The organism is Janthinobacterium sp. GW458P (genome assembly GCF_002127585.1).
Taxonomy (GTDB): domain Bacteria; phylum Pseudomonadota; class Gammaproteobacteria; order Burkholderiales; family Burkholderiaceae_D; genus Janthinobacterium.
In genome coordinates this window covers 1-114,819 of record NZ_NEGZ01000007.1, presented here as the reverse complement: position 1 = coordinate 114,819, position 114,819 = coordinate 1, and the positions used below count along the sequence as shown (strand labels likewise).

The window sequence follows — 114,819 nt, the reverse complement described above, 5'->3', positions numbered from 1 at the left end:
GTCATGCGGTTTTCCTCTTGCCTGAAATTCAATAGGGCTAGATTAAACCTTGTAGACAAAAATGTATACTTTAATTTTCAGTGGCGTATAAACGCCTTTCAGGCAAGGGATAAAAGCTAGACAAACTTGTTTATGCGCGGATCGTTCAGACGAAAAAAAAGACGCCGCAGCGTCTTTTTTTGGGGCGAGTGAAAATTATCCCGCCAGCTTGGCTTTCAGCAGTTCCGTCAGCTGGGCCGGGTCGGCCTTGCCTTTGGAGGCCTTCATGGACTGGCCGATCAGCGCGTTGATCGCCGCTTCCTTGCCGGCGCGATACTGCTCCACCGACTTGGCGTTGGCCGCCAGCACTGCGTCGACGATGGCTTCCAGGGCGCCCGAGTCCGAGATTTGTCTCAGATCCTTGGCATCGATGATGGTATCGACCAGGTGCTCGTCGTTTGACTTCGCTTCCCACATGCCAACGAAGACTTCTTTTGCCGCCTTGTTCGAGATCGTGCCATCGGCGATGCGTTTGAGCATGGCGGCCAGCTGCGCGGCAGAGACAGGCGCCTCGTCCAGGTCCACGCCTTCGCGGTTCAGGGTCGACGATACGTCGCCCATCAGCCAGTTGGCGGCGGCCTTGGCGTTTTCCTTGCCGGCCTTGTCGACCACGGCGACGAAATAGGTGGCCATGGCTTTCGACTGCGTCAGCACCAGCGCGTCGTAGTCCGGCAGCGCGTATTCGCTGATGAAACGGGCGCGCATGGCGGCCGGCAGTTCCGGCATCGAGGCCTTGACCGTGGCGATCCACTCGGGCGAGATGACCAGCGGCGGCAGGTCCGGGTCCGGGAAGTAGCGGTAATCCTGTGCGTCTTCCTTGCTGCGCATTTCGCGCGTTTCCTTGCGCTCCGGATCGTACAGGCGCGTGGCCTGCACGACCTTGCCGCCGTCTTCGATCAGCTCGATCTGGCGGCGCACTTCGACGTGCACGGCTTCCTCGATGAAGCGGAAGGAGTTCAGGTTCTTGATCTCGCAGCGCGTGCCGAATTCCTTCTGGCCGACGGGGCGCACGGAGACGTTGACGTCGCAGCGGAACGAGCCTTCCTGCATGTTGCCGTCGCAAACGCCCAGCCACATGACCAGCGAGTGCAGGGCCTTGGCGTAGGCCACGGCTTCGGCGGCGCTGCGGATTTCCGGCTCCGAGACGATTTCCAGCAGCGGCGTGCCGGCGCGGTTCAAGTCGATGCCGCTCATGCCCGCGTAGTCTTCGTGCAGGGATTTGCCGGCGTCTTCCTCCAGGTGGGCGCGTGTCAGGTTCACCGTCTTGGTGACGAATTCGCCATCCTTTTCATAGCCGAAGGTCAGGGCGCCGCCGATGACGACGGGGTCCTCGAACTGGCTGATCTGGTAGCCCTTGGGCGAATCCGGATAAAAATAGTTTTTACGCGCGAAGACCGAGTGCGGCGCCACGGTGGCGCCCACGGCCAGGCCGAAGCGGATGGCGCGGTCGACGGCTTGCTTGTTCATCACGGGCAGCACGCCGGGCAGCGCCAGATCGACGGGGCTGGCCTGCGTGTTGGCGTCGGCGCCGTACTTGATCGGCGAACCGCTGAAAATTTTGGATTCGGTCGTGAGCTGCACGTGGTTCTCAAGACCGATGACGACTTCCCATTGCATAGTGTTCTCGCTTATTTTTTGGTGGCGCCGCCTGGGCGGCGCAAATTTTTTCTTAGATGCCGGCAGGGCTGCGCGTATGCCAGTCCGTCACTTGCTGGAACTGGTGGGCCACGTTCAGCAGCTTCGCTTCGCCAAAATAATTGCCGATGATTTGCAGGCCGACGGGGCGCTTGCCGTTTTTCTCGCCTGCGCCGAAACCGCAAGGGATCGACATGCCGGGCAGGCCGGCCAGGCTGGTCGACAGGGTGTAGATGTCGGCCAGGTAGTTTGCCACCGGGTCGTCCGTCTTGTCGCCCAGGTTCCAGGCGACGGTTGGCGCGACGGGGCCCATGATGACGTCGCAGACGGCGTTCGGGCCATTCAGGACGGCGTCGAAATCCTGCGCGATCAGGCGGCGGATCTTCTGCGCCTTCAGGTAGTAGGCGTCGTAGTAGCCGTGGCACAGCACGTAGGTGCCGACCATGATGCGGCGCTGCACTTCCGGACCGAAGCCCTGGGCGCGCGACTTCTTGTACATGTCCTGCAAGTCCTTGTACTCGGCGGCGCGGTGGCCGTAGCGCACGCCGTCGTAGCGCGACAGGTTCGACGACGCCTCGGCCGGCGCGATCATGTAATAGGCGGGAATCGACAGGGCCGTATTCGGCAGCGAGATATCGACCAGGGTGGCGCCCAGCTTTTCATACTGCGCCAGCGCGTCGCGCACGGCCGCTTCCACGTCCTTGGCCAGACCCTCGCCGAAGTACTCGCGCGGCACGCCGATGCGCAAGCCCGTCAGGGGGTGATCCAGGTCGCGCGAAAAATCTTCCGCCACGCCGCCCTGTTCCGGCGACAGGCTGGTCGAATCACGCTCGTCGAAGCCGGCCATGGCGGTGAGCAGCAGGGCGCAGTCTTCCGCCGAGCGGGCCATCGGGCCGCCCTGGTCCAGCGACGAGGCAAAGGCGATCATGCCGAAGCGCGACACGCGTCCGTAGGTCGGCTTGATGCCGGAGATGCCGCAAAAAGCGGCCGGCTGGCGGATCGAGCCGCCCGTATCGGTGCCGGTGGCCGCCGGCGTCAGGCCGGCCGCCACGGCGGCGGCCGAGCCGCCGGACGAGCCGCCCGGCACGGCCGTCTTGTCCCATGGGTTCTGTACGGCGCCGAAGGCCGAGTTCTCGTTGCCGGAACCCATGGCGAATTCATCGCAATTGACCTTGCCCAAAGTGACCATGCCGGCCGCCTGGAATTTTTCCACCACGGTGGCGTCAAACGGGCTGGCGTAGTTGGCCAGCATTTTCGAGCCGGCCGTCGTGCGCCAGCCTTTCGTCACGAACAAGTCCTTGTGGGCGATCGGCACGCCCGTCAACGGCGTGGCCGTGCCGGCGGCGATGCGCGCATCCGCTGCGGCAGCTTGCGCCAGGGTCAGGGCACGGTCGACGTGCAGGAAGGCGTTCGAGTTGTCCGCCTCGATGCGGTCGAGGAAATGCGTCGCCAGTGCAACGGCGGAAATTTCCTTGTTCTGCAAAAGCGTGGACAGCTGTTTGATGGATTTTGTATGCATGGCGTTTCTATTTTGATATTCAGCAAGAAGGCGGGAACGGCGCAGCGGCGAGTTTATTCGATAACCTTGGGGACGAGATACAGGCCATCCTGGACTTTCGGCGCCACGGCTTGGTAGGCGTCGCGGCGATTCTGTTCCGTGGCGACGTCCTCGCGCAGGCGCAGGGCGATATTGTCCATGTGGGCCGCCAGCGGGTGGCTCAGGGGAGCCACGCCATCGGTATTGACGGCTTGCATTTGTTCCGCCAGGGCAAAAATCTTGTTTAATTGTTCCAGCGAGGTGACGGCCTGGTCGTCGGCCATGTCAAGTTGTGCCAGATGGGCGATGCGTTTTACGTCGGAGAGTGTCAGGGACATGGCGAAGGGCGCGGAGTGCCGCGCATTAGTATTAAGTTGGCGTTTTGATAAAACGCGGGTATTTACTGCTATTTTGCTCACAAAAATCGAGGAATGCCGCGTAACTCGCGGCTGCAAGAGTCGCACTTTTCCATGGTTTTTGAGCAAATCGCATTCAAATTATAAGGTAGAATGGCGGGTTAATGCGTTGCCGGCGCTGATGGACTGCTGCCGCAGCATAGAAAAGATTGCGCAAGCGCCAAGCGAAACCCGGAAAAATCGCCTTTTGGATTTTCAGGGTGCCTGAAAGCGCCCGCTTTGAAACTCCCCATAAACAGCTTTTGCGCAGCTCGATGCGCTACAGGACACTCATGTTTGGTTTTTTACGCAGGTATATCTCCACCGATCTGGCCATTGACTTGGGCACGGCCAACACCCTAATTTATGTACGCGGCCTCGGTATCGTCCTGGACGAGCCATCCGTCGTCGCCATCCGCCAGGAAGGCGGTCCGAATGGCAAGAAGACCATTCAGGCAGTCGGCAAGGAAGCCAAGCAGATGCTGGGCAAGGTGCCGGGCAATATCGAAGCGATCCGTCCGATGAAAGATGGCGTGATCGCCGACTTCACCGTGACCGAGCAGATGCTCAAGCAATTCATCCGCATGGTGCATGACTCGAAATTCTTCCGTCCATCGCCGCGCATCATCATTTGCGTGCCTTGCGGTTCGACCCAGGTCGAGCGCCGTGCGATCCGCGAATCGGCACTGGGCGCCGGCGCCTCGCAGGTGTACCTGATCGAAGAACCGATGGCGGCAGCCATCGGCGCGGGCCTGCCCGTGTCGGAAGCGACCGGTTCGATGGTGGTCGACATCGGTGGCGGTACCACCGAAGTGGGCATTATCTCGCTGGGCGGCATGGTCTACAAGGGTTCCGTGCGCGTGGGCGGCGACAAGTTCGATGAAGCCATCGTCAACTACATCCGCCGCAACTACGGCATGCTGATCGGCGAACAGACGGCCGAAGCCATCAAGAAGGCCATCGGTTCGGCCTTCCCTGGTTCGGAAGTGAAGGAAATGGAAGTCAAGGGCCGCAACCTGTCCGAAGGCATCCCGCGTTCGTTCACCATCTCGAGCAACGAGATTCTCGAAGCGCTGACCGACCCGCTGAACAACATCGTCTCGGCCGTGAAGAACGCGCTGGAACAGACGCCACCGGAACTGGGTGCCGACATCGCCGAAAAAGGCATGATGCTGACGGGCGGCGGCGCGCTGCTGCGTGACCTGGACCGCCTGCTGATGGAGGAAACCGGCCTGCCGGTGCTGGTGGCCGAGGACCCGCTCACCTGCGTGGTGCGCGGTTCCGGGATGGCACTGGAACGTATGGACAAGCTCGGCTCGATCTTCTCCTACGAATAATCTGACAGAAGGGCCGGAACTTCAGTTTCCGGCCTTTTTTTGGTTTTGGCGCCGGCGTTTGCCCGGGGCCCGCACGTTGGCGCACTGCGCCTGATTACTGGATGTCATGGAATACAGTCCTCCGCCACTTTTCAAACAAGGCGCCTCCGCCCGCGTCAAGATGATGGTGTTCGCCGGCATTTCTATCGCCCTGCTGCTGGTCGATTCGCGCATGCACGCGCTGACGGCCGTGCGCCAGGCCGTCGGCACCGTGCTGTATCCGGTGCAGATGGCGGCCCTGGTGCCGCGCGATGTGGCGCTCGGCGTCGGCAATTACTTTTCTTCGTTGTCCGCGCTGGAAAAGCAGGTGCGCGACCTGAAACACGAACAGATCGCCTCGGCGCAGATCCTGCAACAGGCGCAACTCAACATCGTTGAAAACAACCATTTGCGCAAGCTGATGGAAGCGCGCGAAAGAGTCCCTGTCAAGACCATGATGGCCGAAGTCCTGTATGACACGCGCGACTCGGCCTCGCGCAAGATCGTGCTGGACCGGGGCATTCAGAACGGCGTCGAACTGGGCCGTCCAGTGATCGATAACCTCGGCGTGGTGGGGCAGGTCACGCGCGTGTTCCCGTTCACCTCCGAAGTGACCTTGCTGACGGACGAAGAGCAGGCGATCCCCGTGCAACTGCTGCGCAATGGCGTGCGCAGCGTGGCCATCGGCCGCGGCAAGTCCGGCACCATGGAATTGCGCTTCACGGCCCCCAGTGCCGATATCCAGATCGGCGACATTGTCATTACCTCGGGCCTCGATGGCCTGTACCCGGCCGGCCTGGCCGTGGCCCGCGTGACCCTGGTCGAACGCAATGCACACGGTCCGTTCGGCCGCGTCGTGTGCCAGCCGCTGGCCGGCATCGAACGCAACACACAGCTGCTCATCTTGATGACATCGCCCGAGATTGCTCCGCGCCCGCCCGCCGAAGATATCAAGACGGGCCGCAAGATCGCCGGCAAGATGGCGCCGATCAAGGACCCTGCCAAGGAGCCTGCTGCCGTCCCGGCGGGCGCGCCGGCCAACGCGGCCGCCGCAACGGCCGCGAAACCGCCTGCCAGCCCGGTAGCGAAACCGGCAGCGCCGGCTGCCGCAACAACACCTGTCGCCGTGCCACCGAAGGAGGCGACACGATGAACCGCCCGCATTACATCCTGCTGCCTGTCAGCCCCCTGTTCATCGGCTTTTCCCTGCTGTGCGCGTTCCTGTTGAATTTGCTGCCCTGGGGGCAGTTCGTCGGCGTACCCGATTTCGTCGCGCTGGTACTGGTCTTCTGGGGCGTCCATCAGCCACGCAAGGTTGGCATCGGCGTGGCTTTCTTCATGGGTTTGATGATGGACGTGCACGACTCGACCCTGCTGGGCGAAAATGCGCTGGCCTACACCCTGCTGTCGTATTTCGCCATCATGATGCACCGCCGCGTACTGTGGTTCCCCATCATGACCCAGGCGCTGCATGTGCTGCCGCTGCTGCTGCTGACGCAGGCGCTGCAATTGCTGACGCGCCTGATCGTCTCGGGCCGCTTTCCTGGCTGGCTCAATTTCATCGAGAGCTTCGTCGCCGTCGCCCTATGGCCCTTCGTTACCTGGATCCTCCTGGCGCCGCAACGCCGTGCCGTGGACCGGGATCACAACCGGCCGATTTGACGGGCGCCTGCAATGACTGAACTTAAGAATAACGAGCGCGAACTGCATTTCTTCCGGATGCGCCTGACCGTCCTGGGCGCGCTCGTGTTTATCTGCTTTTCGCTGCTGCTGGCGCGCTTCATCTGGCTGCAGGTGATCAAGCATGAAGACTATGCCACCAAGGCCGAGGACAACCGCATCGCGGTGGTGCCCATCGTACCCACGCGCGGCTTGATCCTCGACCGTAATGGCGTGGTCCTGGCGCGCAATTACTCGGCCTATACGCTGGAAGTGACGCCATCGAAGCTCAGTGCCAGCCTCGATTCCGTGATCGACGAGCTGTCGACCCTGGTGCAGATCGACGTCAAGGACCGCCGCCGCTTCAAAAAGCTGCTGGAAGAATCCAAGAACTTCGTCAGCGTGCCGTTGCGCACGCGCCTGACGGATGAGGAGGTGGCGCGCTTCACGGCGCAGCGTTTCCGCTTCCCAGGGGTGGAAGTGCAGGCGCGCCTGTTCCGCCAGTATCCGATGGGCGAAGTGGCATCGCATGTGGTGGGCTTCATCGGCCGCATCAACCGTAATGAAGCCAAGGCACTGGAAGAGGGCGAGGACGCGGCCAATTACAACGGTACCGATCATATCGGCAAGGAGGGCCTGGAAAAAAGCTACGAGAAGCAGCTGCACGGCACCACCGGCTATGAGGAGGTGGAAGTGTCGGCCGGCGGGCGCGCCATGCGCACGCTGTCGCGCACCGCCGCGACTCCTGGCAACAACCTGATCCTGTCGATCGACATCGAGCTGCAAAAGGTGGTCGAGGAAGCGTTCGGCGAGTGGCGCGGCGCCGCCGTGGCGATCGACCCGGCCACGGGCGACATCCTGGCCTACGTGTCCAAGCCAGGCTACGATCCGAACCTGTTCGTCGACGGCATCGACCAGCAAAGCTGGAATGAACTCAATACCTCGCTGGACCGGCCGATGGTCAACCGGCCCCTGTCCGGCACGTACGCGCCCGGCTCGACCTTCAAGCCCTTCATGGCGCTGGCCGCACTCGAGTTGGGCAAGCGCACGCCGAGCCAGTCGATTTCCGACCCCGGCTTTTTCATCCTCGGCGGGCACACCTTCCGCGACGACAAGGTGGGTGGCCACGGTACGGTCGACATGCACAAGTCCATCGTCGTCTCGTGCAATACCTATTATTACCAGCTGGGTCGCGACATGGGCATCGACGCCATCCACGACTTCATGAAGCCGTTCGGCTTCGGCCAGCTGACGGGGATCGACCTGAATAATGAAAAGACGGGCGTGCTGCCGTCGACAGAATGGAAGCGCAACCGCTTCAAGACCCCGCAGCAGAAAAAATGGGTGGGCGGCGACACGATTTCGGTGAGTAACGGCTCCGGCTACAATTCCTACACGCCGCTGCAGATCGCCCATGCGACGGCCAACCTGGCCAATAACGGTGTCGTGATGAAGCCGCATCTGGTGAAAATCATCGAGGACGCCAGCACGCGCGCGCGCACCCTGACGGTACCTAAGGAAAGCTACCGCATCGCGCTCAAGCAGGAAAATATCGACATCATCAAGCGCGCCATGGTGGGCGTGACGAGCGAACAGGGCGGTACGGCCGCGCGCATCTTCACCGGCGTGCAGTATACGGTGGGCGGCAAGACAGGCACGGCGCAGGTGGTGGGGATCAAGAAAAACGAGAAGTACAACGCCAAGCTGCTGGCCGAGCGCCTGCGCGACAATGCCCTGTTTACGGCTTTCGCGCCGGCCGACAAGCCGCGCATCGCGATCGCCATCGTGGTGGAAAACGCGGGCTTCGGCGCCGGCGTGGCCGCGCCGATCGCGCGCAAGGCGCTCGACTACTACCTGTTGGGCAAGCGCCCGAGCGACAAGGAAAAGGACACCACCAAGGTGCCGAAGGAAGATGTCGACGAAGTGCGCACCCTGGAAGAAATCACGGACGAGCAGGCTGCCCCGGCGCCGCCTGCCAGGCAATAAGGAAGCACATGCCCATTAACGAGAGGCGTTCGCTGTGGCGGCGCGCCAAACCCTACCTGGCGGTGTTTGATCCGCCGCTGATGATCATCATCCTGATGCTGCTGTGCACCAGCCTGCTGACCCTGTATTCGGCCAGCATCGGCATCCCCGGCAAGATCGAGGATCACCTGCGCAACATCCTGCTGTGCTTTTTCGTCATGTGGGTGGCGGCCAACGTCACGCCGCAGATGATGATGCGCATCGCCGTGCCCGCGTATACGGTGTCGGTCATACTGCTGGTGGCCGTGGCCCTGTTCGGCACCATCAAACTGGGCGCGCGGCGCTGGCTGCATATTGGCGTAATCGACATCCAGCCTTCCGAATTCCTGAAGATCGCCACGCCGCTGATGCTGGCCTGGTTCTTCCAGCATAATGCGGGCGCCTTGCGCTGGAAGTCGTTCCTGATGGCGGCCGTGCTGCTGCTGGTGCCCGTCTACCTGATTGCGCGCCAGCCCGACCTGGGCACGGCGCTGCTGGTGGTGGCGGCCGGCTTTACGGTCATCTTCCTGGCCGGCCTGTCGTGGAAGGTGCTGGCTGGCTTGCTGATCACCTTTGTCTCTTGCCTGCCGATCGCCTGGTCGCACCTGCATGATTACCAGCGCGACCGCGTGATGATGCTGATCGACCCGACCAAGGACCCGCTGGGCAAGGGCTTCCATATCATCCAGTCCATCATCGCCATCGGTTCCGGCGGCATGACGGGCAAGGGCTGGACGCACGGCACACAGGCCCACCTGGAGTTCGTCCCGGAGCGCACGACCGACTTCATCTTCGCCGTGTATTCGGAGGAGTTCGGCCTGGTGGGGAATCTGATCCTGATGCTGATGTATTTGCTGCTGGTGGGACGGGGGATGATGATCGCCGCCAACGCCCCCAGTTTTTTCACTCGCCTGCTGGCAGGAGCGATAACAATGATTTTCTTTACGTATGCGTTTGTAAACATGGGCATGGTCAGCGGCATTGTGCCGGTGGTCGGTGTTCCCCTGCCTTTCCTCAGCTACGGCGGCACTGCGCTGCTGACCCTCGGCGTCGCCTCCGGCATCCTGATGAGTATTCAGCGCCACCGCAAGCTGGTGCAGACCTGATGCGCGCGCCAGTCGATACCTTCGCCCTGCGTGGCCTGGGCCTTGCGGCCTTGCTGACCCTGGCCGCCTGCGGCACCACGCCGCAAAAGCCCGCTTCGAGCAACGTGCCCATGCCATCTGGAGGCAAGGTCAAGGCGCCTGTGCGCCAGGACCCCACCTTGCCGGCCTTGCCGGCGGCAGGTTCCGGACGCGGCGGCTACTACAAGGACGACGGTCCGGGCGACAATCCGCCGCCGAACCTGCGCGACGTGCCCGATGCGGAAGTGCGCAACGAGCCGTATTCCACGCGCTCGAACCGGCCCTACGTCGTCTTCGGCAAGACCTACACGCCGATCACCGGCAACGAACCGTTTACGCAGAAGGGCACCGGCACCTGGTATGGCAAGAAATTCCATGGCCAGCGCACCTCGTCCGGTGAAATCTACGATATGTACAAGATGACGGCCGCCCATCCGACCTTGCCGATTCCGTCTTACGCGCGCGTGACGAGCATCGACAGCGGTGAGCAGGTGATCGTGCGCATCAACGACCGCGGGCCGTTCCACGCCACGCGCGTGATCGATGTGTCGTACACGGCGGCGCTGAAACTGGGCTTCCTGGGCAAGGGCAGCCACCAGGTGGTGGTCGAACGGCTGCTGCCGGCCGATATCGATGCCATCCTGGCCGCCCGCGCGGCGCCGAAGCCGGCGCCATTGACGCCATCCGTGGTAGCCATCTCCATCGACACGCCGGTGGAGACGGGCGCCGTGGTACAGCCGGAAGTGACGACGCAGATGCTGCCGGTTGACGCGACGGTGGCCGCACCCGCGCCGGCGGCCCTGGCCAGCGGCTTTTATTTGCAACTGGGCGCCTACTCGCGCGCCGACAATGCGGAAACGGGGCGCTCGCGCCTGGCGCCATATGCGGCGGCCCTGGGCACTTTGGGCGTGGTGCAGGCAGGTAACCTGTTCCGCCTGTACGGCGGGCCTTTTTCCAGCCGCGCCGAGGCTGCGCGTGCGGCGGCAAATCTGCCGGAATCGACGGGGATCAAGCCTATCGTCATCCAACGCTAGGCGCGCGCCTGGGGTTTATTTGCAGTTGCGCAGTTCCTGCTCCGGGAACTGCGCCTTGATCTTTTCCAGGCGCGCGCGCGTGGCGGCGTCGAGGTCGCGGAACTGGTAGGCCAGCTGCTTGCTGGAGCTGTAGCGGGGGCCGATGCGCGCGCTGTGCACCCCCTGTTTGTTGAGCGACGCCAGCTGGCTTTGCGCACCGCTTTCCGACTTGAATACGCCCAGTGAGATGCCCCAGCGCATCGGGCTGCCGTCGCCCATGATGAAGTAATTCGTCACCCCCAGCTGCTTCAACTCGCCAGCCTTGCGCTCGGCGCCTTCCTTGCTGCCCTGCGGCGGGATATACACCATGTAGCTCGATATTTCCTGGCCGGCCACGTTGCGGCGCGACTGGCGGTCGCCCAGGTCCAGCGCGGCCACTTGCGCCTCGAAACGGCGGCCATCGGCCAGCACGAAATTGCCCACTTCCGTGCAGGCATACGATTGCGGCAGCGGCGTCGGTGCCGGCGTTTCCGCGGCCGCCGGCGCTGGCGTTGCCGGCATGGCCGGTGCGGTCGCCTGTTCCTGGGTCAGCAGCTTGATTTGTCCGGTGTGCAGCTGGTTCTTCAGGCGCGCCGGTTCGCGCGTCTCGCTGCGAAAACTGCCCAGGTAACCCTGGCCGATGGCCAGCACCAGCAGGTTCACCCCGGCCAGCAGCCAGAAGACGAATTTCAGCATGCGTGTTCTCCTTGCGTGTCGCCCGCGGCGCGCGCGGCGGCCTGCAGGCCGATCATGACGATGTTGTCGACCAGGTGCAGCGGAATCGGCAGCGCCAGGGCCGGCGCGATGCGTTGTGCGGCGCCGCCCGACAGCAGGCAGACGCTGGCGCCATGCATGCGCACGGCCCGTTCGATGGCGCCCGCCTGCGCCGCCAGGCAGCCGGAAAGGATGGCGTCGTCCGTATTGTCGGCAAAGCCGTCCGGCAGCCCGGCGTCGCTGGCGATTTGCGGCAGCTGCGCCGTGTTGCGCGCCAGCGAACTGGCCATCAGTCCCAGGCCCGGCAGGATCATCCCGCCCAGGAAGACGCCGTCGGCCGTGATGGCGTCGATGGTCGTGGCGGTGCCGCAATTGGCGACGATGACGGCCTGGCCTGGCGCCAGCGCATGCGCGCCGATGGCGGCAGCAAAGCGGTCGCATCCCAGTTGGGCAGGATCGCGATAGTGATTACTCACACCCGCCTGCTGCGGCAACGAAGCGAAGGTGGTGATGGCGGGCGCCGGCAGGGCCGGAAGCTGCGCCCGCAGGCGCGCGCCGATGGCCGCTCCGGCCACGTTCGACAGCAGGACATGGGAAATATCCAGGCCGGACCATGCCGCCTGCAAGGTGTCGAGCTGGGCGTGGGCCACTGCGCCGCTGGCCAGCCAGGCGCCTGCCGCGCCGACGGAGTCGCTCAAGGCCCATTTGATGCGCGTGTTGCCGGCGTCGATGAGGAGCAGCATGCGCCTACTCCTGCGCCAGGCGCAGCGAGACGTCGCCGGACATGATTTCCTGCAGGCCGTCGTCGGTACGCAGCAGCAGCCGGCCCAGCTGATCGACGCCGGCCGCCACGCCTTGCTGCAGCAACTGGCCATTGTCGACGATTTTCACGTGTTGGCCCTGCCACGCGTGCAGGGCGTTCCAGCGCTCCGTAAATGGCGCAAAGCCCGTGTCGTCGAATTCGGCCAGCACGCCGGCCAGGCGGCTCAGGAGCGCCGCCACCAGGGTGTTGCGCTCCATCTGCGCCAGCCAGGGCACGGCCGAGACGCTGCGGCCGATCCGCTGTTCCAGCGCATCGGGCATCAGCAGATTGATGCCGCAGCCGATGACGGCCCACACGCCGCCGTCCGCCGCCTGCTGCGTCTCGACGAGGATGCCGGCCAGCTTGTGGCCATCCTTGAGCAGGTCATTCGGCCATTTCAGTTGCACCGGCACGCCCAGCGCCGTCATGCTTTCGGCCAGCGCCACGCCGACGGCCAGCGGCAATCCCACCAGCTGGTGCAGCGGTCCCTTGAAGCGCCAGGCCAGCGAGAACATCAGACTGGCGTCCGGCTGCGACAGCCACGGCCGTCCGGCGCGTCCGCGTCCGGCCGTCTGCTGGCCGGCGACGCGCAGGGTTGGGCCGGCCAGGGTGGCGCAGCGTGCCAGCAGGTCGGCGTTGGTCGATCCGGTTTCGTCGACCACTTCGATGGCCACGTGGGCGGCGCCCGTGGCGCAATGGGCGGCGATGGCCGCGCTGTTCAGGTCTGAGTGCTTCGTCATGGTGATGGGGTCAGTTGCGCGCCTTGTGCGGCGCATGGGCGAACGCCAGGTCGTACACGGCATTGGGCAGCACGCGCAGCAGCTTGGCGACGACGCCCATCTGCCATGGAATCACGCGGTAGCTGTCGCCGTCGGCGATGGCGCGCGCGGCGCGTGCGGCGAATTTGTCGGCCGGCATGAGGAAGGGCATGCGGTAGGCATTGTGGCGCGTCATTGGCGTGTCGATGTAGCCTGGCGTGATGGTGACGACCTTGATGCCGGCAGGTTTCAATTCCAGGCGCAGCGATTCGCAGTAGCTGATGACGGCCGCTTTCGAGGCGCTGTAGGCTTCGGCGCCGGGCAGGCCGCGGATGCCGGCCACGCTGCCGATGCCCACCAGGCGTCCGCTGCCCTGGGCCTTCATGGCGGCGATGAATGGGGCGAAGGTGGCCACGGTGGCCGTGACGTTGATGGCGATGAGGCGTTCGAAGGCGTCTAGGTCTTCCGCGTGTTCCGTCAGGGTGCCGTACGACACGCCGGCGCTGGCGATGACGGCGTCGATGCGGCCGGCGCAGGCGATGAAGTCCTGCGCCGCGCTTTTCAGGGCGGCGTGGTCGCACACATCGACGGCGTAGGCGCGGTGGCGTTCAGGGTGGGGCAGGGAGGCGATCAGCTGCTGCAGCGCGTCGCCGCGGCGCGCCAGCAAGCCCAAATGGGCGCCCTGGCGCGCGTACTGCAGCGCCAGGGCGGCGCCCAGTCCGCTCGACGCCCCCGTGATGAAAACGCCGTGCATCAGGCGATGCGCGCGTGCCGGGGCTGCGCCAGGGAAGTCGACATGCTTATTTCTTTTCCGCTTTGGCTTTCGCGACCAGCACGTCCATCACGGTGAGCGCCTGGGCGTTCAGCTGTTCTTCGTTCCTGGCCGACTTGCTGCCTTGATCGGCCTGCGATGGCGAGGTGATGTAGCGGCCGTCGATGGCGATCATGGGCCAGAACGTGACGTTATAGGCCTGCATCATGGCATCGGCCTTGCGCACGCGTGCCGAGATACCCATCGAGCGGTAGGTGTCGATGAATTTCTGGCGGTCCACGCCTTGCCGGGCGGCGAAGTCGAACACGGCTTCATCGGTGGCCAGGCGGTTGCGCTCGACGTGCATGGCGTGGAAGACCGTGGTGTGCAGCTTGTCGAGCAGGCCCATGGCTTGCAGGGTGAAGAACAAACGCTGTTGCGGCGCCACGCTTTCGTCGCGCGACACGTGCACGCGCTTGAAGACGATGTTGTCGCCCTGTTTCTTGACCCAGGCGGCCAGCTGCGGTTCGAGCACATTGCAATGCGGGCAGTAATAGGCGAAGAATTCCGTCACTTCGATCTTCTTGCCCGATTCCGTCGCCTGCGGCGCGGGCAGGGTTTCGTATTCGACGCCGTTCTTCGGCTCGGACGGCGAGGCCGATGCGCCCATGGCGGCGCTGCACAGGGCGGCGGCAAACAACAGCTTCTTCAGAAAACGCATGCTGGTTCCTTATTTTTGGTTGCGGACGACGGCGACATCGATGCCGTTTTCAGACAGCTTGGTGCGCGCGCGGTTCATCGCTTCGAGCTGGTTGAACGGACCGACGCGCACGCGGTGCAGCACGCCGGCGTCGGTGCTGCGGTCGCTGATGGCCGCTTCGAAGCCGAGCAGCGCCAGTTTGCCGCGCGTGCTTTCGGCGTCCGCCATGTCATGGAAGGCGCCGGCCTGCAGATAATAAATCCATTTATCGCCGGCTGCATCGGCCTTGGCCTCGGTCTTCGTTTCGGCCTTGGCCTGCGGCGCCGGTGCGGCGGCAGGCGTTTTCGGCGCCGGCTTGTCCTTCAGGGTGCCGATCAATTCCTGCAGCGCGTCCGGTGGCGGCGCCTTCGGCTGCTGCGCCGGTACTGGTGCCGGTGCCGGTGCGGGTGCCGGTGCGGCCGGCTGCGCCGGCGTGGTGATTTCGCGCGGCTCACGGGAGAAGTCGCGCGCCGCTTCCTTGGCCGCTTCCTTGTTGCCGTACATCGGCTTGTTCGGGTCGGCGATCTGGCCGGCCGTCGGTTCGGCCGATTTGCCGGCCTTGGGCGACTTGTCGGTGAATGGCGATGAACCCTTGGTGATCACCAGGGCGACCACTACGGCGATGCCCAGGCCGATGACCAGGCCGATGATGATGCCGACCAGGGTGTTGCCCTGCTGGCGCCGGGTCGAAGTAAAGCGGGAAGCGTGATTCATTGACGGTTAGACCTTCGCGATTACATTTTGTTTGGCGCGGATACGCCGATCAGTGCCAGGCCGTTGCGCAGCACCTGGCGCGCGGCGATCACCAGCGCCAGGCGGGCCATCTTGACGGCTTCGTCTTCGACCAGCACTTTTTCAGCGAAGTAGAAGCTGTGCAGGTTGGCGGCCAGTTCGCGCAGGTAGAAGGCGACCTGGTGCGGCCCCAGTTCAGCTTGCGCGCGCGCCAGTATTTCCGGGTAGGCGGCCAGGGTCGCCAGCAGGGTCGCCTCGGTCGGCGCCGTCAGGGCGGCCAGGTCGACGCCGGCGATGCTGCTTTCGTCGCCGCCCCAGTTTTCCAGGATGCGGCAGATGCGCGCATGCGCGTACTGCACGTAATAGACCGGGTTTTCATCGGTGGTTTTCAGCGCCACGTCGACGTCGAAGACGAATTCCGTGTCGGCTTTGCGCGAGATCAGGAAGAAGCGCACGGCGTCGCGGCCCTTGGCGATGTCGCCGCCGCCCGACCATTCGATCAGGTCGCGCACGGTCACGTAGGAGCCGGCGCGCTTGGAAATCTTGACTTCTTCGCCGTCCTTCATGACGGTGACCATCTTGTGCAGCACATAGTCTGGGTAGCCTTGCGGGATGCCCATGTCTACGGCCTGCAGGCCGGCGCGCACGCGCGCGATGGTGCCGTGGTGGTCGCTGCCCTGGATATTGATGGCCTGCACGAAGCCGCGCTGCCATTTCACCAGGTGATACGCCACGTCCGGCACGAAATACGTGTAGGTGCCGTCCGTCTTGCGCATGACGCGGTCCTTGTCATCGCCGAAGTCGGTGGTGCGCAGCCACAGCGCGCCATCCTGTTCATACGTGTGGCCGGCCTTGATCAAGGTTTCCACTGCGCTGTTGACCTTGCCGTCGGCGTACAGCGACGACTCCAGGTAGTAATTGTCGAACTTCACGCCGAACGCCTGCAGGTCGATATCCTGCTCGTTGCGCAGGTAGGTGACGGCGAACGGGCGGATCGAATCGATGTCGTCGACGTTGCCATTGGCCGTGGCGGGCAAGCCATCGCTGGCCGACACCGTCTTGCCGGCCTTGAAGTCGTCGGCGATGTCGGCGATGTAGTCGCCGTTGTAGGCCGACTCCGGCCATTCGGCGTCGCCCGGCTTGAAGCCGCGCGCGCGCGCCTGCACGGAACTGGCCAGGGTCTGGATCTGCACGCCCGCGTCGTTATAGTAAAACTCGCGCGTCACTTGATAGCCTTGCGCGTCGAACAGCGACGACAGGGCGTCGCCCAGGGCCGCCTGGCGGCCGTGGCCCACGTGCAGCGGACCGGTCGGGTTGGCCGAGACGAACTCCAGGATGACCTGCTTGCCGGCGCCGGCCGTGCTGCGGCCATAGCTGGCGCCTTCGGCCAGGATGGTCTTCACCACGGCTTGCTTGGCGGCAGCGGACACGCGCACGTTGATGAAGCCGGGACCGGCGATTTCCACCGCTTCGACCAGGCCCTTGCCGGCCGGATTGGCCAGCACGGCGGTGACGATGGTTTGCGCCAGTTCGCGCGGATTCTGTTTCAGCTGCTTGGCCAGTTGCATGGCGATATTGCAGGCGACGTCGCCATGCGATGCATCGCGTGGTCGCTCGAGCACCACGATAGGGGTCAGCGAGGTGCCGGCCAGGACGGGAGCGAGGGCGGCCTGGAACAGGGCGATGATTTCTTGTTTCTGTTGGGCGAGCATGAGCAGGATGGCGGCGAAACCGCGTTAAGAATGAATAGAATGAATCAAAAAGCAAAACGGACGGCAAGTACCCAAGCCGCCCAGACTGCGTTAATTATACTGGTTTGCTGCCGGGAACAATACGCTTGCCGGCGGGCGCGCCGTCGCGCCGCTTTTCACGATATTATCAGGAAGGCATGTCCATGTTGGTGCATGAAAACATCAGCATGGCGCATTCTGCTTGTATATATGCGGTTTTTTGCCGCAATTTACATTTATCACTGCAATCGCTTGGGCCAGAGGGCGCTACAAACGCTACAATCGACCCTTTATTGATGACGCGCGGCCGCGAGTGCCACCAGCTGCGCGCAGCTACACCGGATAACTATGAACAAGCGCCCCACGCTGAAATTGAAAACCAAGCCGGCGCCAGGCCAGGCGCCTGCCGCACCGAAATTGCGTCCCAGCTACCATCCCGACCTGAAACCGGTCTTGCAGCCGGGCTTCCAACCCGATTTGCGGGCCGACTCGCTGGCGTTTTGCCTGCTGGGCGCTGCCAATGCCGTGGCGCAAGTGCGCACGGGCACGGCCCTGCCGCAGGCGCTGGCCAAGGTATTTGCGCAATCGAACGCCAGCCCGCAGGCGCGCGGCGCCATCCAGGATATTTCCTACCGCACCATGCGCCAGCTGGGCCGCAGCGAAACCCTGGTCGGCCTGATGACGTCGAAGGCGCCGGAGCCGCCGATGCTGGCCGCGCTGCTGTGCTGCGCGCTGTCGTTGATGTCGGCCGAGCCGGGCGAACAGCCCTACGAAGAATTCACCGTCGTCGACCAGGCTGTCACGGTGGCGACATCGCACCCTGACCTGGCGCATGCCAAGGGCATGGTCAACGCCGTTTTGCGGCGTTTCTTGCGCGAGCGCAAATCCTTGCTGGAAGCGGCACTGCAACAGCCATTGGCGCAATGGAATTATCCGCAGTGGTGGATCGATTCGCTGCGCCTGGCCTATCCCCGCGACTGGCAAGCCATTTTGACGGCAGGCAATGCCGTGCCGCCGCTGACCCTGCGCGTGAACCGCCGCAAGAGCACGGTGGAAGCCTATCTGGCCGTGCTGGCCGGGGCGGGCATCGCCGCGCGCCAGGTGGGGCCGTTCGCCGTGCGCCTGGACAAGCCGATCGGCGTGGCCCTGATCCCCGGCTTCGAGCACGGTGTCGTCTCCGTGCAGGATGCTGGCGCGCAACTGGCCGCGCCGTTGCTGGACTTGCACGACGGCATGCGCGTGCTTGACGCCTGCGCGGCGCCGGGCGGCAAGACCTGTCATATCCTGGAGCTGGCCGACGTGCAGGTGACGGCCATCGATGCGGACGCCAAGCGCCTGCCGCGCATCGCGGAAAACCTCGAGCGCCTGGGCCTGGAGGCGACCCTGAAGGCGCAGGATGCGCAATCGGGCGCGTGGTGGGACGGCCAGCAGTACGACCGCATCCTGGCCGACGTGCCGTGCACGGCGTCGGGCATCGTGCGCCGCCATCCCGATATCCGCTGGTTGCGCCGCAAGGGCGACGCGTTCCAACTTGCAACACTTTCCTCCAAAATTCTGGACAACCTGTGGCAGATGCTGCGCCCCGATGGTAAATTGCTGTTCGTGACTTGTTCATTGTGGCCGCAGGAGTCCGAGGCACAGGCGGCTGCATTTGCGGTGCGCAATAATGCGACCCGTTTGACGGCGCCCGGTCAGCTGTTGCCAACTGGCAGCGCGGAGCAGGACCATGACGGTTTGTTCTATGCGCTGTTCCAAAAAAATGCGGCTTGAGCGATTCGTTCATACTTTTCCTACGGACACTATCGGCACACTTGTGACAACACGACTCTTCCGACTCCTGGCCCTGCTGCTGATGCTGGCATGTACCATGCCACGCGCGCATGCCGCCGATATGGTCGAGATCACGCGTGCCTACATCGAGGCTAGCGAAGAGGGCTACAAGCTGGCCGCCGCCTATTCGTTCGAGCTCAATCACGACCTCGATGACGCCGTGCAGCACGGCGTCCCCCTGTTTTTCACGACGGAAATTGAACTGACCCGGCCCCGCTGGTACTGGTTCGATGAAAAAGCCATCGTCGCGCGCCAGACCAGCCGCCTGTCGTACAACGTGCTGACGCGCCAGTACCATGTGTCGGGCGGCGGCCTGCAGCAAAGCTTTGCCAGCCTCGACGACGCCCTGCTGCTGATCCGCCGTCCCAGCCGCTGGCTGGTGGCGCGGCGCGGCGAGCTGAAAGTGGGGCAGACGTATAACGTGACCTTGCGTATGGGCATGGACCGCGACTATCTGCCCAAGCCGATACAGGTCAATGCCTTCAATAACAGCGACTGGCGCCTGGCTTCGAATAAAAAAACCTTCTTGTATACGGCGGAGTAGTGAGTCAAGCATTGCGCTATTTGCTGGTGGTGGGCGGCGGCATTGTCAGTATCCTGCTCTTCCTGCTGGCGTCGGCTTCCGACAATTCCGGCTTCTTCGACCGTTATTATTCCTGGCTGCTGGGGCTCAACGCGGCCGTGGCCGTGTCGCTGCTGGCGCTGGTCGGCATTTCGCTGGGCCGCCTGTACGCGCGCTACAAGAGCGGCAAGTTCGGTTCCAAGCTGATGACGCGCCTGGTGATGCTGTTCGCCGCCGTCGGCATCCTGCCCGGCCTGGTGATTTTTCTTGTCTCCGTGCAATTCGTTTCCCATTCCATCGAATCGTGGTTCAACGTCAAGATCGAGGCGGCGCTGGAATCGGGCCTGGAACTGGGCCGCGCGGGTCTCGATGCGGCCCTGGTCGAACTCGACCGCCGCGGCCACAAGGCCGTCGACGAGCTGCGCGCCGATCCCGTGGCCGGCCCGGCAGTGCTGACCAGCCTGCTGCGCGAAGAGGGCATGCAAAATGTCATGATCGTCAGCGGCGACGGCGTCCTGCTGGCCAGCGCCGGCCCGCACAGCGCGGCCGACCTGCCTACGCCGGCCATGCTGGCGCAGGCGGCCTTGCCGGCCGGCTACGCTTCGGCCGAGGGCGGACTGGAACTGCATGACGATGGCACGGAATCGGGCGGCGGCGGCATCCGCGCCGGGCCGCCGGCGGCGCTCGATGCGGCCGCCAGCCTGCGCCTGCGCGTGCTGGTGTCCGTGCCGGGGCCGTCCGTGTCGCCCCGCTACCTGCAATTGCTGCAATCGGTGCCACCCAAGCTGGCCACCAACGGCGAGATGCTGCGCGCCGCCTACAGCGAATACAAGGAACGTTTCGTCGCGCGCGTGGGCTTGCGCAAGATGTACATGGAAATCCTCACCTTGACCTTGCTGCTGGCCATCTTTGGCGCCATCGGCAGCGCCTTCCTGATCGCGGGCAACCTGGCCCAGCCCCTGCTGCTGCTGGCCGAGGGCACGCGCGCCGTGGCCGAGGGCGATTTGTCGCCGCGCCCCATCGTCGCTAGCAAGGATGAATTGGGCACCCTGACGCAATCGTTCAACATCATGACGCGCCAGCTGCTCGATGCGCGCACGGCCGTGGAAAGCAACCGCGCCGCGCTGCAGAATGCCAAGGCCCACCTCGAATCGGTGCTGGCGAACATGTCGGCCGGCGTGATGGTGCTCGATGGCGATTTCAAACTGGTGACCTGCAATGAATCGGTGGAACGCATCCTCCAGCATTCGGGCGCCAGCATGGTGGGCCAGCCGCTGGCAAATATTGCCGGGATGGAAGAGTTTGGTTCCGCCATCATCAGCGCCTTCACGGCGCAGAGTGCGCAGTCGGCGTCGGGCCGCAACCTGCAGCGCCTGCACTGGCAACGCCAGATCGAGATCCCGCGCCGCCTGGGCAGCAGTGCCGACGAACACGACATCACCCTGCTGGCGCGCGGCTCGCGCCTGCCGTTGGAATCCGGCAACGGCTACATCGTGGTGTTTGATGATATTTCCGACGTCATTTCCGCGCAGCGCTCGATCGCCTGGGGCGAAGTGGCGCGCCGCCTCGCGCATGAGATCAAGAACCCGCTGACGCCGATCCAGCTGTCGGCCGAGCGCCTGCAGATGAAGCTCGAAGGCAAGCTGGAGCCGCGTGACGCCGAACTGCTCAGCCGCGCCACCACCACCATCGTCAAGCAGGTGGACGCCATGAAGCGCATGGTCGACGACTTCCGCGACTATGCGCGCACGCCGCCGGCCGTGCTGACCCCGCTGCGCTTGAACGAGCTGATCGAAGAGATCCTGAACCTGTATTTGCGCGGCGACGACGGCGACATCATCCACCCGCAGCTGGCGCCGAATTTGCCGATGGTGATGGGCGACCCCACGCAATTGCGCCAGGTCATACATAACCTGTTGCAGAACGCGCAGGACGCCATGGCGGACCTGCCGCCGGAATCACCGCATCCGCGGATTGACGTGAGGACGGAAGCAATTCATTATCGCAGTGCGGACGGCGGCGTGAATATCGCCGTGCGGCTGGCCATCACCGACAATGGCCCCGGTTTTGCGCCGAAGATCCTGGCGCGGGCCTTCGAGCCCTACGTCACGTCGAAGGCGCGCGGCACGGGGCTGGGCCTGGCGATGGTGAAGAAAATTATCGATGAACATGGTGGACGCATCGATATCGAGAACCGGGTCGACGGCAATGGCGCTTCGGTGGTCATTTTGCTGTTAAAGTTAGCTCCCGACGCTCCGGCCCAGGAATTCCTGGCTTGAGAGTCTGGTTTAGTATTTAAAACACTAATAAAATCATAGTTGTCCGCGCGTGCCTCTTGTACGCGACGGCCGGCGAAATGAGGAAGGCAAGACACGAATGGCAAACATACTCGTAGTGGATGATGAAATGGGTATCCGTGAGTTGCTCTCGGAAATTCTGGGCGACGAAGGGCATGCTATCCAGCTGGCCGAAAATGCGCAGCAGGCGCGTGAAGCGCGTGCCGCCGGTGCGCCGGATCTGGTATTGCTCGATATCTGGATGCCGGACACCGATGGCGTGACCCTGCTCAAGGAGTGGCAGCGCGATGGCTTGCTGACCATGCCGGTGATCATGATGTCGGGTCATGCCACCATCGATACGGCCGTCGAGGCGACGCGTATCGGTGCGTTGAATTTCCTGGAAAAGCCGATTGCCCTGCAGAAACTGCTGAAAGCGGTCCAGCAAGGCTTGACGCGGGCGCAGGAAACCGTGCGCTCGCCGAGCGTGGCGCCGCGTCCCGCGGCGGCCGTCGTGGCCGAGGAAAGCAGCCATCCCGTGCCCAGCTTTGGCGGCAGCGCGCCGCAACAGCTGATGGTGCGCCCGGGCATCGCCGTGCCGGCGGTGGCCGAAGGCCATGGCTACAACCTGTCGTTCGACCTGCCGCTGCGCGAGGCGCGCGATGCCTTCGAGCGCATGTACTTCGAACACCACCTGGGCCGCGAAGGCGGCAGCATGACGCGCGTGGCGGAAAAAACGGGGCTGGAACGCACCCATTTGTACCGCAAGCTGAAACAGCTGGGCGTCGAACCGGGCAAGCTGGCCAAGAAAAGCCTGTGACGGCAGCCGCGCGGCACGCTACGCCGCTGACCCTGGTCAGCGGCGGGCGTGCCGGTGAGCGCGAGGCTAGCATTGCGCAAGTCTTGCTGCCGCACCAGCCGTCGGCCGTGATCCTGGAAGGGTTGGCTGACGGCAACTCCATCCTGGCCGACCTGGCCGAGCACACCTCTCCATCGTTTCCATTGCAACTGTTGCGCATCGCGCCCGGTTGCCTGTGCTGCAGCGGCAATCTCGTATTGCGTGTAACATTAAATCGTCTGCTGCGCCATCCACCCGCGCGCCTGTTCATCAGCCTGGCCGACGCCTCGCACATCGAACAGCTGCGCACCTGGCTCACCGCCAGTCCCTACGATGCCCTGCTGGCGCTGCAAGCGGACATACTGGTTTCCTGATCGACGCTTTCCTGATCGAATTACCGCAGTCGCAGTTTGCATCTCGTTACAACTCTGTAGCCCCGCAGGGTGGCCCGGCCGCTTGAAATGGCGGGTGGGAACCCCACCTCTGTCCTGAAACCGCAGGAGCGTCTCCTGCCTGAGCGAAGGATGCAAAATGAACCTGATCTATAACAGCGAACAATATAGCGTCGTGGAATTCGGCGCCGACGTCGACCTGGAAGCCCTGCGCTTTGGCGGCTATGAAATCGTCGACAAGGGCGGCAAGCGCGAGACTTTCATTGCCGGCGTCCTGGCCCAGCATTTTCGCCGCGACGTCACGGAACTGATCGCCAGCGAACCGAGCATGGAAGAAATCGATGAATTTTTGGGCAGCTATGATTCCCTCATGAGTCAACCGGTCCTGTTGCACTGATGCTGGCTCTCTGATGGCCATCGGCACCATACCCAACCGCCGCGCGGCATGGTATGGTGGCCGTGTTATTGAGCTGCAAACAGACCATGTGCCAACTTCTCGGAATGAATTGCAATGTCCCCACGGACATTGTCTTTAGTTTTACCGGCTTCGCCATGCGCGGCGGCCAGACCGATACCCACCATGACGGCTGGGGCATCGCCTTTTTCGAGGGCGCCGGCGTGCGCCATTTCGTCGACCACCAGGCGGCCATCGCCTCGCCCGTGGCCGAACTGATCAAACGCTATCCGATCAAGTCGCGCAATGTCATCGCGCATATCCGCAAGGCCACGCAAGGCCAGGTGGCACTGGAAAACTGCCACCCGTTCGTGCGCGAGCTGTGGGGCCGCTACTGGGTATTCGCCCACAATGGCGACCTGAAAGCGTTCCACCCCGTGTTGACGGGCAGTTACCGCCCCGTCGGCTGCACCGACAGCGAGCTGGCCTTTTGCTACCTGCTGCAGGAGCTGCACGCGCGCTTTGGCGACGCCCCGCCGGCCTTGCCGGCGCTGCATGCGGCGCTGGCCGAGCTGCTGCCGGGAATTGCCGCCCACGGCACCTTCAACATGATGCTGTCCAGCGGCGAAGCCCTGTTTGCCCATTGCTCCACCAGCTTGCACTATCTGGTGCGACAACATCCATTTCCAACTGCTACACTCTCCGATGACGACTTGAGCGTGGACTTTTCCCAGGTGACCACGCCGCTGGACCGGGTGGCCGTGATTGTCACGCAGCCGCTGACGACCAACGAGCAATGGACGGCGTTTGCGCCAGGCGAATTGAAATTATTTGTCGACGGGATGGTGCAAGTGGCCCCCGCCGCCTGATTTTTGACGACAATCGCCTTGATTGCTGCCAAAATACCCACAGCGCGGGCGGAATTCAGCTAAAGTATTGTCAATAGTGAACCTTGATGCGGGCGCTGCGCGGCCGGTGTCACTCGACGTGATTGATGAAGAGTTAATGATCGATATTTCCAGCAACGACATCACCCCGAAACCCTTGCGCGTGCGCGAGTTCTATCTGGGGCGACAACCTATCCTTGACCGCAATCAAGCCTTGTTTGGCTATGAGTTGCTATTTCGCAACGCCCCGGTCGGGCCCGCCAACATTACCAGCGACCTGTCCGCCACGGCTTCCGTCATCGCCCACGCTTCCCAGCTGGGCATGGAAAAAGTCATCGGTGACGCGCTCGGTTTCGTCAACGTCGATGCCGACGTGATCATGAGCGATATCTTCGTTTTCCTGCCGCGCGAGAAAGTCGTGCTGGAAATCGTCGAATCGATGCAGGTCACGCCTGCCTTGCGCGCGCGCATCAGCGAACTGGTGGGCCATGGCTTCACCTTCGCGCTGGAAAACGTGGTGTCCGATACGTCGCAGGTGCAGGAATTGTTGCCGTTGGTGCAATACGTCAAAATGGACATGAGCACCGTCGACCCGAAGGTGCTGGCAGCGCTGGCGCCCCGTTTCAAGCAGGAAAACAAGAAACTGGTGGCGGAAAAGGTCGAGACGCGCGAAGAATTCAAGTCGGGCCTGGACCTGGGCTTCGATTACTTCCAGGGTTATTACTTTGCCAAGCCCGCCATCATGACGGGCAAGAAGCTGTCGCCGTCGCAACTGGCCGTCATGGAACTGATGACTTTGGTCACCTCGGACGCCGACAACATGGATATCGAGCGCGCCATCAAGCGCGACGTCTCGCTGGCCCTGAACCTGTTGCGTTTGGTCAATACACCAGCCGTGGGCGCCCGCCAGCGCATCGATTCGCTGAGCCAGGCCGTCACCGTGCTGGGCCGCCGCCAGCTGCAGCGCTGGCTGCAAATCATGCTGTACGCGGAACCAAGCAAGCGCGGCCATAGCATGACGCCGCTGCTGATGCTGGCGACCACGCGCGGCCGCCTGCTGGAATTGCTGGCCCATAAACTGCGCCCGAACCACGCCCACTCGGCCGATATCGCCTTTACGGTCGGCATCATGTCCCTGATGGACACCCTGTTCGGCGTGCCGATGGCGGAAATCCTGAAACAAATCGAAGTGATCGACGAAGTGTCCGAAGCGCTGCTGTCGCGCGAGGGTTTTTACGGCGACCTGCTGCGCCTGGCCGAATGCATCGAGCGCATCGAAGACATGGAAGGCGAGATCGTGCCGACCCTGCGCGACCTGGCCATGTCGCCGGACGACCTGGTGGAGCTGGAAATGGCGGCCTACGAATGGAGCGACAACGTCGTCCGCTACGCTCTGTAGTTGGCACCTGACCAAACCTACTGCGCGTCGGCATAGGCGGCTTGCGATGCTCACCGGCTCGGCTTCCCCGTACTGAGTACGGCTCCGCTTCTCGGCCACCTCTTCCTTCCGCTCGCTACGGTTTTGTCAGGCGCTGAGACGTCGCGTATCTGCGGTGCTGTTCGTATTTTGAAAAGCCCTGCACGGCTTAGCCGTGGCAGGGCTTTTTTGCGCCGCTACGCGGCGGCGCCGGGCCAGTGCTTGTGCAGCTCGGGGTCGGTGCGCAGTTCCCACAGGGCCAGCACGACGACGGCGATGCCGACGAGCAGCTCATTCCACATGACGACGCGCTGATCGGCCAGCCGCAATACCCACGGCGAAACGGCGACCCAGACGCCTACCAGCAAATTGACGACGACGGCCCAGAAATAGGTCTTGTACAGGTCGAAGGCGGCCAGCACGGCGATCACCAGGCCCGAGATAAAGGCGTTGAGCATCTGCGGCGAGCCTTCGGGATAGGAAAAGGCCCAGGGCGAAACGATCAGCCACAGGCCCAGCAACAGGATCACCTGATCCTGCCAGCGTTTCAGTTTGAAAGTGGTTGCCATAATACCTCCTTGCCGGTTAGGGAACGGGCCGGAGCGGGCATGCAGCATGCCGGCCGGCATACTGCGTTAGTGCGCTGCGGCGCGCGATAAGTTCCGCGCGCCTTGTGCTTATATTATGACAGATTCGGCGCCAGCCAGCGTTCCACGTCCTCGACCCTGGCGCCGCGGCGCCTGGCCATGTCTTCCACCTGGTCCATGCCGACCTTGCCGACGACGAAGTATTTCGACTCCGGGTGGGCGAAATAGAAGCCGGAGACGGCCGCGCCGGGGAACATGGCATACGATTCCGTCAGCTGCATGCCGATTTCCCCGGCCTGCATGACTTCGAACATCTCTTTCTTGACCGTGTGCTCGGGGCAGGCCGGGTAGCCGGGCGCCGGGCGGATGCCGACATATTTCTCGGCGATCATGTCGTCGTTGCTCAGGTGCTCATCGGGCACATAGCCCCACAAATCCTTGCGCACGCGCTCATGCAGGTATTCGGCAAACGCCTCGGCCAGGCGGTCCGCCAGCGATTTGAGCATGATGGACGAGTAATCGTCGTGCGCATCCTCGAAGCGCTTTTCGTACTTTTCGATGCCCAGGCCGGACGTCACGGCGAACATGCCGATGTAATCCTTCACGCCCGAAGCCTTCGGCGCGATGAAGTCGGCCAGGCACTGGTTCGGCCGCTGCACGCCGTCGACCACGGGCTTGACGCCTTGCTGGCGCATGCCGTAATACGTGAACGCCACCGTACTGCGCGTATCGTCGGTGTACACCTCGATATCGTCGTCATTGACGCTATTGGCCGGCAGCAGGGACACGACACCGTTGGCCGTCAGCCAGCGCCCGTCGATGAGCTTTTTCAGCAAGGCCTGGCCTTCCGCATACACCTTGGTGGCCGCGTCGCCCACCACTTCATCCGTCAAGATGGCGGGGAAGGGGCCGGCCAGGTCCCAGGTCTGGAAGAACGGGCCCCAGTCGATGTAGTTGGCCAGGCTGGCCAGGTCGACATTTTTAAACACGCGGCGGCCGATGAACTTCGGTTTCACGGGCGTGCACGGGCCGTCGAAGGGCACCACCATCCGGTTGGCGCGCGCCTGCGCCAGCGGCAGGATGGGCAGGGCCTTCTTGTTGGCGTGCTGTTCGCGGATGCGCGCGTAGTCGAGTTCGATGTCTTCCACGTACTTGTCGCGCTGTTCCGGCGTCAGCAGCGATTGCGCCACGGACACGGAACGCGAGGCGTCCGGCACGTAGATGACGGGGCCGTCGTAGTTGTGCGCGATTTTCACGGCCGTGTGGGCGCGGCTGGTCGTGGCGCCGCCGATCAGCAGGGGAATCTTGAGCATGCGGAAGTGTTCGTCGCGCTGCATTTCCTTGGCGACATACGCCATTTCTTCCAGCGACGGCGTGATCAGGCCGGAAAGGCCGATGATGTCGGCGTTTTCCACCTTGGCGCGGGCGAGGATTTCCGAGCAGGGCACCATCACGCCCATGTTCACCACTTCGAAGTTATTGCATTGCAAGACTACCGTGACGATATTCTTGCCGATGTCATGCACGTCGCCTTTCACGGTCGCCATGATGATCTTGCCTTTCGGCTTGGCCACGATGCCCGTGCGCTGCTCTTCCAGCAGCTTTTCTTCCTCGATGAACGGAATCAGGTGGGCCACGGCCTGCTTCATCACGCGCGCCGATTTCACCACTTGCGGCAGGAACATCTTGCCCTGGCCAAACAGGTCGCCGACCACGTCCATGCCGGCCATCAAGGGGCCCTCGATCACGTGGATGGGGCGCCCGCCATTGTGCAGCAGTTGCTGGCGCGCTTCTTCCGTGTCTTCCACGATGAATTGCGTGATGCCGTGCACCAGCGCGTGCGACAGGCGTTCCTGCACCGTGCCTTCGCGCCAGGCCAGGGTTTGCGCTTCGGCCTTGCCGCCCGCCTTCAGGGTGCCGGCAAATTCGATCATGCGCTCGGTCGAGTCTTCGCGGCGGTTCAGCACCACGTCTTCCACGCGCTCGCGCAATTCCGGGTCCAGGTTGTCATACACGCCCACCATGCCGGCGTTGACGATGCCCATGGTCATGCCGGCCTTGATGGCGTGGTACAGGAAGACGGTATGGATGGCTTCGCGGGCTGGATCGTTGCCGCGGAAACTGAACGACACGTTCGACACGCCGCCCGAAATTTTCGCGTATGGCAAGTTTTCCTTGATCCAGCGCGTGGCGTTGATGAAGTCGACGGCGTAGTTGTTGTGCTCTTCGATGCCGGTGGCGACGGCAAAGATGTTCGGGTCGAAAATGATGTCTTCCGGCGGGAAGTCCAGCGCATCGATCAACAAGTGATATGCGCGGGCGCAAATCTCGATCTTGCGCTCGAAGGTGTCGGCTTGCCCTTTTTCATCGAAGGCCATGACGATGACGGCGGCGCCGTAGCGGCGGCACAGTTTTGCCTGGCGCAGGAATTCCTCTTCGCCTTCCTTCATGGAAATCGAGTTGACGATGGCCTTGCCCTGCACGCATTTCAGGCCCGCTTCGATGACCGACCATTTCGACGAGTCGACCATGATGGGCACGCGCGAAATATCGGGTTCCGAGGCGATCAGGTTCAAAAAGCGCGTCATGGCGGCCAGCGAGTCGAGCATGGCCTCGTCCATGTTGATATCGATCACTTGCGCGCCGTTTTCCACTTGCTGGCGCGCCACGGACAGGGCTTCGTCGTATTGCTCGTTGAGAATCATGCGCGCAAACGCCTTCGAGCCCGTGACGTTGGTGCGCTCGCCCACGTTGACGAACAGCGATTCGTCGTTGACGACGAACGGTTCCAGGCCCGCCAGGCGCAGGTCGCGCGACGGCGCCGGCACGGTGCGCGGCGTGTTTTTCGACAGCAACGCGCCGATGGCGGCGATGTGCTCGGGCGTGGTGCCGCAGCAGCCGCCCGCCATGTTCAAAAAGCCCGCGTCGGCAAATTCGCGCAGCAGGGCGGATGTGTCGGCTGGCAACTCGTCGAAGCCCGTGTCGCTCATGGGATTGGGCAAGCCCGCGTTCGGGTAGATGCAAACAAAAGTGTCGGCGATCTTGGCCAGTTCTTCCGCATACGGGCGCATCAGGGCGGCGCCCAGCGCGCAGTTCAGGCCGATGGTCAGCGGTTTCGCGTGGCGCACGGAATTCCAGAAGGCGGGCACGGTCTGGCCCGACAGGATGCGGCCCGAGGCGTCCGTGACGGTGCCGGAAATCATCAGCGGCAGGCGCACGACGGTCGGATTTTGCTCGTAGAACAGGTCGATGGCGAACAGGGCCGCCTTGCAGTTCAAGGTATCGAAGATGGTTTCCACCAGCAGCACGTCGGCGCCGCCTTCCACCAGGCCCTGCGTCTGCTGCAGGTAGGCGGCCACCAGCTGGTCGAAACTGACGTTGCGCGCGGCCGGGTCGTTCACGTCGGGCGAGATCGACGCCGTCTTCGGCGTGGGGCCCAGGGCGCCGGCGACGAAGCGCGGCTTGTCCGGGGTGGAATACTTGTCGCAGGCGGCGCGCGCCAGCCTGGCCGCCTGCACGTTCATTTCATAGGCCAGGTGGGCCATGTGGTAATCGTCTTGCGCAATCGTCGTGGCGCCGAAGGTATTCGTTTCGATCAGGTCGGCGCCGGCCGCCAGGTAGCGCTCGTGGATTTCCTGGATGATGTGCGGCTGCGTCAGGGTCAGCAGCTCATTGTTGCCTTTGACGAACAGTTCGCGCGCGCCGCTGTCGGCCGGCGCGGCGAAGTCGATGAAGCGGCCGGCGGGGCCGCCACGGTACGCTACTTCGTCGAGCTTGTATTGCTGGATGATCGTGCCCATGGCGCCGTCGAGGATCATGATCCGCTGCGCGAGGATGGCGCGCAAGGTGGCTTCGGTCGGGGACATGGCGGGGATCACGGTATCGTTCATTTCATGCTTTCAATAGGCAAACGGGCGGCGGCGCGGCGACGGGGCGGTTGCAGGCCAGCGGGGTCAGCTGGCGGGGAGAGCCGGCCCGGTAGGGCAGGCAGAAGGTGGCAATCGCCTGAATCACCGGGTCTAAAATTATACGGCATCAGGCTGCTTTGGTTTTGGGCAAAAGCGGTGCCAGGCCCGTCCGTGGTGACCCGCGCAACACTTTGGCCCGCTCGCGGCCATGCGGTGAAATGACATGCCTGGAAATCTTGCCGAAAAAGTTGATTTCTCCGGAAAATTGCATCAATGACATTTGTTTTGTGCTGTGGGGAAATATCCACATGTGCCGGGCGACGATGTTGGCATGGATGGCGGGGCTGTCGCCGTGGCGGGAAACAACCTTGATGTCAAGCAATGCAGAGCGCGGCGAGTCATGCTTGAAATCAAATTCGTGCGAGTTGCCTTGTCATTGCCATCAAAATTCATTAGATCAAAAGCATTAATAGTTGTTACTTAGAATTAAACTCACCGATAATATTGGTTCCTAGAAATTATATTCTCACCAAAAGTCACCAATATGTCCCAGATCCCCCGTCGCGCTCCCGGCTGCGCGCTGTTCGACCATGGTTGCAAGCCATGAAAAATCATTTGCTTGTAGCGTTGTTTCTCGTGCTGGGCCTGTCCGCCTGCGGCGGTGGCGGTGGTGATGCCGCGGGKGGGGCGTCGTCGGGCACGGCCGTCCTCGCGCCTGCCGTGACGGCCGTGTCGGCGACGAATGTTGCCGTCGGCGCCAGCCTGGTGCTCACGGGCACCAATTTGAGCCGCGCGACGGCGTTCCAGGTGGGCGCCGTGACCGTCGCCGCCAGCGCCGCCAGCGACACCAGCGTCACCCTGGCCATGCCGGGCGCGCCCGTTGCGGGCGTCCTGAGCCTCGTCAGCGCGGCCGGCACGGCCACCACGGCGTACAGCATCAACGTGTACCAGCCATTGACGGTTGCCAGCGTCACGCCGGCCCTGGGCGGCGCCGGTTCCAGCGTCACGGTCACGGGCAAGGGCATGGGCACCGTCACGGCGGTGCAGTTCGGCAGCGGCGCGTCGGCCGTTCCGCAGAGCCAGGGCGCGGCCAGCGTCACCGTGGTGGTGCCCGTGGGCGCGGCGACAGGACCGCTGACCCTGCGTGGCCCGTACAACGACGTCATCAGCAGCGACAGTTATACCGTCCTGCCCAGCGTGACGGTGACCTCGATCAGCTCGCTGGTCAATGGCGCGACCTTGTCCGTGACCGTGCAGGGCAGCAATCTCGACCAGGTCAGTGCCGCCTCGGTGGGCAGCACGCCGGCCAGCATCGTCAGCGTCAGCAGCAGCCAGCTGATCTTGTCCGCGCCGGTAGAGGCGACAGGCAATGTGATGCTGTCGGCAGCCTCGCGCATTGCCGTCAATGCGGGCACGGTGGCGGCCTTTACCCTGGGCAGCATTGATTTTGCGCAAGTTCTCAACTTGAACGCCAGCAACACGGCCCTGCGCCTGACGCGCGGCAAGCCGGCCGCCGTGCGCGTGCCCGTGCTGGCCCCGCAAGCGGGGCAGGCCAGCCCGGTCGTGACCTTGAACGCCACGGCCGCCAATGGCAGCGCTCTGGGCAGCATCACCATGAGCGGGCCGTCGGTCTTGCCGACGGCCACGAGCGAATACAGTTTCAGCGGCAATTTCAGCGCCATCCTGCCGGCGAGCTGGATCTTGCCTGGCGTGCGCGTGCGCGTGACGGCCGTCGGCAGCGACGGCGTGCAGGTAAGCCAGGAGGCGGCGCCCGTGGTGGCCAGCCTGGCCAGGATCCGCCTGGTGCTGGTGCCCTTGAGCACCGACGATGGCCTGGCGCAAGTGCCTGACGTCGAGGCGATCCGTGCCGCGCTGCTGCGCGTGTATCCGTATGCGGCGGAAAATATCAGCATCACGACGCGCGCCGCACTGAGCATGCCGGGCAGCAGCACGGCCGACAGCTGGTGGAGCGATGCCCTGGGCAAGCTGGAAAACAGGCGCGCGCTGGAAGACAGCGGGGCCTATTATTACGGCCTGGTGCCGAAGATGTCCGTCACCAATGCAGCCGGCCTGGCCTACATCAACCAGCGCACCGGCAGCGACGACTTCACGTCGGCCATCGGCCTGGACGCCAAGTTCAACACCAGCGCGGCGATCGATCCGTTCGGCAATAGCTGGCCTCAATGGCTGACCACGCTTGTACATGAACTGGGCCACAATCACTCGCTGCAGCACATCGCCTGCGGCGGACCGGCCAATGCGGTGACCGATTATCCGTATGCGGACGGCAACCTGGGACCGCAACCCCTGTACAACAGCAACTATGCGGGCAGCATCGGCCAGTTGAGCAAGGCCGTCTACGGCGCTACGCCGATGAAGGATGTGATGAGCTATTGCAGCGGCGCCTGGTTCTCCGACTACAGCTATACGCGGGTGCAGCAATTCCTGGAAAAACGCAGCACGCAAGTGACGGGCAGCAATGTCCTGGCTGCCAGCATGGCCGTTGCCGAGAATGGCTATCTGACCATTTCCGGCCGCATCACGCCGGCCGGCGTGGCCCTGCATCCGGCCGTCGCCTCGTCCGCGCGCATGGGCGCTCCGGCCAGCGGCAGCAGCCATGCCTATACGCTGCGCGTGTTGACGGCGTCCGGACAGACTATCGACTTACCTTTCGATGCCGCCGCCCTGGCCGATCACGGCGGCAGCGCCATCAGCCATTTCCGCGTCAGTTTCGCCAATCCCGGCGATATCAGCGACGTGCAAGTATTGTCAAAAGGCAAGCCTTTGGCCCAGACGGCACGCCCGGCGCGCCGCAGCAAGGCGGCCGCCAACGACGCCAGTTTTGACGCCACGCAAAGCGATGGCAAGCTGGCGCTGGTCTGGGATGCGCAGGCGGAGCCGTATGCGGCCGTGCTGCACGTGGCCGCCGATGGCCGCAAGACGCTGGTCGCCAGCGGCTTGACCGGTGGCAACGCCAGCGTCGACGTGAGCGTCTTGCCGGCCGGCGGCCGCTTCGAGGTCAGCCTGTCGTCGTCCGTGGGCGGACGCCTGATGAAGGTCATGCGCCGCTAAGCGCCGTGGCCGGACGTAAAAAGGGCTTGCCGCGGCAAGCCCTTTTTTTATGGCCGCCGATGCGCCAGCGTTGCGCCCTTACACGAAATGCTTGCCTTCGAGGGCGAAACCCTTGATGAATTCAGCCGCGGGCAGGCGCTTGCCGCCCGGTTTTTGCAGCTCCGTCAGGCGCAGCGAGCCATTGCCGCAGGCCACGACGATGCCGTGCTGGGCGTCGGCCGCCAGCACCTGGCCAGGCGCTTCCTTGCTGTCCGCTTCCAGCACGTCGGCGGCCCAGATCTTGATGGTGACGCCGTCGACCTGGCCGCAGGCGCCGGGAAACGGGTTGAAGGCGCGGATTTTCAGGCCCAGTTCCAGCGCCGGCAAGCTGAAATCGAGCGCCGCTTCTTCCTTGGCGATCTTAGCCGCGTAGGTCACGCCCGCCTCCGGCTGCGGCACGGCTTCGAGCGGCTGCTGCTGCATCTTGCGCAGGGTCTCGACGATCATCTTGCCGCCCAGTCTGGCCAGTTTGTCGTGCAGGGTGGCGGTGGAGTCGCCCGCTTCGATGGGCGTGCGCTCGATGGCCAGCATGGGGCCCGTATCGAGGCCTTCTTCCATCTGCATGATGGTCACGCCCGTTTCATCGTCGCCGGCCTCGATGGCGCGGTGGATCGGCGCGGCGCCGCGCCAGCGCGGCAGCAATGAACCGTGGATATTGATGCAGGGTTTGATGTCGAGCGTGCTGCGCGGCAAGATCAAGCCGTAGGCCGCCACCACCATCACGTCGTAATCGGTGGCCAGCAGGCGTTCGTGGGCCGCTTTCGCCTCGGCGGCGCGCTGCGGGTCCTTGCTGTCCATGCGCAAGGACAGCGGCTGCAGCACCTCGATGCCGTGCTGCAATGCATATTGCTTGACGGCCGAGGCGTGCAGCTGCATGCCGCGTCCGGCAGGGCGGTCGGGCTGGGTCAGCACGAGGGGAATCTCGAAACCCGCTTCATGCAGGTCTTTCAGGGCCGTGGCGGCGAATTCAGGCGTGCCTGCGAAGATCACTTTCATATGGTTCCTTGACGTGAGGTGCGCAGGCCCGCGCCGGAGGCGCCAGGCTGGCGTGGTATTACGACTACTGTTGTTGCTTAGTCTATCAGCAGTACTGCAAAAACTCCTTTAACACCTTACAAAACCGTAGCGAGCGGAAGCGAATTGTGGCTGAGAAGCGGAACTGTGCTGGGCACGGGGCCGCCGAGGCAGTGAGCATCGCAGGCCGCAAGTCGCGACGCGCAGTAGGTTTGGTCAGGTGTTATCAGAAACGGCGATTTTGTGCGCGCAAGCTCGCTTCGCGCTCGAGACCGCGGATTTCCTTGATCATCTTGGTCTTGATGCGGTTGCGCTTGAGCGGCGACAAGTACTCGACGAATACCTTGCCCAGCAGATGATCCATCTCATGCTGGATGCAGACGGCCAGCAAGCCATCGGCTTCCAGTTCGAACTGCTTGCCGTGGCGGTCCAGGGCGCGCACCTTGATGCGGGCCGGGCGCTCGACGCCGTCGTAGACGCCAGGCACGGACAGACAGCCTTCGTCGTAGACCTGCTTTTCCTCGCTGGCCCAGGTGATTTCCGGGTTGATGAACACTTGCAGCTGGTTTTTTTCTTCGGTGATGTCGATCACCATCATCTGGATATGCTCGTCCACTTGCGACGCGGCCAGGCCGACGCCGGGGGCGTCGTACATGGTTTCTGCCATGTCGTCGATCAGGGTTTGCAGGCGCGCGTCAAATTCGGTGACGGGCTTGGCGACCGTGTGCAGGCGAGGATCGGGGTAACGCAGGATATTTAATATGGACATACGGATTCGACTGGTTAAGGTGGGCGCCGGTGCGCCTGATTATTCATGCCAGGGCCATGCGGACGATGGCAGGGCTATTTCTATTGTGAGTACGCCAAGCTTGGGCGCGTAGGGCGCAACGGCGCGGCAGATGCGTTTGCCAGTGCGCTATTCGTCTGCTGCAAAGGGAAATTTTATCACAGACGCCCATGGCCCTGTGGATGTGGGCCGTTTCGCGCCGCCATTGCACGCATCCTTGCGCGCGTCGGCATCGCGTACGCGCCATGGCGCTAGCATGGGAGGGGCACACTACTCAGCGAGGTTGTCATGCATGCAATGGTTGGGTTGGCAGACACGGTCACGGAACTGGCGGGCTGGCTGCGTCTCCAGCATGCGCCGGGCGTGGGGCCGGTGGCGGCGCGCGCCTTGCTGGCCCGCTTCGGCTTGCCGCCGCAAATCTTCGCCGCCCCATTCGAGGCCTTGCGCGAGGTGGTGCCGGCCGGCGTGGCGCGCGCCATCGCGCAGCCGCCCAGGCGGCTGGCCAACAGCCAGCTGGAACTGACCCTGCGGTGGCTGCAGCGGCCCGGCAACGCCGTGCTGACCCTGGCCGACGCCGCGTATCCGCCGCTGCTGCTGGAAATTGCCGATCCGCCGCTGTTGTTATATGTGCGGGGACGGGCGGAACTGCTGTCGCGGCCCGGCGTGGCCATCATCGGCAGCCGCAATGCCAGCGCGCAAGGCATGCAGAATGCGGCCGCCTTTGCCCACGCGCTCAGCGCGGCGGGCTTGACCATCATTTCCGGCCTGGCGCTGGGCATCGACACGCACGCGCACGAGGGCGGCTTGCGCGGCGAGGGCGCCACGGTGGCCGTGATCGGCACGGGCGCCGATCTCGTGTATCCGCGACGCAACCTTGATCTGGCGCAAAGAATTGCCAAACAAGGCTGCATCGTCAGCGAATACGCTCTGGGCTTGCCTGCCATGCCGGGGAACTTTCCGCGCCGCAATCGCCTGATCAGCGGCCTGGCGCGCGGCGTGCTGGTGGTCGAGGCGGCAGCGCAATCGGGGTCGTTGATCACGGCGCGGCTGGCCGGCGAGCAGGGACGCGACGTGTATGCCGTGCCCGGCTCCATCCACTCCACCCTGGCCAAGGGCTGCCATGCGCTGATCCGGCAGGGCGCCAAGCTGGTCGAGTCGGCCGATGACGTGCTGCAGGAATTGCAGTGGCTGGGCGTGGCCCACGGCGCACCGGCGCCAGCGGCGCGGCAGGACGGGGAAACGCCGCTGCTGGCGGCGCTGGGCCACGATCCCCTCGACGCCGACACCCTGGCCGCGCGCTGCGGCCTGGCCATGGGCGCGCTGATGGCCGAATTGCTGGCGCTGGAACTGGAAGGGCGGGTGGAACGCTTGCCGGGAGGACTGTTTCAACGCTGCAAATGACAGCTTGCCACTTATGTGGCGGCCACGCCGCACGGGGTGGCTTTGTCGGCGTGCGCCCTTGTGCCCCAGCGAACTTAACTGCTAGAGTAGAGCCATGTTCGATATCCTGGTGTACCTCTACGAGACTTACTATCGCCCCGATGCCTGCCCCGAGCCGGCAGTCCTGGCGCGCAAACTGTCGGCCGTCGGTTTCGACGACGTGGAGATTTCCGAAGCCCTCGTCTGGCTGACGGACCTGAACGCCATGGCCGGCGTCGAGCAAACCCTGACGGCCGCATCCACGGGCACGCGTTTCTATGTGCAGCAGGAAAGCGACGTGCTGGGCACGGCCGCCATCGGTTTCATCCAGTTCCTCGAAAGCGCCAAGGTGCTGTCGCCGCTGCAGCGCGAAATCGTCATCGAACGGGCGCTGGCGCTCGACGAGGCGCCCGTCTCGCTGGGCAAGCTGAAGGTCATCGTGCTGATGCTGCTGTGGAGCCAGGGCAAGGAACCGGACGCGCTGATGTTCGATGACCTGTTCGTCGACGACGAAGATCTTTCTCCCCGCCTGCTACACTGATAAAACGGTCATGGCGGCGTGGCAGCGCCTTGCCCTGACCATGTTTATCCAGCTTTGGCGCCTGAGCGCCGCCTCAGCGGCACACGCTTGAGCATTGTGTTTGCGCTTGCGCATTCTTGCTTGCAGATAACTTGCCGAATTCTTCAATAGGCGCTTATCATTGGCCGCTTGACAAGACCACAAGTCACAAGGCCTTGCGCAGACAAAAGCGTCGGCGCCTGGCAATGCACTGTATGATGCGCATGCTGAAACTATCCTAGAGCATTTTTCGAGACTAAAAAATATGACAAAAACCCTCATCATCGCCGAGAAGCCTTCTGTCGCGAACGATATCGCGAAGACGCTTGGCGGCTTTACCAAGCACGATGAGTACTTTGAATCGGATGAATACGTCCTGTCGTCGGCGGTCGGCCACCTGCTGGAGATCGCCGTACCGGAAGAATTCGACGTGAAGCGCGGCAAATGGAGTTTCGCGCACTTGCCGATGATTCCACCGTATTTCGCGCTGAACCCGATCGCCAAGACGGAAGCGCGCCTCAAAGTATTAAACAAGCTGATCAAACGCAAAGACGTGACCACCCTCATCAACGCATGCGATGCGGGGCGAGAAGGCGAGCTGATTTTCCGCCTGATCGCGCAAAACGCCAAGGCCAAGCAACCGGTCAAGCGCCTGTGGCTGCAGTCGATGACGCCGGGCGCCATCCGCGACGGTTTCTCGCACTTGCGCAGCGACGAGGAAATGCTGCCGCTGGCCGACGCGGCCCGCTGCCGTTCGGAAGCCGATTGGTTGATCGGCATCAATGGCACGCGCGCCATGACGGCGTTTAATTCGAAAGAAGGCGGTTTTTACCTGACCACCGTGGGCCGCGTGCAGACGCCGACCTTGTCCATCGTCGTCGAACGCGAAGACAAGATCAAAAAATTCGTGCCGCGCGACTTCTGGGAAGTGCGCGCCGAATTCGTCTGCGCGGCCGGCATCTATGAAGGCCGCTGGCTCGACACGAAGTTCAAGAAGGACGAGAACGACCCCGAGAAGCGCGCCGAGCGCCTGTGGAGCAAGACGGCTGCCGACTCGATCGCCACCGCCTGCCGCGGCCGCCAAGGCATCGTCACGGAAGAATCGAAGCCGACCACCTCGATGGCGCCGGGCCTGTTCGACCTGACCAGCCTGCAGCGCGAAGCGAACTCGCGTTTCGGCTTCTCCGCCAAGAACACGCTGGGCCTGGCCCAGGCCCTGTATGAAAAGCACAAGGTACTGACGTATCCGCGTACCGATTCGCGCCACCTGCCGGAAGACTACATGCCGACCGTGCTGCAGGCGCTGGAAACGGTCAAGGACAACAGCAACTACCACCAGTTTGCCAAGCAGATCATCGACAAGGGCTGGGTCAAGCCGAACAAGCGCATCTTCGACAACGCCAAGATCTCGGATCACTTCGCGATCATCCCGACGACGATCGCGCCGAAGAACCTGTCCGAGCCGGAGCAGAAGCTGTACGACCTCGTCACGCGCCGCTTCATGGCCGTGTTCTTCCCGCCTGCGGAATTCCAGGTCACCACGCGCTACACGGAAGTGTCCGGCCATCAGTTCAAGACCGAAGGCAAGGTCATGACCAATCCGGGCTGGCTGGCCATCTACGGCAAGGAAGCGTCGACGGACGCCGACAAGGAAAGCAATGGCAACGGCAACCTGGTGCCCGTCGCCAAGGGCGAGAAAGTGCAGACGGAAAGCGTCAGCGCCAACGGCCTGGTGACGAAGCCGCCCGCGCGCTTCACGGAAGCGACCTTGCTGTCGGCCATGGAAGGCGCCGGCAAGCTGATCGACGACGACGAGCTGCGCGATGCGATGGCCGGCAAGGGTCTTGGCACCCCGGCCACGCGCGCGGCCACCATCGAGGGCTTGCTGACGGAGCGCTACCTGATCCGCGAAGGCCGCGAACTGATTCCGACGGCCAAGGCGTCACAGCTGATGACTTTGCTCAAAGGCCTGGGCGTCAATGAATTGACGGCGCCGGAGCTGACGGGCGAGTGGGAATACAAGCTGTCGCAGATGGAAAAAGGCAAGATTTCGCGCGAAGAATTCATGCGCGAAATCGCGCAGATGACGCAAATCATCGTCAAGCGCGCCAAGGAATATGACAACGACACGATTCCCGGCGACTATGCGACGTTGGTAACGCCATGCCCGAACTGCGGCGGCGTGGTGAAGGAAAACTACCGCCGTTTCGCCTGCACCAAGTGCGAATTCTCGATGAGCAAGACGCCGGGTTCGCGCCAGTTCGAAATCGCCGAAGTGGAACAATTGCTGAAGGACCGCACCATCGGCCCGCTGCAAGGCTTCCGCTCGAAGATGGGCCGTCCGTTCGCCGCCATCCTGCGCATCGTGCGCGATGAAGAGATCAAGAATTTCAAGCTGGAATTTGATTTCGGTCAGAACGACGAGAGCGAAGATGGCGAAGGTGTCGATTTCACGGGCCAGACGCCCGTGGGACCTTGCCCCAAGTGCCATGCCGGCGTGTACGAAATGGGCCTGGCCTATGTGTGCGAACACAGCGTGGCCAAGCCGAAGACGTGCGACTTCCGCAGCGGCCGCATCATCTTGCAGCAGGAAATCTTGCCGGAACAAATGGCAAAACTGCTCAACGATGGCAAGACCGACTTGCTGCCGGGCTTTGTTTCCCAGCGCACGCGCCGTCCGTTCAAGGCTTTCCTCGTGCGCGGCAAGGATGGCAAGGTGAGCTTCGAGTTTGAAGAGCGCAAGGCCAAGCCGGGTGCGAAAACCAAGGCAGCAGCCGCCGAGGTCGAAGGCGAAGAAGGCGCGGCGCCAGCGAAGAAAACAGCCGTCAAGAAAGCGGCAGCCGTCAAAAAGGCACCGGCGAAGAAGGCTGCGGCCGTGAAAAAGCCGGCCGCCAAAAAGGCGCCGGCGAAGAAGGCGGCAGCGGCGGAGTAATCCTGCATCAGCCAGACAAAAGCCAGGGATGTCCCTGGCTTTTTTTTACGTCCCGATTTGATGGGGCAATGGTCAGGCTGGCGGCGCGGCCGGCGCCACCAGGCCCATTTCCCGCAGCACGTCATGCGCCGAGCGAAACGCGTCGATGGCCAGCGGCATGCCGCAATACACGGCCGAATGCAGCAGCACTTCCTGGATTTCCTGCATGCTCGCGCCATTGTTGACGGCGCCGCGCACATGGCCGCGCAGCTCCTGGGCGCGGCCGAGGGCTGTCAGCATGGCGATCGTCGCCAGGCTGCGCGTCTTTAAATCCAGGCCGTCGCGGCACCAGGTCGTGCCCCAGGCGTTGCGCGTGACGAAGTCCTGCAAGGGCGCCGTGAAGGCGTCCACCTGGGCAAAGGCGCGCTCGACAAAGGCGTCGCCCATCACTTGTTTGCGCATGCGCAAACCGTTCTCGAATTGTTCATCCATGCCGCGCTCCCGTTGCTGTATGCTTTCGATACTAGCGAGCGGGCATGGGGCGGTCAAGTTTAGTCCAGGTAGTCCGAGTATTCGCGCTGCGCGTAATGCTGCAGGTTGGCCCATGGCTGGACCTTGCTGACGGTCGGCTGCAGCTTGACGTCGACGCGGCGGTAGAAAGTGTTGGCGCGGTCGCCGCTTTCGATGACCAGCGGAATCTGTTTTTGCTCATCCCACAGGATGCGCTGGAACACGCCATTCTTTTCCACTTCGCGCCAGCGCGCGCCCGGCACGTTCGATGCCTGTTTCGACAGCGGCATGGCGGTCACCAGTTTCGGGTCCAGCAGGTAAAAACTGTTTTCCCAGGAACCGTCGAAATTGACGTTTTCGTACTCGGCCTTGGGAATGGCGACGACGACCTTGTCGTGGGCGTCGATGTATTCGATGCGCACGGTGTTCTTTTCCAGCATCACATGGCGCGGTATCAGCACGGGATTGAAGTGCTTGTGTTCATGCTGCGTGGCCGCAGTCGACGTTTTCAGCGCCACCTTGGTGTTTTCGCCATGCTTGTGGCCCGCGTGCGCGTCGGTCGCCGGCGCCAGCACGCGTTCGACCCACACGTGGCCGGGACGGCGCAGCATTTTTTCCTCGTAGCGGCTCTCGCGCGTCACGCCTTCCGGCGTCAGCACGCGGCTGTAATAGGTGATGCCCAGGTCCAGGTCGGCGGGAGCGGCAGCGGCGGCCGCCTGCGCGGTGCCAGCGAAGCCGGCGGCGAGGAGGACGGCGATCAGGGTCGATTTCATGTGTTGCCTTTATGTGCAAAGGGGGCGGAGGGCAAGATTGCCTTCCGCCCCTTGGGGTTACGCTTGTTGTGCTACATCAAAAGCCGAAGGCCGCCTTCAGCAGGTCAAACACCTTGGTGTTGTCCAGGGTGCCCTTGAAGGCCTTGGCGCCGGCGCCCGTGGCCAGCAGCTTGACGTCGCCGCCGCCGTGGGTTTCGCTGGCCAGGCGCACGCCTGTTTCTTGCAGGTAGTTGTCGGACAGGGCCGTGGCGCTGTCGACATTGGCGCGCAGGTCAGGACGGTTCGGGCCGTTGCCGAACACCAGGGTGGTGTAGGTATTGCCGTCTTCATCCTTGCTTGGCTGGTTATCCTTGTAGCCGCGGTTGATGTCGAGGATAGGATTGCCGCGCTTGCCGTAGCCGTTGAACGCCAGCGTATGGTCATGGTCGGCCGTGACGACGATCAGGGTGTTTTCCAGCTTCGGATCGGTTTCCCTGACCTTGTCGATGGCGGCCTTGATGGCGTCGTCGAAGGCGATGGTGTCGACCAGCGCGCGCTTGGCATTGATGCCGTGCAAGGCGTGGTCGATGCGGCCGCCTTCGACCATCAGGAAGTAGCCATTGGTATTTTTCGACAGCAAGTCGATGGCTTTCAGCGTCATTTCCGACAGGCTAGGCTGGTTGGCGCCGTCGGCCGATGGCTTGGACGAGGTGCGGTCCAGTTCATAGTCGAGGTGGCTCTTCGCACTGTACAGGCCGATGAATTTCTTGCCGCTCGGTGCTGCCACCATTTCCGTCTTGTTGGCGGCCACGGTGTAGCCCTTGGCCGCGAATTCGGCCAGCAGGTCGCGGCCGTCGGCGCGGCCGCCCTTGTTGCTGGCGGACCATGGCGTAAAGTGGTTGCGTCCGCCACCCATCAGCACGTCCACGCCGTCGCCCAGGGCCGTGTTGTAGCCGGCGCCGCCCGGCGCCGTCTGCGCGGCGATCGCGTATTGCGCATTGCGGTTGCAGATGTGCGAGAAGGTCGTCGCCGGCGTGGCGTGCGTCAGTTCCGTGGTGGTGATGGCGCCCACGGCCTTGCCCTTGGCTTTCGCCAGTTCCAGGATGGTCGGCACGCTCTTGCCGCCGGCCGGGCAGTTATCCACGCCCAGGTTGCCGTTGGCGTCGCGGCCGGGTTCTTTGGCGATGGTGTCCTGCGCCATCGAGATGACTTCATTGTTCATCTTGACGCCGGTCATGTAGGCGGCCATCGATGGGGCGCTGTCCGTCGTTTGCGCATCGTTCGAGAACGTCTTGATGCGCGCCGTGCGTTCCAGCTTGTCCATGTTCAAGCTGCCTTCTTCCTTGTACTTGTAGATGCGCGCCGCCGTCACGACGGAAGGACCCATGCCGTCGCCGAGGAAGAAGATGACGTTCTTGGCGTCGGCGGCGTAGGCGCCGTTGGCAACACTGGCTGCCACGAGCGTGGTCAGCAGCGACAGTTTCAGGGTGGATTTCAGTGCAAGTTTCATATGCGTGTCCAATTCTTGTGTCTTGGGGATTACAGACCGCCGGCGGTCTTGACCAGGCCGAATACTGTGGTGTTGTCGATGGTGCCCAGGAAGGTTTCCGAACCCTTGCCGATGGCGCCCAGGAAGACGTCGGTGCCGCCGTGCGTTTCATTGCCGGCCGACGTGCGGATCACCGCTTCCTGATGGTAGGTGTTGGCGCTGGTGACGGTTTCGTCGAGGCTGGCCATGGCGGCGCGGCTGGCTTGCGTGCGGTTTTCGCCATTGCCGAAGCCGATGATCGAGTACGGTGCGCCGTCCAGGTCTTTCTCGACCGCGCCGGTGACGTAGTTCTTCACCAGGCCCAGCACGCCTGGGTTGCCGGCGGCCGTCTTGCCCGTGCGCTTGGCGTAGCCGTTCAGCACCAGGGTGTGGTCGTGGTCGGCCGTGACGACGATCAGGGTATTGGCCAGGGTCGGGTCGGTCAGCTTGGCTTTTTCGATGGCGGCCTTGATGGCGTTGTCAAAGGCGACCGTGTCCTGCAGGGCCTTCTTGGCCGTCGTTTCGTGCAGCGCATGGTCGATGCGGCCGCCTTCGACCATCAGGAAGTAACCCTTCTTGTTCTTGGCCAGCACGTCCATGGCCTTGGTGGTCATTTCCGCCAGGCTAGGTTCCTTGGCCGCATCGCGGTCCAGGTCGTAGCTCATGTGGCTGGACGTGAACACGCCGAACAGGCGGTCCGTCTTGGTACCGTCGACGGCCTTGAAGTCGGTGGCGTTGTTGGCAATGGTGTAGCTTTTCGCTTTCAGTTCGGCCACCAGGTCGCGGTCGTCCGAACGCTTGCCGCCGTTCTTGAATGGCGTAAAGAATTGCGCGCCGCCGCCCAGGACCACTTCCAGGCCGGTGGTGCCAAGGGCGCTGTTGTAGCCGGTGCCGCCCGGCACCAGGGCCGCGGCGATATCGTTTTCCAGGTCGCGGTGGCAGATGTGCGCGTAGGTGGCCGCCGGCGTGGCGTGCGTCACGCGCGCCGTGCTGACGACGCCGGCGGCAAAGCCCTTGGCCTTGGCCAGTTCCAGCAGGGTGGTGGCGGGCGTGCCGTTGCCGGTGCCACATTTGTTGACCAGCTTGTTGCCGTTGGCATCCTTGCCCGGATCGATGGCGACCGTGTTGGCCGACATGGAAATGACTTCATTGTTCATCTTGACGCCGGTCATGTAGGCGGCCATCGACGGCGCGCTGTCGGTGACTTGCGCATCGTTCGAGAACGTCTTGACGAAGGCCGTTTCCGGCAGCGTGTCCATGGTCAGCGCACCGTCTTCGCCCACCGAGTAGATGCGCGCGGCCGTCATGGTGGTCAGGCCCATGCCATCGCCGAGGAAGAAAATGACGTTTTTCGGCGGGGCTTCGACCAACACCTCGTCTTTTTTGGCGTCGCTGCCGCAGGCGGCCAGCATCAGGGAGATTGCGACGCTGCAGCCAGCGACGGAAATTTTTCTGCGAGTCATGTGGTTCATCCGGCTAGGTTTGAAAGAGCTGGCAAGATAACAATTCAATGTGACAACATCATGACGCTGTGACACATTTGGATACGACGATGTGGATGGCAGCGTGCATGTCAGTATTTGATTGCATCGAAATAAGAAATAAACCATTGCGTTTTATCGGGTTTTTCTACCGAATCAAGCAACGTAAGATGCGTGCATCCCAATCATCTTGTGAAGGCGCATCATGTTCTCCAAATCCATTACCAGCATTCTCGTTGCCACCGTCTTCGCCGCCGGCGCCGCCTCGGCCGCCGCTCCGCTGACACTGGAGGTGTTCAATCCGGGCGAAGCGGCCATCTTCCCCGTCGCTTCCGTCCTGGTGGCAGGCAAGCATGACGCCGTGCTGATCGATGCGCAGTTCTCGCGCGCCGAAGCGCAAAAACTGGTGGAAAAGATCCGTGCCAGCGGCAAGAAACTGACGACCGTGTACATCAGCCACAGCGACCCCGATTTCTACTTTGGCCTCGATGTGATCAAGGCAGCTTTCCCGCAGGCAAAAATCGTCGCCACGCCGGAAACGGTCGCGGAAATCCGCCGCAAGGTGGACGCCAAGGTCGCCTACTGGGGTCCGATTTTGAAGGACAATGCGCCGCAGGCCATCGTCATTCCCGAAGCCTTGAAGGGCCAGCGCATCAGCCTGGAAGGCCAGTCGCTGACGATTTCGGGCCCGACGCCGTCGCGCACCTATGTGTGGATTCCATCGATCAAGGCCGTCGTCGGCGGCGTGGTGCTGTTTGGCAACTTGCACGTATGGACGGCCGACACGCAAAGCGTGCAATCGCGCCAGGACTGGCTCAAGACCCTGGACGGCATTGCAGCATTGAAACCTGTCACCGTCGTGCCCGGGCACTTCAAGGTCGGTTCGCCACTGACGCCCGACAGCATCGGCTTTACGCGCGACTACCTGGTGACGTTTGAAGGGGAAACGGCGAAGGCCGCCAACTCGGCCGCGCTGATCGACGCGATGAAGCGCCATTACCCGAGCCTGGGCCTCGATGGCGCGCTGGAAACGAGCGCGAAAGTGGCCAAGGGCGAGATGAAGTGGTAACAAGCCTGCCGCGCGGCGCCTGCACGGGCCGCGCGGCCCAAGTTGAAACGCACGCAAGAATCAAAGGAGCCAGCATGGCCAACCCTGTACTGCATTACATTTTCGATCCCCTGTGCGGCTGGTGCTACGGCGCCGCGCCGCTGGTCGAGGCGGCGCGCGCCGTGCCCGGCCTGACGGTGGCCTTCCACGGCGGCGGCATGATGACGGGCAGCAATCGCCGCCGGATCACGCCCGAATGGCGCGGCTACGTCCTGCCGCATGACCGGCGCATCGAGCAATTGTCGGGCCAGCCCTTCGGCGATGCCTACCTGAACGGCTTGCTGAACGACACCACGGCCATGATGGATTCCGAGCCGCCGATCACGGCCATCCTGGCGGCCGAGGCGCTGGCCGGCAAGGGCCTGGACATGCTGCAGCGCGTGCAGCGCGCCCATTACGTGGACGGCTTGCGCATCGCCGACCTGCCCGTGCTGCTAACTTTGGCGCAAGAGCTGGGCATGGACGCCGGCGCCTTCGAAGCCGCGCATGCGCAGCAGGCGGGCGCGGCCACGCAGCGGCATATCGACGCCAGCCGCGCCCTGCTGGCGCAGGTGGGCGGCCAGGGCTTTCCCACCTTCGTCCTCGACGATGGCAGCGGCAAGCTGTCCGTCATCGACATCGGCGGCTTCCTGGGCCAGCCGGCGCAGTTGCAGGCGCAACTCGGTGGCGTATGCGACGCCCATGGCTGTTCATTGTAAATATCTATCAGTTCGATAAAATCAATTAGCTTTTCCTTTGTTGTTGCACTCGTTACACTGATTCCATCAGTCAACAACGAAGGAAAAGCAGCCATGAATAGTCAACAGCCACCATTCAGCACCGCGTCGGGCATTCCCGTCGCCGACAACCAGAATTCCCTCAGCGCCGGCCCCCGCGGTCCCCTGCTGCTGCAAGACTTCCACCTGATCGAAAAACTCCAGCATTTCAACCGCGAGCGCATTCCCGAGCGCGTCGTGCACGCGAAAGGTTCGGGCGCCTACGGCACCTTTACCGTCACGCATGATATTTCCCGCTACACCAAGGCTAAATTATTTGCCGAAGTGGGCAAGCAGACGGCCACGTTCGCCCGTTTTTCCACCGTCGGCGGCGAACGCGGCAGCGCCGACACGGAACGCGACCCGCGCGGCTTCGCCGTGCGCTTCTATACGGAAGAGGGCAACTGGGATCTCGTTGGCAACAACACGCCCATGTTCTTCATCAAGGACCCGATCAAGTTCCCCGATTTTGTCCACACGCAAAAGCGCGATCCGCAAAGCAATCTAAAATCGGCGGAAATGATGTTCGACTTCTGGAGCCATGCGCCGGAAAGCCTGCACCAGGTCACGATGCTGTTCTCGGACCGCGGCACGCCGGACGGCTACCGCCACATGGATGGCTTCGGCAGCCATACGTATAGCCTGATCAATGCGGACGGCCAGCGCGTGTATGTGAAATGGCACTTCAAGACGCGCCAGGGCATCAAGAACCTGCCTGCGGCGGAAGCGGGCCGCCTGGCCGGTGCCGATCCCGACTACGCCCAGCGCGACCTGTTCGGCGCCATCGCGCGCGGCGATTTCCCCCAGTGGGAAGTCAAGCTGCAGGTGGCGACGCAGGAGCAGCTCGATGCCTGGGAGCAGCGCACTGGCTGGAACCCGTTCGACCTGACGAAGGTATGGCCGCACGCGGACTTCCCGCTGCTGCCGGTCGGTATTTTCGAGCTGAACCGCAACCCGGACAATTACCACGCGGAAGTCGAGCAGGCCGCGTTTTCGCCAGCCAATGCCGTGCCCGGCATGGGGTATTCGCCGGACAAGATGCTGCAAGGCCGGCTGTTTGCCTACCATGACGCCCAGCTGTACCGGGTCGGCACGAACCACCAGCATCTGCCCGTGAATGCGGCGCGCTGCCCCTTCCATAACCAGCAGCGCGACGGCGGCATGGCCATCCACAATGGCAGTTCGGCGCAGAACTACGCGAACGTGGCGGCGGCGGGCAGCGCGCCGCAGGGGCTGGGCCACGGCGAGCCGGCGCTGGCGCTGTCGGGCGGCGCGGCGCGCTACGACGGGCGCGGCGTGGAAGACGATTACACGCAGGCCGGCAACCTGTTCCGCCTGATGCCGGCCCAGGCGCAGCAAAACCTGTTCGACAATCTGGCTGGACCGTTGAGCCAGGTGCGCGCGGAAACCTTGCAGCGCCAGCTGGGCCATTTCGACCGTGCCGATGCCGCCTACGGCGCGGGCGTGCGGGCCGCCTTGCGGGCACGCGGCGTGAGCGTGTAATGACATGTTGCAGGTGGAACAAGTTTGTTCCGCCTGTTTGATGCAGCACAAACTAGAGCTTATTAGTGCTTGATGCCAAATATTGCCGTATGGACATATTTGCCTTCCATGCGTAGACTTGTCGGTCTGATGATTGCGCCGCCGTCCTGGCGGCGTCCTGACTAGAAAGTCCTGCAATATGAATATGGCGAAGCTGTCGGTGCATGGGGATGACCCCACGCTCAAAACCATCCTGGAAGTCTTGCCCACGGATCCAGAGCGTGCCTGGCGCAAGGGCGAGCCGAAGGGAACGGCGGGTCGCGTGCATCTCGATTCGGGCTTCGAAGTGCTGATCGCGCAAGCGCCCAAGTCGCAAGTCTTGCCCTCGCGCATACGCAGCTACCTGGCCGAATGCCGTTCGCGCGGCGTGACCTTCACCATGCCGCGCATCGTGGCCGAGTTGCAACTGGAACTGAACGGTGACGACACGGTCGACGCGCCCCTGGACCTGAGCCTGGCCGACATGCAGCACCTGACGGAAATGGGTATCAGCCTGAGCCTGATCACGCGTCCCGTCGCCGCCTGATGCATTGATGCATAGAAAAATGGCCGCCTGATCAGGCGGCCATTTTTCGTCACGGTTCGTCGAGCTCGACGGTGACCATATTGTCGTCCGGCTTGCGGTCGATCAACTTGTTGTCGGGATCGATGCCCGCCTTGCCGGGCCGGCTGCCGACGATGACAGTGTAGCTCGCTTGTCGCGCCGTCATGCGCAGCCGTTCGCGCAGCAGCGGATGGCCATTCGCATCGTCGACGCCGATCTCGATCCAGTCGTGCAGCGGGGCGTCGTGTTCGTCTCCCTGTTCGCCGGCCGTCAACTTGCCCGCCTGCACCTTGATGGTGACGGCGTACTTGCCATCGCTGCGTTTCGTGGCCGTGGCCGACAGGGCGCGATTGTCGAACAGCACGATTTTCTCGAACAGGTCGTCGATCAGGTAAGCCTGCTCGGGCGGCGTGACCTGGCGCAAGCCGGCTATCAGCGCCGTCACGCTTGCATACGGCGGGCCTTTCTGGCCGTAAGTCTTCAGCAGATCGCGCAGCACGCCGTTGACCTTGTCCTCGCCGATGATGTCTTGCAGCAAATACATGGCCAGGCTGCCCTTGTGGTAATGGATGTAGGCCTGGTTTTCATTCTCGGCCAGCGGCAACTCCTTCTTGCGCTCTTCGCTGCGTCCCATCAGGTATTGATTCAGGTCATAGCGCAGGAAGCGGCGCATCTTGGCCGGCCCCATGGTTTTCTTCATCACCATCAGGGCCGAATACTCGGCCAGGGTTTCGCTGAGCACGGTGGCGCCCCGCGTGTTGCCGCCCACCAATTGATGCGCCCACCACTGGTGCGCCACTTCATGCGCCGTGACGTAGAACGGATAGTCGAGGTCCTTCGGGTTCTTGTCGTCGACCCTGGCGATAAAGCCCAGGCCTTCCGAGTACGGTATCGTGTTCGGGAACGATTGCGCAAACGTGGCGTAGCGGGGGAATTCGACGATGCGCAGGATCTTGTGCTGGTAGGGGCCGAAGTGCTTCGTGTAGTAATCGAGCGCTTCCTTGCTGCCGCGCACGAAACGCTCAAGGTTGTATTCATGCCCCGGGTGGTAATACACGTCGATGGCCACGTCCTGCCAGCGCTCGTGCTTGACGGCGTAGCGGGCCGACTGGAACGCGTAGAAGTTCAGGATGGGCTGGTCCATCGTGTAATGGAAGTAATGGCGGCCATGCGCGATCCAGTCGTTGTCCAGCGTGCCCGGCGCGATGGCCGTCTGGCCGTCGACGGTGCTGACGGTGGCGTCGAAATTGATGCGGTCGGCGTCGCTGCTGACGTAATTGTCGGCCAGCCCGCGCGCGTCGTCGCGCGGCAAGGCCCGTTCGCGGGGCGGCAAGCCGTGTTTCTTGCGGTCGCGCGGGTCCGTCAGTTCCAGTTGCGCCTGGTAGCCGACATGCGGCAGCACGGCATTCGTGAAGAAGGTGCCGTTGGCCACCACGGGCGTGTCCTGGCCCAGGCCGAAGATGCCGCGCGGCGCATACGCAATGTCGAAATCGAGGCCCAGGGTGGCGCCCGGCGCCAGCGGCGCGGCCAGCCGGTAGCTGTAGAAGCCCAGCTTGCCGTCATCGAGGCCGGGATGCACGCGCGTATCGAAACGCAGCCGCATGGTGGCCGTCGGGTCTTGCTGCACAAAAATGTGGCTGATCGGCAAGCTGGTCTTGTTTTGCAGCATGTAGCGGCCCGTGACGGCCAGGCGGCGCTGCGCCGGGTAGATGGCCACATCGAGTTTCACGTCGGTGATTCTCGGCTGCGGCGTGGCGGCAAACTTGCGGTACTGGCGCTCGAAGCTGGCCCGGTCCGCGTCGCGCGCATAGTCGGACTTGTAGTCGTTGGCCACATGGAAGACGTAGAACAGCACGGCGCCGGCGCCGAGGAAGATCACGGCGCCGATGGCAAAGCTGCCCAGCACGCCTTGCGTGAGGCCGTGGCGCGCCAGGCGCAGGCGGATGCGCCAGCTGTCCTGCGCGCCGCGGGGCCAGAACAGCAGCGACAGCACCGTCAGCATCACGGCCGCGCCGCTCCAGTACAGCAGGTACCAGCGTTCGCGCAACACATAGTGGCCGGCGCCGTTCATGGCCGAATACGCGAAGTCCGGCGTGCTGGCGTACAGCAGCAGCGGGTCGCCCAGGCCCAGCGAGGCAAAGCTGACGCTGGCGATGTAGTATAGGATCATGGCGAAATACGCCAGGTACTTGTGATTGATCAATACCTGCAAGAAGATGGCCAGCACGGCGACCAGCGCGTAGTAGGGCAGGTGCGACAGGAACAGCGATTCCAGGTACAGGCCCGGATCGAGGCGGTAATAGCCCTTGAAGACCTGGATCGACATGCCGCACAGCATGATGACCAGGCTCAGCAAGGCTTGCAGGCCGATCAGCGCGAACAGCTTCGACAGCAGCGGCAGCCAGTTCGGCACGGGCAGGGCGTCGAGCATCAGGTGGATGCTGGTCTCGCGTTCGCGCCATACCAGTTCGCCCGCATAGAAGGTGGTAATGACCAGCATGAACAGGGCAAACGAGGCGCTGACCATCTCCAGCACTTTTTCCGTCACCGGATAGGTATTCGTGCCGTAGATGGAACCCATGTCGAGCGCGCCCGCATACATGGTCAGCACGCCGGCCAGCACGATGACGACAAAATAAATGTTCTTGACGGTTTCGCGCAGGTTCAGCCAGCTGATCTTGACGAGCAGGACGGCCAGGCTGCGCTGCGCGAAGTCGGGCGCTTGCTGCGTGTCCAGCGAGGCGTTCGACAGGCGCAGGGGGGCGTCGCCGTCGCTGCGGCGCTTGGTCGCGCCCGCGTCCATCGTGGCGTGGAACTGGAAGCGCCAGTAGCCAAGCAGCAAGGTCACGAGGGCGAAGCCGGACCAGATGGCGCGGTTCAGCAGGTACACGCCTTCCAGGCTCACCAGGCGCGTGTTGCGCTCCGCATTCGGCCAGTATTCCGTCAGGCGTATCAGCGCCGTCGTGCCGAAGGGGTCGATCAGGGCGGCCAGCGTCTTGTAGTCGAGGTCGCGCGCCAGCGAGGGCGCCACCAGGTAGCCGATCAGCATGACTACCGAGCTGATGTACACGGGCAGCATGCGCCGCGTCAGGGCGGCGATGATGAAGAAGATGGCGCCGAAGATGAACAGATTCGGCAGCAGGGTAAATACATACGGCATCAGGTAGGCCAGCGCGCGTTGCGGCCCCAGCCGTTCTGGATCGATGCCGGGCAGCCAGGCGCCCAGCCAGGCGCCGATCACGATGCTGGAGAACACGACGGCCAGCACCAGCCAGGCGCCGAGGAAGCGGCCGAAAACGTACTGGTATTTCTTGATCGGCGCGCTGAAGAAGAAATGCTGCATGCCGTATTCGAAGTCCTGCTGCACCGAGCGGCCCATCATGGCGGCCACCACCACGGCGCCGAAACAGCCCAGCAGGCTGCAGCTGAACGCCAGCGAACGGGGCGCGTTGATCAGGAACTTGCCGCCGAAACTGATGCTCGCTTCCTTGAAGACGCCGCCGGCGGCCGCCATCCACAGCATGGCCAGGGCCAGGAACATGGCGAAGTACACCCAGGTCGACAGCAGCTTGAGGCGCTGCCACGCTTCAAAGCGGGCGATGGCAAACATGGCCGCCCCCTCAGTCGCACTGCGGGGCGACGCGGTGGCGCCCGGCAATGGTGGCGAAATACAGGTCTTCCAGGTCGCCGATGGCTTCCTCGAAGCCGTCGCCCGGGTCCTCGTCGCTGTAGACGTGGATCAGGGTACGGCCCGACAGCAGGCGCGTGGAAATGACGGCGTGGCGCTGCTGGAAGCTGGCCAGCTCCTTTTTTTCAACGAAGCGCGCCCAGATCTTGCTGCTGACTTCATCGATCAGTTCCTGGGTCTTGCCGCACAGCAGCAAATGGCCCTTGTTGATGATGGCCATGTTGGCACACAGGTCGGCCACGTCGGACACGATGTGGGTCGACAGGATCACCGTCTTGTCTTCGCCGATGTCGGACAGCAGGTTGTGGAAGCGCACGCGCTCCTGCGGGTCGAGTCCGGCCGTCGGTTCGTCGACGATGATCAGCTTGGGGTCGCCCAGCAGGGCCTGGGCGATGCCGAAGCGCTGGCGCATGCCGCCGGAAAAGCTGCCCAGGCGCTGGTGGCGCACGTCGAACAGATTGGTTTGCTGCAGCAGGCCGTCGACGACTTCGCGCCGGCGCGCCCGCTGCGACAGCCCTTTCAACGTGGCGAAGTGGTCGAGCAGTTCATAGGCCGTCACTTTCGGGTACAGGCCGAAGTCCTGCGGCAGGTAGCCCAGCATGCGGCGGATGTCGTCCTTGTCGTCGAGCACGTCGTAGTCGCCGAAGAAGATGGAGCCGGAATCGCATTCCTGCAGGGTGGCCAGGGTGCGCATCAGGGTCGACTTGCCGGCGCCGTTCGGACCCAGCAAGCCAAACATCCCGGGCGGTATCGTCAGCGAAACGTTGTCCAGCGCCACCACGCCATTCGCGTAGGTTTTCGACAATTTGCGAATCTGCAATTCCATACAACTCCTTGCTCATGCTGTTGCAGCCCCGTGCTGCAGGGCTAATCTATGCTGGCATTGTATTGAATTTAGGACGTACTGGGCAGTTGCATGCGATGCACGGCATTTTCGCGTGCCCAGAGCGCAGTTCGATGGGGTGGACGGCGCGCCGGATGTGCGCCTTCCGGCCGCGCCACGTAAGTATCAGTTACGGAACAGTACCGATTCCCGGTTAAACCACCAGCGGCACAGCATCAGCAGGGCGCCCGCGATGACCGTGGTCGAGGCCAGGATCACGCCGAACATGCGGTAATCCATGGTGCCTTTCACCAGTTCCTTCATGGCCAGCGAGACATTCGTCAGCGGCACCATGGCCCAGATCCAGTTCAGCTCGACGCCGGGCAGCATGGCCGCCACGGTGGGCAGGATGACGAACAGCATCAGCGGCGTGATCATGCCCGCCGCTTCCTTGTAGCTTTTCGCGTAGATCGAGATTGACAGCAGCAGCGAGGCGAAGATGGCGGCCGTCGGCACCAGCATCAGGGTCACCATGGCCAGGTCGGGCAAGCCGATGCTGTGCACCATGACGGCCATGTGGCCTTCGAGCGAGCTGCCGAAGATGGCCAGCAGGGCGCCCATGCTGCCCACCATCAGCACGGCCGAGGTCATGCCCACCGTAAACAGCACGAGAAACTTGGCCAGCACGATGGCGCTGCGCGGCACGGGCGCCAGCAGCAGGGTTTCCAGCGTGCCCCGCTCCTTTTCGCCGGCGCCCAGGTCGATGGCCGGGTACATGGCCGCCGTCAGGCACACCATCAGCAGCAGATAGGGCACCATGCCGCCGATGATGGCGCCCATCTGCTCGCGCTCGTTGGCCGTCGATTGCTTGTCGAGCACGATGGGGTGCAGGGCGAAGGCCAGCTGGGCCGGACTCAGGTTCAGGGCCGACAGCGCCCCTTCGCGCAGGCTGGCGTTGTAAGCGTCGACGATGTCGCGCACCCGCTGCTGGGTCACATCGACCGTGCTGGCGCTGTTGTAATGCAGGGTCACCTTGGCTTGCCGGTGCTGCCGCAGCGCCTCTTCAAACCGGGGCGGGATGACGACGGCGAACTTGATGGTGTCGTCGCCGATGGCGCGGCGGATGTCGCCCTCGCTGGCCAGCGGTACTTCGCGCAAGTTGTGTTGCTGGGCAAAACGCGCGCTCAGGCCAGGCGAATGGTCCTTGCCGAACAGGGTGTAGCGCATTTCCGCCGTCTTCGCATTCTTGAACATATTGTTCGAAACATAGGCGAAGCCGCCAAAGATCAGCGGCATGGCAAAGATCGGGATGAGGATGGTGAAGATCAGCGTCTTGCGGTCGCGCGTGAGTTCCAGCAATTCTTTCAGGTAGATGGTCCACATGGTCTCAGGCTTCCTGGTTGATGACGCTGACAAAGGCGTCGTACAGATCGGTACTGCCGCCCAGATGGCGCAGCTCGTCGATGGTGCCGTTGAAGGCAGTGGTGCCGCGGTTGATGATGCAGACCCGGTCGCACAGCTTTTCCACCTCGTGCAGGTGGTGCGTGGAAAAGATCAGCGGCACGCGCAGCGCCTTGTAGCTGGCGATGAAGTCGAGCAGGATCTTGGCCGACATCACGTCCAGGCCCGTCGTCGGCTCGTCGAGGATCACCACCTGCGGCTCGTGCACGACGGTGCGGGCGATCGCGCATTTCTGTTTCATGCCCGTCGACAACTGATCGGCCCGCTTGCCGCCGTATTCCTCCATGTGCAGCAGCGCAAACAGCTCGTCGCAGCGGCGTTTCAGCTTGTCGGCCGGCATGCCGTGCAGGCGGCCGAAATACTCCACGTTCTCGCGCGCCGTCAGGCGGCCGTACAAGCCCGTCGAGCCGGACAAAAAGCCGATGCTTTGGCGCGCCGCCAGCGGCTGCTGCAGCACGTCGACGCCGTTGACGAGGGCGCTGCCCGCATCCGCTTGCAGTGCCGTCGACAGCAGGCGCAGGGTGGTGGTCTTGCCGGCGCCGTTAGGCCCAAGCAAGCCCAGCACTTCGCCGGGGGCGCAGCTGAAACTGACGTCGCGCACGGCGTGGAACCAGCCATCGTGTTCGCGCGGATCGCTGACCCGCACGGCCTTGCCCTTGTGGGGCGGCATGCGAAAACGTTTTGCCAGGTGCTTGACCTCAATCATGTAGTTCATCCATTCGATAGGGAGGAGCTAGGGTAGCATGCAAAAAATGTAACTTGCAAGATGGAAATATCGTTTGGTCTATTGAAAAAAACAGCATCTTCATGCAAGCTGGCCCGGTAGGCGCCGGCGGACGGCGCGGGAGAGTGCAATGCGAACGATCGATCAGGCGATGCAGGACAAGGTACTGGCGGTGGCGCGCGCCGGCATGACCAGCGCCGAAGCCATCGGTTTTTTCCGCGTCAGCCTGGGCCTGTACTACCTGGCGGGCCTGATGACGGAGGAAACGCTCGATTTCAAGCAGATCGATGCGCGCTACAACCGCTTTATCTACCACTCGATAGGAGGCGGGCACAGCATTGCCAGCGTGCTGCAATTCATGAGCGGCGAGAAAGTCTTGCGCGTATTGCAATCGGAGCGTTTTCGTACCGCGTTTGCCGAGCATTGCCCGGATATCCCCGTCGACAGCATTTCCTTCCTGATTTCGCTGAACCTGGGCGTGGGGAAAAGCCTGTCCGGCCTCGATGCAGTCGGCCCCGTGGTGGACTGGATCGAGCAGGAAAAAGCGCGCACAGGTCAATAAAGCCCCGTTCGCCCTGCGCGCCGCGCGGGTACGGCTGGCCCTGATCGTCCTATAATTCATGTTTTCCCTTACATGAATAGCCCACGATGACCGCGAACCGCCATTTTCACCCCCTGGATCGTTTGATTGTCGGCGCCGACAAGGCCTTGCGCGTCATGGCGGGCGTGGCCTCGGCCTCGCGCCCCACGCCGGCCGCGCATGCGCCCGATGCGGAGCTGAGCCCGGCCGAACAGCGCCACAGCGCCGGCTTGATGCGCGTCAACCATGTCGGCGAAGTGTGCGCGCAGGCGCTGTACAACTCGCAGGCCCGCTATGCGCACAGCCCGGCCATCCGCGCCCAGTTCGACGAGGCGGGACGCGAAGAGGAAGACCACCTGGCCTGGACGGCGCAGCGCCTGACGGAGCTGGGCTCGCGTTTGAGCCTGCTCAATCCCCTGTGGTATGCGGGGTCGTTTGCGCTGGGCACCATCGCCGCGCGCATGGGCGACGGCCGCAGCCTGGGTTTTGTCGTGGAAACGGAGCGCCAGGTGGAAGCGCACCTGGCCAGCCACTTGCAGGAATTGCCGCCGCAGGATGCGAAATCGCGCGCCATCGTCAAGCAGATGGCCATCGACGAGGTGGAACACGGCGCCGCGGCCCAGCGATTGGGCGCCATCGACACCCCGGCGCCTGTGAAGGCGTTGATGGGCATCATGGGGAAAGTGATGACAAAGACGGCGTATTATATTTAAAACAAAGGCGCTCCGAAGAGCGCCTATGCATGCCTGAGACGTGAAACGCCTGGCAAAACCGTAGCGAGCGGAAGGGAGAGGTGGTAGAGGCGCAACCGTGCTGGAGCACGGTGAGCATCGCAGGCCGCCTACGCCGGCGCGCAGGAGGTTGGCTCAGGCGCTTTCTTCGATGATCTCGAAGGAATGCGTAATTTCCGCCGTTTTTGCCAGCATGATGGACGCCGAGCAATATTTGTCATGCGACAAAGTCACGGCCCGTTCCACGGCCGCCGGTTTCAATGCCTTGCCCCGCACGGTGAAGTGGAAGTGGATCTTGGTAAATACTTTCGGATCGGTGTCGGCGCGCTCGGCCTTCAGGGTCACTTCGCAGCCGTTGACGGCTTCGCGGCCCCGCTTCAGGATCAGCACCACGTCATAGGCGGTGCAGCCGCCCGTGCCCAGCAAGACCATTTCCATGGGGCGTGGCGCCAGGTTGTGGCCGCCGCCATCTGGCGCGCCATCCATGGTCACCATGTGGCCGGAACCGGTTTCTGCCCGAAAACTCATGCCCGACGGGCCATTCCAGCTGACTTTGCATTCCATCGTACTCTCCGAAAATTGTAAGCGTTTTGTATTGTAATAGAGGAACGCCTGTCCATGTGCCGCCCGCCAGCCCGCAGCCGCTCTGCATCGCGGCTTGACTCAGCACGGCAAAGCCGCTTATACTTGTCGGCTTTCCGTTCGCTCAGGAAAAGTAAATAAGGCAGAGTCCGCACAGCAGCATAGTCGGAACCACCATTTGAGCGTGTAATCTATTAGGAAGTCAACATGAAAACATTTTCCGCTAAAGGACATGAAGTCCAGCGCGATTGGTTCGTGGTTGACGCGACGGACAAAGTCCTCGGACGTGTTGCCAGCGAAGTGGCACTCCGACTGCGCGGCAAACACAAACCAGAATTTACTCCTCACGTCGATACCGGCGACTTCATCGTCGTCATCAACGCAGGCAAACTGCGTGTGACCGGTACCAAAGCTACTGAGAAAATTTACTACCGTCACTCTGGCTATCCAGGCGGCATCTACGAAACCAACTTCCAGAAAATGCAACAGCGTTTTCCAGGTCGCGCGCTTGAGAAAGCGGTCAAGGGCATGCTGCCTAAAGGCCCACTCGGCTACGCAATGATCAAGAAGCTGAAAGTGTACGCGGAAGGTTCCCATCCGCACGCTGCTCAGCAACCTAAAGCACTTGTTCTCTAAGGAACTGACATGATCGGTAATTACAATTATGGAACCGGCCGTCGCAAAAGTGCAGTGGCTCGGGTTTTTATCAAAGTTGGCACAGGCTTGATCGTTGTTAACGGCAAACCAGCAAACGAATACTTTTCGCGCGAAACGGGTCTGATGGTCATCCGTCAACCTCTGGAACTGACCGGCAATGTCGAGCGTTTCGACATCAAAGTCAACGTCCATGGCGGCGGTGAGTCGGGCCAGGCTGGTGCAGTTCGTCACGGCATCACCCGCGCTCTGATCGACTACGATGCAGCGCTGAAACCGGAACTGGCGAAAGCCGGCTTCGTGACCCGCGATGCACGTGAAGTCGAGCGTAAAAAAGTTGGTCTGCGCAAAGCACGTCGCGCAAAGCAATTCTCGAAGCGTTAATTTCTACGCTACAGCGCCTTTCGGGGCGCTGGTCGAAAAGCCGCTGGACTTCGGTTCCGCGGCTTTTTTGCATTTCAGCGTGACTCGGCGTTGCGCTGTAAAATACGCGCATTGCCCCTGCGGGGCAGCCTGCGTACTTCCCCATATTGCATCTGTACCCTACACACAAGGAAAGAAAATGATCAAAGTTGGCATCGTCGGCGGCACTGGATACACGGGCGTGGAATTGCTGCGCTTGCTGGCAACCCATCCAGATGTCGAGTTGACGGCGATTACGTCGCGCAAGGAAGATGGCTTGCCCGTTGCTGACATGTATCCTTCCCTGCGTGGCCACGTGAAACTGGCGTTTTCCTCGCCGGACAAGGCGAATCTGGAACAGTGCGACGTGGTCTTCTTTGCCACGCCACACGGTGTTGCGATGGCGCAAGCACCAGCCCTGCTGGCCGCCGGCGTGAAAGTCATCGACCTGGCCGCCGACTTCCGCCTGAAAGACCAGGCCAAGTTCGAGCAATGGTACAAGATTCCCCACACGGCCCCCGAGCTGATAGCCCAAGCCGTGTACGGCTTGCCGGAACTGAACCGTGAAGATATTAAAAAGGCCAGCCTGATCGCCAACCCCGGCTGCTACCCGACCACCATGCAGCTGGGTTTTTATCCGCTGCTCAAGGCGGGGCTCGTCAACGCGGGCGGCCTGATCGCCGACTGCAAGTCGGGCGTGTCCGGCGCCGGCCGCAAGGCGGAAATCGGCATCCTGTTCTCGGAAAGCAGCGACAGCTTCAAGGCCTATGGCGTGGCCGGCCACCGCCACCTGCCGGAAACGACGGCGCAACTGCAGCGTTTCACCGAAGAAAAAGTGGCGCTGACCTTTACGCCGCACCTGGTGCCGATGATCCGCGGCATGCATTCGACCCTGTACGCGCAGCTGAACAAGGATGTCAGCAATGAAGAATTGCAGGCATTGTTTGAAGAGCAATACAAGGACGAGCCTTTCGTCGACGTGATGCCGTTCGGCTCGCACCCGGAAACCCGCTCCACGCGCGGCTCGAACATGCTGCGCCTGGCCTTGCACCGTCCCGAAGGCGGCAATACCGTCATCGTGCTGGTGGTGCAGGACAACCTGGTCAAGGGCGCTTCGGGCCAGGCCGTGCAATGCATGAACTTGATGTTTGGCTTGAAAGAAACTGCCGGTTTGCAACACATCGCCTTGCTGCCATAAAAATAGGCAGCCGTGCTTGCGCAGGTCCGGCGCCTTTTTGCCGGACCTGTGATAGATTGGACTGCCACGTACACCAACAGGATGACGTTCATGTTCGAGCGCAACGCGAAAAACCCCATCGACACCCTGATCGGCGCCTCGACGCGGATCGAGGGCGATTTGCTGTTTTGCGGCGGCCTGCGCATCGACGGCCATGTGCGCGGCAACGTCACGGGCGAGCCGGGCGAGCCCACGTATGTGGTGCTGGGCGAGGCGGGCCGCATCGACGGCGAGGTGCGCTGCTCGAGCCTGGTCGTCAGCGGCGAGATCAACGGCCCCGTGTACGTGTCCGAAATGCTTGAAATCCAGCCCAAAGCCCGCATTGTGGGAGAGGTGTATTACAAAGTGCTGGAAATGCACAGCGGCGCATTGGTGCAAGGCAAGCTCAGTCGCCACGACAGCGCCGACCCCGTGCTGCACCTGGCCGTGTCGGAAATGTGAGCAGGAACAACACCGGCCAGCCGCCTCTGCGGCCGCCGCAGCGCGAGTTGTGCCAACAGTCTATAATGAGGCTATGTTTTCTGAGGAGTCTGAAATGAATGCAGTCGCTGAAATGCAAGATGTGATCCCTTCGCCTATCATCTTTACCGATAGCGCCGCCGAAAAAGTCGCGCAGCTGATCGAGGAAGAAGGCAATCCCGACCTGAAATTGCGCGTGTTCGTGCAGGGCGGCGGCTGTTCCGGCTTCCAGTACGGCTTCACCTTCGACGAAATCGTCAACGAAGATGACACCACCATGGTCAAGAACGGCGTCCAGCTGTTGATCGATTCCATGAGCTACCAGTACCTGGTCGGCGCGGAAATCGACTACAAGGATGACCTGGAAGGCGCGCAGTTCGTGATTAAAAACCCAACGGCTACGTCTACCTGCGGTTGCGGTTCGTCGTTCTCCGTCTAAGCTGGCACACCTGAGAAAACGTCCATGGCGGCGTTGCATTGCCTTACCGTACTATTCGTACTGTCTTCGGCAATGCGCCTTGCCCTGAACGTTTTTCACGCGCGCCGGTTTCCACGCGCAGCATAACAATAGCGGATCATCGATCCGCTATTTGTGTTTCTGGAGCAATTGTTTCATATCAACGTGGATACAGCGCGCCCAGTACCCGTAAGCCCTGCGCACCCGTCACGGCCGGCAAATTGCCCGGCTTGCGCTGTGTAAAACGCCAGGCCAGCCAGGCAAACGCCAGCGCCTCGACCTGGCTGGGCGCCACGCCCAGCGCTGCCGTCGATGCCACGGCCATGCCCGGCAATTTGCGCGCCAGCGCCGCCATCAGCGTGGCGTTCTGCGCGCCGCCGCCGCACACATACACGTTTTCCGCCTGCGCCCCGTCGCGCGCGATGGCCTGCGCCAGGCTGGCGGCCGTCAATTGCGTCAAGGTTGCCTGCACGTCGGCGGGCAGGGCGGCCGGATAATTGGCCAGCTTGCCTTGCAGCCAGTCGGCGTGAAACAGGTCGCGGCCCGTGCTTTTCGGCGCCGGCAAGTCAAAGTACGGGTCATTGAGCAAATCCGCCAGCAGGGCAGGCAAGACTTTGCCCGTGGCGGCCCAGGCGCCGTCGGCGTCGTAGGGCTGGCCCTGGTGCAGCAGGGTCCAGCCGTCCATCAGGGCATTGCCGGGGCCCGTGTCGTAGCCCGTTACGCTGCCGTCCCCGTGCAGCACGCTGATATTGCTGATGCCGCCGATATTGGCCACCACGCGCGTATGGCCGGGCTCGTTGAAGATGGCTTGATGAAAAGCGGGCACCAGCGGCGCGCCCTGGCCGCCGGCCGCCACGTCGCGGCTGCGCAAGTCGGCGATGACGTCGATGTCCGCCAGTTCGGCCAGCAGGGCCGGGTTGTTCAGCTGGCGCGTAAAACCCAGTTCGGGGCGGTGGCGGATGGTCTGGCCATGCGCGCCGATGGCGGCGATGGCGTCCGGGCCGATGCCCGCGTCGCGCAACAGCGTGGCGACGCAGTCGGCATAATGGCGCACCAGCGCATTGGCCGCCAGCGCCTCGCGTTCGATTTCATTCTGGCCAGCACTTTGCAGCGCCATCAGGTCGGCGCGCAGGCTGGCGGGAAAGGCAATATAGGCGTCGCCCAGGCTGCGTACGCCGCCATCGTCGGCAAAGTCGACCAGCGCGCCGTCAACGCCGTCCAGGCTGGTGCCGGACATCAGACCGATATAAAGCATGGGTGTTCCTTGAATGCGTCAGTGATGGATGGCATTGTGCCGCATTTGCGCCGTACGCACGCGGGAAAAAACAAAGGCACCGGCCAATGCATGGGCGGTGCCTTTGTATGTTGCCCGAAGGCAGTATTGCTTAGCGCGACGCCAGTGCCGTGTCGTTCGGACGCAGCAGGGTGAAGCGGTGCATCATGTCAGCCGACACCATGCGGAAGCGGCTCAGCTCGGCGGCCGTCAGCGGCGCCTGGGCTTGTACGTTCAGCTTGCTTGGGTCTTGTGCCACGCCGCCGACGCGGAATTCATAGTGCAAATGGGCGCCCGTGGACCAGCCCGTCGTGCCGACATAGCCGATCACATCGCCCTGGCTCACTTTCTGGCCTTTTTTCAGGCCCGAAGCGAAGCGGCTCATGTGGGCATAGGCGGTGGTGTAGTTGGCCCAGTGTTTCAGCACAACAACATTACCGTAGCCGTTCTGGCTGCCGACGGAATCGACCACGCCGTCGCCGGAAGCGCGGATAGGCGTGCCAGTTGCTGCAGCGAAATCGATGCCTTTGTGTGCTTTCCAGTTGCCGGAAATCGGGTGCACGCGCATGGAGAAGCCGGACGAGATGCGGGAGAATTCGAGGGGGGATTTCAGGAAGGCTTTTTTGAGGGACTTGCCGTCGAAACTGTAGTAACCGCCGCCTTGCTTGCTGGCTGGGTCTTCGAACCAAACGGACTGGTAAGTCGTGCCGCGGTTGGTGAATTCACCGGCCAGGATGCGGCCCGCTCGGACGAATTCGCCATCTTGCCAGAATGTTTCATAGACAACATTAAACGAGTCGCCACGTTTCAGGTCGGAGCGGAAGTCGATATTGGTGGAGAACATTTCCACGATTTGCGCGGAAATCGAGTCTGGCAGGCGGGTGCCGTCCAGGCTGGAGTCGGTGGCGGCGAACAGGGTGGAAGTAATCTTGCGCGCGTGCATTTCAACGCGGCGTTCCAGCTGGGCTGCCACTTCCGTGGCCACGAACTTGTCGCCCTTGCGGGTGATCAGGATGTTCTTGACCGACTTGTCGTTGCTGTCGACGAGGGTGGCGCGCATCCAGTTGAGTTCGCCAGTTTCGGACGTTTGCGCTTGCACGCGCTTGCCCGATTTGAGCAACATCACGCCGCGCGCAATCTTGTCGGTCTTGATGAAATTGACGGCCGCCGCATCATCCACGCCAAGACGGGTCAGCAGGGTGGCGAGGGTATCGCCGGCGCGGACTTTTTCTTCGTGGGTGAAATTCTGGTCTACCTGTTCCATCGCGGAAATTTGCGAGGTGATATCCGGCATTTCCAGGTTCTGGGCGATGGACGTGACCGGCAAGTCCGATGCGTCGGGCGCCATGGGCGACACAGCGACCGCGCCGAACGCGGCCACGGCGAGCAGCACTGCGGACGCGCCGATAATGCGTGCCTTGCGTGTCGTCGTCAGCTGTGTGTACAAGCGCGAGCCTGTGATTTTATGTATAGGGTTCATGCAATCAGTTAAAATTTGCCCTTGAACGTGACCTGAACTAGTGCTCTTTGTTATTGTTATTTTGGTTCGTTTTCATACGGCAAGATTGATGGGATCGAGCATTATAGCAAACTCCGCAAACCTACCACCATTTTGAGATTTATAGTCAAATTTTATGGAAATCAACACCACCGCATCGCCTACAAAGGCTAACGCCGCTCAGACCGCGCTTGTGCTGTCGGACAGAGTACAAGAAGCCCTCGCGATTACCAAGCGTGGCGTCGACGAACTCTTGATCGAAAGCGAATTTGCGCAAAAATTAGCCCGCTCCGAGAAGACGGGCGTTCCGCTGCGCATCAAACTGGGCCTGGACCCGACTGCACCAGACTTGCATCTGGGTCATACCGTGGTACTGAACAAGATGCGCCAGCTGCAAAACCTCGGCCATCAAGTCATTTTCCTGATCGGCGACTTCACTTCCATGATCGGCGACCCTTCGGGCCGTAATGTCACGCGTCCGCCGCTGACGAAGGAACAGATCGAGATTAACGCGATGACGTATTTCGCGCAAGCATCTTTAGTGTTGGACGCCAGCAAGACTGAAATCCGCTATAACTCCGAGTGGTGCGATCCGCTGGGCGCGCGCGGCATCATCCAGCTCGCCTCCCACTACACGGTGGCGCGCATGATCGAGCGCGACGACTTCACCAAACGCTTCCAGGGCGGCATTCCTATTTCCGTCCACGAATTCCTGTACCCGCTGATGCAGGGCTACGACTCGGTGGCCCTGAAATCGGACCTGGAACTGGGCGGCACGGACCAGAAGTTCAACCTGCTGGTGGGCCGCGAACTGCAAAAGCAGTACGGACAGGAACAGCAGTGTATTTTGACCATGCCGCTGCTGGAAGGTTTGGACGGCGTGGAAAAAATGTCCAAGTCGAAGAATAACTACATCGGCATCACGGAACCGGGCAACACCATGTTCGCCAAGCTGATGAGCATTTCCGACGTCATGATGTGGCGCTACTACGAGCTGCTGTCGTGGCGCTCGATCGCCGAACTGGCACAGCTGAAGCGCGAAGTCGAGGAAGGCCGCAATCCGCGCGACGCCAAGGTTGCGCTGGCGCAAGAAATCGTCGCCCGCTTCCACTCGCAGCAGGCAGCCGAAGATGCGCTGGCCGACTTCGTCAACCGCTCGAAGGGCGGCATTCCCGACGATATCCCGGCAGTGACCCTGGCCGGCGCGCCGCTGGGCATCCCGCAATTGCTGAAACAGGCTGGCCTGTGCCCGTCCACGTCGGAAGCCATGCGCAAGATCGACCAGGGCGGCGTGCGCATTGACGGCACCGTCATCAGCGACAAGGGCTTGCAAGTGGAAGCCGGTCAGTTCGTGTTGCAAGTTGGCAAGCGCAGTTTCGCGCGCGTCACCTTGACGGCATGATCGCGCTGCTGCAAAGAGTCACGCAGGCCAAGGTCGACGTCGGCGGCGCCACCGTCGGCGCCATCGACGCCGGCCTGATGGTGCTCGTGTGCGCCGAGCGCGGCGATACGGAGAAGGAAGCGGACGCCCTGTTGACCAAGCTGCTCGGCTACCGCGTGTTTGCCGATGCGGCGGGCAAGATGAACCGCAGCGTGACGGACGTGGCCGGCGGCTTGCTGCTGGTGCCGCAGTTCACGCTGGCGGCCGATACCAAGTCCGGCACGCGCCCGTCGTTCACGCCGGCGGCCGCGCCGCAGGACGGCTTGCGCCTGTTCACGCATTTCGTGGAGCAGGCGCGCAGCCGCCACGCGAGCGTGCAAACGGGGCAGTTCGGCGCCGACATGCAGGTGTCGCTGACGAATGACGGGCCGGTGACTTTCTGGCTGCAGGTTAACGCCAAATAGTGCCGGTAGCTGCATCACTAACTGACAAGTAACTAATAACAAGGGGACAGCAGATGAAATTGTGGAGCGAGACGTTTCGTGACGGCGGCCTGATGCCGGCCGACTATGCCTTTGCCGAGATCGATCCGGCCAGCCGCGTGCGCCTTGCCGGCAACCGCAATCCCCACCTGGCCTGGGACGAGGTGCCCAACGGCACCGAGTCGCTGGTGCTGTTCTGCATCGACCCCGATGCGCCGCAGGATGCCAGCCGCGTCAATGTTGAAGGCCTGGTCGTGCCGCTGGCGGCGCCGCGCGGCGATTTTTATCACTGGAGCTTGCTCGATTTGCCGCCCGCTCTGCGCTCCATTGCCGCCGGGGAATTTTCCAGCGGCATCACGCCGCGCGGCAAGGCTGCAGCTAATGGGCTGCGCCAGGGCCTCAACGACTACACGGGCTGGTTTGCCGGCGATGCCGCCATGGCCGGCGACTATTACGGCTACGATGGCCCGTGCCCGCCGTGGAATGACGAACGCATCCACAACTACATCTTCCGCCTGTATGCGCTCGACGTGCCGCGCCTGACGCTGCCTGAGCGTTTTACGGGACAGCAAGCCCATGCCGCCATGTACGGCCACATCCTCGACGAAGCCCAGCTCGTCGTCGCCTACTCGCTCAACCCCGAGTTGGCACTTACCCTGAAGAAATAAAGCATGAGCACCACGATTTTACTGATACGCCATGGCGAGACGGCCTGGAATGCGGGCCGCCGCCTGCAGGGCCATATCGACATCGCCCTGAACGAGGCGGGCCTGGCGCAGGCTTGCGCGCTGGGGCAGGCGCTGGCGGATGAGCCGCTGGCCGCCATCATCGCCAGCGATCTGCAACGGGCGCAGCAGACGGCGCAAGCCATTGCTCAATTGAAAAATCTGCCCGTGCAGACGGACCCTCTGCTGCGCGAGCGCTGCTATGGCGCCTTCGAAGGCTTGCTGTATGCCGATATTGCCGCGCGCTATCCGCACGAGTATGCGCAATGGCAATCGCGCCAGATCGACGCCGTGATGCCGTCGGGCGAGCGCGACGCGGAGAGCTTCCGCCAGTTCTATGCGCGCGCGAATGGCGCCATCGCCCGCTGGGCCGAACGCTATGACGGCCAGACGATCGCCATCGTGGCCCACGGCGGCGTGCTTGAGTGCGCCTACCGCGAGGCGGTCGGCATGGCGCTCGACAGTCCGCGCGACTTCCAGGTCAGGAATGCCAGCGTCAACCGTTTTTCGTATGCGGATGGCAAGCTGCATTTAGTGCACTGGGGAAATATCGAACACCTGAGCGCGCCCGCGATGGACGAACTGGGCTAAGTCCTTACTTCATTCCCCGGGCGGCCAGTTTTGCTGTGCTGCACAAGCGCGGCGCCCACTCTGGCGCACTGAAGCAAAAAAATAGTGCTTATTAAATAGGCAGGGAATCGGTTAAAATAGCAGGTTCCTCCGTCCATTCCAGGTTCTTCAGTGCAAATCGGCCCTCACATTCTGCGCAACAACGTTTTCGTCGCTCCCATGGCGGGCGTGACGGACCGGCCTTTCCGCCAGTTGTGCAAGCAGCTCGGTGCCGGTTACGCCGTGTCGGAGATGGCGGCGTCGAATCCGCGCCTGTGGGCGACGGAAAAAAGTTCGCGCCGCACGGACCACGCAGGCGAAATGGAGCCGAAAGCCGTGCAGATCGCCGGCGCCGATCCGCAAGACCTGGCCGATTGCGCCAAGTTCAATGTGGACCGGGGCGCGCAGATCATCGACATCAACATGGGCTGCCCCGTCAAAAAGGTGTGCAACAGCTGGTGCGGATCGGCCCTGCTGCAAAACGAAAGCCTGGTCGAAAAGATCCTGCACGCCGTCGTCAACGCCGTTGACGTGCCCGTCACCCTGAAATTTCGCACGGGCTGGAACCGCGAAAACAAGAACGCCCTGAAAATCGCCCGCGTCGCCGAGCAAGCCGGCATCCAGATGCTGACCCTGCACGGCCGCACGCGCGCCGATGGCTACAAGGGCGATGCCGAATATGAAACTATTGCCGCTGTGAAAGCATCGGTAGGCATCCCCGTGGTGGCCAATGGCGACATTACCAGTCCGGAGAAGGCCCGCTTTGTGCTCGATCAAACGGGCGCCGATGCCGTCATGATCGGCCGCGCGGCGCAGGGCCGGCCGTGGATTTGCCGTGAGATCGACCATTTCTTGCGTACCGGCACCTTGTTGCCGGCGCCCTATGTGGATGAAGTGCGCAACCTGATGGACGAGCATTTGCGCGCCCATTACGCGTTTTACGGCGAATTCCTCGGCGTGCGCACGGCGCGCAAGCACATCGGCTGGTATGTCAAGGATCTGGAAGGCGGCGAGGCGTTCCGCCAGCAAATGAACTTGCTGGAGTCGACGGAAGCGCAATTGCTGGCTGTCGATCAATTTTTTGAGTCGCAATGGAAATTTGGCGAACGGTTACAATACCGCCTCGCCGAATCCAGTGAAAGTGGCCTGATCGATGTGATCCAACCTATGGCCACGGCAGCATGAGCAGATAGCAGGGAAGTCAGGTAATAAGTTATAAGTAATACAAGGGCGAGCGCCTATACAGAGCGTCATGCAATATTAATTACAACACCGAGGCCAGAGGGCAGCACGCGGACCGCATGAGCGGCGCGGCGCCGGATGGCCAGGTGTTCAGCCGGTTGAAGCATAAAAATGAGCAAAGAAAGCATTCAGGAAGTCGTACAGAAAAGTCTAGAAGATTACTTCAATGACCTGGGCGAACAGCAAGCATCGAATATCTACGACATGGTCGTGCTGACCGTGGAAAAGCCCATCCTGGAAGTCGTGATGACACGCGCCGATGGCAATCAGTCGCACGCCGCGCAGATGCTGGGCATCAACCGCAATACCCTGCGCAAGAAATTGCAGGAGCACGGTTTGCTGTAATGCCGGCATGCAAGTGACGCCAAGATTTGAATCCGCCGCAGCGGGCCAGCCCGATAGCTGAGCGCTGCGCCATTCGCCAAGAACACTTAACCACCTAGCCACAGCCATGATCAAACAAGCTCTCCTCTCCGTTTCCGACAAGACCGGCGTTCTCGAATTCGCCCGCGCCCTGTCTGCCCTCGGCGTCAACCTCCTGTCCACCGGCGGCACCGCAAAGTTGCTGGCAGACAACGGTGTTCCCGTCACGGAAGTTGCCGACTACACGGGTTTCCCGGAGATGCTCGATGGCCGTGTGAAGACCCTGCACCCGAAAGTGCATGGCGGTATCCTGGCGCGCCGCGATTTCCCTGAGCACATGTCGAAACTGGTCGAGCACGACATGCCGACCATCGACATGGTGGTGGTCAACCTGTACCCGTTCCAGGGCACGGTGGCCAAGGCCGATTGCACCCTGGAAGACGCGATCGAAAACATCGATATCGGCGGCCCGACCATGCTGCGTTCGGCAGCCAAGAACCACAAGGACGTGGTCGTCATCTGTGATCCGACCGACTACGACGCGGTGCTGGCGGAGCTGCGCTCGGCCGACGGCAAGGCGGGCGACGTGAGCTACGACACCAAGTTCATGCTGGCGAAAAAAGTCTTTGCGCATACGGCGCAATACGATGGCGCCATCACCAATTACCTGACCAGCCTGGGCCCGACGAAAGTGCACGCCGAGCGCGGCGCCTATCCGCAAATCCTGAACGTTGCATTTGAGAAGGTGCAAGACATGCGCTACGGTGAAAACCCGCACCAGAGCGCCGCCTTCTACCGCGACCTCGTCACCACCGACGGCGCACTGGCCAACTACCGCCAGCTGCAGGGCAAGGAATTGTCGTACAACAACATCGCCGACGCCGATGCGGCCTGGGAATGCGTGAAGAGCCTGGGCGGCTTCGAGCAAAGCGCGGCCTGCGTCATCGTCAAGCATGCGAACCCGTGCGGCGTCGCCCTGGGCAAGAACGCGGCCGAAGCCTATGCGCGCGCCCTGCAGACGGACCCGACCTCGGCATTTGGCGGCATCATCGCCTTCAACACGGAGCTCGACGGCGCCACCGCCGGCGAAATCGCCAAGCTGTTCGTGGAAGTGCTGATCGCCCCGTCGTTCTCCGCCGAAGCGAAACAGATTCTGTCGAGCAAGCAAAACGTGCGCATGCTGGAAATTGCGCTGGGCGCCGGCGTCAACGCCATGGACTTTAAGCGCGTCGGCGGCGGTCTGCTGGTGCAATCGCCGGACGCGAAAAACGTCGGCATCGGCGACTTGCGCGTCGTCAGCAAGCTGCAGCCGACGCCGCAGCAATTGTCCGACCTGATGTTCGCCTGGAAAGTGGCGAAATTCGTCAAGTCGAACGCCATCGTCTTCTGCGGCAATAACATGACCCTGGGCGTGGGCGCCGGCCAGATGAGCCGTATCGATTCGGCCCGCATCGCCTCGATCAAGGCGCAGAACGCGGGCCTGTCGCTGACGGGTTCCGTGGTGGCGTCGGACGCCTTCTTCCCCTTCCGCGACGGCCTCGACGTCGTCGTCGACGCGGGCGCGACCTGCGTCATTCACCCGGGCGGCTCCATGCGCGACCAGGAAGTGATCGATGCGGCGGACGAGCGCGGCGTCGTGATGTTGTACACGGGCACGCGTCACTTCCGTCATTAAGAAGGCGGTCTAAACCTACTGCGCGGCGCGGGGCGCGGCCTGCGATGCTCACTGTGCTCCAGCACAGTTGCGCTTCTCGGCCACGCCGCATCGCCGCTCGCCACGGTTTATTCTACCTTCTTTGAATGTGACAAAACGGCAGGCACCGGTTATTCACCGGTGCCTGCCGTATTCATTATAGAATCTGGCGATGATTATTCTTGGCATCGATCCTGGCCTGCGCACGACCGGCTTTGGGGTCATTGAAAAACACGGCAACAAGCTGCGCTATATTGCGTCGGGGACCGTCAAGACGGGTTCCGAAGGGGAATTGCCGCCGCGCCTGAAGATCATCCTGCAGGGCGTGAGCGAAATCGTCGGCACCTACCGGCCCGATTGCGCGGCCATCGAAAAAGTGTTTGTCAACGTCAACCCCCAATCGACCTTGCTGCTGGGCCAGGCACGGGGCGCGGCCATTTGCGCACTCGTCAATTCTGACCTGTCGGTAGCCGAATACACGGCCCTGCAAGTAAAACAGGCCGTCACGGGCCACGGCAAGGCGGCCAAGGAGCAGGTGCAGGAGATGGTTTCCCGGCTGTTGTCCTTGCCCGGCTTGCCCGGCACGGATGCGGCCGATGCCCTGGGCGTGGCCATTTGCCACGCCAACAGCGTCGATGCGCTGGCCATGATCGGTGCGCTGGCACCCCAGCTGCAAGGCTTGCGCATGAAGCGCGGCCGTTTAGTAGGTTAACTGCGGCATGGCCCTCATAATCAATAAAAACTACGATACACAACATTAGGAACACGCGATGATAGGCCGTCTCTCCGGTATTTTGCTCGAAAAAAATCCGCCACAATTGCTGGTCGATTGCCAGGGCGTCGGCTATGAAGTCGACGTGCCGATGAGTACCTTTTACAACTTGCCCCACGTGGGCGAAAAAGTCGTGCTGTTCACGCACCAGGCCATCCGCGAAGATGCGCATCTGCTGTTTGGCTTCGGCAATGCGGCCGAGCGGGCCGTGTTCCGCCAGTTGATCAAGATCACGGGCGTGGGCGCGCGCATGGCGCTGTCGATTCTTTCCGGCATGACGATCGCCGACCTGGCGCAGGCCATCACGCTGCAGGATTCGGGCCGCCTCGTGAAAGTGCCGGGCATCGGCAAGAAGACGGCGGAACGGCTGCTGCTGGAATTGAAGGGCAAGATCGGTGCGGATCTCGGTCCGCTGGGCGCGCACGCGGCGCCGGACGCGCAATCGGACATCTTGAACGCGCTGGTCGCGCTCGGCTATTCGGACAAGGAAGCGCTGGCGGCCGTGAAAAACGTGCCGGCTGGCAGCGGCGTGTCGGACGGCATCAAACTGGCGCTGAAAGCGCTGTCGAAAGGCTGATAGGGCATGAGCATCCAGACCGACAGCTTCACGGAACAGCGCATCATCGACGCGGCGCCCATCTCGCACAATGAAGAGGCGATCGAACGGGCCTTGCGCCCGAAGCAGCTCGACGAGTACGTGGGGCAGGAAAAGATCCGCGACCAGCTGGAGATCTTCATCACGGCCGCGCGCCAGCGCAAGGAAGCGCTCGACCACACTTTGCTGTTCGGCCCGCCGGGCCTGGGCAAGACGACCCTGGCGCACATCATCGCGCGCGAAATGGGCGTCAATCTGCGCCAGACTTCCGGCCCCGTGCTGGAGCGACCGGGCGATCTGGCGGCGATTTTGACGAACCTGGAAGCGAACGACGTCCTGTTCATCGATGAAATCCACCGCCTGTCGCCTGTCGTGGAAGAGATTTTGTATCCGGCCCTTGAGGATTATCAAATCGATATCATGATCGGCGAAGGCCCAGCCGCCCGTTCCGTCAAACTCGATCTGCAGCCGTTTACATTAGTGGGGGCCACCACGCGCGCCGGCATGCTGACCAACCCGCTGCGCGACCGCTTCGGCATCGTCGCGCGGCTGGAGTTCTACAACACGGGCGAACTGACGAAGATCGTCACGCGCAGCGCCGCCTTGCTGAAGGCCCCGATCGATCCGGAAGGCGCGATTGAGATCGCCCAGCGCGCGCGCGGCACGCCCCGCATCGCCAACCGCCTGCTGCGCCGCGTGCGCGATTTCGCCGAAGTCAAAAGCAATGGCGACATCACCAAGGTGGTGGCCGACCGCGCGCTGGCCATGCTCGACGTCGATTCCGCCGGTTTCGACGTGATGGATCGTAAATTGCTCGAAGCCGTGCTGTTCAAGTTCGGCGGCGGCCCCGTCGGCATCGGCAATCTGGCCGCCGCCATCGGCGAGGCGGCCGACACCATCGAAGACGTGCTGGAACCGTATCTGATCCAGCAAGGCTTTTTGCAGCGCACGCCGCGCGGGCGTGTCGCCACGCCGGCCGCCTACCTGCACTTCGGCGTCAGCGCGCCGCGCATGGGCCCGGGCGGCGAAGCGTGGGAACTGTGATGGCGGAAGGCATCCAGCAGGCCGTGCCGGACATGCAGATCTGGATCGACGCCGATGCCTGCCCCGTCGTCATCAAGGAAATCTTGTACCGCGTGGCCGACCGCCTGGAGTTGCCGCTCACCCTGGTGGCGAACCAGGGCTTGCGCGTGCCGCCGTCGCGTTTCATCCGCACCGTGCAAGTGCCGTCCGGTGCCGACGTGGCCGACCAGGAAATCGTGCGCTTGCTCAATCCCGGCGACCTCGTCATCACGGGCGACATCCCGCTGGCGGCCGACGTGCTGGCCAAGGGCGGCTTTGCGCTGAACCCGCGCGGCGAGTTTTATACGAAAGACAATATCGCCCAGCAACTGACGATGCGCGCCTTCATGGAAGAATTGCGCAGCGGCGGCGTCGACACGGGCGGCCCGGCCGCCTTCAGCCAGTCCGACCGGCAGCAGTTCGCCAACAGCCTGGACCGGCATCTGAGCAAGCATCACCGCAAGCCGGCAGCGCCGCAGACGTAAAAAAGCCGGCGCGAGGCCGGCTTCGACAGGGCAGGGGCTTGCTTACTCTTCGCGCACCCACGTCTGCGAGCGGCCAAACATCGGCACGCCCACATAGCCGCGCACTTGCAGCTTGGTGCCGCCTTCCGTCAGCTCGGCCTTGCTCTTGTAGGTCTTGCCATTGGCAGGGTCCATGATTTCGCCGCCCGTCCATTCCTTGCCATCATATTTCAGGCCAGACAGGATCACCATGCCGATGATGGGCTGGTCTTTCTTGGCGCCCGTGCACTTGTCGCACTTGGGGTTTTGATCTTCGTCAGGCCCGCGGAACAGCTTGTCGATCTTGCCTTGCAAGACGCCGTTGCTTTCCGTGATGACGATCAGGGATTTCGGCTTGCCGCTGGCGTCGTCGATGGTTTTCCATGTGCCCACGGGGGTGAAGTTGCCGTCGCGCGCGGCGGCGCTGCCGGCGATGGCCAGGGCGGCCATCATGATGCTTGCTGTGATGCTTGCTTTGAATATTTTATGCATTGCCAGTCTCCAATGGTTTTTTTTGATCGGGTCACGAACAGTTATATACCAAGGCAAGACCAGCGGTACTGCGCGGCGTCACGGAAACGCCGCGCAATCCTTCCAAACTTGCCTTATGCGCTGGCTAGTTTAGCAAACTGTTCGCGCAGTTTTTCAATTGTCGCCGAAAAACTGAGCAAACGCTCGTTTTCTTGCGCAACGATGGCGGCCGGGGCGCGCGCGACGAAGCTTTCATTGCCTAATTTGCTATTGACTTTGGCAATTTCCGCTTCGATGCGGGCGATTTCCTTGCCCAGGCGCTCGCGTTCGGCCGCCACGTCGATTTCCACTTTCAGCATCAGCTTGGTGGTGCCGACGATGGCGACGGCGGCGGGCGAGTCCGGCAGCGCATCGACGATCTGCACGTCGGCCAGCTTGCCCAGCGACTGGATGTACGGCGCGTAAGACGCCAGCGCGGCCTTTTCCGTTGCATTGCCCGCTTCGACGATCAGCGGCACGCGCACGGAAGGCGAAATCTGCATTTCGCCGCGCAGGTTGCGCGTCGCATCCGTCAAGGCCTTCAGCTGCTGCATCCACGCTTCGGCCGACTCATCGATCTTGTCGGTGTTGGCGATCGGATACGGCTGCATCATGATGGACACGCCCTTGGGCTCACCGTCGGCCTTCGGCAGCTTGCCGGCCAGCGGCGCAACGCTCTGCCACAGCGCTTCCGTGACAAACGGGATGACCGGATGGGCCAGGCGCAGCACCACTTCCAGCACGCGCAGCAGGGTGTGGCGGGTGGCGCGCTGCTGGCCTTCCGTGCCCTGCTGCACTTGCACCTTGGCTACTTCCAGGTACCAGTCGCAATACTCGTCCCACACGAATTTGTAGATCGATGCGGCGATGTTGTCGAAACGGAAGTCTTCGAAGCCCTTGGCCACGTCCAGTTCCGCCTTTTGCAGCAGCGAGATAATCCACTTGTCCGCTTGCGACAGATCAACATCGTTGGCCGTGCAATCCTTGCCTTCCGTATTCATCATGACGAAACGGGTGGCGTTCCACATCTTGTTGCAGAAGTTGCGGTAGCCTTCGCAGCGGCCCAGGTCGAAATTGATGTTGCGGCCCAGCGAGGCGTAGCTGGCCATGGTGAAGCGCACGGCGTCCGTGCCGTAGGCCGAAATGCCTTCCGGGAATTCCTTGCGCGTCGCCTTGGTGATCTTTTCCGCGTCGCGCGGGTTCATCAGGCCCGTGGTGCGCTTGACGATCAGGCCTTCCAGGTCGATGCCGTCGATCAGGTCGATCGGGTCCAGGGTGTTGCCCTTCGACTTGGACATCTTCTGCCCCGTCGAATCGCGCACCAGGCCGTGCACGTAGACGGTTTCAAACGGCACCTTGCCCGTGAAGTGCGCCGTCATCATGACCATGCGCGCGACCCAGAAGAAGATGATGTCGAAACCCGTGACCAGCACGGACGAGGGCAGGAAGGCCTTCATGTCCGGTGTTTCTTCCGGCCAACCCATGGTCGAGAACGGCACCAGGGCCGACGAGAACCACGTGTCGAGCACGTCGTCGTCGCGCTTCAACGGGCCCGTGCTGCCGGCGGCCAGGGCCTTGGCTTGCGCCTCGGCTTCCGTCTTGGCAACAAAGATATTGCCCTTGTCGTCGTACCAGGCCGGGATTTGATGGCCCCACCACAGCTGGCGCGAGATGCACCAGTCCTGGATGTTGTTGAGCCACTGGTTGTAGGTGGTGCTCCAGTTTTCCGGCACGAACTTGATTTCGCCATTGGCGACCTTGTCCAGCGCCGTTTCGGCGATCGACTTGCCTGGGAAGAAGGTGCCTTCCGGGGCCGGTTTGCTCATGGCGACGAACCACTGGTCCGTCAGCATCGGCTCGATGACGACGCCCGTGCGGTCGCCGCGCGGCACCATCAATTTATGGGGCTTGACCTGTTCCAGCAAGCCTTGCGCGTCGAGGTCGGCGACGATCTGCTTGCGCGCGGCGAAGCGGTCCATGCCGCGGTAGGCGGCCGGCGCGTCGTCCGTGATCTTCGCGTCCAGGGTCAGGATGACGATCTGCGCCAGTTTGTGGCGCTGGCCGACAGCGTAATCGTTCATGTCGTGCGCCGGGGTGATCTTCACGCAGCCGGTGCCGAATTCCTTGTCGACGTATTCGTCGGCGATGATGGGGATTTCGCGGTCCGTCAGCGGCAGTTTGAGCATCTTGCCCACCAGCGCCGTGTAGCGCTCGTCCGTCGGATCGACGGCCACGGCCACGTCGCCCAGCATGGTTTCAGGACGGGTCGTCGCCACCGTCAGGAAGCCGCTGCCGTCGGCCAGCGGGTACTTGATGTACCACATGGAACCGTCTTCCTCCTCGGACACCACTTCCAGGTCGGACACGGCCGTGCCCAGCACGGGGTCCCAGTTGACCAGGCGCTTGCCGCGGTAGATCAGGCCCTGCTCGAACAGGCGCACGAAGACGTCGGTGACGACTTTCGAGCGCGGTTCATCCATCGTGAAGTATTCGCGCTGCCAGTCGGCCGAGGCGCCCAGGCGGCGCATCTGGCCGGTGATGATGGAACCGGATTTTTCTTTCCATTCCCACACTTTTTCCACGAATTTCTCGCGGCCCAGGTCATGGCGCGAAATCTTTTGCGCGTCCAGCTGGCGCTGCACGACGATTTGCGTGGCGATGCCCGCATGGTCGGTGCCGGGTATCCAGGCCGTGTTGTGGCCCAGCATGCGGTGGTAGCGGGTCAGGCCATCCATGATGGTCTGGTTGAACGCATGGCCCATGTGCAGGGTGCCGGTGACGTTCGGCGGCGGCAACTGGATGCTGAAGGAAGGTTTTCCCGCATCGAGGGTGGCGGTAAAGTAACCGCGCTGTTCCCACTCGGTGCGCCAGAATTGTTCAATGTCGGCGGGCTCGAAAGACTTGGCTAATTCCATGATTTGGCGTGTGATTGGCAAAAGGAACCATTATAAGGGGTGCATAAAGCATGCGCAGCAAATAGCGGGCCTGGATGGCCCGAAAAGCCGCGCACGATTGCGCAATATTGCCGCATTGTATTTTTTTCAAGCTATCATCTTTGCAATATTATTTGAAAGCTCAGGCGATCATGAAAAAATTGTGGCAATTGGCCGTGTTCGGCGCAGGATTGGCTGCCGGAGGCGCGTGCGCCGGCGTTCCGGAGGGGATGGCTTCTTTCCAGCGCGGGCGCTGCGTTGACGCCGTGGCCCAATTGCACGGACCGGCACTGGGCGGCAATATCAAGGCGCAAAAGGTTCTCGGCGATATCTACATGGGCGAGGAGCGATGTTCGGACGTGGCGCGCAGCGATGCCGATGCCGGGCGCTGGTATCTGCTGGCGGCCAAGGGGGGCGATCGCCTTGCACAGGAGAAACTGGTTTCCTTATATACGAGCTGGTCGGGCAGCATGAAGGATCCTGCGCGCGCGCTGCCCTGGTTGCGCCGCCTGGCGTCGCAGGGCGCCGGCAAACCGATGGCGCAACTGGCGCAAATGTATGAACGGGGCGAAGGCGTGCCGGCCGACCGGGTGCTGTCATATGCACTCAACCTGCTGGCGCAGCAAGACAGGGAGTGGAGCGGCGCGGCCGCGATGGAGAAGTCCCTGCCGGCGCAGCGTGGCAGGATGTCGCCGGACCAGGTCGATGAAGCCGTGCGCCTGGCTGCCAGCTGGAAGCGGGGCGCGCCCCTGCCGGCGACGTCGCTGACGGGACAGCGTTCGCCGCAGGACTGGTACCGCCGCGCCGCCGAGGCCGGCAACATGGAAGCCGCCTACCAGCTGGGCTTGCTGTGCTGGAAAGGCACGGGCGGTCTGGATGAAAAGCAGGCCGCCCGCTGGCTGCGCAAGGCCGCCGAAAGCGGCCACGCCAAGGCCCAGCTGCAGCTGGCCGTGATGTACGGCATGGATCGGGGCGTGCCGCAGGACTATGTGCTCGCTTCCATGCTGAGCCAGCTGGCGGCGGCGGGCGGAGAGCAGGGGGCCGCCGCCAGCGTGGCCGGCTGGGCAAAGGCGATGAATGCGGCGCAAAACGCCGAAGCGGATCAGCTGGCGCGGGCGTGGAAGGTGGGCATGCCGCTGCCGCAGGTCTCGGTGCACGGCATGGAACGCGTGATCCACTATGTGCGCGAGGCGCGCGACAAGCTGCCGCCGACGCCAGAGGTGACGGCGCTGTTCGACGCTGCCAGCGAGGGCGATGAAGCGGCCTTCGGCAAACTGCTGGCCGGCGTCGCCGAGCCGGGCGCTTACCGGATCGGCGAGCGCACCTTGCTGCACGCCTTGATCTTGCCCGCGTACAGCCTGGTCGAAGCCGAATCGGCATGGCAGAAGGCGCAACCGCGTCTGGACGACGCTCTGTTGCAACAGGTGCAGCGGCGGGCGCACCGCCAGGCGCAACGCGGGCGGCACGCCGCGCTGCTGCCGGCCAGGCTGCGCATGATGACGCTGCTGTTGCAGCGCGGCGTGCCGGTCGGCGAAGGCACCGGGGGCAGTAGCGTCGCGCCCCTGCACCTGGCGGCCATGTATGGCAACGCCGCGATGGTGCGCCTGTTGCTGGCCCATGGCGCCGATGTCCGGCACTACGGCGCCGGAAATGACACGCTGGCGCCGCTGGAATACGCGCTGCAGCAGGAAGCCGCGGGCACGCTGCCGGAATTGCTCGACGCGGATGAGCGCACGGCGAACATGATCGCCTTGCTGGACGCCGGTTCGGGCCTGCCCTATCTGGTGGGCGACCAGCGCATGGCGGAGCTGCGCCATTCACAGAAAAGGACGGAGAAAGACGGCGCGGCGCGGCCAGCCGAGCGGCCGCTGGCCGATGACATGCTCTGGAGCCGCTTGCTGGGCCAGACGCGCGGCACCGAAGTGCTCGATAAAATGCTGGCCACCGGCACCACGCCGTCTATCGACGACCAGGGCAAGTCGCTGTACGCCTACGCCGCCGAAGCGGGCAACGCCGGCGTGCTGGACTGGCTCAAGCAGCGCGTGCCCCGCCATGATGCAAAGGGAGAGGATCGCTGGCTCGACGCGGCGATGCGCGCCATGTACAACCATCAGCCGGCGTCCGAAGACGTGCTGCGCCAGCTGGTGGTGCCCGGCATGCCATGGCAGCAAGTCGGCCCCGCAGCCGAAGAGTCGCACAGGAGAGCGCTGGCGACGCTCGATGCGCTGCACCTGGAAACGGAGACGCTGCTGTGGCATGCGGTGCGCAGCCAGCGACCGGACTGGGTCGTGCGCCTGGCCGCGATGGGCGCGCCCGTCGTCAGCGACGGTTATCGTCCGCCCTTGCTGGCGGCCGTTGAAAATAGCGACGCGGCGATGGTCAAGCTGTTGCTGGGCCTGGGCGCCGATCCGCTGGGCGGCGAGTTCCCCGTATTGCGGCTGGCGCTGAAACTGCCGCCGACGGCGGACAATAATGCCGTGCTGACATTGCTGCTGGCGGCCGTGGCGGCGCGCCAGCCGCTGGCAGACATCAAGTGGTCGCCATTGGACGAGGCGCTGCGTGCCGTGCGCGATGCGGCCGGCGTCGAGCGGGTGCGCCTGATGCTGGCAGCCGGCTTGCCGGCCAGCCAGTTGGGCTTGAACGCGGCCCTGCTCGCCGTGCAGTCGCCGCAGCGCGCACTGGCGCCGCTGTTGCTGGAGCACGGCATGTTGCGGCGTGCCGACAGTGTGCGGCGCGCGCCGGGCGATGCGGTGGTGCTGCGGCAGGCGCTGCGCGCGCGGCGCGACGACCTGCTGCCGCGCCTGCTGGACCTGGGGCTGGACCCGAACTGGCGCGGTGCCAATCAGAAGAGCGCGCTGGAACAGGCCATTCTCAATGGCAACACCGAGGCCGCGCGCCTGTTCCTCGCGCGCGGCGCGCGGATCGAGGTAAGCATGGATCACCCATGGGGTGGCGCGCTGGACCTGGCCGCCGCCAGCCTCAATCCCGATATGCTGGCCCTCGTCACGCGCGACTCGACGCTGTCGCTGGACAAGGTATGCCTGCCGGACACGTCGAACCTGGTCAACATTGCCTTGCACGCGTCCGATGCGTATTGGAACTTGTTGCTCAAGCATGGCTTTGCCGCCGCGCCGCAACAGTGCGACCCCGCCATGGCGCCGCGCCTGATCGCCGCCTTTGCCGACGAACCGAAGCACATGCTTGCCGGCTGGCTGGGCCAGCGCTTCGCTGCGCGCCTGCCGCGCCTGGCCGGCAGCCTGCGCCAACTCGCGCCGCAGGACTGGAGCGCGCTGCGCGCCGCGGGGCGCGATGACATGCTGGCCATCCTGGCGGCGGGCGGCTGGCGGGTGCCGCCCGCCGAGGTTGCCGCTGCACCCGCGCACAAGGACAAGGCTGCCGACCTGGCGCTGCAACGGCGCTTGCCGGGACGCTATGCGCTGGGGCACAGGGCCGAGGTCGCGTCGCACATCGTGCTGCGCGCCGACGGGCGTTTCAGTTACCGGATGCTGTACGGCGCCGATGAGCAAGCGGCGCAGGGGCGCTGGTCGGTGCTGGACGGCGAATTGCTGCTGCAGGGCGATGGGGCCTCGCCCGATGCGTCCTTTGCGCTGTTGCCGCCGCGCTCCGGCGACGCCACCACGGGCCCGGCCCGCATCATCGTCGAATATCGGGGCGAGGCCGTGCCCGATATCGCTCTGGCGGCGCTGGGCGATGCGCCCGCGTTTGCCAATGGCATCAGCGGCACGCAGCCGTGGCAGGTGCCGATTGCGGGGCCGCTGCGCCACCTGGTGCTGTCCCATCCGGAAACGGGCTTTACCACGGTGAAACTGCCGGCCCGGCAAGGCCTGTTGCGTTTTGCGCTGTATCCGCCGCGCCCGGGCATGCGCGATTTCCACGCCGTCATCGGCATCGAGGATGGCAAACTGGCCTGGGATCGCGACGGGCAAATGTTGTTGTACGACAAGCTGAAGTGAACGCGGCCGCATGGCCGTGTTTTGGCGGCCTGGCGAGTCGTTTTCACGCAACAGAACGGGGAGAGGGGCGCTGCCGATGCTATAATGCCGGCCTCGGCGCCTCCTGCCCCATCCTTGCGGACGGCGCCAGCAGACGCGGTTGTATAACGTTTCATATCCAGCACTCGTCCGCGTCTCAAGGCCAGCGCATCAGCGATGCCAGCCACCTTCAGTGCGTCCCCTTCGGGCCGGGCGCCTGAGCCACGCGCACCGCCAGCGGTGCACCATTCACGGCGGAATCAAAGCGGCTCGTCATTGCACGCCGCTGCCGCCACAGCTTAGCCAGGATCTGTTGTCCGGCGCGTCGTCTTTTGATACGGCATCCCCCGCATGGCGCCTTGCCGCCTGTGGCCTTGCCGTGGCCGCCGCTTTCCTGGTGTCGCTTTTACAAGGAAATCAGCATGAAAAAAATCGCCATCGTTGCCGCTCTTGCCACCACCGTGGGCGCCTTGCCTGCCGCCCAAGCCCAGTCGTCCGTCGATCCGTCTTCCGTCACCATGTATGGTTTGATGGATGCGGGCCTGGTGCAGGAAGGCGGCGTCAGCAAGCTCACCAGCGGCATCTCGGCCGGTTCGCGCCTGGGCTTGCGCGGCACGGAAGCGCTGGGCAATGGCTGGCAAGCCGTGTTCACCCTGGAAGCGGGCGTGCAGGGCGACACGGGCCGCTCCGACCAGGCGGGCCAGCTGTTCGGCCGCCAGGCCTTTGTCGGCATCGACAGCCCGCTGGGCATGCTGACCGTGGGCCGCCAGTACAACCTGCAAAGCCAGGCGCTGACGGACGTGGCCGACCCCTTCGAAGGCGGCTTTGCCGGCGCGGCGACCAACCTGGCCGGCTTTTCGGCCACGCGCATCGACAATACCGTGCGCTACACCTCGCCCGAGCTGCGCGGCGTGACGGCCACCGTCATGTACGGCTTTGGCGAACACACGGGTATTGCGGCAGATCAACGTTCGCTGGGCCTGGCCCTGGGCTATGTCAACGGTCCTTTGACCCTGCGCCTGGCGCGCCAGAGCCGTGCCGGCGAGCCGGGCAAGGCTGACGCGAACAACACCATTCTGGCCGGTAATTACAACTTCGGCGTGGCCACGGCGTTCGCCGGCTATGGCCGTAACACGGGCGAGGGCAGCTCGATGTTCTTCGCGGAAAACCCGTATGGCGCGGCGCAGGCGCCCGCCGCTTCGACCGACAGCCGCGACGCCATCGTCGGCGTGTCCGTGCCGCTGGGCGCAACGACCTTGCTGGCCTCGTATGTGCGCAAGGATGACCGCAACGCGGCCAACCGCGACGCGCAGCAGCTGGCCATCGGCGCCACGTATGCCTTGTCCAAGCGCAGCAAGGTATATGCTGCCTACGCGCATATCCGCAACCGCAACGACGCCGCCTACATGGTGGGCAACGCCACGGAAGTGGGCACGGGCAACCGCGCGCTGAACATCGGCTTGCGCCACGCGTTTTAACGCCTGGTCAAACCATCGCCAGGGCAGGCAAGGTGCTGCCCTGGCGTAGTAATTGTTCGAAGGCGGGCGCGGCCAGCGGACGGCTGAACAGATAGCCCTGCATCTGGTCGCAGCCGTGCCGGCGCAGGAAGGCCAGTTGCTGTGCCGTTTCCACGCCTTCGGCAATCACTTTCAGGCGCAGGCTGTGCGCCAGCGCGATGACGGCTTGCACGATGGCCGCGTCGTCGTCGCTGTGCGTGAGGTCACAGACGAAGGATTTGTCGATTTTTAATACGTCGATGGGGAAGCGGCGCAGGTGCGCCAGGCTGGAATAGCCGGTGCCGAAGTCGTCGATCGACAGCAGCAAGCCCAATGCCTTGAGCTTGCCCATGGTGGCGATCGCCTGTTCCACGTCCTGCATCATCATGCTTTCCGTCAACTCCAGCTCCAGGAAACGCGCTTCCAGGCCTGTCACGGCCAATATTTCCCGCACCGATTGCAGCAAGCTGCTTTGCCGGAATTGCCGCGCAGACAAATTGACGGCCAGGCGCAAGCCGCCCAGTCCCTCCCGTTGCCACGCCCGCGCTTGCGCGCACGCCGTGTGCAGCACCCAGGCGCCGATGGGCACGATCAAGCCCATTTCCTCGGCCAGGTGGATGAATTCACCGGGCGCAATGGCGCCCAGGGTGGGGTGGCGCCAGCGCAGCAGCGCTTCCATGCCGACGATCTTGCCGCTGTCGAGTTCCACCTGCGGCTGGTACACGAGGTGGAACTGGCCACGCTCGAGCGCATGGCGCAACTCGCTTTCCAGGTTCAGCCGGGCCAGCATGCTGGCATTCATGGCCGGCGCGTAGCTTTGCCAGTGGTTGCGGCCCTGTTCCTTGGCGCGGTACATGGCGATGTCGGCATGCTTGATCAGGGTTTCCGCGCTGTCGCCGTCCAGCGGATAGGTGGCCACGCCCATGCTGCACGTGAGAAAGAATTCATGGCCGCCCACCAGCAGCGGCTGCGCCACGGCGTCCAGCACGCGCTGCAGGATGAGCTGGCCCGGGTCGCTGTTGGCATGTTGCGGCAGCAGCAGGACGAATTCGTCGCCGCCCAGGCGCGCCACCGTATCGACTTCGCGCGTGGCGGCGCGCAGGCGGTCGGCGATCAGTTTCAGCAGGGTATCGCCCGCGTCGTGGCCCAGGGTGTCGTTGACGAATTTAAAGCGGTCGAGGTCGATGAACACCACCCACAGGGGCAGGGTGCTGCGGCGCGCCACGGCCATCGCCTGTTCCAGCCGCTCGCGCAGCAATAGACGGTTGGCCAGGCCCGTGAGGATATCGTGGCGCGACTGGAATTCCAGTTCCTGCTCGAAGCGCATGACGGTGCTGATGTCGTATTGCGCTACGACAAAGTGGCTGACGGCGCCATCGCCATCGTCGCGCACGGGCGCGACGAACAGCTCGCTCCAGTACGTGCTGCCATCCTTGCGGAAATTGCGCACGATGGCCTTGCCTTCGCGCTGTTCGCGCAGGGCCGCGGTAATGGCGTGCATGTCCTGGCGCACATGTTCCGGCCCCTGCAAGTCTTCCAGGCGCTGGCCGATGACTTCGCCGGCCGCATAGCCGGTGATGCGCTCGAAGGCGGGATTGACGTATTCGATCAGGTAGCCGGGCGCGTCGGCGCTGCACAGGATGATGGCATTGGCCGACACTTCGATGATGCGTTCGCGCAAACGCAGCGACTTTTCATTGCGCATGCGCGCGGCGATATCCTCGGACAGGCGCAAATTGGCGAACTGCAAGGCTGCCGTGCGTTCGCCCGTGATGCGGGCAATCACGGAGTTGCGCGACACCAGCTGGTACACATAGGCCGTGGCCAGCAGGCTCGATAACATTCCACCGAGCAACACGTACAGCGAGCCGCGGCGGTTGGCGTCCAGGCTCAGGCCGTGGGCCGGCAGCATGGCAGCACGCAGCGCATGGCTGCCGGCGTGGTCCTGCAGCAGCAGCCGGGCGGTTTCCGTTTCGATTTGCCGCGCCGAGGCGTAGCACAGCGCCGTCAGGCACAGCCCGACCGCCAGGGTGATCAGGGCCGAGGTGGAGACGGAAATGGAGATGCGCTTGAAGAATGATTGCATGATGGCGTCCGGTGAGCAGCGCCGGCGCCGACCCATGATCGGGCAGCCCTGGCAGTGACCGACTGTAGGATGGGCGGCGATTCAGCGTCCGTTCGCTACCGAACGGACATTCATGCCAGCAAGAAATATAGTCGGTCCACCGTGCAAGCAGTGTGTTACGCTGCACACCATGGCGACCCTCGTTCGGACGCCTTTCATCTACCCCCTAGCTGACGACTGGAAACCAGGAAACCTGCCCATGTCGAGTCCGCATGCCCAGCTGCACAACCCGAATCAAAACCATTTGCTCGCCGCCATGCTCGACGCCGATTTCGCGCGCCTGGCCCCCCATCTGGAGCAAGTCTCCATGTTGCTCGGCGACGTGATCTACGACTCGGGCGACAAGCTGCAGCATGTGTACTTCCCCACCACGGCCATCGTTTCCATCCATTACCTGCTGGAAAACGGCGGTTCGTCCGAGATTGCCGGCGTGGGCAACGAGGGCATCGTGGGCGTGTCGCTGTTTATGGGCGGCAACTCGACGCCGAGCCGCGCCGTCGTGCAGACGGGCGGCGTCGGCTACCGGCTGAAGGCCCACCTGCTGATGGAAGAGTTCGACCGCGCCGGGCCCGTCATGCGTTTGCTGCTGCGCTATACGCAAGCGCTGATCACGCAAATGTCGCAGACGGCCGTATGCAACCGCCACCATACGGTGGAGCAGCAATTGTGCCGCTGGCTGCTGCTGACCATGGACCGCCTGCCGAACCGCGAGCTGACCATGACGCAGGAGCTGATCGCCAATATGCTGGGCGTGCGCCGCGAAGGCGTGACGGAAGCGGCGGGGCGCCTGCAGCAGCGCGGCCTCATCAGCTACCGGCGCGGCCATATCACCGTGCAGGACCGCGCCGGCCTCGAAGGCCAGGTGTGCGAATGCTATGGCGTCGTCAAGAAGGAATTCACGCGCCTGCTGTCGGACGTGCGCCAGCGCCAAGGCCGCTAGGCGCCGCATTTCCCTTCCCTATATTGTTGTCATCGCCCAGGCTGCCCATGCACTCAGTTGAAAATAACCCTAACCGCGCCCCGTCGCGCTGGCCCATGGCGTTGGCGTTCGCGTTCAGCGCCGTCGCCCTGCTGGCCGTCGGCGCGCTGGCCTGGCGCGCGCCGTTGGAAACGGCCTGCGTCATCGACGCACTGGTCTTCCTGCTGCTGATGCTGCTCGTGGCGCTGTACCGGCGCACGGTGGCGGCCAGCCTGCCGCGCCAGCTGCTCAAGGCGGGCGCCCTGCAGGATGCGATTTTCAACAGCGCCAATTTTTCGTGCATCGCCACCGATGCGCAGGGCGTGATCCAGATTTTCAACGTGGGCGCCGAACGCATGCTCGGCTACGCGGCCAGCGACGTGGTCGACAAGCTGACGCCGGCAGGTATTTCCGACGCGCAAGAAATCGTCGCCCGCGCGGCCGCCCTCAGCGCCGAACTCGACACGCCCATCACGCCGGGCGTGGAAGCGCTCGTGTTCAAGGCCACGCGCGGCATCGAAGACATCTATGAGCTGACGTACATCCGCAACGATGGCAGCCGTTTTCCCGCCATCGTCTCCGTGACGGCCCTGCGCGACGCGCAGAGCAAGGTCATCGGCTATTTGCTGATCGGCACCGACAACACGGTGCGCAAGCAGGTCGAGGCGGAACAGGCGCTGCTGGACCAGCGCCTGCGCGAACAGCAGGCCTACACGCGCTCGCTGGTCGAGACCAATAATGCCGAGCTGAAGAAGGCGCGCCTGGTGGCGGAAAAGGCCAACCGCGCCAAGTCCGAATTCCTGTCGAGCATGAGCCATGAATTGCGCACGCCGCTCAACGCCGTGCTGGGTTTCGCCCAGCTGATGGCGTCCGACGTGCCGCCGCCCAGCCCGCCGCAGCAGCGCTCGATCGAGCAAATCCTCAAGGGCGGCTGGTATCTTTTGCGTTTGATCAATGAAATCCTCGACCTGGCCATGATCGAATCGGGCAAGGTCACCCTGTCGCAGGAAGCGATGTCGCTGCTCGACGTGCTGCAGGATTGCCAGGCCATGATTGCGCCGCAGGCGGAAAAGCGCGGCATCCGCATGCATTTCCCCCGCTGCGGCAAGGCCTTTTATGTGCATGCGGACCGCACGCGCGTGAAACAGGTGATGATCAACCTGCTGTCGAACGCCATCAAGTACAACCAGGGCGGCGGCGCCGTCACCGTCGAATGCAGCGGGCATGGCGACAAGGTGCGCGTGAGCGTGCGCGACAGCGGCGCCGGCCTCGACGCGGCCCAGGTGGCACAGCTGTTCCAGCCCTTCAACCGCCTGGGACAGGAAAACAGCACGGAAGAGGGCACGGGCATCGGCCTGGTCGTCACCAAGCAACTGGTCGAATTGATGGGCGGCACCATCGGCGTCGACAGCGCCGTCGGCGTGGGCACCACGTTCTGGTTCGAGCTGGCCGCCAGCAGCGCGCCGGAACTGGTGCTGGGCGACGGCGACGCGCTGCCGCAGGTGCAGGAACCGCAGGAAAGCCTGCGCACCTTGCTGTACGTGGAAGACAATCCCGCCAACCTGGCGCTGGTCGAGCAATTGATCGCCCGCCGCAGCGACTTGAAACTGCTGACGGCCATCGATGCGCACCTGGGCATCGACCTGGCGCGCACCTACCAGCCGGACGTGATCTTGATGGATATCAACCTGCCCGGCATCAGCGGCTACGGCGCCCTGCACATCCTGCATGATGATCCCCTCACCAGCCACATTCCCGTCATGGCCCTGTCGGCCAACGCCGTGCCGCGCGACATTGAAAAAGGCTTGCAGGCGGGCTTCTTCCGCTACCTGACCAAGCCGATCAAGGTTGTCGAGTTCATGGATGCGCTCGACGTGGCCCTGCACCATGCAGCCGCGCACGGCCTGGCCGACGACACTCACGCAATACGCTAATTCAGCACTCAATTTTAGGAATACCGCCATGCTTCAAGCCACCGAGATCCTGAACGCCAGCATCCTCATCGTCGATGACCAGGAGGCGAACGTCATGCTGCTGGAACAGGTGCTGCGCAATGCCGGCTACACGCGCATCACGTCCACCATGGACCCGCAGGCCGTGCGCGCGCTGCACCAGCAGCACCGCTACGACCTGATCCTGCTCGACTTGCAGATGCCGGAAATGGATGGTTTTGAAGTCATGGAAGGCTTGCGCGACCTCGAGGCGGGCAGCTACCTGCCCGTGCTGGTGATCACGGCCCAGCCCGGCCACAAGCTGCGCGCCCTGCAGGCGGGCGCCAAGGATTTCGTCAGCAAGCCCTTCGACCTGGTGGAAGTCAAGACGCGCATCCACAACATGCTGGAAGTGCGCCTGCTGTACCAGAAGCTGGCCGAATACAACAAGTCGCTGGAACAGATGGTGGAAGAGCGCACGGCGGAGCTGCGCGAAAGCGAAGCGCGCTTCCAGCGCTTCACGGAACTGTCGTCCGACTGGTACTGGGAACAGGATGCGCAGGGCAACCTGACGCGCTTTTCCGGCCCCGTGGCTGAAATGCTGGGCATCGGCAGAGAGGAAGAACCGCAGCGCTGGAACGCCGCCGAGCGTGCCTTGCTCGACGCCAAGATCGCCGCGCGCGAACCGTTTCTCGATTTCATCTACAGCCGCGCCAACCTGGACGGCAGCACGCAGTATCTGCAGGTCAGCGGCGAACCGATGTTCGACAATGGCAGCCGCTTCATCGGCTACCGCGGCATCGGCCTCGATGTCACGGAGCGCCAGCGGGGAGCGTGATTTATACTTGGTGTTATTGATATTGACCAGGAAAAATCATGACTGACAAATCTCCCTCCTACTGGTTCCCTGCCAAGACCTATGGCTGGGGCTGGGGCTTGCCCATCACCTGGCAGGGCTGGCTGGTGTTTCTGGCCGCGCTGGCCCTGTTCGCCTGCGGCGCCTTCCTGTTCCCGCCGCAAACCATGCTGGTGGGCTACATCGTCTATGAGGTGGCCATCGTGGCCGCGCTGATTTTCATCTGTCAGCGCAAGGGCGAACCGACCAGCTGGCGCTGGGGCAAGAAGAAATAATCGTGACGCCGTCTGCTGCATTGCAGCAGATGCGCAAACACGACACCGGCAAGAAATCATCTGGCCACGCGGCGCGAAGCGCGTATAATTGGCTCGCTGCCGCAAGGCGGCAAACGCTAGGGGTCCTGCCTTTCGCTGTGGAAACACAGTGCAAGCGCGGGTGAGAAATACCCTCCGAACCTGATCTGGATAATGCCAGCGAAGGGAAGCTTTAGGATGAACGCACCCCGCCTTTCCGCGTGCGCACAGCCGAACCTCCTTAGCTGGCTCCAGGCTTAAAAATAGCTAGCCAAGGAGCCAAAATGAACGCCAACCCGAAATTCCTCTCCGCCACCGCCACGGTCGACGAAGCCGCCATCGCGCCGCTGCCCAATTCGCGCAAGATCTACGTGCAGGGCAGCCGCCCCGACATCCGCGTGCCCATGCGCGAAATCAGCCAGTCCGACACGGAAGCGTCGTTCGGCGGCGAAAAGAATCCGCCGATCTACGTCTACGACACCTCCGGCCCGTACACGGACCCGGACGTGCAGATCGACATCCGCTCGGGCCTCGATACGCCGCGCCTGCCGTGGATCATGGAACGGGCCGACACGGAAGAGCTGCCCGGCCCCACCTCCGACTACGGCATCGCCCGCCTGGCGGACCCGAAACTGGCCGAGCTGCGTTTCAATCTGCACCGCAAGCCGCGCCGCGCCATTGCCGGCAAGAATGTGACGCAAATGCATTACGCCCGTCAGGGCATCATCACGCCGGAAATGGAATTCGTCGCCATCCGCGAAAACATGCGTCGCCAGGAATATCTGCGTGAACTGAAAGCTTCCGGGCCCATGGGCGAGCGTCTGGCCGACCTGATGGGCCGCCAGCATCCGGGCCAGTCGTTCGGTGCCAGCATCCCGGCGGAAATCACGCCGGAATTCGTGCGCGAGGAAATCGCCCGCGGCCGCGCCATCATTCCCGCCAACATCAACCACCCGGAAGTCGAACCGATGATCATCGGCCGTAATTTCCTCGTGAAAATCAACGCGAACATCGGCAATTCCGCCGTTACTTCGTCGATCGGCGAGGAAGTGGAAAAGATGACCTGGGCCATCCGCTGGGGTGGCGACAACGTGATGGACTTGTCCACCGGCAAGCATATCCACGAAACGCGCGAATGGATCGTGCGCAACAGCCCCGTGCCCATCGGCACCGTGCCGATTTACCAGGCGCTGGAAAAGGTCAACGGCAAGGCCGAAGATCTGACTTGGGAAATCTTCCGCGACACCCTCATCGAGCAGGCCGAGCAGGGCGTCGACTACTTCACCATCCACGCGGGCGTGCTGCTGCGCTACGTGCCGATGACGGCCAAGCGCCTGACGGGCATCGTCTCGCGCGGCGGCTCCATCATGGCGAAATGGTGTCTGGCGCACCACCAGGAATCGTTCCTGTACACGCATTTCGAAGAGATTTGCGAAATCATGAAGGCGTATGACGTATCGTTCTCGCTGGGCGACGGCTTGCGCCCCGGCTCCATCTATGACGCCAACGACGAAGCGCAGCTGGGCGAACTGAAAACCCTGGGCGAGCTGACACAGGTTGCCTGGAAGCACGATGTACAGGTGATGATCGAAGGCCCGGGCCACGTGCCCATGCAACTCATTAAAGAAAACATGGACTTGCAGCTGGAGCAGTGCGGCGAAGCGCCGTTCTACACCCTGGGACCATTGACCACCGATATCGCGCCCGGCTACGACCACATCACCTCGGGCATCGGCGCGGCCATGATAGGCTGGTACGGCACGGCCATGCTGTGCTACGTGACGCCGAAGGAACACCTGGGCTTGCCCAACAAGGCGGACGTCAAGGACGGCATCATCACCTACAAGATCGCGGCGCATGCGGCCGACCTGGCGAAAGGCCATCCGGGCGCGCAGATCCGCGACAATGCGCTATCGAAAGCCCGCTTCGAATTCCGCTGGGACGACCAGTTCAACATCGGCCTGGACCCGGACAAGGCGCGCGAATTCCACGATGAAACCCTGCCCAAGGATTCGGCCAAGGTGGCGCATTTCTGCTCCATGTGCGGCCCCCATTTTTGCTCGATGAAGATCACGCAGGAAGTGCGCGAATACGCGGCCGGCATGGGTATCGCGGAAGACAAGGCGCTCCAGCAGGGCATGGAAATCAAGGCCATCGAGTTCATCAAGAACGGCGCCGAGCTGTACCGCAAGGTCTGAAGGAGAGCGTGATGCCTGCATTGATATCCATCACGCTCAACGGCGCGCCGCACCAGGTGCCGCCGGGGCAAACCCTCGATCAACTGATCGCCGCGCTGTCGCTGGAAAACCAGGCGCTGGCGCTGGCCGTCAACCGCAACGTCGTGCCGCGCAAGGCGTGGCCAGGACAGGTCTTGCAGGTGCAAGACCAGGTAGAGATCGTACGCGCCATCGGCGGCGGCTGAGTTGAGAATAGACAAGGAAAAGCACATGAATACCGCAACACAGGACGACCTGCTGACCATCGCAGGCAAGCAATATCAATCGCGCTTGCTGGTGGGCAGCGGCAAGTACAAGGACTTGCCGCAGACGCGCGAAGCGACGGACGCGGCCGAGGCGCAGATCATCACGGTGGCGATACGGCGCGTGAATATCGGGCAAGACCCGAACGCGCCCAGCCTGCTGGACTTCGTGCCGCCGGACCAGTACACGATACTCCCGAACACGGCCGGCTGCTACAACGCGAAAGACGCCGTCTACACCCTGCAGCTGGCGCGCGAACTGCTGGGCGGGCGCAACCTGGTGAAACTGGAGGTGCTGGGCGATGAAAAGACCCTGTTTCCGCACATGCCGGAAACCCTGATCGCGGCCGAAGCGCTGGTCAAGGATGGTTTTGACGTGATGGTCTACTGCAGCGATGACCCCATCCAGGCGAAGATACTGGAAGACATCGGCTGCGTGGCCGTCATGCCGCTGGCCTCCCTGATCGGCTCGGGCATGGGCATCCTGAATCCGTGGAACTTGTCCTTGATCATCGACCAGGCGAAAGTGCCCGTGCTGGTGGACGCGGGCGTGGGCACGGCGTCGGATGCGGCCATCGCCATGGAACTCGGCTGCGATGGCGTGCTGATGAACACGGCCATCGCCGGCGCGGGCGACCCCGTGCGCATGGCGCGTGCCATGAAGCTGGCCGTGCGGGCCGGGCGCGAAGCGTTTCTGGCGGGGCGCATGCCGCGTAAATTCGCCGCGTCGCCATCGTCGCCGATGGCGGGCCGCCTGGCGTGATGGTGCCAACGTTGCCGACGGTGCTGGTGTTTGCCGGCGTCGACCCGTCGGGCGGCGCCGGCATCGCCGCCGATATTGTCGCCATTGCGGCGCAGGGCGCGCATGCGCTGCCCGTCGTGACGGCGCTGACGGTGCAGGACAACGACAGGGTCTTTGGCGTGCAGCCGGTGGCGCCGGAGCTGCTGCGCCGGCAGGCGCAGGCGCTGATCGACAAGATGGCGATTCACGCCGTGAAAATCGGCATTCCCGGCAGCGCCGCGAACGCGGCCGTCATCGCGCAGCTGGTCGGGCAATTGCGGCAAACCCGGCCGGACTTGCCCGTCGTGCTCGATCCCGTGCTGGCCAGCGGCCATGGCGACGTGCTCAGCCGTGACGACGCCTTGCTGGCGCTGGCGCCCTTGCTGCCGGTGACGAGCGTGATCGTGCCGAACGGGCCGGAAGCGCAAGCCCTCGGTGGCGCAAGCCGCTTGCTTGCGCAAGGTTGCCGGCACGTGCTGGTGACGGGCGGCCATGGCGCGGGGGAGATGGTTGTCAACCGCTGCTTCGATAGCGTCGGCGGCGAGCGCGAGTGGCGCTGGCCCCGTTTGCCCGGCGCATTTCACGGCAGCGGCTGTACTTTGGCCTCCGCCATCGCGGCGCGGCTGGCCTTGGGGCATACGCTGGCGGAAGCGCTTGACCTGGCGCAAAGCTATTGCCATGCGGCCTTGTCCGATGCGTATGCGATTGCGCCCGGTCAACTCATGCCGCAACGATTCATTCAATAAGGAAAACATCATGCGTGGACTGTATCTGGTTACCCCGAACTGGGACGACACCGACCGCCTGCTCGACATCACGGAGCAGGCCTTGCACGGCGGCGTGGCCCTGCTGCAATACCGTCACAAGAGCGCCGACGCGCAGCAGCGGCGCGAGCAGGCGGGCGCCCTGCTGGCCCTGGCCCGCAAGTTTGGCGTACCGTTCATCATCAACGATTTTCTTGAGCTGTGCGAAGAGCTCGACGCGGACGGCGTGCACGTGGGCGGCATGGATGCGTCCGTCGCGCAGGTGCGCGCCAGGCTGGGCAAGGACAAGATCGTCGGTGCATCCTGTTATGGCGACATGGCGCTGGCCAGGACGGCCGAGGCCGGCGGCGCCAGCTATGTGGCTTTCGGCGGCTTTTATCCTTCGCTGGTGAAAAAGTATCCGGTGACCACGCCCCTGGACATCGTGCTGCAGGCGAAACGCGAGATCGCCTTGCCGTGCGTGGTCATCGGCGGCATGACGCCGGAGAACGCCGCACCGCTGGTGGCGCGCGGCGCCGACATGGTGGCGGCCATCAGCAGCGTCTTTAACGATGCATACCAGGCGGACGATGTGGATATTGCGGTGCAGCAATTCAATCAATTATTTGCTGCATGAGCATGGGGGCGCAAGGCTGATTTGGGGCAATAATCGGCATATAATAAGAACATCATTCATTACCGAGGTTCCCCACCCATGAGTCAGCCAGCCGCCGCGAAACGCCTTATCCTGATCGTTGACGATGACCAGCTCCTGTTGGAATTCCTCGGCGAAGTCCTGCGCCATGCCGGCTACGAGACGGCCCTGGCCAATTCGGCCGAAGTGGCGCTGCAGCTGGTCGCCCAGCGCGAGCCGGACCTGGCCTTGCTCGACATCCACATGCCCGGCATGTCCGGCCTGGAACTGGCCAAGCGTCTGCATGGCGAGACGGGCGTGCCCTTCATGTTCCTGTCCGGCAGCGGCGACAGCGAATCGGGCAAGCAGGCGGCCGCCTATGGCGCCGTCGGCTACGTGGTCAAACCCGTCGATGAAGGCCGCTTGATGCCTGCCTTCGAAGCGGGCCTGGCCCGTGCCGACGAGATCCGCCAGCTGCGGCGTACCGAGCTGAACCTGAACGCGGCCCTGGCCGCCGGGCGCGAAACGAGTCTGGCCGTTGGCTTGCTGATGGGCAAGTTCCAGACGGACCGCAACACGGCGTTCGAAGTGCTGCGCGACCACGCCCGTTCCAGCCGCCGCAAGATCAATGAAATCGCCAGCCAGCTGCTGCTGGCCGAGGAAACCCTGAACGGCCTGCACGGCGCGTTTTTGAACCGGGCGAAAACCAAGTAAGTGTTTCAAGTAAGCGTTGCGCCGGCGCCGGCGTGGCACGTCGGCGCCTGCCTTGTTATGATGTGACGATACGGCGCGCTGGCGCGCCTGGTTCAACCATACACAGGACACACATGAAAACCAAAGCAGCGATTGCCTGGAAGGCGGGCGCCCCGCTGACCATCGAAGAAGTCGACCTGGCCGGCCCGCGCGAGGGCGAGGTACTGGTCGAGATCAAGGCCACGGGCATTTGCCACACCGATTACTACACCCTGTCCGGCGCCGATCCCGAAGGCATCTTCCCGTCCATCCTCGGCCATGAAGGCGCCGGCATCGTCGTCGATGTGGGGCCGGGCGTGAAAAGCCTGAAAAAGGATGACCACGTCATTCCCCTGTACACGCCGGAATGCCGCCAGTGCAAATTCTGCCTGTCGCAAAAGACGAACCTGTGCCAGTCGATCCGCTCGACCCAGGGCCGCGGCCTGATGCCGGACGCCACCTCGCGCTTTTCCATCGACGGCAAGCCCATCTTCCACTACATGGGCACGTCCACCTTTTCCAATTACATCGTCGTGCCGGAAATCGCGCTGGCAAAGATCCGCGCAGACGCACCGTTCGACAAGGTCTGCTACATCGGCTGCGGCGTGACGACGGGCGTGGGCGCCGTGCTGTTCACGGCCAAGGTCGAGGCGGGAGCCAACGTGGTCGTGTTCGGCCTGGGCGGCATCGGCCTGAACGTGATCCAGGCGGCGAAGATGGTCGGCGCCGATAAAATCATCGGCGTCGACATCAACCCGGCGCGCCAGGCCATCGCGCGCAAGTTCGGCATGACGCATTTTGTCAACGCCAATGAAGTGGAAAACGTTGTTGATACCATCGTGCAGCTGACGGACGGCGGCGCCGATTATTCGTTTGAATGCATAGGCAACACCACCACCATGCGCCAGTCGCTCGAGTGCTGCCACAAGGGCTGGGGCCAGTCCATCATCATCGGCGTGGCGGCGGCCGGCCAGGAAATTTCCACGCGTCCATTCCAGCTCGTGACGGGACGCGTGTGGAAGGGTTCCGCCTTCGGCGGCGCGCGCGGCCGCACGGATGTGCCGAAGATTGTCGACTGGTATATGGAAGGCAAGCTCAATATTGACGATTTGATTACGCATCGTTTGAAACTGGAAGATATCAACCAGGGTTTCGACTTGATGAAGAGCGGTGAATCGATCCGCTCCGTCGTGCTGTACTGATAGGCATACGCCGTACCACGGCGTTTTTGCGGAGGCTTAGGCCTCCGTTTTTTTTGCTTGCCGCTTTGCCATTCATCGCGTTTATCTGCCGCCCAGGCGGGTCTTTTTGCCGCCTGTCGCACCGCGCTGGAGGACAGGTTCGGTTGCCGCTACAGTCAACGCTCCCCTACTTTTGCGACGAGGCAGCCATGTCCACTTCCCACCGTTTGATCCTCAGCCTGGCCGGTATCTTGCTTGGCGGCAGCGTGCTGGCCGTGCAGCCGCCGCAGCCGCCCGCGCCGCCGGCCCCGCCCGCGCCGCCCAGCAAGCACATCAATATTTCCATGGGCAGCGGCGATGGCTATGCGCTCGTCGACAGCAGCGAGGACAGCGTCACCATGGCCGGCACCGATGTCGACGGCCAGCAGATCAAGCAGCTGCAGCGCTCGCTCAAGGGGCAATTCCTGTGGTTCCGCGACCAGGGCAAGGGCTATGTGACGCAGGATGCCGCGCTGCTGGCCCGCGTGCGCGAGGCCTGGAAGCCGTCGCAGGATCTGGGTTTTCAGATGAGCGGCCTGGGCAAGCAGATGAGCGAACACGGCAAGGCGATGGGCGAACTGGGCAGCAAGATGGGCGCGCATGGCGCGGCGCAGGCGAACGTCGGCGCGCGCGATGTGGCGCAACTGCAGGCACTGGGCCGCCAGCAGCAGGAACTGGGCCGCAAGACGGGCGAGGCGGCACGCCGCCAGGCGCAGGCGACCACGGAGACGGCGCGCCGCGCGGCCGGACGCGAGGTGGAACGCCTGCAGCAGCAAATGGAAGATGCGCAGGACGCGACGGAAGAGGTCAACGACCGCATTGCCGCCGCGCAAGAACGCGAGGCGGACAAGGTGGATGCGTTGTCGCGCCAGATGGATCAGCGGGGCAAGCCGATGGAAACCCTGGGCAAGCAGATGGAAGCGCTGGGACGCCAGCAGGAAAAGGCCACCAAGGCGGCCGACAAGGCCACGCGCCAGGTGATCGCCCAGGCCCTCAGCGAGGGCAAGGCAAGACTGGTGCGCTGAGTGTTGTGCCGCATCAGCGCGCCAGCGGCATGCGCATCAGGCAGCGCAGCGCCGGCTCATGCCCGTCCCGCGCTTCGCGCGCCAGCTTGCGCGCATGTCCCGCGCCCAGCGCCGCGGCGTCGATTTCGCTGAAACCGTGGCGCGCATAGTAGGGGCCGTTCCACGGCAGGTGGCGGTAGGTGCTCAGTGTCAGCCAGGCGCACCCCAGGGACCGGGCATGGGCCGCGGCCGCATCGAGCAGGCGCGCGCCCAGTCCCTGCCGTTGCTGCGGCAGGGCGACGGACAATTCCACGATGAACAACTGGCCGTCCAGCAGCTCGGCGCCCAGGAAACCCACGGGCATATTGCATCCATCGGCGGCCACCCACACGCCGCCCTGCTGCTGCAGCGCCTGCAAAGTGCTCAATGGCAAGGTTTCTCCTTGCGCCAGCCACGCCAGCGCCGGCCCGGCCTGGGCAAACAGGGCCGCGGCGCTGCGCTCGACCTGGGCCAGCAGGGGCAGGTCGGCGCCGCTGGCCGCGCGTATCGCATGGCTCATGGCGCATGCCACGCGGCGGCGACGGCGCGGTATTGCGCCGGCAGCTGCGCCCTGGCCTCGTCTTCGCTCGCATATGCCTCATCCTGCAGCGTTTCCCATTGCGCATCGCAGCTGAAACGGTACACGCGCGCCTCGCCGTCGTAGCGGCACACGGCCAGGCCATGGATGGCGATGGGGGCGGCGCCGGTGTCGCTGGCTACGTGGCCGAAGGGCAGGTCGGACCAGGCCCAGGCCAGTACGCGGGCGCCGTCGAGGTGGGTGGGTGGTGTCATGGGATACAGGCCGCAGTGTCGGGACGCCGATTGTAGCGCGCACGCGGCGAATCCGGCGCGACCGCTGGACAAATGCACAGTATTTTTAGCCATGCCGGTATAATCACGGGATGCAAAATCTTCTTCACAACCTCAATCCCGAACAATTGGCTGCCGTCACCCTGCCGGCCCAGCATGCGCTGATCCTGGCCGGCGCCGGTTCGGGCAAGACCCGCGTGCTGACCACCCGCATCGCGTGGCTGATCCAGACCCAGCAGGTATCGCCGCCCGGCATCCTGGCCGTGACGTTTACCAATAAAGCCGCCAAGGAAATGCTCACGCGCCTGTCGGCCATGCTGCCGATCAATACGCGCGGCATGTGGATCGGTACCTTCCACGGCCTGTGCAACCGCTTGCTGCGCACGCATTACCGCGACGCGGCCTTGCCGCAGACCTTCCAGATCCTCGATTCCCAGGATCAGTTGTCCGTGATCAAGCGCTTGTTGAAGGCGAACAATATTGATGATGAGAAATTCCCGCCGAAGACGGTGATGTATTTCATCAACAACGCCAAGGACCAGGGCTTGCGCGCCACGGACGTGGAAGCGTATGACGCCCACGAGCGCAAGATGGTCGAGCTGTACCAGCTGTACGACGACCAGTGCCAGCGCGAAGGCGTCGTCGATTTTGCCGAATTGCTGCTGCGCACGTACGAGTTGCTGAGCCGCAACCAGCCCCTGCGCGAGCATTACCAGGCCCGTTTCCGCCACATTTTGGTGGACGAGTTCCAGGATACGAACAACCTGCAATACAACTGGTTGAAATTGCTGGCCGGCCACGGCAGCCGCGATGGCGGCGCCCTGTTTGCCGTCGGCGACGATGACCAGAGCATCTATGCCTTCCGCGGCGCCAACGTGGGCAATATGAGCGCCTTCGAGCACGAGTTCCAGGTCAAGAACTTGATCAAGCTGGAGCAGAACTACCGCTCGCACGGCCACATCCTCGACAGCGCCAACGTGTTGATCGCGAACAATAGCAAGCGCCTGGGCAAGAATTTGCGCACGGACGCGGGCCATGGCGAGCAGGTGCGCGTGTACGAAGCCAGTTCCGACCTGCAGGAAGCGCAGTGGATCATCGACGAGGCGAAAAGCCTGATCGCCGACGGCGCCTCGCGCAGCGAAATCGCGATTCTGTACCGCTCGAACGCGCAGTCGCGCGTGATCGAACACGCGCTGTTCTCGGCCGCGATTCCGTACCACGTGTATGGCGGCCAGCGCTACTTCCAGCGCGCCGAGGTCAAGCACGCAATTGCCTATTTGCAATTGATGGACAATCCGCACAATGACTCCGCTTTCTTGCGCGTGGTCAACTTCCCCACGCGCGGCATCGGCATGCGTTCGATCGAGCAGCTGCAGGCCGCCTCCGAGCAGTACGGCATCTCGCTGTACGCGGCCGTGCCCTACGTGGCGGGCAAGGCGGGCAGCGTGCTGGCCGGCTTCGTGAAACTGGTCGAAGGCGTGCGTTTTGAAACGCAGCAATTGTCCCTGCCGGAAATGGTCAGAGTCGTGCTGGAAGCGAGTACCTTGCTCCAGCATTATCAGAATGAAAAGGAAGGCGCCGACCGCATCGAAAACCTGGAGCAGATGGTCAGCGCGGCCAGCCAGTTCATTTCCGAGGAAGGTTTTGGACAGGGCGCACCGGCCCACCTGGGCCCAGCCGCCCAGGCGCAGTCGGGCGCGCCCGTCGTCAACCAGGACGGCATCGAGATACTCGACGCGGACGCGCCGCTGCCGGCCGTGATGTCGCCGCTGTCCGCGTTTTTATCGCACGCGTCGCTGGAAGCGGGCGACAACCAGGCGCAGGCGGGCCAGGATGCGCTGCAGATGATGACGGTGCACTCGGCCAAGGGCCTGGAATTCGACAACGTCTTCATTACGGGCCTGGAAGAGGGCCTGTTCCCGCACGAAAGCAGCTCGAAGGAAGACAATGGCGTGGAAGAGGAACGCCGGCTGATGTACGTGGCCATCACGCGCGCGCGCAAGCGGCTGTACATGAGCTTTTCGCAGACGCGCATGCTGCACGGCCAGACGCGCTACAACATGAAGTCGCGCTTTTTCGACGAATTGCCGGAAGAGTCGCTGAAATGGCTGTCGCCGAAGGTGCAGGCGAACTGGTTCGGCAACCGCAAGTCGGCCTGGGACGAGGCGCCGCGCGTGGCCAGTCTCGGCTCGGACAATGCGATTGCGCAAAAGATCGCGCAAAAAGCCACGGGCGGCGGCTGGCGCATCGGCGAATCGGTCGCGCACGCCAAGTTCGGTGAAGGCGTGATCGTCAATATCGAAGGCGGCGGCGGCAATGCGCGCGCGCAGATCAACTTCGGCCAGCACGGCATGAAGGTGCTGGACCTGGGGATCGCCAAATTGGAACGCCTGGGCCGCTAGTTTGCTGAGCAGCAATAAAGAAGGGCAGCCTGCGCAGGCTGCCCTTTTTTTATGCGGAGTCGAAATCAGTCGTTCGGCTTGTCCAGCGACACCGTCTTGCCCTCATCGACGGGCAAGCCGAAGATCTGGCGGTAGGCGGCATAGAACGAGCAATGCATGATGATGGTCAATATCATCGACAGCGGCATCATCATCTGCATCATCAGCGGGGTGCGGCCGAAGAGCATGGCCAGCAGCTGGCTGGTGACGATGCTGATGGCAAACCATGTGCTGGCGAAGACGATGAAGGCCGACAGCGAGCGCCAGACGGCGAAAAAGCTGAAGAACAGCGCCTTGCCCAGGCTGACTTGTTTCCAGTAGATCAGCGGTGCGGCAAAGCAGAAGGCCATGGCGGCCGGCACGTAGATCGCGATGGCCAGCAAGATGCCCAGGCCCAGGCGCGATTCGGGGATGGCGGCGCGCGCCGCTTCTTCCGACAGCTGGCCCGTGACCAGTTGCCACAGCAAGCCGTCGTCGACGAGGGACGAGGCGCCGATGGCCACGATGGCCATCAGGATGTACAGCACGCCCAGGCCCAGCAGGACGGGGAGGGCCGGCTTGCGGAAGCCCGAGAGCAGCAGGCTGGGCAGGACGCGCTTGCCCTGGTCGATGTACAGGCAGCCTTGCACGAAAGCGACGGAAAACACGGGAACGAGGATGACGGGCAGCAACTGGCCGAGCAGGGGGACGATGCTGATGGCCAGCATGCAGAACATATAGCCGAGAAACAGCATCGACAGGCCGCCGGGTTGCTTGCGAAACAGGGCGAAACCCTGTTTCACCCATTGCCAGCCCGTACTTGCAGGTAATTTTTCCATGTTTAAAACAGTTCCGGGGCAGGTGTGGCGATGCGTTCGCGCAGAATGCGTTCGAAATGCGTGGGGTCGTGCGGGGTCAGCATTTCCGCCTCGCGCGGCTGGTAATAGTCATACAGGCGCGACAGCCAGAAACGCAGGGCGGCGGCGCGCAGCATCGGCTGCCATGCCGTCTGTTCTTCGCGCGTGAACGGACGCACGGCCCGGTAGGCGTCGAGCAGGGCGCGCACTCTTGCCGTGTCGAGCACGCCTGTGTCCAGGTCCACGCACCAGTCGTTGACGGTGACGGCCACGTCGTACAGCCAGGTGTCGCAGCCGGCAAAGTAAAAGTCGAAAAAGCCCGTCAGTTGTTCGCCGTCAAACATGACATTGTTGCGGAACAAGTCGGCATGCACGGGACCGCGCGGGATGGCCTTATACGTATCGCAGGCAGCAAAGGCGTCCTGGAAGTGGATTTCCGCGCGCAGCAAGTGGGCTTTGGCGTCATCGAGGTGGTGCAGCACCAGCGGCGTGGTGGCGTTCCACCACTCCAGGCCCCGCAAATTCGGCTGCTGCAGGGGGAAATCCCGGGCCGCCAGGTGCATTTTCGCCAGCATGGCGCCCACGGCGGCGCAATGCACGGCTTGCGGCGCCATCTGCGAGGTGCCGTCGAGCTTGCTGACGATGGCGGCCGGCTTGCCTTGCAGGGCCGTCACCAGTTCGCCATCTGCATTGGCGATCGGCGCGGGCACCAGCACGCCCCGGTCCGCCAGGTGGCGCATCAGCTGCAGATAGAACGGCAATTGCTCGAAGCTGAGGTTTTCAAAGATCGTCAGCACATACTCGCCGCGCTCCGTGCTCAGGAAAAAATTGCTGTTTTCGATGCCGGAAGCGATGCCTTTGAGGGCCAAAGGCTTGCCAAGTGGAAATTGCGTGATCCACTGGCCGATATCGTCCAGGTGTAGCGCGGTAAAAACTGCCATGGGAAAGAGGGGGATGGTCTAAAGGGTCAAAAAAAGCCGGCTGCCCCCGGCGCATGGCCGGGGCAGGGCGTCAGATCGTGGCTGCTTACTTCGCGGGGGCGGGCGGCGTCGGCGCGTCCGCGGCCTCTTCATCGCGCTGCTTCTGTTTCTTCTTGCCCAGGTCAAATTCCAGCACTTTCCACTGCGGGCCGCGCAGGGCGTTGCCGTTGGCCTGGTCGGCGCCGGCGGCCGGCTTCATGTAATACGTGCTGCCGCCGCTGGTGACTTTCACTTCGGACGTCACGCCCGCTTCGCGTTTTTCCGTAATCTGTTGTTTTGGCGCTGCTGGCGCGACGGTGATGGGCGCTTCGCCCATTTCCTCGATACGTTCCAGTTGTGGCGGCGCATCGCCCGGTTTGGCCGGCGTCTGGGCGCTGGCGATGGCCGAGCATGCCAGCAGGGGCAGGGCGAGGAATGTCCAGAGTGTCGATGTACGCATCATGATGGGGTTCGCTTCCATGTGGTGGACTGCAGAAAATGCAGTGGTCATGCCGTCAATTTATCTATAAGGCATTGTAACAAACTGCTAGGCAATGCTGCTTGATACGGTCGATTAATTGCGCCGCAACGGGCTCAGGCGCCAGCCCGCACGCCCGCACGGGGCTGCCAGGGTGGCAAAAATGCCAGCAACGGCACGCGTGGCGGCCGGTGGCGCGGCCCTAAACTCTGCGATAATTGGGCGAACTTTCACCCGCCCGCCGCTTTTTCTTCCAGGCCGGCGCGGCTCACCTTATTTTATTGGCATTATGCAAAACACCCTGCTGTTAGTCGACGGTTCCAGTTACCTTTATCGCGCCTTCCATGCGCTGCCCGACCTGCGCAGCCCGGACGGCTACCCCACGGGCGCCATGCACGGCATGGTCAACATGCTGCGCCGCCTGCGCGCCGACTACCCGGCCGCCTACATCGCCTGCGTCTTCGATGCCAAGGGTAAAACTTTCCGCGATGACATGTATCCCGAGTACAAGGCCACGCGCGCCTCGATGCCGGACGACCTGCGCCTGCAGATCGAACCGATCCACGAAGCCGTGCGCGCCATGGGCTGGCCGATTTTGATGGTCGACGGCGTGGAAGCGGACGACGTGATCGGCACCCTGGCCGTGCAGGCGGCCGCCGCCGGCATGGACGTGGTGGTGTCCACGGGCGACAAGGACCTGGCGCAGCTGGTCAACAGCCAGGTGACCCTGATCAATACCATGAGCAACGAAAAGCTCGACGAGGCGGCCGTGCTGGTCAAGTTCGGCGTGCCGCCGAACCGCATCATCGATTATCTGTCGCTGATCGGCGATACCGTGGACAACGTGCCGGGCGTATCGAAATGCGGCCCGAAGACGGCCGTCAAGTGGCTGACGCAATACGACAGCCTGGAAGGCATCATGGAAAACGCGGCCAATGTGGGCGGCGCCGTCGGTGAAAACCTGCGCACGGCCCTGCCTTGGCTGCCGCAGGCGCGCGCCTTGATCACTGTCAAGACCGATTGCGATCTGTCCGGCCACATGACGACCATCGCCGACTCGCTGGTGGCGAAGCACGAAGACAAGGAAGCCCTGCTGGCCTTCTTCCAGCGCTACGGCTTCAAGGCCCTGCTGCGCGAACTGGGCGCCACGCCGCCGCCGATGTCGCCTGTCGGCGCGCCTGCAACGGCTGGCGCATCGGTTGCGAACACCACGGGCGACATGTTCGCCGATGCCGCGCCAGCCGTCGAGGCCGAGTATGAAACCGTGCTGACGGACGAACAGCTGGACAAATGGATCGCCCTGATCGACGCGGCGCCTTTGAGCGCCGTCGATACGGAAACCACCTCGCTCGAACCGATGACGGCGCAAATGGTCGGCATTTCCCTGTCCGTGGCGGAGCACGCCGCCTGCTACATCCCGCTGGCCCACGACTACGCGGGCGCGCCCGAGCAATTGACGCGCGAACACGTGCTGGCGAAACTGCGCCCGTGGCTGGAAGATGAAAATAAGCCCAAGCTGGGGCAGAACCTGAAATATGACAGCCATGTCTTCGCCAACCATGGCGTGACCCTGCGCGGCATCGCCCACGACACCTTGCTCGAATCGTATGTGTTCGAGTCGCACAAGAAACACGACATGGACAGCCTGGCCCTGCGCCACCTGAACTACACGACTATCCCGTTCGAGGACGTGTGCGGCAAGGGCGCCAAGCAGATCACCTTCAACCAGGTCGAGGTGGAACAGGCGGCGAAATACGCGGCCGAGGATGCCGACGTGACCTTGCGTTTGCACAATGCCATGTGGGGCAATGTGGCCAATGATGAAAAACTCACCTTCATCTATGAAAAGATCGAGATGCCGACAGCCGTCGTCTTGCAAAAGATCGAGCGCAACGGCGTGCTGATCGACGATGCATTGCTCAACATCCAGTCGGCCGAGCTGGCCGTGAAGATCCTGGAACTGGAAAAGAAGGCGTATGAACTGGCCGAGCAGCCGTTCAACCTGGGTTCGCCCAAGCAGATCGGCGAAATCTTCTTTGAAAAGTTGAAGTTGCCGGTGGTCAAGAAAACCCCGACGGGCGCGCCGTCGACGGATGAAGAAGTGCTGCAAAAGCTGGCCGAGGATTATCCGCTGCCCAAAGTGCTGCTCGAATACCGCGGCATGGCCAAGCTGAAGTCGACCTACACGGACAAGTTGCCGAAGATGATCAACGTCACCACGGGCCGCGTGCATACGAACTATGCGCAAGCCGTGGCCGTGACGGGACGTCTGGCGTCGAACGACCCGAACTTGCAGAATATTCCTATCCGCAGCGCGGAAGGCCGCCGCATCCGCGAAGCATTCTTCGCGCCGCCGGGCAGCCACATCGTCTCGGCCGACTATTCGCAGATCGAATTGCGCATCATGGCGCATATCTCGGGCGACGAAGCCATGCTGCGCGCGTTTGCCGACGGCATCGACATCCACCGCGCCACGGCCGCCGAAATCTTCGGCGTGCCGGCCGCGGAAGTGCAGAGCGAGCAGCGCCGCTACGCCAAGGTCATCAACTTCGGTTTGATCTACGGCATGAGCGCCTTCGGCCTGGCCGGTAACCTGGGGGTGGACCGCGCGGCCGCGCAAAGCTATATCGACCGCTATTTCGCCCGTTTCTCGGGCGTAAAACAGTACATGGAAGACACGCGCCAGCAAGCGAAGGCGCGCGGCTATGTGGAAACCGTGTTCGGCCGCCGTTTGTGGTTGCCGGAAATTAATTCGCCGAACGGCCCGCGCCGCCAGGGCGCGGAACGGGCGGCCATCAACGCGCCGATGCAGGGCACGGCCGCCGACCTCATCAAGTTGGCCATGATCGCCGTGCAAGGCTGGCTGGAAACGGACGGCCTGCAAACGAAGATGATCATGCAGGTGCACGATGAACTGGTGCTGGAAGTGCCGGAGGCCGAGCTGGAACTGGTCAAGCGCAAGTTGCCGGAACTGATGGCGGGCGTGGCCGCGCTGAAAGTGCCGCTGACGGCCGAGGTCGGCGTCGGCAAGAACTGGGACGAAGCGCACTAATTTATAAACGCAACATTTTCAGGAGAAGCGCATGAGCGACATGATCACCGATTGTGAAAGTTTGCTGGGCCAGAGCAGCGTGACCGGGCCGGACGGCCGGCGCGGTTTCCTGAAGGTGGCGCTGGGAGCGGGCTTTGCCGTGGCCGTGCTGCCCGTGGCGGCGCAAGACGTCATCAAGACGGATTCCGCCGGCCTCGTCACGGCTACCGTGTCCGTCATGGTCGATGGCCAGGCTGTGCCCGTGTACGCGGCCCAGCCGGAAGGCAAGACAGGTTTGCCCGTGGTATTGGTTATTTCGGAAATCTTTGGCGTGCATGAACATATCGCCGACATGGCGCGCCGCTTCGCCAAGCAGGGCTACCTGGCGCTGGCGCCCGATCTGTTCGTGCGCCAGGGCGACCCGACCAAGGTGGCCAGTATCCCGGAACTGATGAAAGGTATCATCGCCAAGACGCCGGACGCGCAGGTGATGGCGGACCTCGACGCGGTTGTTGCGTGGGCGAAACAGAACGGTGGCGACACTAGCCGCCTGGGCATCACGGGTTTTTGCTGGGGCGGGCGCATCACCTGGCTGTACGCGGCGCACAATCCGGCCGTCAAGGCGGGCGTGGCCTGGTATGGCCGCCTCGTGGGCGAAGCGACTGCCTTGCAGCCGAGCAACCCTATCGACATCGCCGCCACCTTGAAAGTACCCGTGCTGGGCTTGTACGGCGGCAAGGATACGGGCATCACGCAGGAATCGATCGCGAAAATGAAGGACGCGTTGGCCAAGGGCGGCAACAAGTCGGAATTCGTCGTCTATCCCGATGCGGGTCACGCCTTCAACGCCGATTACCGCCCCAGCTATGTGGCGGCCGATGCGAAAGACGGCTATGCGCGTTGTTTAGCCTGGTTCAAGAGCCACGGCGTGGCGTGAGCCGCAACAGAAAATAGCTGCATTTTCCAGAAGTTGCCGCGAGAAGCGCACCGGGCTGTAAAATGCCCGCTTCGTGTAAATGCAGTACAATTGCATCTTCGCAGCGCTACGCCGCCGCCATGCGCGCAAAAAATTAAATAATAAGCAATAGTCATCAGGCCAGACGCCAGCACAGCGGGCGCCCGTGACCCGGCGCCATTTTGAGGTAAGAAAATCATCGATCCCGTCCTTTTATCCATTTTGCTCGCGACCACGATCGCGGGCGTGTTGAGCATTACCGCGGCGGCGATCTTTTCGTTTGCATTCCTGTCCAAGGTGGTCGAACGCATGGTCAGCTTGTCCGTCGGCATCATGCTGTCGACGTCCTTGCTGCACGCCTTGCCCGAGGCGTTCGAATCGCAGGCGGACCCGCGCAGCCTGTTCGCCACCCTGCTGGCGGGCTTGCTGGCCTTTTTCATGCTGGAAAAATTCGCCATCCTGCGCCATTCGCACCACCATGAAGGCGACGGCCACCACCACGCGCACGGCCACGACAAGCACGAAGCGGGCAAGGCCGGCTGGATGATTTTAGTGGGCGACGGCATGCACAACTTTACGGACGGCATTTTGATCGCGGCCGCCTTCCTGGCCGACCCGAAGCTGGGCCTGGTCACGGGCCTGGCCATCATCGCGCATGAAATCCCGCAGGAAATCGGCGACTTCATCGTGCTGCTCAACGCCGGCTTCTCGCGCCTGCGCGCCTATGTGTTCAACTTGTTGTGCAGCATGATGGCGGTGGCTGGCGGCCTGCTCGGCTATTTCACCCTGGACCGCGCCAGCAATCTGATCCCTTACGTGCTCGTGTTCGCCTCGTCCGGCTTCATCTATATCGCCCTGTCGGACCTGATGCCGCAGATGCAGCGCCGCGCCACCCTGCGCGAAACCATCCCGCAAGTGCTCTTGATCGCGCTGGGCGTGTGCATCGTGCTGTTTTTGACGCACAAGCGCCACGGCGGTTGATACGCCGTTCTGCCGGCGCAATACCATCTATGCTATATTGCCTTTCTGACTAACTTGCACAGAAAGGAGGAAAATATAATGGAAGAAAACTTGTTGCTCGCCTTGTGGCGCGCACGCTCTTTAAGCGCATTTGCCAGCTCTTGCCCACGTTCTATCGCGCTGCGATAACCTGGCCAGAGCAAAGTTACCCTCCCTTACGAGTCCTTTCCTGGTACTCCGTTGTCGTTAGCGCTCCTGTTAACGCGGATGCTTGCATCCCGAACAAAGACAAGAGCCATGACTACCCTTATCTCGACACAAGCTTTACAGCTGGATACCCACGACGGTTTCCTCTTCAATGAACTCGCCTTTACCTTGCGCCAGGGCGACCGCATCGGCCTGATCGGCCACAATGGCTGCGGCAAATCCACCTTGCTGGGATTGCTCAGCGGCACGCGGGCAGCGACGGCCGGCACCATTCAGGTCGCCCGTGCCTGCCGCCTGCAGCACGTGGAACAGCATTTGCCGGCCGAACTAGCCAGCCTGAGCCTGTACGACGCCTTGCTGGCGCCCGTGCTGGACCAGCCCGAGCTGCATTGGCGGGTCGACAGCCTGCTGGCCGAGCTGGGCTTCGAGCACGACACGGCGCAAGTGCCCGTGCATTCCTTGTCCGGCGGCCAGCACACGCGCTTGCTGCTGGGGCGCGCCCTGCTGCAGGAGCCGAACGTGCTGCTGCTCGATGAACCGAGCAATCACCTGGACTTGCCATCCTTGCTATGGCTGGAGCAATTCCTGCTGCGCTGGCGCGGCGCCTTCATCCTCGTCTCGCACGACCAGCGCCTGCTCGACAACGTGGCCACGCGCAGCTGGATCTTGCGCGATAGCCGCCTCTACGATTTCGACTTGCCCTGCGGCCCCGCGCTGGCGGCGCTGGCCGAGATGGACGTGGCCGCTGCCGCCCGCCACGCGGCCGAACAGAAGGAAATCGACCGCCTGTCGGCCAGCAGCGCCCGCCTGGCCCTGTGGGGCCGCACCTATGACAATGAAGACCTGGCGCGCAAGGCCAAGACCATGCAGCGGCGCATCGACAAGTTGAAGGATGCGCAAGCGTTCGTCAGCGACGGCGCGCCCTGGCGTTTGACCCTGCGCGGCAAGGCGCTGGCGGCCGACCAGCTGCTGGCGCTCGATGGACTCGACGTGCGCGCCGTGCCGGCTTCTCCCGTGCTGTTCCAGGCCGGCCAGCTGTGGCTGAAGCCGGGCGACCGGGTCGCCTTGCTGGGCGCCAACGGCAGCGGCAAGTCGTCCTTGCTGCGCCTGTGCTGGCAAGCGATCCTGGCGCAGGACGAGCGGCCCGACTTGCGCTACCACAAGGCGGCCAACATCGGCTATTACGACCAGTCGCTCCAGCAGCTGGCCGATACGGCCGACCTGTCCGACGCGCTGTACCCGTTTGCCGTGCAGAACGAAGCGGCGCGCAGCCAGGTGGCGCGCAGGCAAGCGTTGATCTCGGCCGGTTTTCCGTATGCGCGCCATGGCCAGACGGTGGCCACCCTGAGCGGCGGCGAGCGGGCGCGGCTGCTGTTCCTGGGGCTGTCCTTGGCCAGCTATCATTTATTGTTGCTCGATGAACCCAGCAACCACCTGGACATGCAGGGCAAGGCGGAACTGGGGCAAGCCTTGCGCGGCTTTGCAGGCGGCTGTCTGCTGGTGTCGCACGACCGCGACCTGATCGAAACGGCGTGCAACCGTTTTTGGGTAGTGGCCGACGGCCAGCTGGAAGAGTGGCCGGACGCGGCCAGCGCGTATGCACGCTTGAGCGTGGAAGATGGGCAGGCGCCGTTGCCGCTGGCGCGCGTGGAAAGCGCGCCGCTTGCGCCAGCGCAAACTGATGTAGATCAACAGCTCGAACGCTTGTGCGAACTGGAGCAATTGCTGGCCGAGGATCTGGCTCGCAAGCCGCGGCACCAGAAGCCGGCCAGCCAGCAGGCGTGGCGGGCGGAACTGGCGCAGTTGAATCAATCGCTGGGGATAAGCTCGTAGTTATCCACCGGACATGAAAAAGCGGACCGAGGTCCGCTTTTTTTTAGTTACCCGTCGCCACGGGCCGCGCCGGGTCCGCGCACCATTCGCTCCACGAGCCCGGATACAGGGCTGCGCCGGGCAAGCCCGCCACTTCCAGGGCCAGCAGGTTGTGGCACGCCGTCACGCCGGAGCCGCATTGCATGATGGCCGCTTGTGGTGCGTCAAACAGGGCGCTGAAATCGCGCCGCAGTTCGTCGGCACTCTTGAAACGGCCATCGGCCTGCAGGTTATCCTTGAAGAAACGGTTCTTCGCGCCGGGGATATGGCCGCCCACGGGGTCGATGGTTTCATTCTCGCCGCGATATCGGTCGGGCGCGCGCGCGTCGATCACGGTCAAGGCTTGCGTTTCCAGGTTGGCGATGATGTCCTGCACGCTGGCCGTGCGCACCAGGCTGGCTTTTTCCGTCAGCTTGCCGACAGGGCGCGGCGCTACCGGCGTGACCAGCGGCAAACCTTGCGCCTGCCAGGCGGCCAGGCCGCCGTCGAGCACGGCCACGTTCGGATGGCCGAGCCAGCGCAGCAGCCACCACAAACGGGCGGCGAACATGCCGCCCTGGCCATCGTAGGCCACCACTTGCGTGTCGTCATCGATGCCCCAGCCGCGCAGGGCGGCCAGCAGGGCGTTGCGGTCGGGCAATGGATGCCGGCCCGTAAATGCCGGGCCGCGCGCCGTCTTGGGGCCGGACAGGGCCGTGTCGATGTCGGCAAACTGGGCGTTCTGGATGTGCCCGGCGGCAAACGCGTCGCTGCCGGCCGTGGGGTTGAGCAAGTCGTGGCGGCAATCGAGGATGACCCAGCCGCTGTCATGCAGGTGGCTGGCCAGTTCGCTGGCCTGTATCAAGGTCGTATACAAGGTAAAGGCTCCTTTACACTTCGCTGGCGATGGGATCCGTGCGCGCGATGGCGGCGCCACGGGCCGTGTTGCGGGTATTGTAATAGGTTGCCGCGATGCCCGAGGCGAGGATGATGGCGATGCCGGTCCAGCCGTGCCAGTCGAACAGGTCGCCAAAGATCACCACGCCCCAGAAGCTGGAAAAGACGATGCCTGTGTATTGTAAATTGGCAACCACGAGGGTCTTGCCCAGGCGGTAGGCGCGCGTCATGGCCATCTGCGCCATGGTGGCGCACAGGCCGACGGCGGCCAGCAAGCCGACGCCATAGGCGCTCGTGTGCGCATGCCAGACGACGGGGCCGCCGCCGGCGCTGGCCACGTGGCCGATCACGCCGGCGAGGAAATTGACGACCGAGAAATAAAACACGACCCGGTATTCGGGTTCGCCCAGCAGGCCCAGCTTGCGCACCTGCAAGTAGGCGAGGGCCGACAGCATGCCGGAAATCAAGGCCGTGATGGCGCCGCCCAGCTGGTCCGTCTCGAATACGGGCTGCAGCAGCAATGTCACGCCGACAAAGCTCATGGCGATGGCCGCCACAAGCGGCCACTCGACCTGTTGCATGCCTTTCCACCAGCCGCCGGCCAGCAGAATCACGGCGATCCAGATGGGCGCCATGTAATTGAGGGTCATGGCCGTGGCCAGCGGCAGGATGGCGATGGCATAAAACCACAGCCACAGGGCGATCACGCCCACCACGCCGCGCCACAGATGCTGGCCCGGCATCGTCGTTTTAAAGCTGCCGCCCTGGTACAGAATCGTGCAGCTCATGACGAGCATGCCGATGATGCCGCGGTACATGACGATTTCCGAGGTCGAATATAGATCCGACGCCAGTTTCACGCACACGCCCATGATGGCAAACATGAAACTGGCGAATAACATCCAAAGTGACTGCATTTTGGCCTTTCACCTGACCAAACCTACTGCGCGTCGCGGGGCGCGGCCTGCGATGCTCGCTGTACTGCAGTACAGCTGCGCTTCTTATCCACGCCGCGCTGCCGCTCGCTACGGTTTTGTCAGGTGTTGTAAGTGTAGAATTAAATGAATGAGGGGCCGCGTTATGCGGCCCCTCTACTAATATTACAGTTCGATATTGCTGCGGTACCATTCGTGGAAGTGCTGCATGCCGTCTTCCATGGGCGATTGGTAAGGGCCCACTTCGTTCACGCCGCGCTGCATCAGGACCTTGCGGCCCGCATCCATGCGCTGGGCAATTTCATCGTCCTCGACACAGGTTTCCATGTAGGCAGCCCGTTCCGCTTCAACGAGCTCGCGCTCGAACAGCACGATTTCTTCAGGGTAATAGAACTCTACCACGTTGCGCGTTTTTTGCGGGCCATCGGGCCACAGGGTCGAGACGACCAGCACGTGCGGATACCATTCGACCATGATGTTCGGATACAGGGTCAGCCAGATGGCGCCATACGGCGGCGCTTCGCCGCCGCGAAACTGCAGCACCTGCTCCTGCCACTTCTTGTAGACGGGCGAGCCGGCCTGCTGCAGGCCGCGGTGCACGCCCACCGTCTGCACGCTGTAATCCTTGCCGAATTCCCAGCGCAGGTCGTCGCAGCTGACGAAGCTGCCCAGGCCCGGGTGGAACGGTTCCACGTGATAATCCTCGAGGTAGACTTCGATGAAGGTCTTCCAGTTGTAGTCGCACTCGTGGATTTCCACGTGGTCGAACATATAGCCGGAGAAGTCGAGGTCTTTCGAGACGGACAAATCTTTCAATTTTTCCATCACGTTGTAGCCATTTTGCTCGAACAGCAAGCCATTCCAGCTTTGCAGCGGCGTTTTCGACAGGTTCAGGCACGGCGTCTCGGGGAAATGCGGCGCGCCGATCAGTTCGCCCTTGAGGTCGTAGGTCCAGCGGTGCAGCGGGCAGACGATATTGTTCGCGTTGCCGCGGCCGTTGAACATCAGCGCCTGCCGGTGGCGGCACACGTTGGACAGCACTTCGATGCCGTTGGCGTTGCGCACGAGCATGCGCCCTTCGTTCTCAGACGCCAGGGTCGCAAAATCGCCGGTTTCCGGCACCATCAGCTCATGCCCGATATAGCGCGGGCCGGCCTGGAACAGTTGCTGCATTTCACGCTGCAGTAGCGTTTCGTCAAAATAGACGTGGACCGGAAGTTGCGCGTTTGAGCGCGCCAGCTTGGCGTGAGTAGCCAGATCGGACATCCCAACCCCCCATAAATGTACAACGGTCAGCAGTGCCCCAGGCCATTCCCTGGGCAACCGCTACAGAGAGAAAGAATCCGCAAAGACCTGAATTCAAAATTGTTGAAACGGTATTTCGGACAGAACCGGCGATTATAGCGCGGATCGGCCTCGGCATTGCCATCACCGCCGCTAATTCGCCCACTTTAATGAGAAAGATTGTCATTTGCCGTCGAATTTCCGGTGGGCGGGGGCGATTGGGCTAAAATCCATGGAGCAACTGGCAACATCCCCTCCTTTGAGCGCGCCGATTGCGCTTTAGTTTTCACTTAATAGTGTGGTTTGTTCTAAAATAACGCTTCTATGCTGGCCGGGAGTCCCCGGCGTCTCCCTACAAGCCCCTCGTGCCACGAAGAGATCTGAGTCTATGTCGAAGAAATTAACTGCCGCTGCCGCAGCGCCGGCCTCGTTTGAAGAGGCGATGGCGGAACTGGCGCAGCTGGTAACGCAAATGGAAGCGGGCCAGTTGCCGCTGGAAGCATCGGTCGCGGCCTACCAGCGCGGCTCGGAACTGGTCAAGTATTGCGCTACCCAGCTCGACAGTGTCGAAGCGCAGGTGAAAGTACTGGAAGGCGACATGCTCAAACCGTTCGTCGATGCCGGCGAGGCCGCGCAATGATGGCCAGCATTCAACAAGATGGCGTCACTTTCGGCGACTGGATGCAGGCGACCCAGTCCGGCGTGGAAGGCCGGCTCGACCACTTCCTGCCAGCGGCAGACGTCGTGCCGCACAAGCTGCACGCGGCCATGCGCTATGCGCTCTTGGGCGGCGGCAAGCGCGTGCGCCCGCTGCTGGTGATGGCGGCCGGTGAGCTGTTTGATGCGGATCAAGACACGCTCGCGCGCGCCGCTTGCGCGCTGGAAATGATTCACGTGTATTCGCTCGTGCATGACGACATGCCGTGCATGGATGACGATGCCTTGCGCCGTGGCAAGCCCACCGTGCACATCGCCTACGATGAAGCGACGGCCCTGCTGGTGGGCGACGCGCTGCAATCGCAGGCCTTCATGCTGCTGGCCGACGGCGCGGCGATTCCTCCCGCGCGGCAAATGGCCATGATCCGGCTGCTGGCGCACGCGTCGGGCTCGGCAGGCATGTGCGGCGGCCAGGCGATCGACCTCGACAGCGTCGGCCTGGCCTTGACCCTGCCGCAGCTGGAACAGATGCATCAACTCAAGACGGGCGCCTTGCTGCGCGCGGCCGTGATCCTCGGCGCGCTGGCCGGCAAGGACTTGACGGCGGACGAGATGACGGCGCTGAACGCCTATGCGCGCGCCGTCGGCCTGGCCTTCCAGGTGGTCGACGACGTGCTCGACGCGACGGCCGATTCGGCCACCCTGGGCAAGACGGCGGGCAAGGATGCGGCCGCCAACAAGCCCACTTACGTATCGATACTGGGGCTGGAACCATCGCGGGCCCTGGCAGAACAATTGCGGTGCGACGCCCATGCGGCGCTGGCGCCATTCGGGGACAAGGCACGCCGCCTGCGCGAGCTGGCGGACCTGGTCGTGCAGCGGAAGGCATAAATGAAACTGTTAGAAACCATCAATGAACCGGCGCAAGTGCGCAAGCTGGCCCGCTCGCAACTGGTGCCGCTGGCGCAGGAATTGCGCAGCTTCCTGCTCGATTCCGTCTCCAAGACGGGCGGCCATTTGTCGTCCAATCTGGGCACGGTCGAGCTGACCGTCGCGCTGCACTACGTGTTCAACACGCCGCACGACCGCATCGTCTGGGACGTGGGCCACCAGACCTATTCGCACAAGATTTTGACGGGCCGGCGCGAGCGCATGCATACCTTGCGCCAGAAGGACGGCATTTCCGGCTTCCCGAAACGCGACGAGAGCGAATACGACACGTTTGGCACGGCGCACTCGTCGACGTCCATTTCCGCTGCGCTGGGCATGGCGCAGGCCGCCAAGATCAAGGGCGACCCGCTGCACGCGATCGCCGTGATCGGCGACGGCTCGATGACGGCCGGCATGGCTTTCGAGGCGATGAACAATGCGGGCGTGCAGGAAGACGTCAACCTGCTGGTGATCCTGAACGACAACGACATGTCGATTTCGCCGCCCGTGGGCGCGCTGAACCGCCACCTGGCGCGGCTGATGTCGGGCCAGTTCTATGCGGCAGCCAAGAATGTTGGCAAATCCGTCTTGCCCGGCCCCGTGCTGGAGCTGGCGAAGCGCTTTGAAGAGCATGCCAAGGGCATGGTCGTGCCCGCCACCATGTTCGAGGAATTCGGTTTTAACTATATCGGCCCCATCGACGGCCACGACCTCGATTCGCTGATCCCGACCTTGCAAAATATCAAGCAATTGAAGGGTCCGCAATTCCTGCACGTCGTCACCAAGAAGGGCCAGGGCTACAAGCTGGCCGAGGCGGAACCTATCCTGTACCACGGCACGGGCAAGTTCAATCCGGCCGAGGGCATCAAGCCGGCCACGGCGCCGGCCAAGATGACGTACACGGAAGTGTTCGGCAACTGGCTGTGCGACATGGCCGCCCACGACAAGCGCCTGGTGGGCATCACGCCGGCCATGCGCGAAGGCTCGGGCATGGTCAAGTTCGAACAGCAATTCCCGACCCGCTACTTTGACGTCGGTATTGCCGAGCAGCATTCCGTGACGTTTGGCGCGGGCCTGGCCTGCGAAGGCCTGAAACCCGTCGTGGCCATCTATTCCACCTTCCTGCAGCGCGCCTATGACCAGCTGATCCACGACGTGGCCCTGCAAAACCTGGACGTGACGTTCGCGCTGGACCGCGCCGGCCTGGTGGGCGCCGACGGCGCCACGCACGCGGGCAACTACGACATGGCGTTTTTGCGCTGCATCCCGAACATGGTCGTCATGGCCGCGTCGGACGAAAACGAATGCCGTCAAATGCTGACGACGGGTTACCACTACCCGGGCCCGGCCGCCATCCGCTATCCGCGCGGCGCCGGCACGGGGGCGGCCATCGTGCCGGAACTGACCAGCATCGAGATCGGCAAGGGCGAACTCAAGCGCCAGGGCAAGCGCATCGCCATCCTGGCCTTCGGTTCCATGGTGGCACCTGGCGTGGCGGCGGGCGACAAGCTCGACGCGACGGTGGCCAACATGCGCTTCATCAAGCCGCTCGACGTGGCGCTGGTGAAGCAGCTTGCTGCCGAGCATGATTATCTGGTGACGGTGGAAGAGGGCTGCATCATGGGCGGCGCCGGTTCGGCCGTGGCCGAAGCGCTGGCGGCCGAGGGTATCGTCAAGCCGATTTTGATGCTGGGCTTGCCCGACACCTTCATCGACCATGGCGACCCCGTGCAATTGCTGAAAAGCGTGGGCCTGGACGCCGCCGGCATCGCCGCCTCGATCGAGCAGCGCTTTGGCGGTTCCCAGCCGCGCCTGGCTGCCGTCAGCTAAGTTTGCCTGTAGACAGAAAAGCGACACAGCGGTGTCGCTTTTTCTTCGTCCATGGCCGATTTACATTGCACTGCAACATTTTTCGCCGGGGAATGCTACGATGACGCTTTGATACCTCTTCAAAGTTCATCTTGCATTTCAGGAAACTCCATCGCCGCGCGCGCGGCTTGGCCGGCCGCTGGCTGACGGGCATGCACGCCTACACCGACACCCTGGCGCAGCGCCGCCCCCTGTGGATGGTCACCCTGGCCATCGATGAAACGAACCTGTCCGAAGGCCTGCGGGCCGCCTGCGCCTCAAGCGCCATGCTGCTGCTGGGTTTGCTGTTCGACCACCCCGATTTTTCCTGGGCCGCCATCGGCGCCTTCTGGACCTGTCTGGCCGACGCGGCCGGCACGCGGCGCATGCGTTTCGTCTCGATGCTGGGTTTCGGCCTGCTGTCGACCGTGGTGGGCGGGCTGGCCGCGCTGGCGGCCGGCCATGGCCTGGCGACGGCGGCCATCGCCGTGCTGCTGTTTTCCTGGGCCGGCGCGCTGGCGCGCATCTGGGGCGCGGCCACGGCGCAGGTGGCCATCCTGGCGGCCACGGCCTGCGTGGTGATGGTCACGCATCCATTGGAATCGATGACGCAGAGCGCGCCCTTCCTGGGCCTGTACATGTTCGGCTGCCTGTTCGCCACCGTGCTCAGCTTTACTGTGTGGCGCATCCACCCTTTCAGCCCGGCCCGGCGCGCGCTGCGCGCCGCGTATTCGCGCCTGGCCGGCATCGCGCGCGACAATGCGCGCTTTCTCGAACATGATCCGGCGCAAGGCGGCTTTGCCGCGCATGGCGCCAGCTACCGCTCGCAGGCGCGCGCCGCGCTGGAAGCGGCGCGCGTGGCGCTGGCCGCCGTGCCGCC

Annotated in this window: 101 protein-coding genes, 1 pseudogene and 1 riboswitch (1 of these 103 only partly in view); of the genes and pseudogenes, 64 read left to right on the top strand and 38 right to left on the bottom strand. The window is 63.1% G+C overall.

The annotated features are described in order from the left end of the window. From CBW50_RS07510 to gatC, 4 genes are all read right to left on the bottom strand, one after another. On the bottom strand, window positions 1-5 hold the beginning of the coding sequence (locus CBW50_RS07510) for a BlaI/MecI/CopY family transcriptional regulator (protein ID WP_086144953.1). Its footprint begins 379 nt before the window's first position; only the first 5 of its 384 coding nucleotides appear in the window; the start codon lies at window positions 3-5; its stop codon lies off the left edge, out of view. Window positions 6-195: 190 nt separating this feature from the next. Next, a complete protein-coding gene (gene gatB, locus CBW50_RS07505) occupies window positions 196-1,671 on the bottom strand; it encodes an Asp-tRNA(Asn)/Glu-tRNA(Gln) amidotransferase subunit GatB (RefSeq protein WP_301178800.1) in 1,476 nt (491 codons plus the stop codon). Between the two features lie 37 nt (window positions 1,672-1,708). After that, window positions 1,709-3,193, bottom strand: a complete 1,485-nt coding sequence (gene gatA, locus CBW50_RS07500; RefSeq protein ID WP_086144951.1) for an Asp-tRNA(Asn)/Glu-tRNA(Gln) amidotransferase subunit GatA — start codon at window positions 3,191-3,193, stop codon at window positions 1,709-1,711. Between the two features lie 53 nt (window positions 3,194-3,246). Then, on the bottom strand, window positions 3,247-3,549 hold the full coding sequence (gene gatC, locus CBW50_RS07495) for an Asp-tRNA(Asn)/Glu-tRNA(Gln) amidotransferase subunit GatC (protein ID WP_086144950.1): 303 nt from the start codon (window positions 3,547-3,549) through the stop codon (window positions 3,247-3,249). Here gatC and CBW50_RS29290 point away from each other — a divergent pair. The 7 genes from CBW50_RS29290 (at window position 3,548) to CBW50_RS07465 (ending at window position 10,782) form a co-directional block, all read left to right on the top strand. Next, window positions 3,548-3,835, top strand: a complete 288-nt coding sequence (locus CBW50_RS29290) for a hypothetical protein (RefSeq protein ID WP_143450713.1) — start codon at window positions 3,548-3,550, stop codon at window positions 3,833-3,835. The two genes, gatC and CBW50_RS29290, sit on opposite strands and share 2 nt — an antisense overlap. Window positions 3,836-3,899: 64 nt before the next feature. Next, the gene (locus tag CBW50_RS07490) at window positions 3,900-4,943 is read left to right on the top strand and encodes a rod shape-determining protein (protein WP_010393186.1); all 1,044 of its coding nucleotides are present in this window, start codon (window positions 3,900-3,902) and stop codon (window positions 4,941-4,943) included. A gap of 106 nt (window positions 4,944-5,049) precedes the next feature. Further along, window positions 5,050-6,114, top strand: coding sequence for a rod shape-determining protein MreC (gene mreC, locus CBW50_RS07485; RefSeq protein ID WP_086144949.1), 1,065 nt, complete (start codon window positions 5,050-5,052; stop codon window positions 6,112-6,114). Continuing rightward, the gene (mreD, locus tag CBW50_RS07480) at window positions 6,111-6,623 is read left to right on the top strand and encodes a rod shape-determining protein MreD (protein ID WP_076568268.1); all 513 of its coding nucleotides are present in this window, start codon (window positions 6,111-6,113) and stop codon (window positions 6,621-6,623) included. Before mreC ends, mreD begins: the two co-directional genes overlap by 4 nt. A gap of 12 nt (window positions 6,624-6,635) precedes the next feature. Then, on the top strand, window positions 6,636-8,606 hold the full coding sequence (gene mrdA / locus CBW50_RS07475) for a penicillin-binding protein 2 (RefSeq protein WP_086144948.1): 1,971 nt from the start codon (window positions 6,636-6,638) through the stop codon (window positions 8,604-8,606). Window positions 8,607-8,614: 8 nt separating this feature from the next. Continuing rightward, the gene (gene rodA, locus CBW50_RS07470) at window positions 8,615-9,730 is read left to right on the top strand and encodes a rod shape-determining protein RodA (protein ID WP_086144947.1); all 1,116 of its coding nucleotides are present in this window, start codon (window positions 8,615-8,617) and stop codon (window positions 9,728-9,730) included. Further along, a complete protein-coding gene (locus tag CBW50_RS07465) occupies window positions 9,730-10,782 on the top strand; it encodes a septal ring lytic transglycosylase RlpA family protein (RefSeq protein WP_086144946.1) in 1,053 nt (350 codons plus the stop codon). Before rodA ends, CBW50_RS07465 begins: the two co-directional genes overlap by 1 nt. Before the next feature lie 15 nt (window positions 10,783-10,797). Here CBW50_RS07465 and CBW50_RS07460 read toward each other — a convergent pair whose 3' ends face one another. The 7 genes from CBW50_RS07460 to argS are packed head-to-tail and all read right to left on the bottom strand — an operon-like array spanning window position 10,798 to window position 17,008. Then, a complete protein-coding gene (locus CBW50_RS07460; protein WP_086144945.1) occupies window positions 10,798-11,496 on the bottom strand; it encodes a hypothetical protein in 699 nt (232 codons plus the stop codon). Continuing rightward, window positions 11,490-12,257 (bottom strand): type III pantothenate kinase, encoded by a 768-nt coding sequence (locus tag CBW50_RS07455; protein ID WP_086144944.1) that lies wholly within the window; start codon window positions 12,255-12,257, stop codon window positions 11,490-11,492. Before CBW50_RS07455 ends, CBW50_RS07460 begins: the two co-directional genes overlap by 7 nt. A 4-nt stretch (window positions 12,258-12,261) precedes the next feature. Further along, a complete protein-coding gene (locus CBW50_RS07450; protein ID WP_086144943.1) occupies window positions 12,262-13,056 on the bottom strand; it encodes a biotin--[acetyl-CoA-carboxylase] ligase in 795 nt (264 codons plus the stop codon). Between the two features lie 10 nt (window positions 13,057-13,066). Beyond that, entirely contained in the window at window positions 13,067-13,828 is a 762-nt protein-coding gene (locus CBW50_RS07445; RefSeq protein ID WP_086144942.1) for an SDR family oxidoreductase, read from the bottom strand. Between the two features lie 46 nt (window positions 13,829-13,874). Then, complete coding sequence (locus CBW50_RS07440; protein WP_086144941.1) at window positions 13,875-14,546, bottom strand: thiol:disulfide interchange protein DsbA/DsbL; 672 nt, start codon at window positions 14,544-14,546, stop codon at window positions 13,875-13,877. Between the two features lie 9 nt (window positions 14,547-14,555). Further along, on the bottom strand, window positions 14,556-15,278 hold the full coding sequence (locus CBW50_RS07435) for an SPOR domain-containing protein (protein ID WP_086144940.1): 723 nt from the start codon (window positions 15,276-15,278) through the stop codon (window positions 14,556-14,558). Window positions 15,279-15,298: 20 nt separating this feature from the next. Beyond that, window positions 15,299-17,008: an arginine--tRNA ligase gene (gene argS / locus CBW50_RS07430; RefSeq protein WP_086144939.1), complete on the bottom strand. Its 1,710-nt coding sequence runs from the start codon at window positions 17,006-17,008 to the stop codon at window positions 15,299-15,301. A gap of 366 nt (window positions 17,009-17,374) precedes the next feature. Here argS and rsmB point away from each other — a divergent pair, with 366 nt between their 5' ends. The 8 genes from rsmB to CBW50_RS07390 all read left to right on the top strand — a co-directional run bounded on the left by rsmB (window position 17,375) and on the right by CBW50_RS07390 (window position 25,604). Then, window positions 17,375-18,796 carry a 16S rRNA (cytosine(967)-C(5))-methyltransferase RsmB gene (gene rsmB / locus CBW50_RS07425; protein WP_086144938.1) on the top strand — a complete coding sequence of 474 codons (1,422 nt, stop codon included), beginning with the start codon at window positions 17,375-17,377 and terminating at the stop codon, window positions 18,794-18,796. Between the two features lie 97 nt (window positions 18,797-18,893). Further along, window positions 18,894-19,400: a DUF4390 domain-containing protein gene (locus CBW50_RS07420; protein ID WP_226936265.1), complete on the top strand. Its 507-nt coding sequence runs from the start codon at window positions 18,894-18,896 to the stop codon at window positions 19,398-19,400. After that, on the top strand, window positions 19,400-21,697 hold the full coding sequence (locus CBW50_RS07415; protein ID WP_086144936.1) for an ATP-binding protein: 2,298 nt from the start codon (window positions 19,400-19,402) through the stop codon (window positions 21,695-21,697). The genes CBW50_RS07420 and CBW50_RS07415 overlap by 1 nt, the downstream gene beginning before the upstream one ends. A 97-nt stretch (window positions 21,698-21,794) precedes the next feature. Beyond that, complete coding sequence (locus tag CBW50_RS07410; protein ID WP_086144935.1) at window positions 21,795-22,514, top strand: response regulator; 720 nt, start codon at window positions 21,795-21,797, stop codon at window positions 22,512-22,514. After that, complete coding sequence (locus tag CBW50_RS07405) at window positions 22,511-22,906, top strand: GTPase (protein WP_086144934.1); 396 nt, start codon at window positions 22,511-22,513, stop codon at window positions 22,904-22,906. Before CBW50_RS07410 ends, CBW50_RS07405 begins: the two co-directional genes overlap by 4 nt. A gap of 157 nt (window positions 22,907-23,063) precedes the next feature. Continuing rightward, window positions 23,064-23,321: a DUF3567 domain-containing protein gene (locus CBW50_RS07400; RefSeq protein WP_010393222.1), complete on the top strand. Its 258-nt coding sequence runs from the start codon at window positions 23,064-23,066 to the stop codon at window positions 23,319-23,321. An 86-nt stretch (window positions 23,322-23,407) separates the two neighbouring features. After that, a complete protein-coding gene (locus tag CBW50_RS07395) occupies window positions 23,408-24,187 on the top strand; it encodes a class II glutamine amidotransferase (RefSeq protein WP_086144980.1) in 780 nt (259 codons plus the stop codon). A gap of 136 nt (window positions 24,188-24,323) precedes the next feature. After that, window positions 24,324-25,604, top strand: coding sequence for an EAL domain-containing protein (locus CBW50_RS07390; protein WP_086144933.1), 1,281 nt, complete (start codon window positions 24,324-24,326; stop codon window positions 25,602-25,604). A 215-nt stretch (window positions 25,605-25,819) separates the two neighbouring features. Here CBW50_RS07390 and CBW50_RS07385 read toward each other — a convergent pair whose 3' ends face one another. The 3 genes from CBW50_RS07385 to CBW50_RS28715 form a co-directional block, all read right to left on the bottom strand. Beyond that, the gene (locus CBW50_RS07385) at window positions 25,820-26,191 is read right to left on the bottom strand and encodes an SPW repeat protein (RefSeq protein WP_086144932.1); all 372 of its coding nucleotides are present in this window, start codon (window positions 26,189-26,191) and stop codon (window positions 25,820-25,822) included. Window positions 26,192-26,304: 113 nt separating this feature from the next. Next, a complete protein-coding gene (gene metH, locus CBW50_RS07380; RefSeq protein WP_226936262.1) occupies window positions 26,305-30,099 on the bottom strand; it encodes a methionine synthase in 3,795 nt (1,264 codons plus the stop codon). Window positions 30,100-30,244: 145 nt separating this feature from the next. Further along, on the bottom strand, window positions 30,245-30,499 hold the full coding sequence (locus tag CBW50_RS28715; protein WP_139842434.1) for a hypothetical protein: 255 nt from the start codon (window positions 30,497-30,499) through the stop codon (window positions 30,245-30,247). A gap of 233 nt (window positions 30,500-30,732) precedes the next feature. Here CBW50_RS28715 and CBW50_RS07375 point away from each other — a divergent pair, with 233 nt between their 5' ends. Next, window positions 30,733-33,189: an IPT/TIG domain-containing protein gene (locus CBW50_RS07375; protein ID WP_172404701.1), complete on the top strand. Its 2,457-nt coding sequence runs from the start codon at window positions 30,733-30,735 to the stop codon at window positions 33,187-33,189. A 78-nt stretch (window positions 33,190-33,267) separates the two neighbouring features. On the opposite strand, the gene fmt is transcribed toward CBW50_RS07375, so the two are convergent. Both fmt and def read right to left on the bottom strand, forming a co-directional pair. Further along, window positions 33,268-34,224 (bottom strand): methionyl-tRNA formyltransferase, encoded by a 957-nt coding sequence (gene fmt, locus CBW50_RS07370; RefSeq protein WP_086144930.1) that lies wholly within the window; start codon window positions 34,222-34,224, stop codon window positions 33,268-33,270. Between the two features lie 244 nt (window positions 34,225-34,468). Beyond that, window positions 34,469-35,011 (bottom strand): peptide deformylase, encoded by a 543-nt coding sequence (def, locus tag CBW50_RS07365; RefSeq protein WP_076568288.1) that lies wholly within the window; start codon window positions 35,009-35,011, stop codon window positions 34,469-34,471. A 306-nt stretch (window positions 35,012-35,317) separates the two neighbouring features. Here def and dprA point away from each other — a divergent pair, with 306 nt between their 5' ends. The 3 genes from dprA to CBW50_RS07350 all read left to right on the top strand — a co-directional run bounded on the left by dprA (window position 35,318) and on the right by CBW50_RS07350 (window position 39,939). Further along, window positions 35,318-36,430 carry a DNA-processing protein DprA gene (dprA, locus tag CBW50_RS07360; protein ID WP_086144929.1) on the top strand — a complete coding sequence of 371 codons (1,113 nt, stop codon included), beginning with the start codon at window positions 35,318-35,320 and terminating at the stop codon, window positions 36,428-36,430. Window positions 36,431-36,524: 94 nt separating this feature from the next. After that, window positions 36,525-36,989: a DUF494 family protein gene (locus tag CBW50_RS07355; protein ID WP_086144928.1), complete on the top strand. Its 465-nt coding sequence runs from the start codon at window positions 36,525-36,527 to the stop codon at window positions 36,987-36,989. 283 nt (window positions 36,990-37,272) lie between these two features. Continuing rightward, the gene (locus tag CBW50_RS07350; protein ID WP_086144927.1) at window positions 37,273-39,939 is read left to right on the top strand and encodes a DNA topoisomerase III; all 2,667 of its coding nucleotides are present in this window, start codon (window positions 37,273-37,275) and stop codon (window positions 39,937-39,939) included. A gap of 72 nt (window positions 39,940-40,011) precedes the next feature. Here the strand turns inward: CBW50_RS07350 and pcaC are convergent, their stop codons facing one another. The 4 genes from pcaC to CBW50_RS07330 form a co-directional block, all read right to left on the bottom strand. Next, window positions 40,012-40,410, bottom strand: coding sequence for a 4-carboxymuconolactone decarboxylase (gene pcaC / locus CBW50_RS07345; protein ID WP_076568292.1), 399 nt, complete (start codon window positions 40,408-40,410; stop codon window positions 40,012-40,014). Window positions 40,411-40,469: 59 nt separating this feature from the next. Next, the gene (locus CBW50_RS07340; RefSeq protein ID WP_086144926.1) at window positions 40,470-41,201 is read right to left on the bottom strand and encodes a hypothetical protein; all 732 of its coding nucleotides are present in this window, start codon (window positions 41,199-41,201) and stop codon (window positions 40,470-40,472) included. 76 nt (window positions 41,202-41,277) lie between these two features. Then, on the bottom strand, window positions 41,278-42,690 hold the full coding sequence (locus CBW50_RS07335) for an alkaline phosphatase (protein ID WP_086144925.1): 1,413 nt from the start codon (window positions 42,688-42,690) through the stop codon (window positions 41,278-41,280). A 29-nt stretch (window positions 42,691-42,719) separates the two neighbouring features. Continuing rightward, window positions 42,720-44,120, bottom strand: coding sequence for an alkaline phosphatase (locus CBW50_RS07330; protein ID WP_086144924.1), 1,401 nt, complete (start codon window positions 44,118-44,120; stop codon window positions 42,720-42,722). Window positions 44,121-44,394: 274 nt separating this feature from the next. Between CBW50_RS07330 and CBW50_RS07325 the strand changes: the two genes are divergently transcribed. The 4 genes from CBW50_RS07325 to CBW50_RS07310 all read left to right on the top strand — a co-directional run bounded on the left by CBW50_RS07325 (window position 44,395) and on the right by CBW50_RS07310 (window position 48,120). After that, window positions 44,395-45,258: an MBL fold metallo-hydrolase gene (locus tag CBW50_RS07325; protein ID WP_172404700.1), complete on the top strand. Its 864-nt coding sequence runs from the start codon at window positions 44,395-44,397 to the stop codon at window positions 45,256-45,258. A 74-nt stretch (window positions 45,259-45,332) separates the two neighbouring features. After that, entirely contained in the window at window positions 45,333-45,995 is a 663-nt protein-coding gene (locus CBW50_RS07320) for a DsbA family protein (protein WP_086144923.1), read from the top strand. Window positions 45,996-46,088: 93 nt separating this feature from the next. Then, on the top strand, window positions 46,089-47,555 hold the full coding sequence (locus tag CBW50_RS07315) for a catalase (RefSeq protein WP_086144922.1): 1,467 nt from the start codon (window positions 46,089-46,091) through the stop codon (window positions 47,553-47,555). A 178-nt stretch (window positions 47,556-47,733) separates the two neighbouring features. After that, window positions 47,734-48,120 (top strand): hypothetical protein, encoded by a 387-nt coding sequence (locus CBW50_RS07310; RefSeq protein ID WP_086144921.1) that lies wholly within the window; start codon window positions 47,734-47,736, stop codon window positions 48,118-48,120. Window positions 48,121-48,169: 49 nt separating this feature from the next. Here the strand turns inward: CBW50_RS07310 and CBW50_RS07305 are convergent, their stop codons facing one another. From CBW50_RS07305 to CBW50_RS07290, 4 genes are all read right to left on the bottom strand, one after another. After that, complete coding sequence (locus tag CBW50_RS07305; RefSeq protein WP_086144977.1) at window positions 48,170-51,748, bottom strand: M1 family aminopeptidase; 3,579 nt, start codon at window positions 51,746-51,748, stop codon at window positions 48,170-48,172. A gap of 10 nt (window positions 51,749-51,758) precedes the next feature. Continuing rightward, window positions 51,759-52,652 carry an ABC transporter ATP-binding protein gene (locus CBW50_RS07300; RefSeq protein WP_086144920.1) on the bottom strand — a complete coding sequence of 298 codons (894 nt, stop codon included), beginning with the start codon at window positions 52,650-52,652 and terminating at the stop codon, window positions 51,759-51,761. A gap of 183 nt (window positions 52,653-52,835) precedes the next feature. Next, entirely contained in the window at window positions 52,836-54,032 is a 1,197-nt protein-coding gene (locus tag CBW50_RS07295; RefSeq protein ID WP_086144919.1) for an ABC transporter permease, read from the bottom strand. 4 nt (window positions 54,033-54,036) lie between these two features. Then, window positions 54,037-54,816: an ATP-binding cassette domain-containing protein gene (locus CBW50_RS07290; RefSeq protein ID WP_086144976.1), complete on the bottom strand. Its 780-nt coding sequence runs from the start codon at window positions 54,814-54,816 to the stop codon at window positions 54,037-54,039. Between the two features lie 148 nt (window positions 54,817-54,964). Between CBW50_RS07290 and CBW50_RS07285 the strand changes: the two genes are divergently transcribed. Further along, on the top strand, window positions 54,965-55,396 hold the full coding sequence (locus CBW50_RS07285; RefSeq protein ID WP_086144918.1) for a hypothetical protein: 432 nt from the start codon (window positions 54,965-54,967) through the stop codon (window positions 55,394-55,396). A gap of 86 nt (window positions 55,397-55,482) precedes the next feature. Continuing rightward, entirely contained in the window at window positions 55,483-56,127 is a 645-nt protein-coding gene (gene coq7, locus CBW50_RS07280; RefSeq protein ID WP_086144917.1) for a 2-polyprenyl-3-methyl-6-methoxy-1,4-benzoquinone monooxygenase, read from the top strand. Between the two features lie 153 nt (window positions 56,128-56,280). On the opposite strand, the gene CBW50_RS07275 is transcribed toward coq7, so the two are convergent. Further along, entirely contained in the window at window positions 56,281-56,709 is a 429-nt protein-coding gene (locus CBW50_RS07275) for an OsmC family protein (protein ID WP_086144916.1), read from the bottom strand. Between the two features lie 225 nt (window positions 56,710-56,934). Here CBW50_RS07275 and rplM point away from each other — a divergent pair, with 225 nt between their 5' ends. The 5 genes from rplM (at window position 56,935) to erpA (ending at window position 59,918) form a co-directional block, all read left to right on the top strand. Then, window positions 56,935-57,363: a 50S ribosomal protein L13 gene (gene rplM / locus CBW50_RS07270; protein ID WP_010393282.1), complete on the top strand. Its 429-nt coding sequence runs from the start codon at window positions 56,935-56,937 to the stop codon at window positions 57,361-57,363. Window positions 57,364-57,372: 9 nt separating this feature from the next. Next, on the top strand, window positions 57,373-57,765 hold the full coding sequence (rpsI, locus tag CBW50_RS07265) for a 30S ribosomal protein S9 (protein ID WP_010393285.1): 393 nt from the start codon (window positions 57,373-57,375) through the stop codon (window positions 57,763-57,765). 178 nt (window positions 57,766-57,943) lie between these two features. Next, window positions 57,944-58,981, top strand: a complete 1,038-nt coding sequence (gene argC, locus CBW50_RS07260) for an N-acetyl-gamma-glutamyl-phosphate reductase (RefSeq protein ID WP_086144915.1) — start codon at window positions 57,944-57,946, stop codon at window positions 58,979-58,981. Between the two features lie 90 nt (window positions 58,982-59,071). After that, entirely contained in the window at window positions 59,072-59,461 is a 390-nt protein-coding gene (locus tag CBW50_RS07255) for a polymer-forming cytoskeletal protein (RefSeq protein WP_034785332.1), read from the top strand. 94 nt (window positions 59,462-59,555) lie between these two features. Then, window positions 59,556-59,918, top strand: coding sequence for an iron-sulfur cluster insertion protein ErpA (gene erpA, locus CBW50_RS07250; protein WP_029496047.1), 363 nt, complete (start codon window positions 59,556-59,558; stop codon window positions 59,916-59,918). A gap of 178 nt (window positions 59,919-60,096) precedes the next feature. On the opposite strand, the gene CBW50_RS07245 is transcribed toward erpA, so the two are convergent. Further along, window positions 60,097-61,191: an anhydro-N-acetylmuramic acid kinase gene (locus CBW50_RS07245; RefSeq protein ID WP_086144914.1), complete on the bottom strand. Its 1,095-nt coding sequence runs from the start codon at window positions 61,189-61,191 to the stop codon at window positions 60,097-60,099. Window positions 61,192-61,321: 130 nt separating this feature from the next. Next, entirely contained in the window at window positions 61,322-62,689 is a 1,368-nt protein-coding gene (locus tag CBW50_RS07240; protein ID WP_086144913.1) for a M23 family metallopeptidase, read from the bottom strand. Between the two features lie 154 nt (window positions 62,690-62,843). On the opposite strand from CBW50_RS07240, the gene tyrS reads away from it, so the two are divergent. The 11 genes from tyrS to CBW50_RS07185 all read left to right on the top strand — a co-directional run bounded on the left by tyrS (window position 62,844) and on the right by CBW50_RS07185 (window position 72,116). Further along, window positions 62,844-64,109: a tyrosine--tRNA ligase gene (gene tyrS / locus CBW50_RS07235; protein ID WP_086144912.1), complete on the top strand. Its 1,266-nt coding sequence runs from the start codon at window positions 62,844-62,846 to the stop codon at window positions 64,107-64,109. Then, the gene (dtd, locus tag CBW50_RS07230) at window positions 64,106-64,552 is read left to right on the top strand and encodes a D-aminoacyl-tRNA deacylase (protein WP_086144911.1); all 447 of its coding nucleotides are present in this window, start codon (window positions 64,106-64,108) and stop codon (window positions 64,550-64,552) included. The genes tyrS and dtd overlap by 4 nt, the downstream gene beginning before the upstream one ends. A 53-nt stretch (window positions 64,553-64,605) precedes the next feature. Then, on the top strand, window positions 64,606-65,238 hold the full coding sequence (locus CBW50_RS07225; RefSeq protein WP_086144910.1) for a YbhB/YbcL family Raf kinase inhibitor-like protein: 633 nt from the start codon (window positions 64,606-64,608) through the stop codon (window positions 65,236-65,238). Between the two features lie 3 nt (window positions 65,239-65,241). Continuing rightward, window positions 65,242-65,886, top strand: coding sequence for a histidine phosphatase family protein (locus CBW50_RS07220; RefSeq protein WP_086144909.1), 645 nt, complete (start codon window positions 65,242-65,244; stop codon window positions 65,884-65,886). Between the two features lie 150 nt (window positions 65,887-66,036). Further along, window positions 66,037-67,089 (top strand): tRNA dihydrouridine synthase DusB, encoded by a 1,053-nt coding sequence (gene dusB / locus CBW50_RS07215; protein ID WP_086144908.1) that lies wholly within the window; start codon window positions 66,037-66,039, stop codon window positions 67,087-67,089. A 168-nt stretch (window positions 67,090-67,257) separates the two neighbouring features. After that, on the top strand, window positions 67,258-67,491 hold the full coding sequence (locus CBW50_RS07210) for a helix-turn-helix domain-containing protein (RefSeq protein ID WP_008445162.1): 234 nt from the start codon (window positions 67,258-67,260) through the stop codon (window positions 67,489-67,491). Window positions 67,492-67,597: 106 nt separating this feature from the next. Further along, the gene (purH, locus tag CBW50_RS07205) at window positions 67,598-69,184 is read left to right on the top strand and encodes a bifunctional phosphoribosylaminoimidazolecarboxamide formyltransferase/IMP cyclohydrolase (RefSeq protein ID WP_086144907.1); all 1,587 of its coding nucleotides are present in this window, start codon (window positions 67,598-67,600) and stop codon (window positions 69,182-69,184) included. Between the two features lie 190 nt (window positions 69,185-69,374). Continuing rightward, window positions 69,375-69,914: a crossover junction endodeoxyribonuclease RuvC gene (gene ruvC / locus CBW50_RS07200; protein WP_086144906.1), complete on the top strand. Its 540-nt coding sequence runs from the start codon at window positions 69,375-69,377 to the stop codon at window positions 69,912-69,914. A gap of 58 nt (window positions 69,915-69,972) precedes the next feature. Further along, window positions 69,973-70,551: a Holliday junction branch migration protein RuvA gene (gene ruvA / locus CBW50_RS07195; protein WP_034784779.1), complete on the top strand. Its 579-nt coding sequence runs from the start codon at window positions 69,973-69,975 to the stop codon at window positions 70,549-70,551. A gap of 6 nt (window positions 70,552-70,557) precedes the next feature. Continuing rightward, window positions 70,558-71,613 carry a Holliday junction branch migration DNA helicase RuvB gene (gene ruvB / locus CBW50_RS07190; RefSeq protein WP_076568314.1) on the top strand — a complete coding sequence of 352 codons (1,056 nt, stop codon included), beginning with the start codon at window positions 70,558-70,560 and terminating at the stop codon, window positions 71,611-71,613. Between the two features lie 32 nt (window positions 71,614-71,645). Continuing rightward, window positions 71,646-72,116, top strand: a complete 471-nt coding sequence (locus CBW50_RS07185) for a YaiI/YqxD family protein (RefSeq protein ID WP_070312433.1) — start codon at window positions 71,646-71,648, stop codon at window positions 72,114-72,116. 42 nt (window positions 72,117-72,158) lie between these two features. Here the strand turns inward: CBW50_RS07185 and CBW50_RS07180 are convergent, their stop codons facing one another. After that, on the bottom strand, window positions 72,159-72,626 hold the full coding sequence (locus CBW50_RS07180; RefSeq protein ID WP_086144905.1) for a DUF2147 domain-containing protein: 468 nt from the start codon (window positions 72,624-72,626) through the stop codon (window positions 72,159-72,161). 113 nt (window positions 72,627-72,739) lie between these two features. After that, window positions 72,740-75,559 (bottom strand): valine--tRNA ligase, encoded by a 2,820-nt coding sequence (locus CBW50_RS07175; RefSeq protein ID WP_086144904.1) that lies wholly within the window; start codon window positions 75,557-75,559, stop codon window positions 72,740-72,742. Between the two features lie 248 nt (window positions 75,560-75,807). Between CBW50_RS07175 and CBW50_RS07170 the strand changes: the two genes are divergently transcribed. Both CBW50_RS07170 and CBW50_RS07165 read left to right on the top strand, forming a co-directional pair. After that, window positions 75,808-79,551, top strand: a complete 3,744-nt coding sequence (locus CBW50_RS07170; protein WP_172404699.1) for a tetratricopeptide repeat protein — start codon at window positions 75,808-75,810, stop codon at window positions 79,549-79,551. Window positions 79,552-79,991: 440 nt separating this feature from the next. Next, complete coding sequence (locus tag CBW50_RS07165) at window positions 79,992-81,047, top strand: porin (protein WP_086144902.1); 1,056 nt, start codon at window positions 79,992-79,994, stop codon at window positions 81,045-81,047. Window positions 81,048-81,054: 7 nt separating this feature from the next. Here CBW50_RS07165 and CBW50_RS07160 read toward each other — a convergent pair whose 3' ends face one another. Beyond that, on the bottom strand, window positions 81,055-83,151 hold the full coding sequence (locus CBW50_RS07160; RefSeq protein WP_226936258.1) for an EAL domain-containing protein: 2,097 nt from the start codon (window positions 83,149-83,151) through the stop codon (window positions 81,055-81,057). A 238-nt stretch (window positions 83,152-83,389) separates the two neighbouring features. On the opposite strand from CBW50_RS07160, the gene CBW50_RS07155 reads away from it, so the two are divergent. The 12 genes from CBW50_RS07155 to CBW50_RS07100 all read left to right on the top strand — a co-directional run bounded on the left by CBW50_RS07155 (window position 83,390) and on the right by CBW50_RS07100 (window position 94,842). Then, a complete protein-coding gene (locus CBW50_RS07155; RefSeq protein ID WP_086144900.1) occupies window positions 83,390-84,130 on the top strand; it encodes a Crp/Fnr family transcriptional regulator in 741 nt (246 codons plus the stop codon). Between the two features lie 47 nt (window positions 84,131-84,177). Beyond that, window positions 84,178-86,082, top strand: a complete 1,905-nt coding sequence (locus CBW50_RS07150) for an ATP-binding protein (RefSeq protein WP_226936256.1) — start codon at window positions 84,178-84,180, stop codon at window positions 86,080-86,082. 28 nt (window positions 86,083-86,110) lie between these two features. Next, window positions 86,111-86,917, top strand: a complete 807-nt coding sequence (locus CBW50_RS07145; RefSeq protein ID WP_086144898.1) for a response regulator — start codon at window positions 86,111-86,113, stop codon at window positions 86,915-86,917. A gap of 38 nt (window positions 86,918-86,955) precedes the next feature. Beyond that, complete coding sequence (locus CBW50_RS07140) at window positions 86,956-87,210, top strand: hypothetical protein (protein ID WP_086144897.1); 255 nt, start codon at window positions 86,956-86,958, stop codon at window positions 87,208-87,210. A 108-nt stretch (window positions 87,211-87,318) separates the two neighbouring features. Continuing rightward, window positions 87,319-87,434: riboswitch (TPP riboswitch) on the top strand. Window positions 87,435-87,512: 78 nt separating this feature from the next. Beyond that, complete coding sequence (gene thiC / locus CBW50_RS07135) at window positions 87,513-89,426, top strand: phosphomethylpyrimidine synthase ThiC (protein ID WP_086144896.1); 1,914 nt, start codon at window positions 87,513-87,515, stop codon at window positions 89,424-89,426. Between the two features lie 11 nt (window positions 89,427-89,437). Continuing rightward, window positions 89,438-89,650, top strand: coding sequence for a sulfur carrier protein ThiS (gene thiS / locus CBW50_RS07130; protein ID WP_170840567.1), 213 nt, complete (start codon window positions 89,438-89,440; stop codon window positions 89,648-89,650). A gap of 25 nt (window positions 89,651-89,675) precedes the next feature. Then, window positions 89,676-90,470: a thiazole synthase gene (locus tag CBW50_RS07125; protein ID WP_086144895.1), complete on the top strand. Its 795-nt coding sequence runs from the start codon at window positions 89,676-89,678 to the stop codon at window positions 90,468-90,470. Next, window positions 90,470-91,234 carry a hydroxymethylpyrimidine/phosphomethylpyrimidine kinase gene (locus tag CBW50_RS07120; protein WP_086144894.1) on the top strand — a complete coding sequence of 255 codons (765 nt, stop codon included), beginning with the start codon at window positions 90,470-90,472 and terminating at the stop codon, window positions 91,232-91,234. The genes CBW50_RS07125 and CBW50_RS07120 overlap by 1 nt, the downstream gene beginning before the upstream one ends. 10 nt (window positions 91,235-91,244) lie before the next feature. Beyond that, window positions 91,245-91,868, top strand: a complete 624-nt coding sequence (gene thiE / locus CBW50_RS07115; RefSeq protein ID WP_086144893.1) for a thiamine phosphate synthase — start codon at window positions 91,245-91,247, stop codon at window positions 91,866-91,868. A gap of 78 nt (window positions 91,869-91,946) precedes the next feature. Next, window positions 91,947-92,579, top strand: a complete 633-nt coding sequence (locus CBW50_RS07110) for an ANTAR domain-containing response regulator (RefSeq protein WP_070222669.1) — start codon at window positions 91,947-91,949, stop codon at window positions 92,577-92,579. A gap of 113 nt (window positions 92,580-92,692) precedes the next feature. Then, entirely contained in the window at window positions 92,693-93,799 is a 1,107-nt protein-coding gene (locus CBW50_RS07105; protein WP_086144892.1) for an S-(hydroxymethyl)glutathione dehydrogenase/class III alcohol dehydrogenase, read from the top strand. Window positions 93,800-93,987: 188 nt separating this feature from the next. Then, on the top strand, window positions 93,988-94,842 hold the full coding sequence (locus tag CBW50_RS07100) for a hypothetical protein (RefSeq protein WP_139842432.1): 855 nt from the start codon (window positions 93,988-93,990) through the stop codon (window positions 94,840-94,842). A gap of 13 nt (window positions 94,843-94,855) precedes the next feature. Here the strand turns inward: CBW50_RS07100 and CBW50_RS07095 are convergent, their stop codons facing one another. Together CBW50_RS07095 and CBW50_RS07090 are read right to left on the bottom strand one after the other, a co-directional pair. Beyond that, window positions 94,856-95,380, bottom strand: coding sequence for a GNAT family N-acetyltransferase (locus CBW50_RS07095; RefSeq protein WP_086144890.1), 525 nt, complete (start codon window positions 95,378-95,380; stop codon window positions 94,856-94,858). Beyond that, the gene (locus tag CBW50_RS07090) at window positions 95,377-95,652 is read right to left on the bottom strand and encodes a hypothetical protein (RefSeq protein ID WP_086144889.1); all 276 of its coding nucleotides are present in this window, start codon (window positions 95,650-95,652) and stop codon (window positions 95,377-95,379) included. The genes CBW50_RS07095 and CBW50_RS07090 overlap by 4 nt, the downstream gene beginning before the upstream one ends. Window positions 95,653-95,762: 110 nt before the next feature. On the opposite strand from CBW50_RS07090, the gene CBW50_RS07085 reads away from it, so the two are divergent. Next, entirely contained in the window at window positions 95,763-98,072 is a 2,310-nt protein-coding gene (locus CBW50_RS07085) for a UvrD-helicase domain-containing protein (protein WP_086144888.1), read from the top strand. Window positions 98,073-98,137: 65 nt separating this feature from the next. Here CBW50_RS07085 and CBW50_RS07080 read toward each other — a convergent pair whose 3' ends face one another. From CBW50_RS07080 to CBW50_RS07070, 3 genes are all read right to left on the bottom strand, one after another. Beyond that, the gene (locus CBW50_RS07080; RefSeq protein ID WP_086144887.1) at window positions 98,138-98,929 is read right to left on the bottom strand and encodes a BPSS1780 family membrane protein; all 792 of its coding nucleotides are present in this window, start codon (window positions 98,927-98,929) and stop codon (window positions 98,138-98,140) included. Between the two features lie 2 nt (window positions 98,930-98,931). After that, window positions 98,932-99,888 (bottom strand): homoserine kinase, encoded by a 957-nt coding sequence (locus CBW50_RS07075; RefSeq protein WP_086144886.1) that lies wholly within the window; start codon window positions 99,886-99,888, stop codon window positions 98,932-98,934. An 85-nt stretch (window positions 99,889-99,973) separates the two neighbouring features. Next, window positions 99,974-100,417, bottom strand: coding sequence for a hypothetical protein (locus CBW50_RS07070; RefSeq protein WP_226936254.1), 444 nt, complete (start codon window positions 100,415-100,417; stop codon window positions 99,974-99,976). 256 nt (window positions 100,418-100,673) lie between these two features. On the opposite strand from CBW50_RS07070, the gene polA reads away from it, so the two are divergent. The 4 genes from polA (at window position 100,674) to CBW50_RS07050 (ending at window position 107,370) form a co-directional block, all read left to right on the top strand. Next, complete coding sequence (polA, locus tag CBW50_RS07065) at window positions 100,674-103,436, top strand: DNA polymerase I (protein ID WP_086144885.1); 2,763 nt, start codon at window positions 100,674-100,676, stop codon at window positions 103,434-103,436. Window positions 103,437-103,467: 31 nt separating this feature from the next. Further along, on the top strand, window positions 103,468-104,352 hold the full coding sequence (locus tag CBW50_RS07060; RefSeq protein ID WP_086144884.1) for a dienelactone hydrolase family protein: 885 nt from the start codon (window positions 103,468-103,470) through the stop codon (window positions 104,350-104,352). A gap of 240 nt (window positions 104,353-104,592) precedes the next feature. Continuing rightward, window positions 104,593-105,351: a ZIP family metal transporter gene (locus CBW50_RS07055; RefSeq protein WP_076568336.1), complete on the top strand. Its 759-nt coding sequence runs from the start codon at window positions 104,593-104,595 to the stop codon at window positions 105,349-105,351. Window positions 105,352-105,627: 276 nt separating this feature from the next. Then, window positions 105,628-107,370 carry an ABC-F family ATP-binding cassette domain-containing protein gene (locus CBW50_RS07050; RefSeq protein WP_086144883.1) on the top strand — a complete coding sequence of 581 codons (1,743 nt, stop codon included), beginning with the start codon at window positions 105,628-105,630 and terminating at the stop codon, window positions 107,368-107,370. Between the two features lie 43 nt (window positions 107,371-107,413). Here CBW50_RS07050 and CBW50_RS07045 read toward each other — a convergent pair whose 3' ends face one another. From CBW50_RS07045 to CBW50_RS07035, 3 genes are all read right to left on the bottom strand, one after another. Further along, on the bottom strand, window positions 107,414-108,265 hold the full coding sequence (locus tag CBW50_RS07045) for a sulfurtransferase (RefSeq protein WP_086144882.1): 852 nt from the start codon (window positions 108,263-108,265) through the stop codon (window positions 107,414-107,416). 13 nt (window positions 108,266-108,278) lie between these two features. After that, complete coding sequence (locus CBW50_RS07040) at window positions 108,279-109,202, bottom strand: DMT family transporter (protein WP_086144881.1); 924 nt, start codon at window positions 109,200-109,202, stop codon at window positions 108,279-108,281. A gap of 183 nt (window positions 109,203-109,385) precedes the next feature. After that, complete coding sequence (locus CBW50_RS07035) at window positions 109,386-110,486, bottom strand: aromatic ring-hydroxylating dioxygenase subunit alpha (protein ID WP_086144880.1); 1,101 nt, start codon at window positions 110,484-110,486, stop codon at window positions 109,386-109,388. A gap of 406 nt (window positions 110,487-110,892) precedes the next feature. Here CBW50_RS07035 and CBW50_RS07030 point away from each other — a divergent pair, with 406 nt between their 5' ends. The 4 genes and pseudogenes from CBW50_RS07030 to CBW50_RS07015 all read left to right on the top strand — a co-directional run. Beyond that, window positions 110,893-111,144 (top strand): exodeoxyribonuclease VII small subunit, encoded by a 252-nt coding sequence (locus CBW50_RS07030; RefSeq protein ID WP_046683420.1) that lies wholly within the window; start codon window positions 110,893-110,895, stop codon window positions 111,142-111,144. Continuing rightward, window positions 111,141-112,052, top strand: a complete 912-nt coding sequence (locus CBW50_RS07025) for a polyprenyl synthetase family protein (RefSeq protein ID WP_226936252.1) — start codon at window positions 111,141-111,143, stop codon at window positions 112,050-112,052. The genes CBW50_RS07030 and CBW50_RS07025 overlap by 4 nt, the downstream gene beginning before the upstream one ends. Further along, a complete protein-coding gene (gene dxs / locus CBW50_RS07020) occupies window positions 112,053-113,921 on the top strand; it encodes a 1-deoxy-D-xylulose-5-phosphate synthase (protein ID WP_086144879.1) in 1,869 nt (622 codons plus the stop codon). Window positions 113,922-114,112: 191 nt separating this feature from the next. Next, window positions 114,113-114,819: pseudogene (locus tag CBW50_RS07015) on the top strand (FUSC family protein); the annotation flags it as partial.

Excerpts from the sequence above, each read along its gene's own strand:
- gatA (WP_086144951.1), bottom strand. The coding sequence starts at position 3,193 with ATGCATACAAAATCCATCAAACAGCTGTCCACGCTTTTGCAGAACAAG.
- CBW50_RS29290 (WP_143450713.1), top strand. The coding sequence starts at position 3,548 with ATGGCGAAGGGCGCGGAGTGCCGCGCATTAGTATTAAGTTGGCGTTTT.
- gatC (WP_086144950.1), bottom strand. The coding sequence starts at position 3,549 with ATGTCCCTGACACTCTCCGACGTAAAACGCATCGCCCATCTGGCACAA.
- CBW50_RS07490 (WP_010393186.1), top strand. The coding sequence starts at position 3,900 with ATGTTTGGTTTTTTACGCAGGTATATCTCCACCGATCTGGCCATTGAC.
- mreC (WP_086144949.1), top strand. The coding sequence starts at position 5,050 with ATGGAATACAGTCCTCCGCCACTTTTCAAACAAGGCGCCTCCGCCCGC.
- mreD (WP_076568268.1), top strand. The coding sequence starts at position 6,111 with ATGAACCGCCCGCATTACATCCTGCTGCCTGTCAGCCCCCTGTTCATC.
- mrdA (WP_086144948.1), top strand. The coding sequence starts at position 6,636 with ATGACTGAACTTAAGAATAACGAGCGCGAACTGCATTTCTTCCGGATG.
- rodA (WP_086144947.1), top strand. The coding sequence starts at position 8,615 with ATGCCCATTAACGAGAGGCGTTCGCTGTGGCGGCGCGCCAAACCCTAC.
- CBW50_RS07465 (WP_086144946.1), top strand. The coding sequence starts at position 9,730 with ATGCGCGCGCCAGTCGATACCTTCGCCCTGCGTGGCCTGGGCCTTGCG.
- CBW50_RS07460 (WP_086144945.1), bottom strand. The coding sequence starts at position 11,496 with ATGCTGAAATTCGTCTTCTGGCTGCTGGCCGGGGTGAACCTGCTGGTG.
- CBW50_RS07455 (WP_086144944.1), bottom strand. The coding sequence starts at position 12,257 with ATGCTGCTCCTCATCGACGCCGGCAACACGCGCATCAAATGGGCCTTG.
- CBW50_RS07450 (WP_086144943.1), bottom strand. The coding sequence starts at position 13,056 with ATGACGAAGCACTCAGACCTGAACAGCGCGGCCATCGCCGCCCATTGC.
- CBW50_RS07445 (WP_086144942.1), bottom strand. The coding sequence starts at position 13,828 with ATGCACGGCGTTTTCATCACGGGGGCGTCGAGCGGACTGGGCGCCGCC.
- CBW50_RS07440 (WP_086144941.1), bottom strand. The coding sequence starts at position 14,546 with ATGCGTTTTCTGAAGAAGCTGTTGTTTGCCGCCGCCCTGTGCAGCGCC.
- CBW50_RS07435 (WP_086144940.1), bottom strand. The coding sequence starts at position 15,278 with ATGAATCACGCTTCCCGCTTTACTTCGACCCGGCGCCAGCAGGGCAAC.
- argS (WP_086144939.1), bottom strand. The coding sequence starts at position 17,008 with ATGCTCGCCCAACAGAAACAAGAAATCATCGCCCTGTTCCAGGCCGCC.
- rsmB (WP_086144938.1), top strand. The coding sequence starts at position 17,375 with ATGAACAAGCGCCCCACGCTGAAATTGAAAACCAAGCCGGCGCCAGGC.
- CBW50_RS07420 (WP_226936265.1), top strand. The coding sequence starts at position 18,894 with ATGCCACGCGCGCATGCCGCCGATATGGTCGAGATCACGCGTGCCTAC.
- CBW50_RS07410 (WP_086144935.1), top strand. The coding sequence starts at position 21,795 with ATGGCAAACATACTCGTAGTGGATGATGAAATGGGTATCCGTGAGTTG.
- CBW50_RS07400 (WP_010393222.1), top strand. The coding sequence starts at position 23,064 with ATGAACCTGATCTATAACAGCGAACAATATAGCGTCGTGGAATTCGGC.
- CBW50_RS07395 (WP_086144980.1), top strand. The coding sequence starts at position 23,408 with ATGTGCCAACTTCTCGGAATGAATTGCAATGTCCCCACGGACATTGTC.
- CBW50_RS07390 (WP_086144933.1), top strand. The coding sequence starts at position 24,324 with ATGATCGATATTTCCAGCAACGACATCACCCCGAAACCCTTGCGCGTG.
- CBW50_RS07385 (WP_086144932.1), bottom strand. The coding sequence starts at position 26,191 with ATGGCAACCACTTTCAAACTGAAACGCTGGCAGGATCAGGTGATCCTG.
- metH (WP_226936262.1), bottom strand. The coding sequence starts at position 30,099 with ATGAACGATACCGTGATCCCCGCCATGTCCCCGACCGAAGCCACCTTG.
- fmt (WP_086144930.1), bottom strand. The coding sequence starts at position 34,224 with ATGAAAGTGATCTTCGCAGGCACGCCTGAATTCGCCGCCACGGCCCTG.
- def (WP_076568288.1), bottom strand. The coding sequence starts at position 35,011 with ATGTCCATATTAAATATCCTGCGTTACCCCGATCCTCGCCTGCACACG.
- dprA (WP_086144929.1), top strand. The coding sequence starts at position 35,318 with ATGCATGCAATGGTTGGGTTGGCAGACACGGTCACGGAACTGGCGGGC.
- CBW50_RS07355 (WP_086144928.1), top strand. The coding sequence starts at position 36,525 with ATGTTCGATATCCTGGTGTACCTCTACGAGACTTACTATCGCCCCGAT.
- CBW50_RS07350 (WP_086144927.1), top strand. The coding sequence starts at position 37,273 with ATGACAAAAACCCTCATCATCGCCGAGAAGCCTTCTGTCGCGAACGAT.
- pcaC (WP_076568292.1), bottom strand. The coding sequence starts at position 40,410 with ATGGATGAACAATTCGAGAACGGTTTGCGCATGCGCAAACAAGTGATG.
- CBW50_RS07340 (WP_086144926.1), bottom strand. The coding sequence starts at position 41,201 with ATGAAATCGACCCTGATCGCCGTCCTCCTCGCCGCCGGCTTCGCTGGC.
- CBW50_RS07335 (WP_086144925.1), bottom strand. The coding sequence starts at position 42,690 with ATGAAACTTGCACTGAAATCCACCCTGAAACTGTCGCTGCTGACCACG.
- CBW50_RS07330 (WP_086144924.1), bottom strand. The coding sequence starts at position 44,120 with ATGCTGGCCGCCTGCGGCAGCGACGCCAAAAAAGACGAGGTGTTGGTC.
- CBW50_RS07325 (WP_172404700.1), top strand. The coding sequence starts at position 44,395 with ATGTTCTCCAAATCCATTACCAGCATTCTCGTTGCCACCGTCTTCGCC.
- CBW50_RS07320 (WP_086144923.1), top strand. The coding sequence starts at position 45,333 with ATGGCCAACCCTGTACTGCATTACATTTTCGATCCCCTGTGCGGCTGG.
- CBW50_RS07315 (WP_086144922.1), top strand. The coding sequence starts at position 46,089 with ATGAATAGTCAACAGCCACCATTCAGCACCGCGTCGGGCATTCCCGTC.
- CBW50_RS07310 (WP_086144921.1), top strand. The coding sequence starts at position 47,734 with ATGAATATGGCGAAGCTGTCGGTGCATGGGGATGACCCCACGCTCAAA.
- CBW50_RS07305 (WP_086144977.1), bottom strand. The coding sequence starts at position 51,748 with ATGTTTGCCATCGCCCGCTTTGAAGCGTGGCAGCGCCTCAAGCTGCTG.
- CBW50_RS07300 (WP_086144920.1), bottom strand. The coding sequence starts at position 52,652 with ATGGAATTGCAGATTCGCAAATTGTCGAAAACCTACGCGAATGGCGTG.
- CBW50_RS07295 (WP_086144919.1), bottom strand. The coding sequence starts at position 54,032 with ATGTGGACCATCTACCTGAAAGAATTGCTGGAACTCACGCGCGACCGC.
- CBW50_RS07290 (WP_086144976.1), bottom strand. The coding sequence starts at position 54,816 with ATGATTGAGGTCAAGCACCTGGCAAAACGTTTTCGCATGCCGCCCCAC.
- CBW50_RS07285 (WP_086144918.1), top strand. The coding sequence starts at position 54,965 with ATGCGAACGATCGATCAGGCGATGCAGGACAAGGTACTGGCGGTGGCG.
- coq7 (WP_086144917.1), top strand. The coding sequence starts at position 55,483 with ATGACCGCGAACCGCCATTTTCACCCCCTGGATCGTTTGATTGTCGGC.
- CBW50_RS07275 (WP_086144916.1), bottom strand. The coding sequence starts at position 56,709 with ATGGAATGCAAAGTCAGCTGGAATGGCCCGTCGGGCATGAGTTTTCGG.
- rplM (WP_010393282.1), top strand. The coding sequence starts at position 56,935 with ATGAAAACATTTTCCGCTAAAGGACATGAAGTCCAGCGCGATTGGTTC.
- rpsI (WP_010393285.1), top strand. The coding sequence starts at position 57,373 with ATGATCGGTAATTACAATTATGGAACCGGCCGTCGCAAAAGTGCAGTG.
- argC (WP_086144915.1), top strand. The coding sequence starts at position 57,944 with ATGATCAAAGTTGGCATCGTCGGCGGCACTGGATACACGGGCGTGGAA.
- CBW50_RS07255 (WP_034785332.1), top strand. The coding sequence starts at position 59,072 with ATGTTCGAGCGCAACGCGAAAAACCCCATCGACACCCTGATCGGCGCC.
- erpA (WP_029496047.1), top strand. The coding sequence starts at position 59,556 with ATGAATGCAGTCGCTGAAATGCAAGATGTGATCCCTTCGCCTATCATC.
- CBW50_RS07245 (WP_086144914.1), bottom strand. The coding sequence starts at position 61,191 with ATGCTTTATATCGGTCTGATGTCCGGCACCAGCCTGGACGGCGTTGAC.
- CBW50_RS07240 (WP_086144913.1), bottom strand. The coding sequence starts at position 62,689 with ATGAACCCTATACATAAAATCACAGGCTCGCGCTTGTACACACAGCTG.
- tyrS (WP_086144912.1), top strand. The coding sequence starts at position 62,844 with ATGGAAATCAACACCACCGCATCGCCTACAAAGGCTAACGCCGCTCAG.
- dtd (WP_086144911.1), top strand. The coding sequence starts at position 64,106 with ATGATCGCGCTGCTGCAAAGAGTCACGCAGGCCAAGGTCGACGTCGGC.
- CBW50_RS07225 (WP_086144910.1), top strand. The coding sequence starts at position 64,606 with ATGAAATTGTGGAGCGAGACGTTTCGTGACGGCGGCCTGATGCCGGCC.
- CBW50_RS07220 (WP_086144909.1), top strand. The coding sequence starts at position 65,242 with ATGAGCACCACGATTTTACTGATACGCCATGGCGAGACGGCCTGGAAT.
- CBW50_RS07210 (WP_008445162.1), top strand. The coding sequence starts at position 67,258 with ATGAGCAAAGAAAGCATTCAGGAAGTCGTACAGAAAAGTCTAGAAGAT.
- purH (WP_086144907.1), top strand. The coding sequence starts at position 67,598 with ATGATCAAACAAGCTCTCCTCTCCGTTTCCGACAAGACCGGCGTTCTC.
- ruvC (WP_086144906.1), top strand. The coding sequence starts at position 69,375 with ATGATTATTCTTGGCATCGATCCTGGCCTGCGCACGACCGGCTTTGGG.
- ruvA (WP_034784779.1), top strand. The coding sequence starts at position 69,973 with ATGATAGGCCGTCTCTCCGGTATTTTGCTCGAAAAAAATCCGCCACAA.
- ruvB (WP_076568314.1), top strand. The coding sequence starts at position 70,558 with ATGAGCATCCAGACCGACAGCTTCACGGAACAGCGCATCATCGACGCG.
- CBW50_RS07185 (WP_070312433.1), top strand. The coding sequence starts at position 71,646 with ATGCAGATCTGGATCGACGCCGATGCCTGCCCCGTCGTCATCAAGGAA.
- CBW50_RS07180 (WP_086144905.1), bottom strand. The coding sequence starts at position 72,626 with ATGCATAAAATATTCAAAGCAAGCATCACAGCAAGCATCATGATGGCC.
- CBW50_RS07175 (WP_086144904.1), bottom strand. The coding sequence starts at position 75,559 with ATGGAATTAGCCAAGTCTTTCGAGCCCGCCGACATTGAACAATTCTGG.
- CBW50_RS07170 (WP_172404699.1), top strand. The coding sequence starts at position 75,808 with ATGGCTTCTTTCCAGCGCGGGCGCTGCGTTGACGCCGTGGCCCAATTG.
- CBW50_RS07165 (WP_086144902.1), top strand. The coding sequence starts at position 79,992 with ATGAAAAAAATCGCCATCGTTGCCGCTCTTGCCACCACCGTGGGCGCC.
- CBW50_RS07160 (WP_226936258.1), bottom strand. The coding sequence starts at position 83,151 with ATGCAATCATTCTTCAAGCGCATCTCCATTTCCGTCTCCACCTCGGCC.
- CBW50_RS07155 (WP_086144900.1), top strand. The coding sequence starts at position 83,390 with ATGTCGAGTCCGCATGCCCAGCTGCACAACCCGAATCAAAACCATTTG.
- CBW50_RS07150 (WP_226936256.1), top strand. The coding sequence starts at position 84,178 with ATGCACTCAGTTGAAAATAACCCTAACCGCGCCCCGTCGCGCTGGCCC.
- CBW50_RS07145 (WP_086144898.1), top strand. The coding sequence starts at position 86,111 with ATGCTTCAAGCCACCGAGATCCTGAACGCCAGCATCCTCATCGTCGAT.
- CBW50_RS07140 (WP_086144897.1), top strand. The coding sequence starts at position 86,956 with ATGACTGACAAATCTCCCTCCTACTGGTTCCCTGCCAAGACCTATGGC.
- thiC (WP_086144896.1), top strand. The coding sequence starts at position 87,513 with ATGAACGCCAACCCGAAATTCCTCTCCGCCACCGCCACGGTCGACGAA.
- thiS (WP_170840567.1), top strand. The coding sequence starts at position 89,438 with ATGCCTGCATTGATATCCATCACGCTCAACGGCGCGCCGCACCAGGTG.
- CBW50_RS07125 (WP_086144895.1), top strand. The coding sequence starts at position 89,676 with ATGAATACCGCAACACAGGACGACCTGCTGACCATCGCAGGCAAGCAA.
- CBW50_RS07120 (WP_086144894.1), top strand. The coding sequence starts at position 90,470 with ATGGTGCCAACGTTGCCGACGGTGCTGGTGTTTGCCGGCGTCGACCCG.
- thiE (WP_086144893.1), top strand. The coding sequence starts at position 91,245 with ATGCGTGGACTGTATCTGGTTACCCCGAACTGGGACGACACCGACCGC.
- CBW50_RS07110 (WP_070222669.1), top strand. The coding sequence starts at position 91,947 with ATGAGTCAGCCAGCCGCCGCGAAACGCCTTATCCTGATCGTTGACGAT.
- CBW50_RS07105 (WP_086144892.1), top strand. The coding sequence starts at position 92,693 with ATGAAAACCAAAGCAGCGATTGCCTGGAAGGCGGGCGCCCCGCTGACC.
- CBW50_RS07100 (WP_139842432.1), top strand. The coding sequence starts at position 93,988 with ATGTCCACTTCCCACCGTTTGATCCTCAGCCTGGCCGGTATCTTGCTT.
- CBW50_RS07095 (WP_086144890.1), bottom strand. The coding sequence starts at position 95,380 with ATGAGCCATGCGATACGCGCGGCCAGCGGCGCCGACCTGCCCCTGCTG.
- CBW50_RS07090 (WP_086144889.1), bottom strand. The coding sequence starts at position 95,652 with ATGACACCACCCACCCACCTCGACGGCGCCCGCGTACTGGCCTGGGCC.
- CBW50_RS07085 (WP_086144888.1), top strand. The coding sequence starts at position 95,763 with ATGCAAAATCTTCTTCACAACCTCAATCCCGAACAATTGGCTGCCGTC.
- CBW50_RS07080 (WP_086144887.1), bottom strand. The coding sequence starts at position 98,929 with ATGGAAAAATTACCTGCAAGTACGGGCTGGCAATGGGTGAAACAGGGT.
- CBW50_RS07075 (WP_086144886.1), bottom strand. The coding sequence starts at position 99,888 with ATGGCAGTTTTTACCGCGCTACACCTGGACGATATCGGCCAGTGGATC.
- CBW50_RS07070 (WP_226936254.1), bottom strand. The coding sequence starts at position 100,417 with ATGACCACTGCATTTTCTGCAGTCCACCACATGGAAGCGAACCCCATC.
- polA (WP_086144885.1), top strand. The coding sequence starts at position 100,674 with ATGCAAAACACCCTGCTGTTAGTCGACGGTTCCAGTTACCTTTATCGC.
- CBW50_RS07060 (WP_086144884.1), top strand. The coding sequence starts at position 103,468 with ATGAGCGACATGATCACCGATTGTGAAAGTTTGCTGGGCCAGAGCAGC.
- CBW50_RS07050 (WP_086144883.1), top strand. The coding sequence starts at position 105,628 with ATGACTACCCTTATCTCGACACAAGCTTTACAGCTGGATACCCACGAC.
- CBW50_RS07040 (WP_086144881.1), bottom strand. The coding sequence starts at position 109,202 with ATGCAGTCACTTTGGATGTTATTCGCCAGTTTCATGTTTGCCATCATG.
- CBW50_RS07035 (WP_086144880.1), bottom strand. The coding sequence starts at position 110,486 with ATGTCCGATCTGGCTACTCACGCCAAGCTGGCGCGCTCAAACGCGCAA.
- CBW50_RS07030 (WP_046683420.1), top strand. The coding sequence starts at position 110,893 with ATGTCGAAGAAATTAACTGCCGCTGCCGCAGCGCCGGCCTCGTTTGAA.
- CBW50_RS07025 (WP_226936252.1), top strand. The coding sequence starts at position 111,141 with ATGATGGCCAGCATTCAACAAGATGGCGTCACTTTCGGCGACTGGATG.
- dxs (WP_086144879.1), top strand. The coding sequence starts at position 112,053 with ATGAAACTGTTAGAAACCATCAATGAACCGGCGCAAGTGCGCAAGCTG.